Here is a 112,692-nt window from a genome sequence, read left to right as displayed (position 1 = left end):
CGATCCTTCGACCCGCACGGCCCGCCGTGCGGCGACCAGACCCAGACTTTGGTCACGCTGAGTGCCGGAGGCCGCGCTTGAAGACGCCAATTCGCCCGTACGGGTAACCGCTCTCTCGAGATCGCCCAGCGCGAGCCGCCCGTCCTGCGTGCCCACCGCGATCTCCGCGGCCACCGCCTCGACCAGCGCCGCGTCCACCCGGGAGCCCAGACACAGCAGGTCCGCGCCCGCCGCGAGAGCTCGCACCGCCGCCCGCGGAACCCCGCCGGCGGCCGCCGCGGCGCCGGTCATCTCCAGCGCGTCGGTGACGATGACCCGATCGAAGCCGAGCTCGTGCCGCAGCAGAGAGAGCGCTCCACGGCTGAACGTCGCCGGATCGTTCCCGGTCAGCGCGGGCACCCGGATGTGGGCCGTCATCACCGCCCGCGCGCCGGCCGCGATCGCCGCCGCGAACGGCGGCAGATCCCGTTCCCGCAGCACCGAGACGGGTACGTCGACCGTGGGCAGCTCGAGGTGCGAGTCGGTGACGGTGGCGCCGTGCCCGGGGAAGTGCTTGGCGCAGGCCGACACCCCGGCCTCCTGCAGGCCGGTCACGGCCGCGGCCGCGTGCCGGGTCACCAGCGCGGTCGACGCCCCGAACGACCGCGTCCCGATGACCGGGTTGGCGTCCGCGGTGTTGACGTCCACGACCGGCGCCAGGTCGAGGGTCACTCCGGTCGCGGCCAGGTCGGCCCCGACCGCCGTGTACACCGCCCGGGTGAGTTCCGGGTCGTCGACCACGCCGAGAGCCGCGTTCCCCGGGTAGGGACTGCCGGTCCGGTGCGCGAGCCGGGTGACGTCCCCGCCCTCTTCGTCGGTCGCGACGATGACGTCGGCCCGCCCGGCCCGGAGCGCGGCGGTCAGCCCGGCGAGTTGTTCCGGCGAGTCGACGTTCCGACCGAAGAGCGTGAATCCGGCCAGGCCATCGGCGAGTAACGACATCGCCCACGGCGGCGCGACCTGCCCCGGAAGCGCGCCGAGGAGGGTGCCGAGAGCGAGCCGGCGAAGCCCGTGATCGATGACCATGCTGTCCTTCCGGTGATTCAAGGCTGGCTGATCGGCCCCGCGAGCTGCCATGATCGCTCCGAGTCGATGACGTGTGCACTGCGGACGACTACGATCTCGACCGTTACGCTGCGGCTACGACGTCGGGGGCTCGGTAAGCCAATGGAAAACAATATTTAATTACTAGGGGACGTAGTTATGGCCGCCACCCGCCTTCCGGGCACACCCCGGCTGCTGCGCGCACTCAACGACCGCGCGGCGCTGGAGCTACTGCTCGACCGAGGCCCGTTGACCCGCGCCCAGCTCGGCGAGATGACCGGGCTCAGCAAGGTCACCGCTTCGCAGTTGGTGGAGCGGCTCGAGCAGCGTGGTCTCGTGCGCCGGGTCGGCGAGCAGGCCGGCGGCCGGGGCCCCAACGCCCAGCTCTACGCCGTCACCCCGGGCAGCGCCCACGTGATCGGCGTCGACGTCGGCCCGGAACGGGTCATGGCCGCCTGCGCCGACATCACCGGCACCATCGTCAGCCGGGTCGAGCAGTCCACCAAGGACACCGACGACCCGGTCGGGGTCGTGCACAACGCGGTGCTGCAGGCCGCCACCGAGGCCGGCACCGACATGAGCTCGGTCCGCCGGGTCGTGCTCGGCACCCCCGGCCTGGTCGACCCGGTCAGCGGCGAGATCTCGTTCGCCTGGGACCTGCCCCGCTGGCACCGCGGCCTCCTCGACGACCTGCGCCGCGACCTGAGCACCCCGGTGGTCTTCGGCAACGACGTCAACCTCGCCGCGATCGCCGAGCAGAGCACCGGCGCGGCCAAGGGCCATCGCGACTTCGTACTGATCTGGATCGGTCGTGGGGTGGGTCTGGCCAGCGTCATCGACGGCCGCCTGCACCAGGGCTCGACCGGCGCGGCCGGCGAGATCGGCTACCTCCCGGTGGCCGGCGCCGAGGTGCCGCGGCACCAGTCGAAGCGGGCGCAGAAGGGTGGCGTGCGCGGCGCGTTCCAGAGCATCGCCGGCGCCGACGCGGTCCGGGCGATCGGCAAGAAGTACGGCTTCCGCGGCAACGAGGCATCCGACGTGATCCGGTCCGCGGTCGAGGCGGGCGAGGCCGGCGACCAGGTCCTCGACGAGCTGGCCGAAAAACTCGCCCTTGGCGTGGCCGCCACCTGCGTGGTGCTGGACCCGCCGCTGGTCGTGCTGGCCGGCGAGGTGAGCCAGGCCGGCGGCCCCGGGCTGGCCGAGCGGGTCGAACGCGAAGTGGCGGCGATCACCCTGGTCACCCCCAAGGTCGTGATCACCGGGGTGGAGTCCGAGCCGGTCCTGCACGGAGCACTGCACACCGCTCTGGACGCCGTACGCGATGAGGTGTTCGGGTCGACGACCGCGTGAGCGACGCGGGAAGCGCGTGGAAGGATGAACGCGTGCTCGAACCTGCCGTGCGTATCCCGCCTCACGACGACACCGTTCTCGCGTTCGATCGGGTAAGCGTCATCCGGAGTGGCAATTTCCTGGTCCGGAGCCTGTCCTGGCAGGTCGAGCTGGACGAGCGGTGGGTGATCCTGGGCCCCAACGGCGCCGGTAAGACGACGCTGCTCAACCTGGCGACGGCCCGCCTGCACCCGTCCCGCGGCACGGCGTACGTGTTGGGCGAACGCCTCGGCCGGACGGATGTGAACGAGCTCCGCATGCGGATCGGCCTGTCCACCGGCCAGTTCGGCGAGCGCATCCCGGCCGACGAGCGGGTGCTCGACGTGGTCGTCACGGCGGCCTGGTCGGTGGTGGGTCGCTGGCGGGAGAGCTACGACCCGCAGGACGAGGGCCGCGCCCGTCAGCTGCTCGGCCAGTTCGGCATGGGTTCGCTGATCGACCGGGAGTTCGGCACGTTGTCCGAGGGCGAGCGCAAGCGCACCCTGATCGCCCGCGCGCTGATGACCGACCCCGAGCTGATGCTGCTCGACGAGCCGACCGCCGGCCTCGATCTGGGCGGCCGGGAAGACCTCATCGCCCGGCTCACCGAGCTGGCCCTCGACCCGGATTCGCCGGCCATGGTGCTGGTCACCCACCACGTCGAGGAGATCCCGCCCGGCTTCACCCACGGCCTGCTGCTGCGCGAGGGCACGATCGTGGCCGCCGGCGTGCTCGGCGAGGTGATGACCGCCGACAACCTGTCCAAGACCTTCGGTCTCCCGCTGGTGGTCGAGCGTTTCGGCGACCGGTACGCAGCGAGGGCGGCATGATCGCCTGCACCGAGCGGCACTTCCGTGAGATGCGCGCTCAGGCCGCAGGCGAGGGCCAGAAGAGCATGCCTGAGGCGGGGAGAGCATGACCACCCGGGCGGCGCCGCGGATCGTGGTGGCCGGCAGCGCCAACATGGACCTGGTCGGCCTGGCCGAGCGGCTGCCGCTGCCGGGCGAGACGGTGCTCGGCGACGACTTCGTGATGATGCCCGGCGGCAAGGGCGCCAACCAGGCGATCGCCGCGGCCCGGGCCGGCGGCCAGTCGGTCTTCTTGGGCGCGATCGGCTCGGATTCGTTCGGCGTGACGCTCAATGCCCGGCTGAACGCGGCCGGCGTCGACGTCCGGCACGTGCGCACCAGCTACGGCGCCTCCGGCGTCGCGGTGATCATGGTGGACCACGCCGGCGAAAACTCGATCCTGGTCTCACCCGGCGCCAACAGCACGTTCACCGACCTCACCGAAGACGAGGCTCGGGTCATCGCGAGCGGCGACGTGCTGCTCTGCCAGCAGGAGATCCCGGTGGAGACGGTCACCGCGGCCTGCCGGGCGGCCCGCTACGGCGACACTCGCACCATCCTGAACGCGGCCCCGGCCCGAGAGCTGCCGATCGAGCTGCTCGAGTTGGTCGACCTGCTGGTGGTCAACGAGCTCGAGGCGCAGACCATCACCGGCTCGGCGACACCCGACATGGCCGCCCTGCTGGCTCTGGTCCCGCGGGTGGTGCTGACGCTGGGCGGCGCCGGCGCCCGCTACGCCGAGCGCGACGGCCGAGACGAGACCGTGCCGGCTTTCCCGGTGGAGGCCACCGACACCACCGCGGCCGGCGACGCCTTCACCGGCGCGCTGGCCGTGGCCTGGGGCGAGGGCCGAGACCTGCTGGAGGCGGTGCGCTGGGCAAACGCCGCCGGCGCCGCCTGCGTCCGCAAACTGGGCGCCTCAAACGCCCTACCCACCCGAGCCGAGATCGACGAGATGATCACCGGCTAGCTGTCTTGGCGCCACGGTACCGCCATGCGGTAAAGTTTCTCCCGAAAGCTCTGGGCGCCGCTCAACGATGCCACCAGAGTTCTGTTTACCTTTCGAATGGCGTTCGCCGGGCCTCCGGTGGGCGCCATTCCCTTTTCCCGCGCCAGCAAGATCCTCAATCGGAGGGGCAGATCTTTGTCCGGCTTACCAACGGCGGTCCTGCTGGAGGAGCGGCTGTCACCGGAGCGATTCAGCGGTTACCGGGCGGCCGTAGGCGGCGATCTGGCGGCGGCAGTCGAGCTGTACGACTGGAACGCCAGGATGGGTGCGACTTTTTGGAGCACCCTCGGGCACGTCGAGGTGCTGGTGCGCAACGCCATGCACCAACGGCTGGCCGCCTGGTCCGGCCAGAGGTACGGCGAACCACGGTGGTACCTCGACCCCGGCAACGTGCTCACCCCGAAGACGCTGCAGGCGATCAGGGCAGCGCGTGACAACGCGACGAGGAACCGCCGGCCGGAGACGCCGGGCCGGGTGATCGCGGAGTTGTCGTTCGGTTTCTGGAGATTCCTGCTGATCTCCTCGTACGACCGATCGCTGTGGAAACCGTGCCTCAGCCAGATCTGGACCGGCCAGAGTCGTCGCCAGAGCGTGTACGACGTGTTCGACCGCCTGAACGATCTCCGGAACCGGATTGCCCACCACGAGCCGGTCTACAACCGGCCGATCGCGGCGCTGCATGCTGATGCGTTGAGGCTGGCCGAATGGACCTGTCCCGCGACCGCGAAATGGATCGAGTCCCGATGCGGAGTGCTCGGTGTATTGCGGACGCGACCTTGGACGGGCCGCCCTTAGGTCTGGCGGGCGGTGGCTACGAAGCGGCTTACTTCGGAGCGTAGGACTTCGGCCAGCTGGCTCAGGCCGTCCAGGTCGTGGCCGCCGTCTACGGCGGCGGCGATGCCGTTGGTCAGGCCGCTCATCTCGCGGACGCTCTCGGTGACCGCCTCCAGGACGTGCACCGCGTCCGCGGCCACCTCCTGGACCCGGTTGACCTGGCCCATGATCTCGCTGCTCGAACCGCTGGTCTCGTCGGCCAGTGTCTTGACCTCGCCGGCCACCACGCTGAAGCCGAGTCCGGCCTGGCCGGCCCGGGCGGCCTCGATGGTGGCGTTCAGCGCCAGTAACCGGGTCTGCTTGGCCACCTGGTTGATCAGGTCGACGGCGGTGAGGATCTGGTCGGCCGCGGTGCGCAGTGAATGCACGGTCTCCAGGCCGCGTTCGGCCTCGGTGACCGCGGCCCGGGCGAAGTCGGCCAGCCCGTTGGCCGAGGCGCCCATCTCGGTGGCGGCCGTGGCCACCTGCTCGGAGACCCGCAGCACCGCGTGTTCCAGCTCGTCGGCGAGGGCGACCCGGGCGGCGGTGGCGTCGGCCAGCCGTTCCGAGCTGCGGAACATCTCGGCGATCGAGGCGGAGATCTGCTCGGCCGCGCTGCGGAACGCACCGCGCATGCCGGGGGTGAGGAAACGCCGGTGAAAGCGGCCTTCCGCGGCGGCGGCTGAGGCGGCCCCGGCCTCCCGGACGAACGCGTCGGAGACGTCGAGCAGGTCGTTGAGGGCGTTGCGGCACTCGACCGCGGCATTGGTCTCGCCGATGGTGGTCAGCCGGGCCTCGAGGTCGCCGGCCGCCGCGCGGCGGCACACGCCGGCGATCGCCAGCATCACCTCGTCGCTCACCGGCCGATCCTGTTCGTGATGGTCCAGACGAACTCGTCGTACGTCTGGCCGTCCAGCTCTTCCTGCAGCTGCTTCCAGCCGGAGTCGACGGCCGCGCCCTTGGTCGGGCGACCGCGTTCGGTGTGCAGGATCCGGTCGTAGACCTGCTTGACCGCGAGCACCGACTCGGGGTCCGGGCGGCGCCGGTTGGAGTGGTAACCGACAAGCTTCCCGGCGCGGTCGAAGGACGGCGTGACATGCGCGAACACCCAGTAGTGGGCGCCGTCGAGGGCCAGGTTCAGCACGTACGCGAAGATCTCCTCGCGCCGGCCGAGGGTGTCCCAGAGCAGCTTGAACACCGCCCGCGGCATGTCCGGGTGCCGAATCAGATTGTGCGGCTGCCCGAGCGCTTCCTCCTCGGTGCAGGCCGAGAGGCGCAGGAAGACGTCGTTCGCGTAGGTGAGCACCCCACGCGGGTCGGTCTTGGTCACGATGATCTCGTCCGCGCCGAACGTGCGCTCTACCCCGGTGGGAAGGGTCCGGATTCCTCGCATAATCCTTTGATGGTCCTAAATCGGACCACACGGTGCAGGCCGAACGCCGGAATCAGCGAGCGACCCGCCGGGCCCAGGCGATCAGCGGCAGTTGCAGCGGCAACCGGCTGTAGGCGATGGCCCGCTTGGCCGGCGTCGCGTGCCGCCAGTCGACCGCCATCTTGACGTTGGCCGGGAACACCCCGACGAACAGGGCGGCGGCGGCGAGGCCGCCAAGCTTGCGGGTGCGGGGGACCACGATCGCGGCCGCGATGGCCAGTTCGGCGGCACCACTCGCGTACGTCCAGATGCGCCGGGAGCCGGGCAGCGAGCGGGGCACGATCGAGTCGAACGGCCGCGGCACGAGAAAGTGCAGGGTGCCCGAGGTGGCCAGCAGTCCAGCCAGCCCGATCGCCTGTTTGTCCATGGCCCGGAGCGTACCCGAAGTTACCGGCGAGTAGCAGGCTGCGGCTCGAGTGCCCGTTGCAGCGCCCGGTAGATCCGGCCGAACCGGGAGGCGTCCCCGGTGTGCAGCAGCCGCACGTCGCCGGCCGGCGTGCGGGCCCAGATCTCCAGTTCCCGGCTGCCCCGGTCGTAGGAGCGGTCCACGTGCTCGAGCAGCATGTCGGCGAGCGGGGCGGCGGCCAGCCCGACCAGGATGCCGCCGCCGATCAGGCCGACGGTCACCGAGGTGGACGCGTCGATCACCAGGGCCACCCCGACCCCGAGCGCACCCACCACGATCGGCAGCAGCATGGCCAGGCCGAGCGCACCCCGCCCGGCGATCGTCGTCCAGGACCGGCGCCCGCGGCGATGCCACACCTGGCGCAGCTCGCGCAGGGCGAACTCGCGCCCATCCATGCGCACGCCGGTCGACGTGATGACGACTTCCTGGTCCCGGTAGTAGGTGTCCATTCACTCTCCGTACCCGTCGTAGTCTCTTCCTTAACCAACACTCAGGAGGCGTGTTTCGTGGGCGAGTTCGTGAAGCTGGAGATCAGCGACGGCATCGGCACCATCCGTCTGGACCGGCCCCCGATGAATCCTCTCAACACCCAAGTGCAGGAAGAGCTGCGCGAGGCGGCGAATTCCGCCGCCGGCTCCGATGTGGTCAAGGCAATTGTGGTGTACGGCGGGGAGAAAGTCTTCGCCGCCGGAGCCGACATCACCGAGTTCACCACGCAGACCTACCAGGACATGACCGTCCGGGCCGGTGCACTGTCCGGGGCGTTCGATGCCGTGGCCCGGATCCCCAAGCCGGTCGTCGCCGCGATCACCGGTTACGCCCTCGGCGGCGGCTGTGAACTGGCCCTGGCCTGCGACTGGCGAGTGGTGGCCGACGACGCGAAGCTCGGCCAGCCGGAGATCCGGCTGGGCCTGATCCCGGGCGCCGGCGGCACTCAGCGACTGGCCCGCCTGGTCGGCCCGGCCAAGGCGAAGGACCTGATCTTCTCCGGCCGGATGGTGGACGCCGAGGAGGCGCTCCGGATCGGCCTGGCCGACCGGGTGGTCCCGGCCGGCGAGGTCTATCAAGCCGCGATCGAGCTGGTCAAACCGTTCGTCAAGGGCCCGTCCCTGGCGCTGCGCGCGGCCAAGCAGGCGATCGACGCCGGCCTGAACATGGATCTGGCCTCCGGCCTGGCCCTGGAGTCGCAACTTTTCGCGTCGCTTTTCGCCACCGATGACCGGGTCGAGGGCACCTCCGCGTTCGTCGCGAAGCGTAAGCCCACATTTACGGGGCGCTGATGCTCGCTTCCATCGATCAGGTGCCATAAAGTCCCTCGGGTGGAACCGGTTCCGACCACGCGCACGGTGCGCCGCACCGTGCGCGTGGCGGTTGCCCTGGTGATCGGCCAGGCACTGCTCTGCGCGCTGATCGGCTATCTCACCCTGGGCCGGTCCAGCGGCCCGGCCGAGCAGATGGCCGAACCGCCGCTCGCCCCGCCGCCGGCCACCACCGCCGCGCCGTCGGTTTCGGCCGACGCCGAGGCCAGGGCCACCACGTTGTCGGCGACCGCCACCACCCGATCCGCGCGTCCGGACCGCGACGTGGCTACCACCAGAGGTAAGGCCGTCCCCGGCAAGACGCCGGCGACCGCCGTCGCCCCGGAACCCCCGCCGGACCCGCTGGTGGTGTTCCCGACGCCGACCACCACGGCCAGCCCGTCCACCGCCGTCGCCACCACCGCCCCGCCGGGCCTGGTGCCGCCGGAGCCGCCGGCCACCACGGTGAGTCCGGCTGTGCAGGTGCCGGTCACCGTCGGTGACCCGTGCGCGCCGGAAGGGGCGTTCGGCCGAACCTCGGACGACACGCTGGTTCGCTGTGTGCGCACGTGGCATCACCGGTTGCGCTGGAAGATCGTCTAGAAGCGGCTACCCCCTAGACTCACCGCATGGCCAACGACCCTGGGGGCCCGAAGCGGCACGCCCTCGGCGTGGACTTCGGCACGTCGAACACCGTCGCGGTGGCACGCTGGCCCGACGGTCGCGCCCGCCCGATCCTGGTCGACGGCTCACCGCTGCTGCCCTCGGCCGTCTACGCCGAGCCCGGCGGCCAGCTCAACGTGGGCCGCGACGCCGTGCACAGCGCCCGCCTCGACCCGGCCCGCTTCGAGCCCAACCCGAAGCGGCGCATCGACGACGGCACGGTGCTGCTCGGCGACCAGGAGTTCCCGATCGTCGACCTGATCTCGGCGGTGCTGGCCCGGGTCGCCGAGGAGTGGCACCGCGCGGTCGGCCCGGTCCTGCCCGACGTCACCCTGACCTGCCCGGCCACCTGGGGCGCGGCCCGCCGCACGCTGCTCGCCGAGGCGGCCGCCCGAGCCGGTCTCGAGCGCCCCCGGCTGGTCGCCGAGCCGGTCGCCGCCGCCACCTACTTCGCCGAGGTGCTCGGCCGGGACGTGCCGATCGGCTCGGTCGTGGTGGTGCACGACTTCGGGGCCGGCACGTTCGACGCCAGCGTGGTGGCCCGCACCGCCTCCGGCTTCGAGGTGCTGGCGGTCGACGGCCGCGACGACATCGGCGGCCTGGACATCGACGCCGCCATCGTCGAGCACCTGCGCACCGACGAGTGGCAGCGGATCCTGGAGCCGACCACGATCGAGGAGCGCCGCGCCCGCCGGCAGCTGTGGGACGACGTGCGGATCGCCAAGGAGCGGCTGTCCCGCGCTCAGTCCGCCGACTTCGTGGTGCCGCTGCTCGACACCGAGGTCCACCTCACCCGCGACGAGCTGGAGAAACTCGCCCGCCCGGTGCTCGACCAGACGGTCCGCATCACCCAGGGGCTGCTCCGCTGGGCCGACCTGCCCGAGGGCCGGCTGGCCGGGGTGTTCCTGGTCGGCGGGGCCAGCCGGATTCCGCTGGTCGCGACGCTGCTGCACCGCGAGCTCGGCGAGGCGCCGGTGGTCATCGAACAGCCCGAGCTGGTGGTGGCCGAGGGCAGCATCCTGGCCGACGCGGCCCTGCTGACCACCGGGGCGGCCGCTCCCGGCCCGACCGCCGAGCTGCGCCTGGTCTCCACCGGCCGGGCGGAGAGCTCGCTCGGCACCATGGAGAAGGCGGACAGCGACCCGGTCCCGGACGAGAGCGAAACCGTGCCGGTGCCGCGCAGCATCGTGGCGCAGCACATCCCGGGCACGACCGGGCTGCAGCCGGCCGTCGATCCGTGGCCGGACGCCGACCACGGGCATTGGGTGCCCGACCCGCAAGCCACGGTCGCGACCCCGAGATTCGAGGCGCTCCCGCCCGTACACCCGCCGCCGCCGGATCGGACGCCGAGCGGAAGCCGGCCGATGTCGCCGGCCCGCCCACCTGCCCGTCCCGTTTCCGCGCCGCCGCAGGCGGTTCCGCGCACCCGGTCCCAGCCGGTGACCCCGATGCCGCCACCGGCGCGCGTGGCCAAGGCGAAGCCGCCGGCCCGGGTCAAGGCGCCGAAGCAACGACGGCCTCGGCGGCGTGGCGGGTTCGGGCGTTTCCTCAAGCTGATGTTCAGCTTCGCCGTGATGATCGCGGTGCCGGTGGCCGCGGCCGTGCTCGCCTATGGATACGGCAATGGCGACTCGATCGAGGAGAGCGCGCGCAACCTGGTGCGCGACATCCTCGACATCACGGGTATGCGAGAGTAATTCGCGTCGGTCTGGCTCGGCGACGGAGGCGGCTATGACAGAGGTGATCGAGGGGCACGGCGGCGATCTGGCGCTGGCTGCCCTGCGGGCGTTCGGGGTGACCGAGATGTTCACCCTCTCCGGCGGGCACGTGTTCCCGCTGTACGACGCGGCGCACAAGTCCGATTTCCCGATCTACGACGTCCGGCACGAGCAGTCCGCCGTGTTCGCGGCCGAGGCGATCGCCAAGCTGCAGCGCCGGCCCGGCCTCGCGGTGCTCACCGCCGGCCCCGGCGTGACGAACGGCATCTCCGGCCTGACCAGCGCGTTCTTCAACGCCTCCCCGGTGCTCGTGCTCGGCGGGCGGGCGCCGCAGTTCCGCTGGGGAGCCGGCAGCCTGCAGGAGTTCGACCACGTGCCGCTGGTCGCCCCGGTCACCAAGTACGCCGCCACGGTCACCGACACCGACAGCATCCCGGGCGAGATCACCGCCGCGCTGACCGCGGCGCTCACCGCACACCGGGGCCCCGCGTTCCTCGATCTGCCGCTCGAGGTGGTCTTCTCCAGCGGCGAGGCGGCCGCACCCGGCCAGCCGGCCGTGCCGGTCCTGGAGCCCGACCCGGACGAGGTGGCCCGGGCCGCCGCGCTGCTGGCCAACGCCCAGCGGCCGATCATCATCGCCGGCTCCGACGTGTGGGGCGGCAACGCGATCGACGAGCTGCGGGCCGCCGCCGAGGCGCTCGACGTGCCGGTCTTCACCAACGGGATGGGCCGCGGCGCGCTGCCGCCGACGCACCGGCTGGCCTTCGTCAAGGCCCGGCGTCCCGCGCTGAACGAGGCCGACGTGGTCTGCGTGATCGGCACGCCACTCGACTTCCGGCTCGGCTTCGGCGAGTTCGGCGAGGCCCAGGTCGTGCACATTGTGGACGCGCCGACCCAGCGCGCCTCGCACGTCACCCCGGCCGTCTCGCCCGCCGGTGACCTGCGCCTGATCCTCACCGCGCTGGCCGCGTCCACCGGGAAGCACCCCGAGTGGATCGAAGGGCTGCGCGCGGCCGAGGACGCCGGTAAGGCCCGCGACGCCGAGGCGATGGCGGCCGAGACCGACCCGATCAAGCCGGCCCGCATCTACGGCGAGCTTCGTAAGGTGCTGGCCGCCGACGCGGTGACCATCGGCGACGGTGGCGACTTCGTCTCGTACGCCGGGCGCTACCTCGAGCCGTCCCAGCCCGGCACCTGGCTCGACCCCGGTCCGTACGGCTGCCTCGGCACCGGCATGGGCTACGCGATGGGGGCCCGGGTCACCTACCCCGACCGGCAGATCTGTGTGCTGCTCGGGGACGGCGCGGCCGGCTTCTCACTGATGGACGCGGAGTCGCTGGTCCGGCAGAAGCTGCCGGTGGTGATGGTGGTCGGCAACAACGGCATCTGGGGCCTCGAGAAACACCCGATGAACGCCATGTACGGCTACGACGTGGCCGCCGACCTGCAGCCCGGCCTGCGTTACGACGACGTGGTGCGGGCTCTCGGCGGGGCCGGCGAGACGGTCGAGAAGTCGGCCGACCTGGGCCCGGCCCTGGCCCGGGCCTTCGACGCCGGGGTGCCGTACCTGGTCAACGTGCTGACCGACCCCACCGATGCGTACCCCCGCAGCTCGAACCTGGCCTAGGCCTAAGCCTAGTCCTCTTCCTTCTTCTTCTTGAATTCCCGCTCCCACTGGGAGAGGGTCTCGCGGTCGCGGCGGGACTGCTCGGTGTTCATCCGGCGCAGGAAGTCGGGATCGTCGTCCGGTGAGGACGGGCGCGCGCCGCTGCGGCGGGGCGGCGCGCCCTCGATCGGCACGACCGCCGGGCGGCCCCAGAGGAAGTAGCCGAGCGGGCCCAGCAGCGGGACGAAGATGATCAGGAGCACCCAGAGGGCGCGCGGCGCATTGCGGACGCGATCAGCGGACAACGCACTGATCAGCGCCAGCACAAAAAGGACCAGCTGCACTGCAGCCAGGAAGATGAACACCCGCACCATGAAGCAATGATGACTCGCTCGCGGCCTTCCGGCGACGCTAGAGCGTGACAAGGCGACGTTAGAGCAGGACGACCAGGCCGCCGAGCGCCGCCAGGGCCGCGGTGATCAGGGCGTATGCCGGTATCGCCCGGCGGGCCGGCACCGGTGGGAGGCGCCGCAGGGCGGCCGACCGGCGGTAGGCAAGTGCGATCATGATCACCCACGCGGCCATGGCCAGGGCCGCGACCAGGACGGCCAGCACCCCGGCCTCGGGGCGGAAGGCGGGCCGGGCGGCGAGCAGAGCGGCCGCGGTGGCGGAGAGCCCGGTGCGCCGCCAGGCGAGCCGGGTGCGCTCGGCCGAGGCACCCGGATCGGGGCTCACACCACTGCCTTGATCACCACGGCCACGATCAGGAGCAGCGCTCCGGCCGCCACCACGAGGGCCAGGATCGCCGGGAACTTCGAGCCCGGCAGCTCGGTGCCGAGTCGCATGGCCCGCTCGGTGCGGGCCCAGTGGTCGACCGCGCGCAGCGCCACCACCCCGCCGAGCAGCAGCATCGCGATGGCGATCACCTCGCGCAGGTGCTCGACCGGCAGCGGCGGCAGGAACTGGGCGCAGGCCAGCCCGCCGGCGATCAGCGCCAGGCCGGTGCGGACCCAGGCCAGGAAGGTGCGCTCGTTGGCGAGCGAGAACCGGTAATCCGGGGTCCGGCCGACGGTCGGTTGTTTCTCAGGATCGAACCACTGTCGCAGGTCACCGAACACCGTTCAATTATCGACCTCTTGGGTCAAGAAGGTGCATCCACAGACTGCGGACTTCGTCACTGACACACGACTCTCGTGACCGTCCGCAACGGCACCACGGCGAGTCCGGACCGGCTCGGCCATGGGACTCGGTCGCGGCGCCGACTGATCGTGGTACAGAGTGGGGGACAGGCGGGCGAAACCCGTCAAGCAATGGAGCGATTTGGCCGGACATATCGCGACACCTCCTCAGCCCATCATGGTGAGGTGTGTCACTCTGGGTGGCTATCACCCATAAGCTACTGGCGGGTAACCTTCCAGCAGGCGTCCGACCGCAACGGTGCGTTCATAACAGGAGGGTCGTAGGAGCGCGATGAACATCGTCGTTTTGGTGAAGCAGGTACCCGACTCCGGTGCCGAGCGCACCCTTAGCGCTAGCGACAACACCGTCGAGCGGGCCTCGGCGAGCAACGTCATCAACGAGATGGATGAGTACGCCATCGAGGAGGCGTTGAAGATCAAAGAGGCGCACGGCGGCGAGGTCACAGTGTTGACCATGGGTCCCGCCGGTGCCACCGAGTCCATCCGCAAGGCGCTCTCCATGGGCCCCGACAAAGCGGTCCACGTAACCGACGACGCCCTGCACGGTTCGTGCGCCGTCGCCACCTCGAAGGTTCTCGCGGCCGCCCTCGGCACGCTGAACGCCGATCTGATCATCGCGGGCGCGGAATCCACCGACGGCCGCGTGCAGGTGCTGCCGCACATGCTGGCCGAGCGGCTCGGCATCGCGGCGCTCACCGGCGCCCGCAAGCTCACCGTCGACGGCTCGCAGCTGACCGTCGAGCGCCAGACCGACGAGGGCTACGAGGTCGTGACCGCGGCCACGCCGGCCGTCGTCAGCGTCTGGGACACCATCAACGAGCCGCGCTACCCGTCCTTCAAGGGCATCATGGCGGCCAAGAAGAAGCCGGTGCAGACGCTGTCCCTGAGCGACCTGGGCGTCGACGCGGGCGAGGTGGGCACGGCCGGTGCGACAAGCGCCGTGGTCGAGTTCTCGCAGCGCCCGGTCCGCTCGGCGGGCACCAAGGTCACCGATGAGGGCGACGGCGGCACGCAGCTCGTCTCGTACCTCACCGCCGAGAAGTTCGTCTGAGAAGGAGGCTGTCGTGGCAGAAGTTCTGGTCGTTGTAGAGGCCTCCGCATCCGCCGGGGTCAAAAAGGTCACGCTCGAGATGCTGACCTTCGCCCGCACGCTGGGCACCCCCAGCGCCGTGGTGCTGGGCGGCGCGGGCGCCGCCGCTCAATTCAAGGACAAACTCGCCGAGTACGGCGCTGAGAAGATCTACGCCGGCGAGGGCGACGACGTGGACGGCTACCTGGTAGCCCCCAAGGCGACCGTCGTGGCTTCGCTGGTCCAGCAGGTGCAGCCGGCCGCGGTGCTGCTGGCCTCCACCCAGGAGGGCAAGGAGATCGCCGGCCGGCTCGCCGTCAAGCTCGAGAACGGCCTGCTCACCGACGCGGTCGCGATCGACGCCGACGGCACCGCCACCCAGGCGATCTTCGCCGGCGCGGCGCTGGTGAAGTCCAAGGTCACCAAGGGCCTGCCGATCGTCACCATCCGCCCCAACTCCACCACCCCGGTGGCGGCCCCGGCGGCCGGCACGGTCGAGCAGCTCACCGTGAGCGTGTCGGACACCGACAAGCTCACCAAGGTGGTCGAGCGGGTGGCCGAGAAGAAGGGCTCCCGCCCCGAGCTGACCGAGGCGTCGATCGTCGTCTCCGGCGGCCGCGGCGTGGCCAGCGCCGACAACTTCAAGGTGGTCGAGGAGCTGGCCGACCTGCTCGGCGGCGCGGTCGGCGCATCCCGGGCGGCGGTCGACTCCGGCTTCTACCCGCACCAGTTCCAGGTGGGCCAAACCGGTAAGACGGTGTCCCCGCAGCTCTACGTGGCTCTGGGCATCTCCGGCGCGATCCAGCACCGGGCCGGCATGCAGACCAGCAAGACGATCGTCGCGGTCAACAAGGACCCCGAGGCTCCGATCTTCGAGCTGGCCGACTACGGCGTCGTGGGCGACCTGTTCAAGGTCGTACCCCAGGCGGCCGACGAAATCCGCAAGCGTAAGTAGTCCGGCGGCCGGGGAGGGTGCGCTTGCGCACCCTCCCCGCTCTGCTCCGGGCTCTGCCGCTTCCAAGGCATAAGCTTGGCGACTGATGGCTTATCTGGATCACGCGGCAACCACCCCGATGCTCGAGGAAGCGCTAGAGGCGTACGCCTCCGCTGCCCGCTCGGTCGGTAACCCGTCTTCGCTGCACGCCGCCGGCCGCTGCGCCCGCCGGCTGGTCGAGGAGTCCCGCGAGCGGATCGCGGCGGCCCTCTCCGCCCGCCCCTCCGAGGTGGTCTTCACCAGCGGCGGCACCGAGAGCGACAACCTCGCCACCAAGGGCATCTTCTGGTCCCGGCGGGCCGCCTCGCTCAACCGCACCCGGGTGATCGCCTCAGCGGTCGAGCATCACGCCGTGCTGGACGCCGTCGACTGGCTGAACACCCACGAGGGCGCCGCGCTCAACCTGCTGCCGGTGGACGACCAGGGCCGGGTCAGCGTCGCCGACCTGGAAGACCTGATCACCCACTACCAGGACGAGATCGCCGTGATCAGCGTCCAGTGGGCGAACAACGAGATCGGCACCATCCAGCCGATCCGTGATCTGGCCCACCTGGCCGCCGAGCACGGCATCCCGTTCCACACCGACGCCGTACAAGCGGTCGGCCAGATCCCGGTCGACTTCGCCGCCAGCGGCGCGGCCGCGCTGACCGTCACCGGTCACAAGCTGGGCGGCCCGGTCGGTGTCGGCGCCCTCCTGCTCGGCCGCGACGTCGCCTGCACCCCGCTGCTGCACGGCGGCGGCCAGGAGCGGGACGTCCGCTCCGGCACCCTGGACACCGCCGGCGTGGCCGCCTTCGCGGTCGCGGTGGAATCCGCGGTCAAGTCCCAGCAGGAATACTCGGCCCGGGTCGCCGGCCTCCGCGACGAGCTCGTGACCAGGGTGCGCACGGCGATCCCGGACGCCATCCTGAACGGCGACCACGCCGACCGCCTCCCCGGAAACGCGCACTTCAGCTTCCCCGGCTGCGAGGGCGACGCCCTGCTGCTGCTGCTCGACGCCCAGGGCATCGCCTGCTCGACGGGCTCGGCCTGCTCGGCCGGCGTCGCCCAGCCCAGCCACGTGCTGATCGCGATGGGCGCCGACGACGACCGGGCTCGATCGTCGCTGCGCTTCACCCTCGGCCACACCAGCACCGCCGACGACGTCGACGCGCTCCTGGCCGCCCTGCCGGGCGCGGTCGAGCGCGCCCGCCGCGCCACCGCCTGGAAGACGCCTCGCTAGTACGCTTGCGGCATGCGAGTTCTTGCGGCTATGTCCGGCGGTGTCGATTCCGCCGTCGCCGCCGCGCGCGCCCACGATGCGGGCCACGACGTCACCGGGGTGCACCTTGCGCTGGCGCGCAACCCTCAGACCTACCGAACGGGCGCGCGGGGCTGCTGCACGCTGGAAGACTCCCGGGACGCCCGGCGGGCCGCCGACGTGATCGGCATCCCGTTCTACGTCTGGGACATGGCCGACCAGTTCCACGAGAACGTCGTCGACGACTTCGTCGCGGAGTATGCGGCGGGCCGCACCCCCAACCCCTGCCTGCGCTGCAACGAGAAGATCAAGTTCACCGCGGTGCTCGACCGGGCGGTGGCCCTCGGCTTCGACGCCGTCGTCACCGGCCACCACGCCCGGCTGGGCGCCGACGGCCTGCTGCGGCGCAGCGTCGACCTGCCGAAGGACCAGTCCTACGTGCTGGCCGTGCTGACCCGGGCCCAGCTCGACCGGTCGGTCTTCCCGCTGGGCGACTCGACCAAGGCCCAGGTCCGCATCGAGGCGGCCGAGCGCGGCCTGGCGGTGGCCGACAAGCCCGATTCGCACGACATCTGCTTCATCGCCGATGGCGATACGAAGGGCTTTTTGGAACGCCGCCTGGGCTCGGCGCCGGGTGACATCGTCGATTCGCGTACGGGTGAGAAGCTCGGCACCCACAACGGCGCGTACTCGTACACGATCGGCCAGCGCAAGGGCCTCGACCTGCGGGTGCCCGCGCCCGACGGCCGGCCGCGTTACGTGCTCTCGATCACCCCGAAGACCAACACGGTCACCGTCGGGTCCCGCGAGGAACTGGCCGTCGACACGGTCACAGCGAGCCGGGCCATCTGGCACGACCCGGCCGTCTCGGTCGAGTGCTCGGTGCAGCTGCGGGCGCACGGCGACGTGGTGCCCGCCTCGGTGGTCGTCGACGGTGACGGGCTGACCGCCCGCCTGCACGAGCCCGCCCGTGGGGTGGCCGCCGGTCAGGCGATCGTCGCCTACCGGCCCGACCCGGCCGGCGACATCGTCCTCGGCTCCGCCACCATCACGGCCGGCACCGCGTCGGCCGACCTGCAGACCGCGGGCGGTGTGGCGCGTGCCTGACTTCCCGTGGGCCCGCGGCGCGGCCACCGGGATCGGGTCGCTGCCCGGCACCGACATCGTCGAGGCGCAACGCGTCGTCTTCGGCGAGCTGCCCGACCTGGCGCACCTGCCCGAGCTGCCGGCTCGCGGGCCGGGCGCCGACATGATCGGCCGCACCGCCGGGTTCCTGGTCGACCTGCCGGTGCAGGTCTACGCCGGTCGCTGGCAGATGGCGCCGCGGCCGGGCAAAGACCTGCGGCACACCGCCGACCTGCTGGAACGCGACCTCGACCAGGCAACCGAGCAGGGCGACGGGTTCGCCGGCACGTTCAAGGTGCAGGCGGCCGGTCCGTGGACCCTGGCCGCGAGCCTCGAGCAGCAGATCGGCGGGCGGATGCTGCGCGATCTCGGCGCGGTGCGGGACCTGACCGACTCGCTGGCCGAGGGGTTGCGGCGGCACGTCGACGAGGTGCGCAAGCGGCTGCCCCGGGCGACCGTGCTGCTGCAGATCGACGAGCCCTCCCTGCCCACCGTCATGGCCGGGCACGTGCCGACCGAGAGTGGGCTGGGCTCCTACCGGGCGGTTGCCGCTCCGGAGGCGGCCACCGGGCTGCGGACGATCGTTGAGCAGGTGGGCGTACCCGTCGTGGTGCATTGCTGTGCTCCCGACGTACCCCTGCGGGTTTTGCGGGATTCGCAGGCCGCGGCCTTCGCGCTCGACCTTTCGTTGCTGAAGGATCTTGATCCGTTGGGCGAGGCCATCGAGGCCGGCCTCGGCCTCTTCGCCGGCGTCGTGCCGACCAGCGGGCCGGCGCCCGACAGCAAGCGGGCGGCCGACCGGGTGAGCAAGCTCTGGTCCCGGCTGGGTTTCCCGGCCGCGAAGCTGCCGGAGCAGGTGGTGATCACTCCGGCCTGCGGTCTGGCGGGCGCCTCTCCGGAGTACGCGCGGGCCGCGCTGACCGCCTGCCGGGAAGCCGGACGGCGGCTCGCCGAGGCCTGATCAGCCCCGCGTGGCTGGCTTAAAAAGTGTCGTACCTGGCGACTACCGTTCCTCCTAGCTCACGCGAGACGGAGGTTGCGGTGGCCGAGAAGCAGGACGACGTCGAGGTGGCTCCGCCTACCCCGGAGCAGGTGGCCGCGGCCGGCAAAGACCCGACGCCCGAGGCCAGCGGCCGGCACGCCGAGCTGGCCGAGGAGTTGCGCGGCCATCAGTACCGCTACTACGTCCTCGACTCGCCGACCATCTCCGACGCCGACTTCGACCGGCTGCTGCGGGAGCTCTCGGCGCTGGAGGAGGAGTTCCCGGCGCTGCGCACTCCCGACTCCCCGACGCAAAATGTCGGCGGCACATTCTCCACCCTGTTCACCCCGGTCGAGCACGCCGAGCGCATGCTCTCGCTCGACAACGTCTTCGACGACGCCGAGCTGGCCGCCTGGTCCGAGCGCACGCTGCGCGACGCGGGCGGCCCGACCGAGTTCATCTGCGAGCTCAAGGTCGACGGCCTGGCCATCAACCTGACCTACGAGAAGGGCAAGCTGGTGCGCGGCGCGACCCGCGGCGACGGGCGCACCGGTGAGGACGTCACCTCCAACGTGCGCACGATCCGCGAGATCCCCGAGCGCCTGGCCGGCGACAACCCGCCCGACCTGCTCGAGGTGCGCGGCGAGATCTATTTCCCGGTGTCCGCGTTCGCCGACCTCAACGCGTCGCTGGTCGAGCAAGGTAGGCCGCCGTTCGCCAACCCGCGCAACGCGGCCGCCGGCAGTCTCCGCCAGAAAGACCCGCGCATCACCGCGTCCCGCGGCCTGCGCATGGTGGTGCACGGCATCGGTGCCCGGGTCGGCTTCACCCCGACCTCGCAGTCGCACGCCTACGAAGCCCTTAAGGCGTGGGGCCTGCCCACCAGCGAGCGCTGGAAACTCGTCGACGATCTGTCCGGCGTGCGTGACTACATCGCCTACTACGGCGAGCACCGGCACGACGTCGAGCACGAGATCGACGGCGTGGTGGTCAAGGTCGACTCGGTGTCCATCCAGGGCCGGCTCGGCTCCACCTCGCGGGCGCCACGCTGGGCGATCGCCTACAAATACCCGCCCGAGGAGGTCACCACCAAGCTGCTCGACATCGCGGTGAATGTGGGGCGCACCGGCCGGGTCACCCCGTTCGCGATCCTCGAGCCGGTCAAGGTGGCCGGCTCCACGGTCGCCCAGGCCACCCTGCACAACGCCCGCGAGGTCGAACGCAAGGGCGTGCTGATCGGCGACACGATCGTGCTGCGCAAGGCCGGCGACGTGATTCCCGAGGTGCTCGGCCCGGTGATCGACCTGCGGCCGGCCGACGCCCGCGCCTTCGTGATGCCGACGCACTGCCCCTCCTGCGGCACGAAATTGGCGCCGGCCAAGGAAAGCGACATCGACATCCGGTGTCCCAACACCCGGTCCTGCCCGTCGCAGTTGCGCGAGCGGGTGTTCCACCTGTCCGGCCGGGGCGCGTTCGACATCGAGGTGCTGGGCTACAAGGCCGGTCAGGCGCTGCTCGACTCCGGCGTGATCAGCGACGAGGGCGACCTGTTCGCGCTCACCGAGGACCAGTTGCGCCAGTCCCCGTTCTTCGTCAACCAGGACGGCACGCTGGGCAGCAATGCGGTGCGCCTGCTGGAAAACCTGGAAAAGGCCAAGCAGCAGCCGCTCTGGCGGGTCCTGGTGGCGCTGTCCATCCGGCACGTGGGGCCGACGGCGGCGCAGGCGCTGGCCCGCGAGTTCTGCTCGATGGAGGCCATCGAGCAGATAGTGCAGACCGTCCCCCCAACCGAGGACGCCCCAACCGAGGACGCCACGGCCGAGGAGCCGCCCGCCGGCGAGCCGGGTGAGGAGGCTGCGGGCAAGCCGGCGGCCAAGCGCAAGCCGAAGGCGGAGCCGGACCCGCTCAGCTCGGTCGACGGCGTCGGCCCGACCATCGCCGAGAGCCTGCGCGAGTGGTTCACCGTCGACTGGCACCGCGACATCGTGCACAAGTGGCGCGAGGCCGGCGTGCGCATGGCCGACGAGCGCGTCGACACCGGCCCACGCCCGCTGGAGGGCATGACCCTGGTGGTCACCGGCACGCTGTCCACCCACTCCCGCGACCAGGCCACCGAGGCGGTGACCTCCCAAGGCGGCAAGGTGAGCGGCTCGGTCTCGAAGAAGACCGCGTTCGTGGTGGTCGGCGAAAACCCCGGAAGCAAATACGACAAGGCCCTGCAGCTGAAGGTTCCGGTGCTCGACGAGCAGGGCTTCGCCGTCCTGCTGGCCGACGGCCCGGAGGCCGCCCGAGCGGTGGCCGAGATGGCCGAGGAGCCGCCGGCCGAGAGCTGACCGAGCTGGGGTCACTCGAATGGCGTAATTTTTGTAGATTGAGCGTTTAAAGCGTTATGCCGATTTGATAACGCCCTAGCCGTTTCGCGGCCTGCGGACAATGCCGATCTATCGTGATAACGATCGGTTTTCCCGCCATTGTGGAGGTCGTATGGACGCCGCACGCCGACGCAGTCGTTCGGCGGGCGGTCGCGTGGGGAACGACCGCGCTGCGGAGACCCGGGCCGCGGGGCGGCGGGCGGTTGTGGTCACCGCGGGGACGGCGATTCTGGCTGATCTCGTGTTGTGGGCCTGTGCACCGGGAACGTTCGCGGCTCTGCCGGGGGCCTACTGGCTGATGGCCGCACTCGCGGTCGTGGTTGACGCCCGGCCCTATGTGCTTGCCGATCGGCGGGCCAGCTCGGTCATTCTGCCGTCGATCTGTTTTACCTTCGCTATTGCTCTGGCCTGGGGATTCGTGCCGGCTCTGGCCGTGCAACTCGCGGCCGTGACCGTTGCCGGGATGCGGATGCGGCTACCCGCCCGGCGCACCCTGCATCTCGCTCTGCAGCACGCCGCGGCCATCGGGGCGGCGGCCGGGGTCGCCGCGGTGGTGTCGTTGCGAATCGGGCCCCGGCCGGACTGGGACGACGCGGTACTCACCGTGGCCGCCGCCGCTGTCTGGATTCTCGCCCGGTACGGGCTGGCCGCTCTCGTGGCCTGGGCCGGGTCGGAGCGGCGGCGCCAGCGGGCTCGTAAGCAGAGCGTGGAAGTCCTCGCCACCGCGGCCCTACTGCTGCTGGGGCCGGTGGTGCTGGCCACCGCACAGGTCGGGCTGGCGTTCGTGCCACTGGTGCTGTTGGCGCTGCATGCGGTGCACCGGATGGTCCGGTCCAACGGGGAATCGGAGCGGGCCGCGCGGGTCGACGCGCTCACCGGGTTGCCCAATCGGCGGGCCCTGCAGTCGATGATCGGTGAGGGTGGGCGGGAGCGGGCCCTGCTGCTGCTGGACCTCGACCGGTTCCGGGCGGTCAACGACGCGCTCGGACATCGGGTCGGCGACCGGCTGCTGGTCGAGGTGGGGCGGCGGCTCGCCGAGGTGGTTCCGGCCCACGACCTGGTGGTGCGGCTGGGCGGCGACGAGTTCGCGGTGCTCGCCAACCGGGTCGACGGGGCGCCGGAAGCCCGGCGGATCGCCTATCACCTGGCCGAGGCGCTGAACCGGCCGTTCGCGATGGACGGGCTACCGGTTGATGTGACCGCCTCGATCGGCATCGCCCTGCAGGACACCCCGGACGCCGACTGCGCCACGCTGCTGCGCGAGGCCGAGGTGGCGATGTACGACGCCAAGCAGCGCGGTGACCAGGTGGCCGTCTACGGGCCGGACGCCGCCCACCACTCGCCGGACCGGCTTGCCCTGCTGGCCGACCTGCGCCGCGCGCTGCGGGAGGACGCGCCCGACGACGGGATCATGCTCTTCTACCAGCCGCAGATCGCCATCGCTACCGGCGAGGTGGTCGGGGTCGAGGCGTTGCTGCGGTGGCAGCACCCCGAGCGCGGCCTGGTCGGGCCGGAGGAGCTGATCCGGGTCGCCGAGCCGACCCCGGTGATGCGCCTGCTCACCGGGCGGGTGCTGCACAACGTGGTGGCTCAGCTGGCGGCCTGGCGCGAGGCCGGCACGCCGCTGCGCGCCGCGGTCAACGTCAGCGCCCGGGACCTGCACGCCGGCGGCATCGCCGACCGGGTGGAAGACCTGCTGCACGAGTACGGCGTGCCGGCCGACCTGCTGCAACTCGAAATCACCGAGAGTGCGCTGATGGCCGACCCGCACCGGGTCCTGAACACGATCACCCGCCTGGACCGGATGGGCATCGCGATCTCCCTCGACGACTTCGGTACCGGCTATTCCTCCCTGCAGCACCTGCGCCGCCTGCCGCTGGCCGAGGTGAAGATCGACCGTTCGTTCGTCCTGGGCATGGCCACCAACCGGGGCGACGCCGCGATCGTCCGCTCGGTGATCGACCTGGCCGAGGCGATGGGCCTGCGCGCGGTGGCCGAGGGCGTGGAGGACGAACGCACCTGGCGGCTGCTGGCGGCGGCCGGTTGCCACGCCGCCCAGGGCTGGTTCCACGCCCGCCCGATGCCCCCGGCCGACCTGGCCACCTGGCTCTCCCGCTACCGCCCGGTCCGCCCCGGCCCCACCCCACTGGCTCTGCCCAGCCCGACGCCGTGAGGGTTTTCACCACTCACGCAGAATGAAGGGCCCGGGCCGGCGAAGCTGGGCCCCGGCCCGGCCTCGGCGGGAGCGACGGTCTGTACCCACCACTCAGGCACGACAGCCAGGATTTGATCTTGATGTTGGCGGTCGGAAGGGTGATGTCGCTGTCCCGGCGGGAGGGCGTCGGGGCGGGCGAAATAGACTCGCCGGGTCAGCTTCGGACTGGAGAAAGTAGGGGCATGATGGCCGCCATCTCCCGCGAAGAGGTCGCGCATCTCGCGCGCCTGTCGCGGCTTGCCGTGACCGAGCAGGAACTGGATCAGTTTGCGGGGCAGCTCGACGTGATCCTGCAGTCGGTCGCGCGGGTCGGCGAGGTGGCCGCGGACGACATTCCGCCCACCTCGCACTCCGTGCCGCTGACCAACGTGTACCGCGATGACGTCCCGCAGCCGTCCCTCACGCAGGACGAGGCGCTCTCCGGCGCGCCCGACGCGTTCGACGGCCGGTTCCGGGTGCCGCGGATCCTGGACGAGGAGGCGTGACGATGTCCGATCTGACCAGGATGTCGGCGGTGGAGCTGGCCGGCGCGATCAAGAACAAGCAGGTCTCGGCGGTTGAGGTGGCGCAGGCTCACCTCGATCGGATTTCGGCCGTCGACGAGCGGGTGCACGCGTTCCTGCATGTCGACGCCGAGGGTGCCCTGGCCGCCGCTGCCCGCGTGGACAAGGGCGAGATCACCGGACCGCTCGCGGGTGTGCCGGTCGCGGTCAAGGACGTGATCGCCACCAAGGGCGTGCCCACCACCGCGGCCTCCAAGATCCTCGAGGGATGGCGCCCGCCCTACAGCGCGACGATCTACGAGCGCCTGCAGGCGGCCGGTACGGTGCCGCTCGGCAAGACCAACATGGATGAGTTCGCCATGGGGTCCTCGACCGAATATTCGGCTTACGGGCCGACCAACAACCCGTGGGACCTCGGCCGCATTCCGGGCGGTTCGGGTGGCGGTTCGGCGGCGGCTCTGGCCGCCTACGAGGCTCCGCTGGCAATCGGTACGGACACCGGCGGCTCGATCCGGCAGCCGGGTGCGGTCACCGGCACCGTGGGGGCGAAGCCGACCTACGGCGGCACCTCCCGCTACGGCCTGATCGCCTTCTCGTCGTCGCTGGACACCCCCGGCCCGTGCGCGCGCAACGTCGAGGACGCGGCGCTGCTGCACTCGGTGATCGGCGGCCACGACGTGCGCGACTCCACCTCCATCCCGCAGCCGATGCCGGACGTCGTGGCGGCTGCCCGCCTCGGTGCCACCGGCGACCTGACCGGGGTCAAGCTCGGCCTGGTCAAGGAGTTCGCCGGGGACGGCTCGGAGCCGGGCGTGATCGCGGCCTTCCGCGAGTCGCTCGAGGCACTGGTCAAGCTGGGCGCCGAGGTCGTCGAGGTGTCCTGCCCGAACTTCCAGTACGCTCTGCCGGCCTACTACCTGATCGCGCCGAGCGAGTGCTCCTCCAACCTGGCCCGGTTCGACGGCGTGCGCTACGGCCTGCGGGTCGGCGACGACGGCAACCGGTCGCTCGAGGAGGTCATGTCGCTCACCCGCGACGCCGGCTTCGGCGCGGAGGTCAAGCGCCGCATCATCCTCGGCACCTACGCGTTGTCCAGCGGCTACTACGACGCCTACTACGGGCAGGCGCAGAAGGTCCGCACGCTCATCACGCGGGACTTCGAGAAGGCGTTCGAGCAGGTCGACGTGCTGGTCTCGCCGACAACGCCGTTCGTGGCGTTCCCGTTCGGGTCACGCACCTCAGACCCGTACCAGATGTACCTGGCCGACCTCTTCACCATCCCGACCAACCTGTACGGCGGTCCGGCGATCTCGGTGCCGTGCGGTCTGTCCGAGGGGCTGCCGGTCGGCTTCCAGATCATGGCCCCGACCATGGCCGACGACCGGATGTACCGGGTGGGCGCCGCCCTCGAGTCGGCGGTCGGCACCTTCACTCCGCCCGCGCTGTAGTCGTTGATGCCGGAGCCCGGTCCGGGCTCCGGCATCCGCCCACTAGTCTTTAATCCGAAATCACCGGGTCCAGATCGGGAGTTCACCGCATGACGACCACCGCCCTGCCGACGTACGAGGACGCCATCGCCCGCTTCGAGCCGGTCATCGGCTTGGAGACGCACGTCGAGCTCGGCACGCAGACCAAGATGTTCTGCGGCTGCCGCACCGAGTTCGGCGCGGAGCCCAACACCCAGGTCTGCCCGGTCTGCCTGGCCCTGCCGGGCGCGCTCCCGGTGGCCAACCGGGCCGGCATCGAGGCCACGATCCGCATCGGCCTCGCGCTGAACTGCGACATCGCGACCTGGTGCCGGATGGCCCGGAAGAACTACTTCTACCCCGACATGCCGAAGAACTTCCAGACCTCGCAGTACGACGAGCCGCTGTGCGCCGAGGGCTACGTCGACGTCGAATACGAGGGCAAGCCGTACCGTATCGGCATCGAACGGGTCCACCTCGAGGAAGACACCGGCAAGTCGCTGCACGTCGGCGGGGCCACCGGCCGCATCCAGGGCGCCACCGAGTCGCTTGTCGACTACAACCGGGCCGGCATCCCGCTCGTCGAGATCGTCACCAAGCCGGTGCCCGGCCTCGGCGCGCTGGCCCCCGAGATCGCCAAGGCCTACGTCACCGAGCTGCGTGACATCATCCGCTCGCTTGGCGTCTCCGACGTGCGCATGGAGCAGGGTTCGCTGCGCTGCGACGTCAACACCTCGCTCAACAAGCCGGGCGAGGAGTGGGGCACGCGGACGGAGACCAAGAACGTCAACTCGCTGCGCTCGGTCGAGCGCGCGGTCCGTTCCGAGATCATCCGGCAGGCGAGCCTGCTCGACGAGGGCACCCGCATCATCCAGGAGACCCGGCACTTCCACGAGGACCGCGGCGACACCAGCCCCGGCCGCTCGAAGGAGACGGCGACCGACTACCGCTACTTCCCCGAGCCCGACCTGGTGCCGATCGCGCCCGACCCGGCCTGGGTGGCCGAGCTCAAGGCGGCCCTGCCGGAGCGGCCGAGCAGCAAGCGGGCCCGGCTGCGCGAGGACTGGGGGATCAGCGAGATCGACATGCAGTCCGTGGCCAATGCGGGCGCGGTCGAGCTGATCGAGGAGACCATCGCCGCCGGTGCCTCGCCGGCCGGCGCCCGCAAGTGGTGGATGGGCGAGCTGGCCCGCCGCGCCAACGAGACCGGCATCGATCTGGCCGACATCGGCGCGACCCCGCTGCAGGTCGCCGAGCTGCAGAAACTGGTCGACGCCGGCAAGCTCAACGACAAGCTGGCCCGCGCGGTGCTCGAGGGCGTGGTGGCCGGCGAGGGCGACCCGGCCGCGGTCATGGCCGCGCGCGGCCTCGAGGTGGTCAACGACGAGGGCGCGCTCACGGCCGCCGTCGACGAGGCCATCGCGGCCAACCCCGACATCGCCGCGAAGATCCGCGAGGGCAAGGTCGCGGCGGCCGGCGCGCTGGTCGGCGCGGTCATGAAGACCACGCGAGGCCAGGCCGATGCCAAGACCGTCCGCGACTTGATCTTGGCGCGTCTTTCCTAAGTACGGCCTACAAAGGTCCCGTGGCACCCAGCGCGCTGGGTGCCACGGGACCTTTGTGCCGCCACCATCCGGCCGGGCCTGCAACGAAAGCCGCTAGCGCGGCTGGCGAAAGCTACCGGCTGGGCTCCGCTCCAGCCGGGACCGACGCCGACGGCGACGCGGTCGGCTCCTCCTTGGCGCCGATCACGTTTCGCTGCATCTCCACGTTGGATTGGCCGGTGCCGCCCAGTTCGATGTCGTCGTACGCCTTGAGCTGGTGGTTTTCGTCGAAGTAGAGGACCGACAGGCTCAGCGGGGTCGGCTCCTCCTTCTCCAGGCCGCGCAGGCCGGCGCCGCCGGTCGAGCCCTCCACCATGAGCCGGGTCTGAGTCACCGTCTGGGTGCCGGTCGCCGACGGGGCCGGGGTGGGGGAGGCCGACGCGTCCGAGGCGGCCGGTTCCGGCACCGGCACGGGCAGTAGCGAGACCTCACGTTTGTGCAGGTGGCCGGCCAGCACGAGAGGCACCTCGCCGGAGAGCGGCGGCGCCATCGCCGGGTCGTGCACCAGCGCGATGTCGACCGGCTTGCCGTAGTTCCGGATCGTGGTGGCGAGTTCGTTGCCGGCGATCGTCAGCGGGTTGGCCGCATCCTGAGCGGCCGCGTCGGCGGTCTCGCTCTTGTCGGGGGTGAACTCGGGGTCGCCGATGCCGGCGATGGTCAGGCCGTCCACCGTGGTGATCTTGTTGTCCAGCACGACGGCGTTCTTCTGGCGGGCGACGGCGTCCTGGATGGCGGCCGAGTCGTGGTTGCCGCGCACGTAGATGTAAGGCACGCCGACCGACGGGATCGAGCTGGCGTACCCGGTCTCGGCGCTGGAACCCCAGTCGACCATGTCGCCGGTGTCGATCACCGCGTCGATGTCGAAGGTCTGCACCACCGTGCGGATCAGCCCGAACGACGACGGGTTCAGATGCAGGTCGCTGACGTGCAGGATGCGGGTGGTGTTGCCGGCCGGCTGGTAGACCGGCAGCGTCGACACCGTGGTGTAGAGGCGACTGACGTTGCTGACGATCTGTTGCAACTGGTCCGCGTACCGTCCGTAGTTGTCGGCGATCCGGCGGGCGTCACCGACCACGGCCGGTGCGTTCACCAGCAGGCCCTCGTAACGAGGCTCGGCGATCGAGTCGGGCCGCAGGGTGCCGGCCGCGAGACCGAAGCTGCCCAGCGTCACCACCAGCGCGGTCACCCCGGCGCCGGCGATCCGGCGCATGTTCCGGAAGATCAGGGCGGCCAGGATCATCGCACTCAGCACCGCGATGCCGAGCGTGCGCACGCCCAGCCGGATGACCCCGGACCGCACGTCGTCGACCGCATTTTCGCCGGCCGAGCTGATCGCGGCCGGGTCGTCGATCAGGGCCTCGGTGCGGCTCTGGTCGAGCGACCCGAGGTTGACCTTGAGGTGGATCGGGCCGTCGTGGCTGTCCAGGTGCAGCGAGCCGAGCGGCGGGATGTCCACCTCGGTGCCGCCCAGGATGGACGGGCTGATCGACATCTCGGCCCGGAACGGGCCCACGTTGAGGCCGGCGTGCCCGAACAGCATCGTGCCGACCACCACCCCGCCGATGCTGACCAGGCCGACCGCGGCCGCGATCCGCACCCGGGTGGTCCAGCGGTTGCTATACACCCGGGCGGTGACCGCGCCGGCCCGGCCGACTCGGTGGCGGACACGGTGCAGCCAGTGGTGATCGGTCATCGGTGGATCACCCTGCCCCATCCCGGCGGTCATCAAACGGCTCCCAGGTATCAGGTGCGCCCGGCGCCGCCGCCGGAGAAGACCAGGCGGATGATGCGGTCGTCCTCGGGGGCGGGGGTGCCGCCGTCCTCCTGGTTCGACGTGCTCGCCCACAGCGAGCCGTCGGGCGCCAGGACCAGGCCGCGCAACCGGCCGTACTCCTCGGTCAGCAAGGACTGCGGGGTGCCCAGCACGGTGCCGTTGCCGGTGACCTCGATCATCCAGATCCGCTTGCCGAGCAGGCAGGAGGTGGCCACCGACTGCTCGACGAGCGCCACGCCCGCGCAGTAGGACTCGTTGATCGGCCAGGTGCGCAGCGGGTTGGTGAACTTGGCATCGGTGCCGGTGCCGTCGACCGTGCCCCAGCCGTAGTTCTTGCCCTTCTCGATCACATTGAGCTCGCCGAACTTCGGCTGGGCGTTCTCCGTCGCATACATCCGCCGGTCGCCGCCCCAGGCCAGGCCCTGCACGTTGCGGTGGCCGGAGCTCCAGACCAGCGAGTCCTTGACCGGGTTGCCGGGGGCCGGCTTGCCCGCCGTGGTCATCCGGAGGATCTTGCCGCCCAGGTTCTTCGGGTTTTGCGCCTGCGTGCCGTTCGTCGCGTCGCCGGTGCCGGCGTAGAGGTAGCCGTCCGGGCCGAACGCCAGCGCACCGCCGTTGTCGTCGCGGGAGCGCGGGATGCCGGTCACGATCGGCTCCAGCGTGCCCTTGAGCACCAGCTTGGCGATCCGGTTGTCCTTGGTCGTCGAGTAATAGACGAAGACCGTCTTGTCGGTCTTGTAGGACGGGCTGACCGCGATGCCCATCAGGCCGCCGTCGCCGGAGGCCTGCACCTCGGTGAACCGCTGCACCTCGGTGACTTTCAGTCCGTTCGCGTCCGACTCCGGTCCGACCTGCAGGATGCGGCCGGTGTCACGCTCGGTGACCAGGGCTCCGCCATCGGGCAGGAACGCCATGCCCCACGGGATCTCCAGGTCCTTGGCCAGCACCGTGACCGCGACCTCCTGGTCGCCGCCGGACTCGCCCTGGGACAGCGCGGCCGAGGGTTTCGGCAGGTTGGGCGGGGCGCCCTGCTGGTCGGGATCGGGTGGACCGAAGCTGCACGCCGTGGTCACGGCCAGCACGGCACCGAGCGACAGCGCCACGCCCCGGGCCCGGCGGGAACGCACGATCACGCGACCTCCTCGACTTCGACGCCCCCCAGGGTAGCGGCGCCAGCTGGGAACACCGGGGGATCAGTCCGGGTTGCTGATCTCCTGTTTCCCGGCCGCCAGGACCCGGGGGAGATTGGCCTGGGTCACGCCGGTCAGCCGGATCATGTTGCCGTTGTCGAGCAGCGCGGCGATCTGGCCGGACCGGTCGGGGGCGAGCTCGGCGATCCGCGGCCAGGGCACCACAGTGCTGCCGACCAGGGCCTTGACCCGCAGCTCGTCGGCGTAGACGTCGGTGCCGGCCCGCCACGCCCAGACGAAGGCGGCGGCCGGCAGCAGCAGGACCGGGGTCCACTCCCACCCGGCTCCGGCGAGCGGAACCGTGCCGACGAACGCGATGACCGCGGCGACCAGGAGCGCTCCGGTCTTGCGGACCCGAAGGAGGGGCTTTCTTCTCACCCCGGCATTGTCCCACCCGCCCTCCGACCGGCTGGGACCGGTGACCGAATGTCCACTGCCGAACCGACGCCGGTCGTAACCTTTTCGGGGGACGGTCGTTGAACCGAGACATGGCTGTGCAACCCCCCGTGCACGCCCGGCTCGGCGTACCTCTGGTCGCCGTGACCGTGCTGATGGCCGGTGCTCTCGGCTGGACGCCGCCCGCGGTGGCCCTGGCCATCGGCGTCGGCGGCACCGGCCTGTGGGCCGGCCTCCACCTGATCCACTCCGCTCTCGAGACCCATCACCGGACCGCCACCGCCGCCGCCTGCCGCGGCGCCGGGTTCGTCGGCCTCGGCGCGCTGGCCACCGGCCTCACCGCGATGGTTCCGCTCTGGGGCCCGCCGTCGGCGGGAGTCTGGGCCACTTCGGCGTACGCCGTGGTGGTCGCCCTCTGTTCGACGGGTGTGCTGTTCCTGCCCGGCTGGGCCGACAACTGGCAGGTACGCAGCCGCCGAGCCTTCGACGGCGCGGGTCTGGGGGTGAGCCTGTCCTTCGCCGGCTACCTGGTTCCGGTGGTCCGGCACCCGCACCTGCCGATCCTGCCGGTGATCCTGCTCGGCGCGATCGGCATCTCGATCACCGTGGTGGCGGTGCTGCGCGGCCGCCCGCACCGGCTGCCGTCGGTGCGCTGCGGGGTCGGCGTGATCGTGGTCCTGCTGGCCCTCGGCACCGTCGTCGCCCTGACCACGCTGGGGCTGACCACGCTGGGGCTGGGCGCGGCCGCGCTGCCGCTGACCGGTCTGCCGATCGTGGCCGGGCTGGCCGTCGTGGCCGACGCGGGCACTCGTCGTGGCCTGGCCCCGCCCCCGCTGGAGCCCCGCCACCCCGACCAGTACCTGGCCAGCTATCCGCTGCTCGCGGTCCCGGCCGGGGTGGGCGTGGTGGCCGCGGTCTGGCACCTGATCACGGTGCGGGCCTTCGACACCACCGGGGTCATCCTCGGCATCGGCATGGTGGCCGTGCTGTCCATGCGCGAGTTGCTGGTGGTCCGGGACATCCGGCGGTACGCCGGTCAGTTGCGGGTCGCCGAGGCGCACTTCCGCTCGCTGGTGGCCGGCGCCACCGACCTGACCCTGGTGCTCGACGAGCAGCTGCGGGTCCGCTGGCAGTCGCCGGCCGCGTCCCGGCTGTTCGGCCTCACCGACGACGAGGTGGTGGGCCGTGCCTTTGGCGAGCTGATCCACCCGGACGACGTGGCCGGCGCCCAGGCGACGATCGACGCGGTGCTGGCCGGTGAGCACGACCCCGGGTCCCCGGCCCTGGTCAGCGCCCGGCTGCGGGACGGTGCCCGGCTGTGGCGGGACACCGAGTCGAGCATCTCCGACCAGCGCTCGGTGCCCGAGGTGGCGGCGCTGGTGGTGCACGTGCGCGACGTCGGCGAGCGCCGGCACCTCGAGCGCACGCTGCACAAGCTGTCCTACTCCGACCAGCTCACCGGCCTGGCCAACCGGCGGGCGCTGATGCGTGACCTGCTCACCGGCCGGCGTCGGGCCGGCCAGTCCGGCACCCTGCTGGTGATCTACCTGCACGGCCTGGCCGAGATCAACGAGGGCCGCGGGCGGGAGGTCGGCGACGCGGTGCTGATCGAGGTGAGCCGCCGGATCCGGGCACTGCTGCACGAGGGCGACGTGGCCGCCCGGCTGGGCGGGGCCGGCTTCGCGGTGCTCAGTGCCGACGGGGCGGTGCTGGCGTACGCGTTGGCCTGCCGGATCGCGACGGTGCTGGCCGAGCCGTACCAACTGCCCGGTTCGACCGTCGACGTGCACACCAGCATCGGCCTGGCCGAGCTGACCGGCGGCGGCGACTGCGACGAGGTGCTGCGCCAGGCCGACCTGGCCCGCAAACGGGCCCGGCAGATCGGCCAGGACCGGGTCGAGTGGTACGACCCGGACGTCGAACGGCAGCTCAACCGCTGGATGGACCTGGAGCGGCAGGTGATCGGGGCGGGCGCGCGGGGCGAACTCGACGTGGTCTTCCAGCCGATCATCGACCTGCGGGCGGGCCGGCCGGTCGGGGTCGAGGCCCTGCTGCGCTGGCGGCACCCGGAGCTGGGCACGATCCTGCCGGCCGAGTTGCTGCCGATCGCGCGGTCGGTGGGGATCGCCGCCCAGCTGGACGAGTGGGTGCTGGACGCCGCCTGCAAGCACGTGTCGACCTGGTCGACGAGCTTCTGGCTGTCGGTCAACGTGGCGCCCCGGGAGCTGCTCACGGCCCGTTTCCCGGAGCGGGTGGTGTCGACGCTGCGGCGCCGGGGACTGGCCCCCGAGCGGCTGGTGATCGAGGTGGCCGAGGACTGGATCGCCGAGGACCTGCCGTCGATCGTGGCCGCGCTGACCGGGCTGCGGACGCTCGGCGTCCGGGCCGCGCTCGACGACTTCGGCACCGGCCAGGCGTCGCTGTCGCACCTGCGCCGGCTGCCGGTCGACATGCTGAAACTGGTCGCCCCGCCGGGAGTCATCGACGTGGTGGTGAGCCTGGGTCGCCGTCTCGGCATGGAGACCGTCGCGAAGGGCCTGGAGTCGGTCGAGCAGGTCGACCGGGCCGCCGCGGCCGGTTGCCGGTACGGCCAGGGCTTCCAGCTGGGCCGGCCGGCCCCGGCCGAGCGGATGGAGGCGTACCTGGAAAGCCACCGAAGCTAGCGCGGTGGCGCGGTGCTCCCTCGCGGGGTCAACTGGGCCGGGCCGGCCTCCACGTTGGTCACCTGTTTGCCGTCGATGGTGGCGAGCAGTTCGCGGGCCGCGTGCGCGCCGTACTCGGCGATGTCCCGGGACAGCGCGGTCAGCGGCGGGTGCACGAGACTGCACAGTGGAGAGTCGTCCCAGGCCACGATGGACAGATCGCCCGGCACGGTCAGCCCCATCTCCTGCGCCACCGCCAGCCCGGCCACGGCCATCACGTCGTTGTCGTAGATGATCGCGGTCGGCCGCTCGGTGTCGATCAGCAGCCGGCGGGTGGCCCGGCTGCCCTCCTCGCCGGTGTAGTCGGACGGCACGGTCGTCGCCTCGAGCCCGAGCGAGGTGCAGATGTCGTTGAACGCCCGGGTGCGGGCCTGGGTGTGCAGCAGACCGGGCAGGCCGCTGACCCGGGCGATCCGGCGATGGCCGAGCGCGACCAGGTAGCGCACCGCCTCGGTGATCGCGCCGGCGTCGTCCGACCAGATCTGGGCGATCTCGCCGGTCTCGCCGGGGCCGCCGATCACCACGGCGGGCAGCTGCAGCTGTTGCAGGACCGGGATGCGGATGTCATTTTCCCGGAGGTCGGTGACGATCACGCCGTCGATCCGGCGCTCGCCCCACCACCGGCGATAGACCTCCACCTCCAGCTCGGGGGTGGCCACGACCTGCAGGGTCAAGGCGTACGACCGGGCGGAGAGCTCGGCCTCGAAACCGCTGATCAGGCCCATGAACCAGGGCTCGATGCCGAGGATGCGGGCCGGCCGGCACAGGGTCAGGCCGACGGCGCGCGCACTGGCGCCGGACAGTGCGCGGGCAGCACTGTTCGGGTTGAATCCGATTTCCTGGGCGATGGCAACGATGCGCTGCCGGGTCGCTTCGGAGACTCCGGGCTGTCCGTTCAGCGCGTACGACACGGCGCCCTTGGACACGCCCGCCCGCCGCGCGATGTCGGCGATCGTGGGCCGCTTCACTCGGTCTCCCTCTGACTTTCCGGCTGAAGCTTACCGGCAACTGAAATCGGTAGAGCGCTCTCACGCGGTCGCGCGGCCAGATGATCAAGCGGCGGGGTAGCGGCTTGATCGGTTAAGTGTTACGGGACACAAGCCCACTTGTAAACGCCGATCGCCATAAAAGTCCTATTTGCCCAACTTAACTCTCACTGACAACGATGGCAAATCAACGCTGTAACACGCTATTGACACTCATCGAGGTGGGGCTTAGCGTCTCCACAACTTACCCGGTTCAGTAAATTCTCTCCTCTGTGGAGGCGCAATGAAACACCTTGGCAAGAGTGGGCTGGCGGCAGTCGCCGCGGCAGCGCTGCTCCTTTCCGGATGCAGCGGGCAGAGCCTCGAGGGCAACAACGACAAGGCCGGCGAGGGGGCGGTGACCCTCAAGATCGCGTTCTGGGGCGACATGGGCCTGGACAAGCTCAAGACCCAGTACGAGGCGGCTCATCCCAACGTCAAGATCGTGCTGAACTCGGGCGAGTACAACGCCCAGCACGAGGACCTGCAGAAGAAGCTGGTGGCCGGCTCCGGTGCCCCGGACATCTCGGCGATCGACGAGGGCTTCATCGTCCAGTTCCGCAGCCAGGCCGACAAGTTCGTGAACTTCATGGACAAGGGCGGCGCGGACTACGAGTCGAAGTACCTGCCCTGGAAGTGGAAGCAGTCGCTGTCCGCCGACGGCAAGCAGATCGGCCTCGGCACCGACGTCGGCGGCCTGGCCATGTGCTACCGCTCCGACCTGTTCGCCAAGGCCGGCCTGCCCACCGACCGCGAGGCGGTCAGCAAGCTCTGGACCGACTGGGACTCGTTCATCAACGTCGGCAAGCAGTACACCGCGAAGACCGGCAAGAAGTTCATCGACTCCGGCACCAACATGTTCAACCCGGTGCTCTCCCAGCAGGCGGTCGGCTTCTACGACGAGAGCGAGAAGCTGCAGATGGACGGCGGCCCGAAGGTCGCGTTCGACGTCAGCATGAAGGCGATCGACGCCGGCATCTCGGCCAACCTCGCCAGCTTCCAGCCCAACTGGGACCAGGGCTTCAAGAAGGACCAGTTCGCCGTCCTCGCCTGCCCGGCGTGGATGCTCGGCCACATCCAGGACACCGCGCCCGAGCAGAAGGGCAAGTGGGACATCGCCGCGATCCCCGGCGGCGGCGGTAACTGGGGCGGCTCGTGGTGGACCATCCCGTCGCAGGGCAAGAACGTCGACGCCGCGGCCGACTTCGTGAAGTGGCTGGTTGCGCCGGAGCAGCAGATCGAGGTCTTCAAGACGGTCGGCAACCTGCCCTCGCAGCCGGCCCTCTACAAGGACCCGGCGGTGCTGGACTACAAGAAGGAATTCATGAGCAACGCGCCCACCGGCCAGATCTTCGCGGCCACCGCGGAGCAGTTGAAGCCGCAGTACCTGGGCAAGAAGAACGGCCCGACCCGGGTCGCCGTGGAGAACGTGATCACGCAGGTTCAGCAGGGCAAGCTGAAGTCGGCTGCGGCCTGGGCCGAGGCGGTCAAGCAGGCCGAGAAGGCATCCACCTCCTGATCAAGGAAGCAAGCGAGCGGCGGGGCGGCGTATGCCGCCCCGCCCTTACCCCTTAGGAGTGGCCGTGTCCCTCACCCAGCTCCGGCCGACGCCGCAGCATGCGGCGCCGCCGCCCAAACCGAGCCGGGCCAAGCTGTGGCTCTACCGGTTCGACACCAAGGCAACGCCGTACGTCTTCATCGCCCCGTTCTTCGTCATCTTCGCGATCTTCGGGCTGTTCCCGATCGTCTACAACGGCGTCGTCTCGCTGCGGAACTGGCGGCTGACCGAGCCGGAGAAGGACGGTTGGGCGGGCTTCGACAACTTCAGCCGGCTGCTCTCCGACTCCGACTTCTGGAACGCGCTCTACAACACGCTCGGCATCTTCATCCTGTCGACCGTGCCGCAGTTGCTCGCGGCGCTGATCATCGCGAACCTGCTGAACCGCAAGCTGCGCGGGCAGACGTTCTGGCGGATCGGCATCCTGCTGCCCTACCTGACCCCGGTGGTCGCGTCGACGCTGGTCTTCGCGGTGTTCTTCGCCCGGGACAACGGCATGGCCAACTGGCTGCTCTCGCTGGTCGGCTACGGACAGGAACAGCCACTCGACTGGCGGGCCTCGAAGTGGAGCAGCTGGATCGCCATCGCCACCATGGTCAACTGGAAGTGGATCGGCTACAACGCGCTGCTCTACCTGTCCGCCATGCAGGCCATCCCCAAGGACATCTACGAGGCGGCCGCGGTCGACGGCGCCGGGCCCTGGCGCCAGTTGTGGCGGATCACCGTCCCGATGATCCAGCCGGTCGTGGTGTTCACCGTGATCCTGTCGACCATCGGCGGGCTGCAGCTGTTCAACGAGCCGATGATGTTCGACGAGAACCCGCAGTCGGCCGGCGGCGGCTCCGCGCACCAGTTCCAGACCATCGCCCAGCTGATCTACAAGGTCGGCTGGAAGGACCTCAACCTCGGGTACGCGGCCGCGATCAGCTGGGCGCTCTTCCTCATCATCCTGATCGTCGCCGGCATCAACGCCACGCTCACCAAGCGCATCGGAGGGGACCGGTGACCACGTTCGTGACCCGGGCGCCGCAGGAAACTCGCGGCAGTTGGAAGACGTACCTCGGCCTGGCCCTGGTCTTGATCTTCTCGGCCTTCCCGGTCTATTGGATGTTCGTCATCGCGACGAGCACCGACGCGGCCGTCTCGCAGATCCCGCCCTCGGTGCTCCCCGGCGGCGAGCTGATGAACAACCTGCGCGAAGTCTTCACGATGAACGAGGTCTACTTCACCGCCTCGCTGATCAACAGCTTCATCGTGTCCTCGGTGATCACCCTGTCGACGCTGTTCTTCTGCTCGCTGGCCGGGTTCGCCTTCGCGAAGCTGCGTTTCCCGGCCCGCAACGCGCTGATGTTCGTGGTGATCCTGACCCTGACCGTGCCCAACCAGCTCGGCGTGGTCGCCCTCTACATCCTGATGGGCAAGCTCGGCTGGAACGGCACCCTGCTCGCGGTCATCGCCCCCGGGCTGGTCAGCGCGTTCGGCGTCTTCTACATGCGGCAGTTCATCGGGCACGCGGTGCCGGACGAGCTGGTCGAGTCGGCGCGGATCGACGGCGCGATGACCATGCGGGTCTACTGGAGCATCGTGCTGCCGGCGATCCGGCCGGCCCTCGCGGTGCTCGGCCTGCTGACCTTCGTGATGGCCTGGAACGACTTCCAGTGGCCGCTGATCACGCTGAACGGCACCGAGTTCCCCACCTCGATGGTCGCGCTCAGCGACCTGGCCAGCGGCAACTATGTGATTTACCGCCGGGTGCTGGCCGGCGCCTTTGTGGCTACCGTTCCCTTGATCGTTCTGCTGCTCATCGGCGGCAGGCAGATCGTTCGAGGGATCATGGAAGGCGCCGTTAAGTCCTGATTTTTCAGTTATAGGGAGCATAGTGAAACCCCTGCACGAAGGCTGGACGATCTCCGGCGGCGAGGTGACCGAACTGCCGGCGACCGTGCCCGGATGTGTGCACACCGCACTGCTCGCCGCCGGCCGGATCGAAGATCCCTACCTCGACGAGAACGAGACGAAGCTGGCCTGGATCGGACGCACCGACTGGTCGTACTCGACGACCTTCACCGCCGACCTCGGCGCGCCCCGCCTCGACCTGGTCTGCGCGGGCCTCGACACGGTCGCCGAGATCGAACTGAACGGCTCCCCGGTCGGGCAGACCGCCAACATGCACCGGGGATACCGCTTCGATGTCCGGCCCTTCGTGCAGGCGGGCACCAACTCCCTGAAGATCAAATTCAACAGCCCCTACGCGTACGCCGAAGAAGTGCGCGCGAAGTTGGGGGACCGGCCGAACGCCTACCCGGAGCCGTTCAACTTCATCCGCAAGCAGGCCTGCAACTTCGGCTGGGACTGGGGTCCCACCCTGGTCACCTCCGGCATCTGGCAGCCGATCGGCCTGCACGCCTGGTCGGTGGCCCGGCTCGCCGAGGTGCGCCCCCAGGTCACGGTGGCGCCGGACGGCACCGGCCGGGTCGAGGTGCGGGTGCGACTCGAGCGGGCGGCCGAGGAACCGGTGACCATCACCGCCTCGGTCGCCGGCCGCCGGGCCCAGGCCACCGTCGACGGCATCGAGGCCCTGCTGATCCTCACCGTCGACGAGCCGTCGCTGTGGTGGCCGCGCGGCTTCGGCGCGCAGTCGCTGTACGACCTTTCCTTGACCCTGACCGCTGCCGGCGGCGAGGCCCTCGACTCCTGGTCGCGCCGGATCGGTTTCCGGTCGGTGCGCGTCGACACCGCCGGCGACGCGTTCACCCTGCACGTCAACGATGTCCCGATCTTCGTGCGCGGGGTGAACTGGATCCCCGACGACGTCTTCGCCGACCGGATCACCCGCGCCCGGCTCTCGTCGCGCTTCCAGCAGGCGGCCGACGCCAACGTCAACTTCCTCCGGGTCTGGGGCGGCGGCCGGTACGAGTCCGAGGACTTCTACGAGCTGGCCGACGAGATGGGCTTCCTGGTCGGCCAGGACTTCCTGTTCGCCTGCGCCGCGTACCCCGAGGAGGAGCCGCTGCGCTCCGAGGTGGAGGCCGAGGCCCGGGAGAACGTGATCCGGCTCAGCGCGCACCCGAGCCTGGTGCTCTGGACCGGCAACAACGAGAACATCTGGGGCCACGAGGACTGGGACTGGAAAGCCCCGCTGGCCGGCCGCACCTGGGGGGCCGGCTACTACTTCGAGCTGCTGCCCCGCATCGTGGCCGAGCTCGACCCGTCCCGGTTCTATTGGCCCGGCAGCCCGTACTCCAAGGTTCGGAACCGCCACCCGAACGACCCGGCCTTCGGCACCACCCACATCTGGGACGTGTGGAACACCGACGACTACACGAAGTACGCCGCCTACCGCCCGCGTTTCGTCGCCGAGTTCGGCTTCCAGGCACCCCCTGCGTTCTCCACCCTGCGCCGCGCCCTCTCCGACGACCCGCTGGCCCCCGACTCACCCGGCATGGCCCACCACCAGAAGGCCACCGGCGGCGACCAGAAACTGGAGCGCGGCCTGGCCAACCACCTGCCCGCCCCGCGCGACTTCGACGACTGGCACTATCTGACCCAGCTGAACCAGGCCCGAGCGGTGGCCTTCGGCATCGAGCACTTCCGCTCCCTGCGTCCACTGTGCATGGGCAGCATCATGTGGCAGCTCAACGACTGCTGGCCGGTGACCTCGTGGGCCGCAATCGACGGCGACGCCCGCAAGAAGCCCCTGTGGTACGCCATGCGCGACGCCTACGCCGACCACCTGCTGACCCTGCAGCCCCGGACGGCCGAGGCTCCGATTCCCGGCGGCCCCGACCCGGTCACGCCGGGCGAGGTCTTCACCCCGGCGGGCGCCCCGGCACTGGTGGCGGTCAACGACGGCGGTCTACCGTGGTCGATCAGCACCACCGTGACCCGCCGCAACCTGTCCGGCGACGTCCTGGCCGCGGCGTTCCTGAACGCCACCGTCGCCCCCGGCAACGCGGTCACCATCCCGCTGCCCGCCGACCTGACCACCGCCGGCGACCCGGCGACGGAAGTGATCGTCGCCGAGTCGGACGACCACCGCACCTTCTGGTTCTTCGCCGAGGACAAGGACATCGCCTGGCCGGCCCCGGCCTTCACCACGTCGGTGGCGTCCGAGGGGCAATCGACCACGGTCACGGTGACCGCCGGGACGATCCTGCGGTCGCTCACCCTCTACCCCGACCGCCTCGACCCGTCGGCCGAGACGGACCGGGCGGGCGTCACCCTCCTGCCCGGCGATGCGGTGACATTTACCGTCAATTCGGAGAAGGAGCTGGACAGTGCGGCATTGGTCGCACGGCCGGTTCTTCGCTGTGTCAACGACATCTCTCGGGGATAAACCGCATAGGTAATCCAGGTCCCGGCTGTGGCACCATTCCATCGTGCGAACGGTGTCGCAGTCGGGTCTGCGTATTGACCTCTTCGGTGGATTTCGAGTCACGGTCGACGGGCAGTCGCTGGCCCCCGAGGTGTGGTCCCAGCGGAAGCCGGCCGCGCTGGTCAAGCTGCTGGCACTGGCGCCCGGGCAGCGTCTGCGCCGGGAACAGGTGACCGACCGGCTCTGGCCCGAACTCGAACCGGCCGCCGCCGCGGCCAATCTGCGCAAGGCCCTGCACGCGGTTCGCCGAAATGTCGGTGCCGACCATGTCGTCTCGGCCGGAGATCTGCTCTGCCTGCCGCCCGACGACATTTCCATCGACGTTTCTGACTATTGGTCGTTCGCCGCCGCGGCCCGCCGGAGCCGCGATATCGATGTTTATGCGGCGGCCGCGGAAATGTATCGGGACGGGCTGCTCCCCGAGGACCTCTACGAGGATTGGGCGAGCGCGTCCCGCGACGAGCTGCGGGCCGACTGGCTCGCGCTGGTCGAGGAGTGGGCCGGGCTGCTCGAGGCCGGCGGCGACCTGAACGGCGCGGCGCGGGCGGTGCAGCGGCTGGTCACCGCCGACCCGCTGGTCGAGGAGCGGCACGCCTGGCTGATGCGGTTGCACGCGCTGGCCGGCCGCCGCGACGAGGCCCAGCGGCAGTACTCCCGGCTCCGCGAGCTGCTCGCCGGCGAGCTCGGGGTCGAACCGTCGGCCGAGATCCAGCGGCTGTACGAGGAGATCCGCGCCGAGCGGTCCGCCGAGCCGGCGCTGACCACCGACCTGTGGGAGCGCGTCGGCGACCTCCGGGTGCAGTCGGGCGATCCGGCCGCCGGCGTGAAGGCCTACACCCAGGCGCTGGCCGTCGCCGCCGGCTCACCGGCGACCGGCCGCATCCACCGGCAGATCGCCGACGCGCTGTTGATGCTGCACCGTCCCGGCGAGGCCGAACCGCACCTCGACGCGGCCGGCGCGCTCGCACCCGACCCGGCCGAGCAGGGCCGGCTGACCTGCCTGCGATCGCGACTCGCGCTCGAACGCGGGGACCTCGCCGGCGCCCGGCAACTCGCCGAGGAGGCCCACCGGACCGCGGTCGACCACGGCGCGCCGGATGAGGTGGCCGCCGCCCTGGAGATGCTCGCGTTCGTCGCGCACATGCAGGGCGACTGGCGGCCCGGTCTGCATACCCAGATCGAAGGGCTGGCCGGGGTGTCCCTCGGGGTCCGGGTGGCCCGGTTCTGCGACTTCAACCACTGCCTCAGCCAATATCAGCTGTACGGCGACGACTTCTCCGGCGACGTCGCCGACTATGCCCGCGAGACCCTCGCCGTGGCCGAGCGGGCCGACGCCGTACCCGCGCAGGCCTTTGCCTGGTGTCTGCTCGGCGAATCGTTCCTGCTCGAGGCTCGTTGGGACGAGGCGGCCGCCTGCCTGGAACGCAGCTGCGAACTCTATGAACCGCTCGGCAGTCGCTCGGTCGCGCTGCCCTGGCTGCGCCGCGCCGAACTCGCCGCCTACGTCGGTGAGCACGACGAGGCCCGGGTCTTCCTCAAGCGGGCCACCGCGATCGCGACGGTCACCCCGATGGCCCGGCATGCCTGGGCCCGGCTGCACGCGACCGCCGCGCTCGCCGCGATGGAACGCGACGACCCGGAGGCCGCGATCCGGTCGGTTCGGGCGTCCCAGACCGCCGCGGCCCGCTACGGCGACTGCCCGACCTGCAGCCTGCTGCTCTATCCGGTCGGTGCGTGGGCGTTCGCGACAGCCGGCGACGCGACGGCCGCCGCCGCGCTGGTGGAGCCGGCCGCGCAGCTCGCCGGTTCGCTGACCAGCTCGGCGTGGCGCGCGATGGCCGGCACGGCGGCGGCCTGGGCGGCGGTCGCGGCCGGCGACCAGGCTCTCGCACGCACCCGGTTCGTCTCCGCCGCCGACGCGTTCGCCCAGGCCGGGCACGTGTTCTGGGAGCAGCGGACGCGAGGGAACGCTCAGGGAACGCTGCCTTCGTAAGTTCGTTCCCAACAGCAACGCGAACCTGGGAGACAGCAATGAGCTTGACCATCGGTGACACCGCCCCCGACTTCGTGGCCGCCACCACAGACGGTGCGATCTCGTTCCACGACTGGATCGGCGACTCGTGGGCAGTGCTGTTCTCGCACCCGAAGGACTTCACCCCGATCTGCACGACCGAGCTCGGCTTCATGGCCGCCATCAAGCCGGAGTTCGACCGCCGCGGGGTCAAGATCATGGCGCTGTCCGTCGACCCGGTCGACAAGCACGCCCAGTGGGCCGCCGACATCGAGGAGACCCAGGGCACCGCCCCGAACTACCCGATGATCGGCGACGCCGACTTCGTCGTCTCGAAGGCGTACGGCATGCTCGGCGCCGACGTGAGCGGCGACCCGAACGACCGCACGGCGGCCGACAACCAGGCGGTCCGCGGCGTGTACGTGATCGGCCCGGACAAGAAGATCAAGCTGATCCTGCTCTACCCGATGACCACCGGCCGCAACTTCGACGAGATCCTGCGGGTCATCGACTCGCTGCAGCTGACCGCCAAGCACAAGGTTGCCACCCCGGTGAACTGGAAGCAGGGCGACGACGTCGTGATCGCCGGCTCGGTCAACAACGATCAGGCCCGCGACATCTTCGGCAGCTGGAAAGAGCCGAAGCCGTACATCCGCATCGTCCCGCAGCCGGCGAGCTGACCTGGCGGGGTCAGCCGCAGCCGGCGCCGCCGCACCCAGCCGGTGCGGCGGCGTCGCTGCATCAGGATCGGGTACCGGAGTTCGCGTCCGCGAACGTGCGTGGGGTGCCGAGCAGGATGTCGTGGTCGGTGTGGTCGCCGGTCATCTCTACTCGGGTGGCCACCGGGGCGTGGCCGCTCGCGGCGACCGTGTAGACGCCCGGTGGGAGGTCGCGCAGCTCGTAGCGGCCCTCGCCGTCGGTCTTGGTGGAGCAGGCGACCTCGCCCAGTTCGTTTACCGCTACCACCGAGGCCTCGGGGATCGGGCGGCCGGAGGACGCCGCCCGGACGATGCCGGTCAGCGTGCCGCCGATCGTCAGGACCAGGTCGGCCTGGCGGGAACGGCCGGGGGAGATGATCCGGGTGGCCGGGCGGGCGTGTTCGGCCGTGGCGGTGAGCATGTAGTCGGTCTGGTCCAGGCCGGACATGCGGTAGCGGCCCTCGGCGTCGGTGGTCGCGGTGGCCACCACGGCGCCGGACAGGTCGGTCAGGGTGACCGTGGCGCCGGCCACCGGGCGGTCGCGGCGGTCGGTGATGCGGCCGTCTACGTGGCTTGCCACGGCCAGCGACAACACCCGGCGGATCTCGCCGGAGCCGGCGTTGATCAGGACGGCGGCCGGCTGATGGTCCTCGGCCGCGCAGATCAGCATGAACGTGCCGCCGCGCGGCAGCGACAGCCGGAACTCCCCGTCCGCGTCCGTCGTGGCATGGGCCACGTGCCCGCCCTCGAAGTCGGCGACCGTCGCGGTGGCCCCGGCCAGGACGTTGCCGTCGGCACTGTCGATCCGCCCGCCGACGACGACGGCTGAGGCAGAGCGGTGTTCGGCGTGAGTCGGCATAGCGGTCGGCTCCGATGAGGACGAGCCGGCAGCCGCAGACGCGGCGGCCACCGGCATAGCGGCGGACGAGGGCGCGGCGTCCGCCGCAGCCGAAGGCATGGTGGGAGACGCAGGCGGGGGAGGCATGGCGGGGGGTGATGGCGCCGGTTCGGGGTCAGCGGCCGGGGTGGGCTTGGCGGGTAGGGACGCCTGGGGCAGGAGCAGGAACAGGATGAACGCTACGACCAGGATGGCGGCGGCCAGCAGGAAGATGTGGTCCATCGCGGTGGAGAAGCCGGACTGGAACGGGCGGGCCAGCGCCGGTGACGCCCTGGCCAGGAACGACGTGTCGTCCAGCGACGCCGCGCCGCCGTTCTGCAGCATCGCCAGCAACGGCTTGTTGGCCGGCAGCGCGGCCAGGGCCGGATCGGCTACCGCACGCCTGGCCGTGTCGGTGGCGAAGGCTTCGGCGATCCGGTCGCCGACCGTGCCGAACAGGATGGAGAGGAAGATCGCGGTGCCCGCGGTTGCGCCCATCTGGCGGAAGAACGTCGCCGACGCGGTGGCCACGCCGATTTCCGACTTCGCCATCGCGTTCTGCACGGCCAGGGTGATCGGCTGCAGGACAAAACCCAGACCAAGACCGAAGACCCCCATGAAGATCCCGGTACGCCAGTACGGGGTGTCCACCCCGAGAGTCGCCAGTAGCAGCAGGCCGCCGACCATCAGCAGCGCACCGAGCACGGGGTACGGCTTGTAGCGGCCGGTGCGGCTGATCAGCTGGCCGGAGACGAGCGAGCCGAGCATGATGCCGGCGGTCAGCGGCAACAGTTGCAGGCCCGACTCGGTGGGGCTCGCGCCTCGGACGATCTGCAGGTACAGCGGTAGCAGCGCGAGGCCGCCGAACATGCCCATGCCGATCACGAAGCCGCCGGCCGAGGTGAGCGCGAAGGTGCGGTTGGTGAAGAAGCGCAGCGGGATCAGCGCCTCCTCCTTCATCTGCGACTCGACCAGCAGGAAAGCCAGCAGGCCGACGCCGCCGACGGCGAAGCAGGCGAGCGACCGCAGATCGGTCCAGCCCCAGGCGCGGCCCTGTTCGGCCACCGTGAGCAGCGGCACCAGGCAGACGCAGATGGTGACCGCGCCCCACCAGTCGATGCGGTGGTTGCGGCGCTGGTGCGGCAGCCGCAGCACCCGGGCCACCACCAGCAGGGCGACGATCCCGATCGGCACGTTGACCAGGAAGACCCAGCGCCAGCCGGCGATGCCGAGGATCTCGTCGGCGCCGGCGAAGAAGCCACCGACGACCGGGCCGAGCACGCTGGACATGCCGAAGACGGCCAGGAAGTAGCCCTGGTAGCGGGGTCGGTCCCGGGCCGGGACCACGTCCGCGATGATCGCCAGGGCCAGCGAGAAGAGGCCGCCGGCGCCGAGCCCCTGCAGGGCCCGGCAGCCGGCCAGCGTGTACATCGAGGTGGCGAACGAGCAGGCCGCCGAGCCGAGCACGAAGATCGTGATGGCGGCCAGGAAGAAGCGTTTCCGGCCGTAGATGTCGGAGAGCTTGCCGTACAGCGGGGTGGAGATGGTCGCGGTGATGAGGTACGCCGTGGTGACCCACGCCTGCATCGACAACCCGTGCAGGTCGTCGCCGATGGTGCGGATCGCCGACGCCACGATGGTCTGGTCGAGGGCCGCGAGGAACATGCCGAGCATCAGGCCGGCGAGCACCTCGAGGATCTGGCGATGACCGAGCTGCGGTGATTCATCAACGCTCACTACCCCGCAACGATGCATCGTGCCGGGAGGTTGCCCGGCCGGGAATCTCAGCCGGTGTAGGCACCGGCGTCGAGGTCGGCGACCAGGCCCGGGCCGGTGGGCTTCCAGCCGAGCGTGTGCTGGGTGTATTCGCTGGACACCGGGGCGTCCATGGCGAAGAACATGGCCAGCCACTCGAAGTGCTCGACCGGCACCGATTTCACCGGCAGGTCGAGCGCGCGGCCGATCGCTTCGGCGATCTCCCGGGAGGTCACGCCCTCCTCGGCGATCGCGTGCCAGGACGTGCCGGCCGGGGCCTGCTCGACGACCAGCCGAACCAGGGCGGCGGCGTCCGACACGTGCACGGCCGGCCAGCGGTTGCTCCCGTCGCCGGGGTACCCGCTGACGCCGTTGCGCCGGGCGATGTCGACCAGGAAGGCCATGAACCCGTAGTCGCCGCGGCCGTGCACGGTGGGCGCGAACCGGACTACCGCCGAGCGCACGCCGCGGTCGGCGTAGGCCAGGGTGGCCGCCGCGTTGGCGCTGCGCGGGTGGGCGGCCGGGTTGGGCTGGTCCTGCTCGGTCGCGGTCCGGCCGGGGGCCAGCCCGACCACGCCCGAGGCGATCACGAACGGCTTGCCGGTGCCCACCAGGGCATCACCGAGCGTGGTGATCGCGGCCGTGTCGGCGCGGGCGCCCTCGGCGATGCCGGCCGGCGAGAAGTCGTGCTTGTAGCCGAGGTGGATCACGCCGTCCGCCTCGGTGGCGGCGGAACGCAGGCCGTCGAGGTCGTCCAGGTCGCCGCGGCGGACCTCGGCGCCCGCGGCTTCGAGTTTGGCGGCGGACTCGTCCGAGCGGGCCAGACCGACCACCTGGTGGCCGGCTTTGAGCAGCTCGGCGGTGGTGGCGGAGCCGATCCAGCCGGATGCGCCGGTGACGAAGATGCGCATTGCAACCTCCAGTGATGTCACTTGATGACATCGAATACGCTAGCACGAGCGATGTCATCGTGTGACATGACTAGAATCATGTCGTGGCAAGGTGGCAGGAAGGCGCGGCGGGTCGCCTACAGGCGGCGGCGCTCCGGCTGTATGCGGAGCGCGGCTACGAGCAGACGACCGTGGCCGACATCGCGAGCGAGGCCGGGGTGACCGCCCGGACGTTCTTCCGGCACTACGCGGACAAGCGTGAGGTGCTCTTCGCCGGCTCGGAACGGCTGCGCGACGGCATGCTCGCGGCCCTCGAAGCGGCGCCGGCCACGGCCACTCCGATGGAGGCGGTCGCGGCCGCGCTGGACGCGTCGACCGTGTTCCTGGGCCGCGACCACGAACACTCCCGGCTGCGCATGTCGGTCATCTTCGCGAACGCCGAGCTGCTGGAGCGCGAGCTGATCAAGATGGCCTCGATCGCCGCCGCCATGGCCGAGGGCCTGCGCCGCCGTGGCGTCCCGGCCCGCGACGCGTCGCTGGCCGCCGAGACCGGCACGGTGGTGCTGCGGGTCGCCTTCGAGCAGTGGGTGGCCGGCCCGCCCGACGGCTCGCTGCCCGACCTCATGCGCGCGACCCTGGTCCGCCTCACCGAGGTGACCGCTGCCCGCTGACCTGGGGTTTTGGTTGGAGCGCAACCACCGGGAACGGGCCGGAAGCGGCCGACGGCCCGGGCCAGGCACCTAGCTGGTGCCTGGCCCGGGTTCGGTCGTTGTGCGGTCGTAGAAGGTGATGCCCGTATTTATCTGGTTCTCGTCGTTTTATTCCGGAACGCGGCGGTAGGCGCCGTCGCTGGCGCTGGTGGCCATCGAGGCGTAAGCGCGCAGCGCCGCCGAGACCGGGCGGGTCCGGTCGACCGGGGTGTACGGCTTGGGGCGACGTTCCTGCTCGTGCCGGCGCTGGGCCAGGGTCTCGTCGTCGACGTGCAGCGTGATGCCCCGGCCGGGGATGTCGATGCTGATCTCATCGCCGGTCTCGACCAGGGCGATCAGGCCGCCGGACGCCGCCTCGGGGGAGACGTGGCCGATGGACAGGCCGCTCGTGCCGCCGGAGAAGCGGCCGTCGGTGATCAGCGCGCACGCCTTGCCGAGGCCGCGCCCCTTCAGGAAGCTCGTCGGGTAGAGCATTTCCTGCATGCCGGGGCCGCCGCGCGGGCCCTCGTAGCGGATCACCACGACGTCGCCCTCGACCACCTGCTTGCTGAGGATGCCGGTGACCGCGTCGTCCTGCGACTCGAAGACGCGGGCCGGGCCGCTGAACTTCCACAGGCTCTCGTCGACGCCGGCCGTCTTGACGACGCAGCCGTCGGGGGCGAGGTTGCCGAAGAGGATCGCCAGGCCGCCGTCGACCGTGTAAGCGTGGTCGACGCTGCGGATGCAGCCGTTCTCACCGTCGGTGTCCAGCGTCGCCCAGCGGTTCTCGGTGCTGAACGGCTGGGTGGTGCGGACGCCGCCGGGGGCCGCGTGGAACAGCTCGAGCGCTTCCTGGCCCGGGTTTCCGCTGCGGATGTCCCAGTTCTCCAGCCAGCTCGCCAGATCGGGCGAGTGGACGCTCCGCACGTTGGTCTTCAGCGCGCCGCCCCGGTAGAGCTCACCCATCAGGGCGGGGATGCCGCCGGCCCGGTGCACGTCCTCCATGTGGTACTTCACGCTGTTCGGCGCGACCTTGGACAAACAGGGCACCCGGCGCGAGATCGCGTCGATGTCGGCCACGCTGAAGTCGAGCTCGGCCTCGCGGGCCGCGGCCAGCAGGTGCAGCACCGTGTTGGTCGACCCGCCCATCGCCACGTCGAGGGCGACCGCGTTCTCGAAGGCGCTCCGGCTCGCGATGCTGCGCGGGAGGACGCTCTCGTCGTCGTTCTCGTAGTACTGCTTGGCGATGTCGACGATCAGCGAGCCGGCCTTCTCGAAGAGCGCCCGCCGGGAAGCGTGCGTGGCCAGCGTCGAGCCGTTGCCGGGCAGCGCCAGGCCGATCGCCTCGGTGAGGCAGTTCATCGAGTTGGCGGTGAACATGCCGGAGCAGGAACCGCAGGTCGGGCAGGCCGAGCGCTCGATGGTGCCGAGCTGCTCGTCGGTCACATTTTCATTGGCCGACGCGCTCATCGCGTCGATCAGGTCGAGCTTCTCGTGCACGATGCCCTCGATCGCGACCGTCTTGCCGGCCTCCATCGGGCCGCCGGAGACGAAGACCGTCGGGATGTTGAGCCGCAGGGCGGCGATCAGCATGCCGGGGGTGATCTTGTCGCAGTTCGAGATGCAGACCAGGGCGTCGGCGCAGTGCGCGTTCACCATGTACTCCACCGCGTCGGCGATCAGCTCACGGCTGGGCAGGCTGTAGAGCATGCCGCCGTGGCCCATCGCGATGCCGTCGTCGACGGCGATGGTGTTGAACTCGCGCCCGACGCCGCCCGCCTCGGCGATGGCGTCGGCGACGATGCCGCCCATGTCTTTGAGGTGCACGTGCCCGGGTACGAACTGGGTGAAGCTGTTGGCAATCGCCACGATGGGCTTGCCGAAGTCGTCGTCGGTCATCCCGGTGGCGCGCCAGAGGGCACGCGCGCCGGCCATGGTCCGACCGTGGGTCGAGGTCCGGGAACGCAGGTCAGGCATCCCCTCAGTCTGCCACTGCGGTTTCCGTAAATAGCCACATGCGTCCACAGCTCGGGATTTCCATTCGGAGCGATCTCGGGCACAGTGTTCCCGTGCAATCACCGTCCGGCGTGGAGCTGGCCGGGCTGGCCGGTCTTCTGATCGCCGTCCCGGCCGTTGCCCTGCTGGGCAATTCCGGTCGCCGGCACACCGGGGCCGCCCGCCGGGCACACCTCATACTGGCCCTCGGCGGCGCCCTGGCCACCGCGGCCGCCCTCGCCGGCGTGCTCAGCGCCCTGATCACCGACGCTGCGGTGCCCCGGGTCAGCCTCGGCTCGGCGGTGGGGCTCGGCACCGCGATCGGCACTCTTCTCCTGCTCATCGGCACCGCCATGCTGCCCGGCGCGGCCGAGAGCCCGGGTGCGGCCCTGCGCCACCTGATCGACGGCGTGGTGATCGCGGCCGCGATCTGGTTCGTCGGATGGGTGCTGTTCAGCGCTCCCACCCGGCTTCTCGGCGACGCCACCCCGATGGCCTGCCCGTCGATCCTGGTCCCGGCCGGGCTCGCGGTGATCTCGCTGGGCCTGACCATCGTGCTGGCCCTGCACGCGCACCGGCCCCGGCTCACCACCGTGCGGGTGGCCGGCGGGGTGACCCTGGTGGCCGCCGCGGCGGTGGCCCTGGGCGGCGGCATCTGCCAGGACCGCGACTTCGACGTGCTGTGCGGCTCGTTGCTGCTGCCCGGCGGCCTGTTCATGATCGCCCGCGCGGTGAAGGTCGCCGACCGGCCGGTCGAGGTGGTCGGCGACGTCAGCGAGCGCGGTACGGCGTACGCGGTGGTCCCGATGGTGGCCATGGTCGGCGCCCTCGGCTGGCACCTCGCGCAGGGCGGGGAGTTCGACTTCTACGGCTACCTGGGCGCCAGCGTCGAGGGCTTCGCGCTTGTCGCCCGGCAATACCTGGCCCTGGGCGACGTGCGGCGTTACACCCTGAAACTGCGGCAGAGCGAGGCGCACTTCCGCGAGCTCGCGCACACCGACCCGCTCACCGGCCTGGCCAACCGCCGTGGCCTGCAGCGGGCGCTCAAGGAGAGCCAGGGCCCCGAGGAACCGCTGGTGCTGGTCGGCATCGACCTCGACGGCTTCAAGACGGTCAACGACATGCGCGGGCACGACGTGGGCGACGCGGTGCTGGTCGAGGTGGGCGAGCGGCTGCGCCGCAACCTGCTGGCCGGCGACGTGGCGGCCCGGCTCGGCGGCGACGAGTTCGCGGTCCTCATGCAGGGCACCGCCGAAGAGGCGACGCTGACCGCGCACCGACTGCTGGCGGTGCTGGGTGAGCCGTACGAGGTCGAGGGAATTTCGATCTTTTTGTCGGCGAGCCTGGGCGTAGCCGACACCGGTGAACTGATCCGTGACGCCGACCTTGCGCTGCGGTACGCCAAGCAGCGCGGGAAGAACCGGGTCGAGCGCTACCAGGCCCGCTACGACGAGTTGCTGCGCCGCCGGGGCACGCTGGAGAGCGAGTTGCGGCACGCGATCGACCGCGAGCAGCTGCGCCTGGTCTTCCAGCCGGTGGTGGCGCTGCCGTCGATGCGGCCGGTCGGGGCCGAGGCGCTGCTGCGCTGGCACCACCCGACCCTCGGGGCGGTCCGGCCGGACGAGTTCATTCCGGTGGCCGAGGACTCCGGCCTGATCAACCGGATCGGCTCGTGGGTGCTCGACAACGCCTGCAAGCAGCTCGCCGACTGGCTGGCCAAGGGCCACGACGTCTGGGTGTCGGTCAACCTGTCGCCCAAGGAACTGCACGCCGCCGATTACGCCGGGCAGGTCGCCGACGTGCTGGCCGAGCACGGCGTGCCGGCCCAGCGGCTGGTGCTCGAGGTCACCGAGCACGCCGTCGCGACCGACATGGAGGAGCTGATCGGCCGGCTGACCGAGCTGCGCGGGACCGGGGTGCGGATCGCGCTCGACGACTTCGGCGCCGGTTACTCGTCGCTCAGCCATTTGCGTACCCTGCCGGTCGACATTCTCAAGATCGACCGGTTGCTGGTGGCCGAGCCGGAGTCGCGCACCGGCGAGGCCGCGCCGCTTGTCGACGTGGTGGTCCGGCTCGGGCACCGGCTCGGTCTGGAGGTGCTCGCCGAGGGGATCGGCACCCCGGCGCAGCGGGTCGCGGTGGTCGAGGCCGGCTGCCGGCTCGGGCAGGGGTCGCTGTTCGGCTGGGGCGTGCCGGCCGAGCACCTCGAGGCTCAGTTGGACGGTCTGCGCACCGGCACCCGGCCGGCCCCGCAGCCGCGCAATGAGCCGCCGAAGGGCGTTACCGCGCGCAGCCAGGTGGTGTCGCTCGGACCGGGAATGAAGCAGCTCAGGGCCGTTTTGCCGACGGATCCCGCGTTCGGGGCAATGGCGAGTGATCAAAATGTGGGATCAGTTGACTCGCCGAGTGAGATGGGGCAAGGTTAGGTCCATGTGCTTCGCGTCCCGAGTACTTAGTTGAGCGCACCTCCTGCCGAGCTAGAAACGGCGAGGGTGCGCTAGGTCCCGTGCTTACAGCACGAGGGCCTTTTTTGTTGCTCAAAGTACGACTGGACGACCATCCCGAGAAGGTTCGATAGCCATGACGAGACCCACTCCCGAGACCCTCGCCCACCGAGCCAATCCGGCCACTGTCGCGGCCGCCAGCCCGGCCCCGGCCGTAGCCTCCCCGGTGCCCACCTCCGGAGCCGGCGCTCTTGTTCGGTCGCTCGAGGCGCTCGGGGTCGAGGTCCTCTTCGGCATCCCGGGTGGGGCGATCCTGCCGGCGTACGACCCGCTCTTCGACTCGAAGGTCCGGCACATCCTGGTCCGCCACGAGCAGGGCGCCGGGCACGCCGCCACCGGTTACGCGCAGGCCACCGGCAAGGTCGGCGTCTGCATCGCGACCAGCGGCCCGGGTGCGACCAACCTGGTCACCCCGATCGCCGACGCCTACATGGACTCGGTGCCGATGGTCGCGATCACCGGCCAGGTCGCCCGCCCGTCGATCGGCACGGACGCCTTCCAGGAGGCGGACATCCAGGGCATCACGCTGCCGATCACCAAGCACAACTTCCTGGTGCAGACGCCCGAGGAACTGCCGCGCATCCTGGCCGAGGCGTTCCACCTGGCCGCCACCGGCCGGCCCGGCCCGGTCCTGGTCGACATCCCCAAGGACGTGCTGCAGTCGCCGACCACGTTCACCTGGCCGCCGACCCTCGACCTGCCCGGCTACCGGCCCACCCTGCACCCGCACGGCAAGCAGATCCGCGAGGCGGCCCGGCTGATCGCCGCGGCCAAGCGCCCGGTGCTGTACGTGGGTGGCGGCGTCCTCAAGGCCGGTGCCACCGACGGGCTGCGCAAGCTGGCCGAGCTGACCGGCATCCCGGTCATCACCACGCTGATGGCGCTCGGCGCGTTCCCCGACTCGCACCCGCAGCACCTGGGCATGCCGGGCATGCACGGCACCGTCCCGGCGGTGTACGCACTGCAGAAGTCCGACCTGCTGATCACCCTGGGCGCCCGCTTCGACGACCGGGTCACCGGCAAGCTCGACTCGTTCGCGCCGGACGCCAAGGTGGTGCACGCCGACATCGACCCGGCCGAGATCGGCAAGAACCGGCACGCCGACGTCCCGATCGTGGGTGACGCCCGGCACGTCATCGACGAGCTGATCGCCGCGGTGTCCGCCTCGGCCGGCGGCACGGCGCAGTACGAGTCGTGGTGGGCGACCCTCAACGAGCTGCGCGACCGTTACCCGCTGGGCTACGAGGAGCCGACCGACGGCACCCTGGCCCCGCAGTACGTGATCCAGCGGATCGGCGAGCTGGTCGGCCCGGACGCGATCTACGTGGCCGGCGTCGGCCAGCACCAGATGTGGGCCTCCCAGTTCATCAAGTACGAGAAGCCGGGCACCTGGCTCAACTCCGGCGGCGCCGGCACCATGGGCTACGCGGTCCCGGCCGCGATGGGCGCCAAGGTGGGCCGGCCCGACGTGGCGGTCTGGGCGATCGACGGCGACGGCTGCTTCCAGATGACCAACCAGGAGCTGGCCACCTGCGCGCTGGAGGGCATCCCGGTCAAGATCGCCGTGATCAACAATGGCAACCTGGGCATGGTCCGGCAGTGGCAGACGCTCTTCTACGACGGCCGCTACTCCAACACCGAGCTGGGCACCCACAAGCACCGCATCCCCGACTTCGTGAAACTGGCGGAGGCGCTCGGCTGCATCGGGCTGCGGTGTGAGTCCAAGGACGATGTTGACAAGATCATCAAGCAGGCCATGGAGATCAACGACGCTCCGGTGGTCATCGACTTCACCGTCGGCAAGGACGCCATGGTGTGGCCCATGGTCGCGGCCGGCACGAGCAACGACGAAATCATGTTCGCCCGGGACGTGCGCCCGACCTTCGAAGAGGACGACCTGTAATGAACAAGCACACGCTCTCCGTGCTGGTCGAGAACAAGCCGGGTGTGCTCGCCCGGGTCAGCGGCCTCTTCTCCCGGCGCAGCTTCAACATCGACTCCCTGGCGGTGGGCGAGACGGAGAACCCGGACGTCTCCCGCATCACGATCGTGGTCAACGCCGACTCCTCACCCCTGGAGCAGGTGACCAAGCAGCTCAACAAGCTGGTGAACGTGCTGAAGATCGTCGAGCTGGACCCGCAGCAGTCGGTCCAGCGCGAGCTCCTGCTGGTCAAGGTGCGCGCCGACCGCGCGCAGCGCGGCCAGGTCCTCGAGACGGTCGAGCTGTTCCGGGCGAAGGTGATCGACGTCGCTCCGGACACCCTCACCATCGAGGCAACGGGTAACCCCGACAAACTGGACGCGTTGCTGCGCGACCTCGAGCCGTACGGCATCAAGGAGATGGTGCAGTCGGGCCTCGTGGCCATCGGCCGCGGCTCGCGCTCCATCACGACCGGCCCGGCGCTCCGCGCCGCCTGAATTCAAGGAAAGAAATGACTGCGGAAGTTTTCTACGACGACGACGCCGACCTGTCGATCATCCAGGGCAAGAAGGTCGCCGTGATCGGTTACGGCAGCCAGGGCCACGCCCACTCGCTGTCGCTGCGCGACTCGGGCGTCCAGGTGGTCGTCGGCCTGAAGGAGGGCTCGAAGAGCCGCGCCAAGGCCGAGGAGCAGGGCCTCGAGGTCAAGACGCCGGCCGAGGCGTCGGCCTGGGCTGACGTGATCATGGTGCTGGCGCCGGACACCGCGCAGCGCAAGATCTACGCCGAGTCGATCGAGCCGAACCTGACCGCCGGCAAGGCGCTGTTCTTCGGCCACGGCCTGAACATCCGGTTCGGCCTGATCACGCCGCCGGCCGACGTCACCGTGGCGATGGTGGCCCCGAAGGGCCCGGGTCACCTGGTCCGCCGCCAGTACGTGGACGGCAAGGGCGTGCCGTGTCTGGTCGCCGTCGAGCAGGACCCGACCGGCGAGGGCCTCGCGCTCGCGCTCTCCTACGCCAAGGCGATCGGTGGTGCCCGCGCGGGTGTCATCAAGACCACCTTCACCGAGGAGACCGAGACCGACCTCTTCGGCGAGCAGGCCGTGCTCTGCGGCGGCACCGCGGCGCTGGTGCAGACCGGCTTCGAGGTGCTCACCGAGGCTGGTTACGCCCCGGAGATCGCGTACTTCGAGTGCCTGCACGAGCTGAAGCTGATCGTCGACCTGATGTACGAGGGCGGCATTTCCCGGATGCGTTACAGCGTCTCGGACACCGCCGAGTTCGGTGACTACGTCAGCGGCCCGCGGGTGATCAACGCGGAGACCAAGGCGGAGATGAAGCGGATCCTCGCCGACATCCAGTCGGGTGAGTTCACCCGGCAGCTGATCGAGGACGACGACAACGGCGGCCCGCTGCTCGCCAAGTACCGCGAGCAGGGCGCCAACCACCCCATCGAGGTCACCGGCAAGAAGCTGCGGGACATGATGAGCTGGGTGGACCGGCCGATCACCGAGACCGCCTGATCTACGCTCCGGCGCCCGTTTTCCCCGGCTTGAAACAGGGGGAAAGCGGGCGCCGACGCATATTCGAAACGTCCACGTTACGTCCTGCTTACCTGCTTGGCGCCGAAATAGAATTGTGCGCTGTTCAGGCACTTAGGAGTGGTGCCCGGCGGGTACATTCCCCGCATGCGACTGGCTGATTCTTTCCGGAGTGAGCGTTTCGGCGCAGTTCGGATCCACGAGCTGCAGCGGGTCATTGAGCTGGACTCGGGTCTGTCGGCCGCTGCCGGCAGTCGTATCGTGCCGGCGGATGCGTTACGCGCCGTCGAATCGCAAATGGTAATCGTCGTGCCTTGCATGAATGAGACACGAAGCGTCATCGAGGGAGTGCTCTCCGGCATTCCGCACGACTGCCTGATAGTGCTCGTCTCGAACAGCGACCGGGCTCCGGTCGACCGCTACGAGAGCGAGGCGCAGACCGTCGAGCAGTTCTGCCGGCTGGCCGGCCGCTCGGCGATCACCGTGCATCAGCGCGACCCCGGGGTGGCCGGAGCGTTCAAGGCGGCCGGGATGCCTGAGCTGCTGGACGATGACGGCCTGGTTCGGGCGGGCAAAGGCGAGGCCATGCTGATCGGGATGGCGCTGGCCGCGACGACCGGGCGCCGATATATCGGATATGTGGATGCCGACAACTATGTGCCCGGTTCGGTCCATGAGTACTGCAAGGTCTACGCGGCCGGCCTCTACCTGGCCGAGTCGCCGTACTCGATGGTTCGTATCTCCTGGCACTCGAAGCCGAAGCTGCGGGACAACCGGTTGTTCTTCAGCCGGAAGGGCCGTAGTTCGCAGATCACCAACGAGTGGCTGAACCGGTTCCTCGCCGAATACTCCGGCTTCGGCACCGAGGTGATCGCCACCGGCAATGCGGGCGAGCACGCGATGACCCTGGACCTCGGCCTCAAACTGCGCCTGGCCGGCGGTTTCGCGGTCGAACCGTACGAGTACATGGACCTGTTCGAGCAGTTCGGCGGCGTGCTGGAGAGCACGAATGCCGACGTCATGGCCAATTCGGTCCCGGTCCTTCAGATCGAGACCCGGAACCCGCACTTTCACGACAACAAGGGCGAGGAGCACGTGCAGGGCATGCGGATGCAGGCCCTCAACGTTCTCTACCATTCGCCGGTCACCCTGCCCGCGGTCAAGCAGGCGATCCTCGAGTTCATGATCGAGCAGGGGGCGCTCGGCCCCGGCCAGGAGCCGCCGCGCGAGCGGGTCTATCCGCCGGTCGGCACGCTCGACCTGGACCTGCTGTACGACGCGCTGGACGCCGAGGCGCTCAGCTTCCGGCAGCCGGACGGCCTGGCCTCGACCGGTCTGAAGCCGGCGCCGCCGATCGATCGGGCGGCCATCCCGCGCCGGGCGGCTTGATTACCAAAATGTGACGCCGGTCACAAAGGTGTGACGGGACGGCGGGAGTCAGCGGCAACATACGTAGCGCGGCACGCGTCGCGCCAACGGATGGAGGCGCTTTGACTCCCGTCGTTCTGATCGCTGAGGAACTCGCCCCATCCGCCATCGACGTCCTGGCCTATGACTTCGACGTCCGGCACGTCGACGGCACCGACCGCGCCGCCCTGCTCGCCGCCGTCGCCGAGGCCGACGCGCTGATCGTGCGCAGCGCCACCGCGGTCGACGCCGAGGTGTTCGCGGCCGGCCACGCGCTGAAGGTGGTCGCCCGAGCCGGCGTCGGACTCGACAACGTCGACGTGCCGTCCGCCACCGCCCGCGGCGTGATGGTGGTGAACGCGCCGACCAGCAACATCGTCTCGGCCGCCGAGCAGGCCATCGCGCTGCTGCTGGCGGTGGCCCGGAATACCGCCAGCGCCAGCCAGTCGCTCAAGCGCGGCGAGTGGAAGCGGGCCCGGTACACCGGCGTCGAGGTGCAGGGCAAAACCGTCGGCGTGGTCGGGCTGGGCCGGATCGGGGTGCTGTTCGCGCAGCGGATGGCGTCCTTCGGCACCCGGCTGATCGCCTACGACCCGTACATCCAGCCGGCCCGCGCCGCCCAGCTCGGCGTGCGCCTGGTCGGGCTGGAGGAACTGCTGCGCGAGAGCGACTTCATCTCGGTCCACCTGCCCCGCACGCCGGAGACGTTCGGCCTGATCGGCGAGAAGGAACTCAACCTGGTCAAGCCGGGCGTCCGGATCGTCAACGCGGCCCGCGGCGGCCTGATCGACGAGCAGGCCCTCGCGGTCGCGCTGGCCGAGGGCCGGGTGGCCGGGGCCGGCCTGGACGTGTTCGTCGCCGAGCCGACCACCGAGTCGCCGCTGTTCGCCTTCGACAACGTGGTGGTCACCCCGCACCTGGGTGCCTCGACCGCCGAGGCGCAGGACAAAGCCGGCCTGTCGGTGGCCCGCAGCGTCAAACTCGCGCTCCAGGGCGAATTCGTGCCGGACGCGGTGAACGTGCAGGCCGGCGGGGTGGTGGACGAGGACGTCCGCCCGCTGCTGTCGCTGGCCGAGAAGCTCGGCCGGGTGTTCACCGCGGTGGCCGGCGGCGTCGCCGCCAGCGTCACCGTGGAGGTGAGCGGTGAGATCGTCACGCACGACGTGGGCGTGCTGAAACTGGCCGCCACCAAGGGGCTGTTCGCCTCGGTGGTGGACGAGCGGGTGACCTACGTGAACGCGCCGCAACTCGCCGCCGACCGCGGCGTCGACGTCGAGCTGGCGGTCAGCGAAGAGCCTTGCGAACATCAAAATCTGGTTACCGTACGCGGCGCGCTGCCCGATGGGCGCCGGGTGAGCGTGTCCGGCACGTTGACCGTGACCAGCACCCGGGAGATCTGCAAGCTGACCCAGGTCGACGACTTCGACCTGGACCTGACCGCCGACGGGGTGCTGCTGTTCTTCCGCTACAGCGACCGGCCCGGCGTGATCGGCGCGATCGGCACCGAACTGGGCGAGTCGGGGGTCAACATCGCGGCCATGCAGGTGGCCCGCCGGGAGGCCGGCGGCGAGGCGCTGATGACCCTCACGCTGGACTCCTCGATCGACGCCGAGCTGCTCTCCGCGGTGGCCGCGGCGATCGGCTCGACCCGGGGCAGCCTGGTCGACCTACGAAGCGAATGACCGGGCCGGCGGCGGATAAACCGTGCCGTCCTGCAGATCGAGCAGATCGAGGTTGAGTTCGCCGGCCAGCCGCTCGATCGTCTCCAGCACCACGTCCGGACAGTCCTCCCGCAACCGCATCTCGATGTGGTCGGCCGCGGCGTGCAGCGGGGCGTGCGCCCACGGCGAACCGGGTGCCGAGGCACGGGGGCCACGGTCGGGATAATTGCTGGTCAGGGCGTCATAGAAGGCGACGACGCGGGGGTCGGCCGGGCGCTGCGGGTGCTCCCCGCGCGCGCAACGCGCGTTGGCTTCGCGCACAGCGTCCGGCGGGTCGGACTTGTCCATCGCCCACACCACTAGGTCGAAACTCACCGGCGCATGGTGCCATCACGACGGGCGACACGCCGGAACTACGCCGCCGACACGCGGGGGATGCGTCTTGCGCGTCATTAGTCCGCATCGCTAGCGTTGTCCATGCCGTGCTGCCCGCTGGTGGGCCCGTCTTCGGGTGACGTGTCTGCTGTGGCGGGCTGCGCGACTGGAATCCGGCGGGACCGAGCCACGCGTCATCGTCGCAACAGCCCCCGTGATCGTTTGCCGCGATCCGGGGGCTGTTCGTGTCCAGGCCTTGGGACCGCGTTACCGAAGATCGGGACGGCGGACTAGCCTGGGTCCCGTCGAAAACGCAACTCGAGGGAGCAAAAAGTGAGCGTGGCGCGGATCGCGGTGGTGGCCGGCGACGGCATCGGAACCGAAGTTACCGCGCAGGCTCGCAAGGTGATCGAGGCCGTGCTCCCGGGCGCCGAATTCGACGATTACGACCTCGGTGCCCGGTTCTACAACCGCACCGGCGAGGTGCTGCCGCAGGCCATCGAAGACGAGCTGGCCCGGCACGACGCCATCCTGCTCGGCGCCATCGGCGACCCGAGCGTCCCGCCGGGCGTCCTCGAGCGCGGCCTGCTGCTGAAGCTGCGGTTCGACTTCGACCAGTACGTAAACTTGCGCCCCTCCAAGCTCTGGCCCGGCACCACCAGCCCGCTGGCCGGCCTCAAGCCCGGCGAGATCGACATGGTCGTGGTCCGCGAGGGCACCGAGGGCCTCTACGTCGGCGCCGGCGGCGTCCTGCACAAGGACACCCCCGCCGAGATCGCCACCGAGGAAAGCCTCAACACGCGGTACGGCGTGGAGCGGGTCGTCCGGGACGCGTTCGCCCGCGCCCAGCGCCGCGAGCGCCGCCACCTCACCCTGGTGCACAAGACCAACGTCCTGACCAAGGCCGGCAGCCTCTGGGCGCGCACGTTCGCCGCCGTCGCCGCCGAGTTCCCCGAGGTCACCACGGAATACCAGCACGTCGACGCGGCCAGCATGTTCATGGTCAGCAACCCGCAGCGGTTCGACGTGGTGGTAACCGACAACCTCTTCGGTGACATCATCACCGACATCGCCGCGGCCGTTACCGGCGGCATCGGCATGGCCGCCAGCGGCTCGGTCAACCCCGAGCGCAAATACCCGTCGACGTTCGAGCCGGTGCACGGCTCCGCGCCCGACATCGCCGGCCAGGGCATCGCCGACCCGGCCGCCGCCATCCTGTCCGCGTCGCTGCTGCTCGAGCACCTCGGCCACCACGACGAGGCCCGCCGGGTGTCCGAGGCGGTCGCCGCCGAGGTCGCGTCCCGCACCCCCGGCGCGTCGCTGCGCACCGACGAGGTCGGCGACCGCGTGGCTGCCGCACTCTGATCGTTGTCTTAACGGGCGTTCGGGGTATCTTTTGTGCACCTTGTTCGCACGCCTAGAAAGCAGGTCTCCGAACCATGAGCGGTGGTGACAACCTCGATTTCGAGATCCGTCCGAACCCGGCGCCGGTAACCGCCGCCGAACGGGACGCGCTGCTGGTCAACCCCGGTTTCGGCCGCGTGTTCACCGACCACATGGTCACGGTGCGCTACGCCGACGGCAAGGGCTGGTATGACGCACGGGTCGAGGCCCGAGCGCCGATCTCGATCGACCCCGCCTCCGCGGTGCTGCACTACGCCCAGGAGATCTTCGAGGGCCTCAAGGCCTACAAGATGGCCGACGGCGGCGTGGCGATGTTCCGCCCCGACGCCAACGCGGCCCGGTTCGCCCAGTCCGCCCAGCGGATGGCGATGCCGCAGCTGTCGCAGGCCGCCTTCCTCCAGTCGCTGCGCGAGATCATCCGCATCGACCAGGACTGGATCCCGCAGAACGACGAGGGCAGCCTCTACCTGCGCCCGTTCGCCTACGCGAGCGAAGTCTTCCTCGGCGTGCGCCCCGCGCTCGAATACCTCTACCTGGTCATCGCCTCTCCGGTCGGCGCCTATTTCTCCGGCGGCGTAAAGCCCGTCTCGGTCTGGGTAACCCCCGACTTCACTCGGGCGGCCCCCGGCGGCACCGGCGCGGCAAAGTGCGGCGGTAACTACGCGGCGGGCCTCTCAGCCCAGGCCGAAGCAATCGAAAACGGCTGCGACCAGGTCGTCTACTTGGACGCCGTCGAACGCAAATACGTAGACGAACTGGGCGGCATGAACGTCTTCTTCGTCCAGGCCGACGGCAACCTGCTAACCCCGCCGCTGACCGGCACGATCCTCCCCGGCATCACCCGAGACTCGGTAATCAAACTGGCCGAGCGAGCGGGCCGTCGAGTCGAAGAGCGCCCGGTGAGCATTGACGAGTGGCGCGAGGGCGCGGCGTCAGGCCAAATCCGCGAAGCCTTCGCCTGCGGTACGGCTGCTGTCATCACCCCGATCGGCACGGTGAAGTCCCCCGAGGGCTCCTTCACCGTCGCCGACGGCGGTTCTGGCTCGGTCACCATGGCTATCCGCAAGGAGCTTGTCGACATTCAGCGGGGGCGGGCTGCTGACCCCTTCGGCTGGGTGCATCGAGTTCTCTGAGGGCTCTCGCGCTTGGGCGTTTCCGGCTCTCTCACGCTGGGACGGTTTTGGGCCGGGGATAACCATGCTGGGCGGTAAAGCATCTATGCCCTGCATGGTCATCCCCGGCCCAAAACCTTGCAGGGGAACACCCGACGGCCAGGAGAGGGCTCACTCGCAGCCAGGTGCATAGAGGGCTGGGCGGTCCCCTCCAGCAAGGTGGTTCGGCTGCCGCGCGGTGGCAGAGCCAGGCGCGTAAGTCGAGCAGGCCAACCTGGGTGGTGGGTTCCGCGAGCGAGACCGTGCCGCCCACTCTCAAGTCAAAACCCAACCCCGTGGTGGTAACGGTGGGAGGGTTGGTGAAATCTAAACGATCTTGCACCGCCCGTGATTTCGAGCAGTTAACTGCGAAAACCGCTCCGTCGCTGCCCCCGGCCTGGCAACTGCTTCGCAGTCGTAGCTCGTAAGATTTTTAAAGCTTTTGCCAACCCTCCCACCGTTACCACCACGGGGTTTGGTTTTGACTGAGAGTGGGCGGCACGGTTTCGCTCGCGGAACCCACCACCCAGGCCGGCCTGCTCGAGTTGCGCGCCTGGCGTGCCCACAGCGCGGCAGCCAGACCACCGTGCCGGAGGGGATCGCCCAGCCCTTTACACACCTTGCTGCGGGTGACCAGTCTCCTGGCCGTCAGGGGTCACCGTGCAAGGTTTTGGGCCGGGAATGACCATGCAGGGCATAAATGCTTCACCGCCCAGCATGGTCATTCCCGGCCCAAAACCGTCCCAGCGTGAGCATCCGGGTCAGGACAACAGATGAGACCGCATTCTCCCGATCTCAGAGTCGAGCATGCCGATCTCGCGCACATACTCCTCAACCGACCCATGCAACGCCCGCAAATCGGACAAAAACATCAGCATGGCAGCCGGCGGCGAGTCGAACATGTGCTCGTTACCCAGAACCGCAGACGGATGGTTCTCCAACAGATAGTCCGTAAGCCGCTTCATCGACGACGTAGTCAAGGCGTAGTCGGACGCGATGTCCTCGTCGGACACCCCCAGCAACGACAGAGCCAGAGCACAAACAGTGCCAGTCCGGTCCTTACCCGCCATGCAGTGCACGATCACCGGAGCCTGCTGAGGGTCCGAGATGATCCGCAGCGAAGCCAGCAGGGCCTCCCGCCCATCCTCAGCAAAGTTCAGGTACCGATCAGCCAGCCACCGCTCATGCACCACGTCGTCCGGATGCCCGACTTCTTCCCAGTCGACATGCTGAAGGACGAGATTCCGGTACTCAAGCCCATACCGCTCAGCAACCCGCCCGTACCGCTCGATCTCATGCGCCCGCCGAAGGTCGATCACCGTGCGCACCCCGAGCTGCGTGAACGCCTCAGCGTCCGAGTCGTCCAGCCGATGCAGTGCGTCGGAGCGAAACAGCCGCCGCCACCGCACAGTGCGCCCGTCGAGGCCGGCGTACCCACCGACGTCGCGGAAGTTGTAGGCCTTGGAGAAACCGAGATTCCGGGGGTATGAGTCGGTCACCACCGCTCCAACCTAGTCTCGAAAGGTGGAACAACGCTTCCCACGAGAGCCGAGAGTGGCATGCTTCATGTCGTGACCCACTCCGTGCTGATTATTGGCACCTAGCGCGCCGGCTGACGATTCGCCGACGCGCAGACCTCCCGCATCCGCGGGGGGTCTTTTTGTTGGGCCCGCCAAAGACAATCCTCGGAAAGGGACTTCCCCCATGGACTACCAGGTCTTCGACACCACGCTGCGCGACGGTGGGCAGCGCGAGGGAATCAGCTACTCGGTCGCCGACAAGCTCGCGGTGGCGAAGCTGCTCGACGAGTTCGGCGTCGGCTTCATCGAGGGCGGCTGGCCCGGCGCCATGCCCAAGGACACCGAGTTCTTCGAACGGGCGAAGACCGAGCTGGACCTGAAGAACGCGTTGCTCGTCGCGTTCGGCGCGACCCGCAAGGCGGGCGTCGCGGTCGAGGAGGACAAGCAGGTCAAGGCGCTGCTCGATGCGGAGACCCCGGTGGTCTGCGTGGTCGCGAAGTCCGACATCCGGCACGTCGAGCGGGCGCTGCGCACCACCGGTGACGAGAACCTGGCGATGGTCCGCGACACTGTGCGGTTTTTAAAAGAAAACGGCCGTCGCGCCTTCGTCGACTGCGAGCACTTCTTCGACGGTTTCCGTTACGACCCGGCGTACACGGCAAGCGTGGTTAAGGCGGCCTTCGAGGCCGGCGCCGAGCGGGTCGTGATGTGTGACACCAACGGCGGCATGCTCCCGTCGATGATCACCAAGGCGATCGAGGAGGTCGTCGAGCGCACCGGTATCAGCGCCGACCGCCTCGGCATCCACTGCCAGAACGACACGTCCTGTGCGGTCGCCAACACGATCGCGGCCGTCGAGGCGGGCGTGAAGCATTTCCAGTGCACCGCGAACGGGTACGGCGAGCGGCCCGGCAACGCCGACCTGTTCGCCACGGTCAGCAACGTACAGCTCAAGCTCGGGGTTCAGGTCCTACCGGACGGCTGCCTCGAACAGGCGACGCGGGTTTCCACCGCGCTCGCCGAGATCGCCAACATCGCCCCCGACACCCACCAGGCTTATGTCGGGGCCGCGGCTTTCGCTCACAAGGCGGGGTTGCACGCGAGCGCGATCAAGGTGGATCCGCTGCTCTACAACCACGTCGACCCGTCGGTTGTCGGCAATGACATGCGGATCCTGGTGACGGAGATGGCCGGCCGGGCCAGCATCGAGCTCAAGAGTCGCGAGCTCGGCCTGGACCTGGCCGGCCACCCGGACGCCGTCTCGGCCGTCACCCGGAAGGTGAAGGACCTGGAGGCCGGCGGCTGGTCGTTCGAGGCCGCGGACGCCTCGTTCGAGCTGCTGGTGCGGGGCGAACTGCCGGGCGAGGGCTACGCCCGCCCGTTCAACCTCGAGTCCTACCGGGTGCAGGTCGAACACCGCGAGGACGGCGCGGTGGTTTCCGAGGCCACCGTCAAGGTCCGGGTACGCGGCGAGCGGGTGATCGCCACCGCCGAGGGCAACGGCCCGGTCAACGCCCTCGACGAGGCGCTGCGGGTAGCGCTGTCGCAGCACTACCCGCAGCTGAAGACCGTCGAGTTGACCGACTACAAGGTGCGCATCCTGGAGGGCAGCCACGGCACCAACGCGGTTACCCGGGTGCTGCTGGAGAGCGCCGACGGCAACCGCGACTGGACCACCGTGGGCGTCCACGAGAACATCGTCGAGGCCAGCTGGGTCGCCCTGGTGGACGCGCTCACGTACGGCCTGGCCCGCACGACCACGGCCGCCTAGAACTCGGGCCGGCCGGCAGAGGCGATCATCGCGATCGCCTCTGCCTGCGGCATCGGCGGCAACTGACGTCCGTCCCGCGAGCGGAGAGCGATCAGGCCGTCCGCGACCTCACGCTCGCCGACGATGCCGGCGTACGGGATCTTGCGCTCGACCGCCGCCCGGATGCGAGCACCGAGCGACCCTTCGTCATGCACCTCGGCCCGCAACCCGCCCGCGATAGCCGCCGCGGCAAAGGCACGGGCCGCATCGGCCTGGCCGGACCCGAGCGGCAGCACGTCGATCTGCACCGGCGCGTACCAGATCGGGAAGGCACCCTGGTGCACCTCGATCAGGTGCCCGAAGAGCCGTTCCATCGACCCGATCAGGCTCTGATGCACCATGACCGGCCGTTCCCGCCCGCCGTCCGCCGAGGCGTAGGAGAGGTCGAACTGGGCCGGCTGGTGGAAGTCGATCTGAATGGTGGCGAGACTCCATTCCCGCCCGGCCGAGTCGTTGATCTGCACGTCGATCTTCGGCCCGTAGAAGGCGGCCTCCCCGGGCACCGCCTCGAACGCGATGCCCGCATCGTCGAGGGCCCCGCGCAAGAGCCCTTCGGCCCGTGCCCACGAGGCGTCATCACCGGCATACTTACCGCTGTCGCCACGCAGCGAGAGCCGGAAGGACGCCGGTTCGAAGCCGAGCGCGGCATGGGAGACACGCATCAACCGCAGCACCGCGGCGACTTCGTCCCCAACCTGGTCGAGGGCGCAGAAGTTGTGCGCGTCGTCGAGCTGGATCGATCGCACCCGGGCCAGCCCGCCGAGCACGCCGGATCGTTCCGCCCGATACATCGGCCCGACCTCGGCGATCCGCAACGGCAGATCGCGGTACGACCGTGGCCGGGCCTTGAAGATGAGCGCGTGGTGCGGGCACTGGCTGGGCCGCAGAACAAGCTCGTCCCCACCGAACTGCATCGGCGGAAACATGTCCTCGGCGAAGTTCCGCCAGTGCCCCGACATCTCGTACATCTGGCGCTTCCCGAGCGCCGGCGAGTGCACGTGCTGGTAGCCGTTACGCCGTTCCAACTCGTACAGGTAGGACTCGACCGCGTGGCGCGCCGCGGCCCCCGCCGGAAGCCAGAAGGGCAGACCGGCCCCAATGAGCGGATCGGAGTCGAAGAGGTCGAGCTCACGCCCGAGCTTGCGATGGTCGACAGACATGTGGGATCTCCCTGGGAAATGAGGGCGAGACCCCACACCCGGGCATCTCGCCCGGTGTGGTCGCTGTCAGTTCAGCGAGAATCAACGCCGGGAAAAACCGGCGTCGTCGTCACGAACCTGCGCATCATGCGCTCGATGCTAGGCGCCCCCACTCGGCCGGGGCACCCGAATTACCGGGATCGGTACGGTGGGCGCCATGATCGGAAATCCGCTGAACGACCTCGGGTCCGACCGTGTTCTGAGCGAGGCACTGCCGTCCGGGCGACTGGCGTTCGAGACAGCCGAAGGGCCGGCCCCGGATCCGCTTCTGTGGATCAGCGATCTGACTCCCGAGCCCGGGGTATGGGGCGAGGTCCAAGCCCGGCACGGTGCGACCGGACTCTGGCCGCTGATCCTCGGCGCGAGCAGGTACGCGGTGGGAGGCCCATGGACGGCCGGTGAACTCGACCCCAGCCTGGTCGTGTCCCGGCCTGGTGATCATGACGTTGCCGCGCTGCTGGCCGGTTGGTGGTCGGTCTACACAGAGGTGGACAACGACGACGACTTGCTCGGGCCGGCGGAGCAACTGGCCATCACCGCGCCCTTCGAAGATCTCTGGCCGGGGCTCGCGGCGCCCGGCGTCCTTAAGGAAGATCCGGCCGTGCGTGCCGCCGAGTTCGCCGACTATCTGTTGACCGATGACGGGCGGTTGCGCGCGCCGCGTCTCGGCCTGAGCGCCAGCGCCCGCGGCGCGGACGCACCGGCCGACCTGGGGTGGACCGGTCCGTTGAACTACGAGAACGACACCGCTCAGTTCAGCGCCGTGCTGCGCAGTTGGGAGGAACGCTTCGGCGCCCGGGTCGTGGGCATCGGCTCAAGCGAGATCTACCTCAGCGTCGCAGCTCCACCGACCGACGCGGGTCACGCCTTGCGAGTGGCCGCGGAACACTTCGCCTTCTGCCCCGACAACGTATGGCAGTCCAGCACCGACTCCCTGGTCCGCTACGCCGACGCCATCAGAAGCCAGGCCTGGTGGTCCTTCTGGTGGGACTGATCGGGTTCGAAAGTCATTTGTGTTTTTAGCGTTTACGGCCTAGCGTTCAAGGCGTGACGACGGGTGAGTTCTTGACTACTGGCCAGGTGGCTGACCTGCTGGGTGTGTCCCGTCAGCAGGTCGTGAACCTGTGTGAGCGTGGAGACCTGCCGTTCGTCAAGGTCGGCAAGCATCGACGAGTTGACCGGCGCGAGGTGGAGGCGCTTCTGCGCCCTCATCCGAAGCTCACGCGTGACCAGCTCAAGTCTCGGTGGCTCCATCAGGCGGTGGCCGGCAACCTGGTCGCCGATCCGGACCTGGTGCTGGCCAAAGCCAGAGAAAACCTTGATCGGCTTCTGCGGATCCATCGAAACACGATGGCTGAAGTCTGGTTGAAGCGGTGGCAGGAACGGATCGATGAGGGCCCCGGTGCTGTTCTTCGGGCGCTTACCTCCGAGGAGCCCGAGTCCCTTGAGCTCCGGCAGAACTCGCCGTTCGCCGGGGTGCTTCCTCAGGAACAACGTCGAAAGGTGCTTGCTGCCTTTACGCACAGCGGAGCAGGGCGGGCGGCATGAGGCGCGATCAACTCGAACATGTGCTGCGGGCCGCATGCCAGATCGCCGCCGACCCGAACGTGCTCGTCATCGGCAGTCAGTCGGTGCTGGGATCGATCCCCGAGGAGCGCTTGCCGTTGGAGGCCACCGCTTCCATGGAGGTCGATGTGGCCTTCTTCGACGACCCCGACGACCGAAAGGCGGATCAGGTCGACGGGGCGATCGGCGAGCTTTCTCCGTTCCACGAAATGAACGGCTACTACGCCCAGGGAGTCAGCGTTTCTACGGCGACCCTGCCCAGCGGCTGGCGGGATCGGCTGGTCCTCGTCGAATCGCATAGCACGCAGCCAGGCCGTGGCTACACGCTCGATCCGCACGACTGCGTGGTCTCGAAGCTGGTGGCCGGGCGGGAGAAGGATTACGCCTTCGCGCACGCGCTCATCCGCGAAGGTCTCATCGACCCGGTGACGATCGCGGACCGGATTGAGATGGTCGAGGTCCACCCGCTGGTGCTGGAACGTCTTCGAAAGTGGATCGGCATGTACCGGCCGACCGCGTGACAAGCGAAGCGGCATACTCGGGGCTGTGACGGCGCCTCGGTTGGAGATTGAGTACTGCACGCAGTGTCGGTGGCTTTTGCGGGCGGCCTGGTATGCGCAAGAGGTGCTCACCACCTTTCCCCGCGACCTCGGTGAGGTTGCGCTCGTGCCGGGGATCGGTGGGGTCTTCGAGATTCGGCTCGAGGGCGAGACGCTCTGGTCCCGGAAGGAGCAGAAGGGCTTTCCGGAGCTGGCCGACCTCAAGCGCCAGGTGCGCGACCGGGTCGCGCCCGATCGCGACCTCGGGCACACCGACCGGGCCGGTCAGGCATCGTCGGAGAGCAGCTGATCAGGCCGCCGGCACGGTGAGGCTGGCGATCAGGGCGCGGTGGTCGGTGCGGGGGATCCGGTGTGCGCTTGTTTCGCGTACGCCGATGCGCTTGTCGACGAGCACGTGGTCGATGGTCACTCGCGGGAGGACGAACTGCCCGTAGTACGGCCAGGTGGCGGCCAGACCCTTGCCGGTCGCGTCGGCGGCGTCGCGATAGCCGGTGGCGATCAGGGCGCGCAGCGAGGCGTGGTCGAGGGTGGCGTTGAAGTCGCCGAGCAGGATGCGGGGCGGGCCGTTCGGGTCGGCCTCGGGCTCGTTGGCCAGGTCGGTCTGCCAGCCCTTCCTGGCGGTCAGGCTCGAGGGCGCGAGCGGGTGCGCCGATTCGATCAGGAGCGGTGCGGCGCCGGGCGGCTGGATCGTCGCGTATGCCTGCCGGAAGCCACCGAGGTTCTGCTTCCAGCCCGCCCCGGTGACCGGGAAGCGCGAGTAGACGCCGGAACCGGCATAGTCCGGCGTGTCGGCGAGCGAGGCATAGGGCAGGAGCTGGTCGAGCCCGGCGTCGGTCAGCGCCTTCCGCGCGGCCGGAGTGAACTCCTGCACGGCCAGCACCGCCACGTCGTTCTCCCGCACCAGCTTGACGACGGTGGCCGGATCGGCACCGCCGGCGTACATGTTGCTGGTCATCACGTGCAGCGCGACGCCAGCGGACGGGCCTTGATCACCGGTGCGGGCCCGGGGCAGCACGATGGCGGCGAAAACCACCACCACGATCGCCGCGACCACCGCGGTGGTCCAGCGCCGTCCGGCGACGGCGAGCACCACGGGCAGCAGGCTCCAACCGGCAACGTACGGCGTGAAGGCCATGAACTGCACCAGCGGCCCGCGTTCCGACCCGCTGAGCCGGGCGACCGCCCACACCGCCGCCGGTACCACCAGGATCCAGAGCACCACGTCCACCACTTTCCGGCGCGGCTTCGGGACGATGACAGGTCGGGTGACCGCCGCCTGGCCGATGATCTTCATGTTGGCGAGGCTAGCCTCGATCAGCCAACTTCCGACCCGTCATCACGACTTCTGCACAACCCCGTCACGCCGCCGGCACGGTGAGCGTGGCGATCACCGCTCGGTGATCACTACCGGTCACGCCGTGGACGGACACGTCCCGCACCCCGACCCGCTCGTCGACCAGCACGTGGTCGAGCGTCACCGGCGGCAGGTGGTGGTACCACGGTCCCCAGGTCGGCACCAGGCCCTCGCCGACGGTGTCGGCGGCATCCCGGTAACCCCGGTCGATCAGGTGCCGGATCGGGGCGTGGTCGAGCGTCGAGTTGAAGTCGCCGAGCAGGATGCGGGGCGGACCGTCCGGGTCCGGGACCGGCTCGGCCGCCAGGCCCGCACGCCAGTCGGCCAGCGCCGACACCGCGTACGGGGCGAGCGGATGCGCCGACTGGACGGCGAGAGCCGTCGCGCCGGGTGGCTGGACCGTCGCGTACGCCTGCTGGTTGTTGCCTTTGGCCCGGGCCGACCCGGCCGCGCTGATCGGGAACCGGGAGTAGAGCCCGGAGCCGGTCGGATCCCATTCCTCGGCGAGCGAGTGGTAAGGGAGCAGCGTGTCCAGCCCGGCCGCGGTCAGGCCCTCCCGGGCGCGGGGCGTGAATTCCTGCACGGCCAGCACGGCCACGTCGTGGTCCCGGACCAGCTTGACCACCGAGGCCGGATCGGCGGCCCCGACGAACATGTTGATGGTCATCACGGTCACTCGAACCCCGGTGGCCGGCCCGCGGTGGGCGTCCGGCAGCGCGCGCGGCAGCACACACACCGCCAGCACCAGCGCGGCCAGCACGGCGGCCGCGGTGGCCAGCCATCTCCGGGCGCGCAGCGCGATCACCACCGGCACCCAGGCCCACAACGCCGCGTACGGCGTATAGGCGAAAAGCTGCACCAGCGGGCCGCGTTCCTGGCCGGACAACCGCACCAGCGCCCACAACAAACCCGGCAGAACCAGAAAGAACATCAGGACGGTACGGGTGGCCCGCCGCGCCGGCCGCACCTCCGCCGACGTGCTGGTGAGCGTCATGCGGCCGACCGTATCGGCCGTGAGGTACCGGGCACGGCTAGTGTGACTTGGGTGACCGAAATCAGACCCGGACGGCTTAATGGCATCACCGATGTGACCGGGGTGCGGGTCGGCCATTACGAGAAAATCGCCGACGGTTGGCTGACCGGGACCACCGTGGTGCTCGCTCCGCCCGGCGGCGCGACCGGTGGGGTGGACGTGCGCGGCGCCGGACCCGGCACTCGGGAGACCGACCTGCTCGACCCGCGCAACCTGGTGGAGCGGGTGCACGCGGTGGTGCTGGGTGGGGGCAGCGCGTTCGGGCTGGATGCCGCGGGCGGGGTGATGCGGCGGCTCGCCGACGACGGGATCGGGTTCCCGATGGGCACCACGCCCGACCGGGTGGTGCCGATCGTGCCGGCCGCCGTGCTGTTCGATCTCGGTCGGGGCGGCGACTGGCGGGCCGTACCGGACGCCTCCTTCGGGGCGGCCGCCTACGACGCGGCCTCGGCCGGTCCGGTCGCCATGGGCACGGTCGGGGCCGGCACCGGAGCCAAGGCGGGCGGCCTGAAGGGCGGGGTCGGCTCGGCCAGTGCGGTCGTCGACGGGTTGACCCTCGGCGCGCTGGCCGTGGTCAACGCGGTCGGCTCCTGCGTCGACCCGGCCACCGGCGAGCTCTACGGCCTGCCGCACGGGCTGGCCGGGGAGTTCGGGGAAGTTCCGGCGCGGCCCGGAGTTCCGCCCGGCGCTTCCGACTCGGATTTCCACACCACCATCGGGGTGGTCGCCACCGACGCGGCCCTCACCAAGGCGCAGTGCCAGAAACTCGCCGGCGTCGCGCACGACGGGCTGGCCCGGGCGATCCGGCCGGCGCACTCCATGTTCGACGGCGACACGATCTTCGCGCTGGCCACCGGGAACGGCCTGCCGCTCGGGGTGGAGGACTTCAACACTCTGCTCACCGTCGCGGCCGACACGTTCAGCCGGGCCATCGTGCACGGGGTGCTGTCCGCCACCGGGGCCGGCGGACTCCAGGCCTACCGCGATTCGCCGCGATAGGCCCGGACCCACACTCAGATCTTGGCGTCGAGCACGTCGCCGATGTTCGCCGCCACCAGCTCGTCCCGGATCACCGCGGCGTCGCCCTCCACCACCAGGGTCAGGCCCTTCGGGTGCAGGTGTGCCGCCGCGGCCGCCGACACCTGCTCGACGGTCGCCTCCAGGTACTGCTTACGCAGCGACGGGTAGTAGTCGTCGGGCAGGCCGTGCAGCACCAGGGTGCTCAGCGCGCCCACGATCGCACCCGGGGTCTGCATCTCCACCGACAGCTGGCCGGCCCGCCACGACCGGGCCACCGCCAGCTCGTCCTCGGTGACCCCGTCCAGCTGGGTGCGGTCGATCTCGCCGAGCGTGTCGACGATCGCCGGCACGGTCACTGCGGTCTGCACACCGGCGGCCACCTCGAACCGGCCGAACCGCCGGGACATCGCGTAACTGCCGCGGATGCCGTACGTGTAGCCCTTCACCTCGCGGATCAGGTGATTGAGCCGGGACGTGAACGCGCCGCCCAGCACCGTCGCCGCGAGAGTGATCGGCACATAGTCGGGGGTGGCCCGCTCCGGCGACCGGTGGCCCAGACGCAGCGTCGACTGCACCGAACCGGGCCGGTCCACCAGGATCACCCGGCGGTGGTCGCGCACCGACCAGAGCAGCGGACCGTCGGCCGGGTGCGCCTCGCCGGTGGTGCCGCCGAAGGCGGCCTCGCCCAGCGCGGCCAGGTCGATGCTGTCCAGGTCACCGGCGACCAGCAGCACCCCCGGGCGCAGCAGCCACGCCTGGTGGAACGCGAGCACGTCGTCCACCGTCACCGCGGCCACCGAGGTCGGGTCGCCGTGCAGCGGACGGCCGTACCGGCCGGAGCCGAACAGGTCGGAACGCAGCGTGGCGTCGGCCCGCGGGCCCGGCTGCGCCCAGTCCATCCGCAGCGCGGTCACCTCGTCGTCGCGCACCCGCAGCACGTCGGCGGCGTCGAGCCGGGGCGTGCGGATCGCCTCGGCGGCCAGCCGCACCGCGTCCAGCAGCAGCGGAACCGGCGCCGAGAGGCCGACCCGGAACGAGTCCCAGTCGACCGACGGGGACAGCTCGGCGCCGAGCCCTTCGAGCGCGAGCGCGTAGGCCGCCGAGTCCCGTGCCTTGGTGCCCTCCTCGAGGGACTTGGCCAGCACGGTGGCGGTGCCCTCCCGGCCGTCGGCCTCGTGTGCGGCCCCGGCGTCGAGCATCAGGATCGCGCTGGCCAGGCGCTGGCCGGGGAGGTGGGCGGCGATCACGGTGCCGCCGCCGACGGTTACCCGGCGGAGCTCCGGGAAGGTGTACGGGCGGGCCTCGCCCGTCCCCGGTCGAGTAGCGACGAGCGTCATTCTTCCCCCTCCGGCAGGTAGGTCAGGGTGACCCGGGACTCGGGCTTCAGGGCGTACGCGGCGGCGGTGGTCACGTCGTCGGCGGTGACCGCGAGCCACTGCGGCAGCCGGTAGGCCACCGTGGCCGGGTCGCCGAACTGGGTGGCGTACCGGCCCAGGGTGTCGGCCCGGCCGCCCACCGTGGACAGCGAGCGCCACCAGGCGGTGGTCAGCAGCGCCTTCGCCCGGGACAGCTCTTCCTCGGTGACCGGCTCGGTGACCAGGCTGGCGACGACCTCGGCGAGGCCCTCCTCCAGCTCGGCCACGTCCACCCCGTCCTTGGCGGTGGCCGTGATGATCAGCGGCGCCGGGGCGTGCGCCAGATCCACCCCGTACGACCCGATGTAGTCGGGCTGCGCGATCCGCTTTCCGTCGGCGAGCCGCTGGTAGAGCCGGCTGCCCCGGCCGTTGCCGAGGATCGTGGCGAGCACGGTGATCGCGTCGTACCCCGCCGTACCGAAGGGATGCGTACGGTGCGAAAGGTAAATGCGCGGAGCCGGAACCGCCGCGGTGACCGTTTCCCGGGCCGGCGTCTTCGCCGGCCCCGCCAGGTGGCTGGAGGGCGCGGGCGGAATCCCCGCCACCGGGGCGAGCGCCCCGAAATACTTCGCGGCGAGCGCGAACACCTCGTCCTTGCCGGCGTCGCCGGCCACCGTCAGCACGCAGTTGTTGGGCGCGTAGTACTGCTGGTGGAAGGCCTTGAAGGTGTCCAGGCTCGCGGCGTTCAGGTCTTCCATCGACCCGATCGTGGCGTGGTGATAGGGGTGTCCCGGCGGGTAGAGCAGCTCGAGAAGCCGCAGCCAGGCGTCCCCGTACGGCACGTTCTCGTACCGCTGGCGGCGCTCGTTCTTCACCACCTCGCGCTGGTTGTCCAGGGTCTCCTGGGTCAGCGCCGGCACCAGCCCGCCCATCCGGTCGGCCTCCAGCCACAGGGCCAGCTCGAGGTGCTCGGACGGCATGGTCTCGAAGTAGTTGGTGCGGTCCGGGTTGGTGGTCGCGTTCAGCGACCCGCCGTTCCCCTGCACCAGGCGCATGTGCTCGGTCTTGGTGACATGCACCGACCCTTCGAACATCAGATGCTCGAAGAGATGCGCGAAGCCGGTCTGCCCGGCCGGCTCATGCCGCGAGCCGACGTCGTACCAGAGGTTGACGCAGACGACCGGCGAGCTCCGGTCCTCACTGACCACAACCCGAAGGCCGTTGTCCAGTCGCGTGGTTTCAATAGGCCACGGATAGCCGGTGGTGACAACCGGCGCACTTGGGGACGTCACCCACCCATACTGCCTTGTCCCGCGCGACTTGGACGCCGTGAGATCAATCCACCGGCTCGACCGAGGCGATCAGCCGATGCATCCCGCTCGACGGGTTGTCATCGGGTGGCGCGGTCCCATTCTTGGCATGACGCCGGTCGAGCTCGGCGGCCCGCGCGGCCGCGGCGCCACGCCGCGGCATGTAAAGGGTGGCGTCGAGGCTCTTGCCGGGCTGCCCGTCGTATCGACGGCGCAGCCGCCGCGCGCCATCGTTGTCGAGCCAGGCCGTGCAATCGTCGAAGTGCAGCGCGAGCCACAGCTCGAAGCAGGGGTTGGTCAGGGCGATGTGAATGTCGTGATCGGCCGCGAGCTTCAGGGCTTCCCGAAGCCCAGGGTGTGGCGTCGGCCATTCGACGTCGAACACGCACCAGAACTCGTCGATCTCGCCGCCATCCCGCTGGCGCGCCACGATCGCCTTGCGGACCAAGCCGAGCGGCGTGTGGCCGGCACAGTGCTGGTCGATCCGGATGTCTACGGCGGCCACCTCGCGCACCGACGGTTGTCGGCGGAGAGCGTGCAAGTACTCCGGTTCGGTGCGTAGGCCCTCGCAGAAGACGAGCAGTGTCTTGCGGGGCCGGAGCACCGCGACCCGACGGGTCAGTTGCTTCGGCCCCGCCCGACGGCTGGCCATCACTCACCGCCTGCGGCCAGGCCCAGGGACTGGCGCAGGGTGCTCATGTCGACCTGTGGCACGGCGCCGAACCGGCCGTGCAGGTAGGCCCGCTCCAGGTTGGTGGAGCGGCGGACTCGGTCGCCGCCGTACTCGGCGAGGGCGGTCAGCCGGGTCGCGCCATCGTCGCCCTTCTCGGTGAGCCACACCTCGTCGCGGTTCAGTTGGCCGAGAAGGCTCGTGTCGTGCGTCGTGAAGATCAGCTGTGCGCCTCGCGGATTGGTGTGCGGATCCTGGAACAGCGTGAGTAGGTGCGCGGACAGCTTTGGGTGCAGGCTGGCGTCAATCTCATCGACCAGCAGGATCTGACCGGAGCGGAGGGCGTGCAGCACCGGACCGATCACGCCGAACCACGTGCGGGTGCCGGCCGATTCGTCGTCGATGTCGAAGGCGAGCCGTTGCGTCCCGGCGCGATGCACCAGCCGCAACCGGTAACCGCCGCCGTACCGCTCCACCTCGACGTCGTCGATGCCCAGGTCGGCGAGGCGCAGCATGCCGAGAGCCAGACCGCGGGCGTCGAAGTCGTCGCGGACCTCGTCCTCGGCGTCCTGAAAGACGAACCGGGTGGCGGCGAGGCTGTTCGCGTCGGGGCGGCGCGGCCCTCCGAGGTTCAGCGATCCGACTCCGGCCAGGGCGCGGCCGAAAGCGCCCACCTCCGGATCGTCGAAACGTAGCGCTGCGGAGAGGGCGAGCGTGGTCGGCGTGAGCAACTCACGAGTGCCGGACAGCGCGCTCAGGCCGCGGCGGAACGACAGGTTCATCTCGTCCCGCTCGAACAGGACGCGACGGCGACGTTCCGGGTAGCTGTAGAGCGTCTCCGCGACGATCGACGAGTCGTCGACCTCCAACTCGTATGTGTATCGCACACCGCCGACCATCATCTCGGCCTCGAACGTCGACGCGGACGACGGGCCCGCACCGAACCGGAACGGCTGACGCGGCACGTAGTCGGTCCATTGCCGTAGCGAGTGGTCGACCGCGGACGAGAGCCAGGCCAGAGCCTCCAGCACGTTGGACTTCCCAGACGCGTTGGCGCCATAGATCGCCGCGACCGTCAGCACCCGCTCGGCAAGCCGATCGAACCCCCGAGTTGCCTCCCGATCATCATCGACGGCGATCATCGACAACTCGATCGGTTCCATGATCGAGCGGTGATTTGCGGCCTCGAAGCGAAGTAGCACTACCGCCCCTCCTGCACTCTCGATGCGATTCTCGTAAAGAATACGCGAAACCGCGTCCCAGCGTGCACCACGCTGCATGAGCGATAACCCCGTGGCGATCGCCGGGAAGGGATGCCATGCTGGGCGGCGTGCTTGAGGATGTCCGGGTCAATGACCGGCTGACGATTCCGGCGGCCGAGCTGTCCTGGCGCTTCTCGCGGTCCAGTGGGCCCGGCGGCCAGGGCGTCAACACCACCGACTCGCGGGTCGAGCTTTCCTGGGACCTGGCCGGGTCGCCGCTGCTGCCCGCCACGCTGCGCGAGCGGGCGCTCGGCCGGCTCGAATCGCGCCTGGTGCAGGGCGTGCTGACGGTGGTCGCCTCCGAGCATCGGTCCCAGCTGCGCAACCGGGAAGCCGCCGCCGCCCGTCTCGCCGCCCTGGTGGCGAGCGCGGTCGCCGCGCCGCCGCGGGCTCGGCGGGCCACCCGGCCGAGCAAGGGGTCGGTCGAGCGGCGCATCGCCGAGAAGAAGCGCCGCGGCGAGACCAAGAAGAACCGACGTTCCTACCCCAGCGACTGACCGTGGCCGACAAGGTCGACTTCAAGCGGGAGATCGCCGCCTACCGCGCGCGGTCCGGCCGGTTCGACCTCGTCGACGTGCCCGACCTGCAGTACCTCATGATCGACGGGCACGGTGACCCGAACACCGGCTCGGCCTTCGGCGAGGCGACCGAGGCGCTCTACCCGCTGGCCTACCGGCTGAAGTTCGCCAGCAAGGCACTCGGCCGCGACTACGTCGTGATGCCGTTGGAGGGCCTGTGGTGGGCCGCCGACATGGAGTCGTTCACCGGGGCCCGCGACAAGTCGCGGTGGGACTGGACGCTCATGATCATGGTCCCGGACTGGATCGACAAGCGGATGTTCGCCGAGGCCGGGGACAGCGGCCGGGTCCGGCTGGAGACGCTGTCCGAGGGGCGCTGCGTGCAGACCCTGCACGTCGGCTCCTACGACGACGAGGCCGAGACGCTGGCCCGGATGCACCACGAGTTCATCCCGGCCAACGGCCTCCGGATGACCGGCAAACACCACGAGATCTACCTCAGCGACGCCCGCAAGACCGCCCCGGAGAAACTGCGCACCGTCCTGCGGCAGCCGGTCAGCGCTGGTTGAAGGGGGCGACTGTCTCGCGGTTGCGGGCGGCGTTCTCCGGGCCCATCAGTTCCTCGCACACGCGGATCAGGCGGGCGCGCAGGGCGGCTGCCCGGCGGGCGAACTCGCGCTGGCGCGCGACGTACTCCGCCTTGCCCTCCGGGGTTTCGATCTTCACCGGTTCGTGGCCGTATGAGGTCAGGTCGTAGGGGCTGGCCTGCATGTCGAGCAGCCGGATGTCGGTGGCCAGGGCGAAACAGTCGAGCGCCAGCGCGCCGGGAACGGCCGGGCCCAGCTTCTGGGCCCACTTGTGCACGTCCATCGCGGCGTGCAGGCAACCGGGCTGGTCCAGGTCGACCTGGGTGGCCCGGGTGGGCTGCAGGCGGTTGAGGCCGACCGCCTCGGGGGTGAAGAAGCGGAACGCGTCGAAATGGGTGCACCGGATCGGGTGCTGTTCGACCACCCGGTCGGTCTCGGCCAGGCCGAGCCGCAGCGGCAGCGGATGGCGGTGGTCGGGGTCGCGGTAGACCATCGCCCACTCGTGCAGGCCGAAGCAGCCGGAGAAGACCGGCCGGGACGCGGTGGCGGTGAGCAGGCCGTGGATGTAGCGGACGCTTTCGCCGCGGGCGTGCAGGAACGCGTCCTGATCCAGCGTCACCACGCCGTCGGGATAGGTCATGTAGAACTTCCACGTCGCCTGCTCGGCCAGGCCGGCCGGGGCCGGGGCCAGGCCGGCACCGACGCCGGGGTGCCAGCGTCGCAGCTGGGCCGGCCGGGTGCCGTAGTAGTCGTAGAGGAAGTCTTCGATCGCGTGTTTCTCGCCGGTGGAGCGACGAGAGCGGTGGCCCGCGGTCATCTCGTCGGCCCGCTCGGCGTGGGCGCGGGCGAGGGGAATCCAGGTGACCGAGGGCAGCGTCGTGGTGAGTGCCCTCACCTGCTTGATCCCCATCGCATCAGCGTATCCAGCCGACGCGATCAACACGATCACCGTTAGGCGCGAATGAGGTCCGCCACGGCGGCCGGCGCGCCGAGATCCGGGGCATTATGGTCGAACTCGGGCGTCCGGACCAGCTTCGCGTGCGGAATCGTTTCCACAAGCAAGGGCAACACCTCTTGGATGTACGCCGGGGAGCGGCCGCCGCCGAGCAACAGAGCAGGCGCGGTGATCCCGGCATAGCGCCCGCCGTCCGAGTCCATCTCGCGGGCGACCCGCATCTCGGGAACCACCGTGGGCAGCACCTCGCGGGTGGCCCGGCCCTCGGCGGTCAGCCGCTGCATCGCCCAGACGGCCGCGACGACGAGTGGCCCGCCCGGCATGAAGTCGAGCGAGTGCAGGAAGTGGACCATCGCCCGGGCCGGCCGGCCGGCGGCGAGAAGTTCCTCGTAACGCGGCAGCCAGTCGAACGGCATCCCACTGTCGACGCTGACCGCGGGCTCGTAGGCGATCACCCGATCGAGGTCGGTGCGCAGCGCGACGTGCAGCGCGACCAGCCCGCCGTAGCTGTGCCCGAAGACCTGCCGCGATCCGGTTTCGGACAGCACCTCGATCGTGTCGGCGACTTCCCGGTCGAGGCCGTAGTCCGAACCCTGCGCGGGGCTGCGGCCGCGACCGCGCCGCTCGACGACATGGACGGTGTAGGACGAGGACAGGGCGGCGGCCAGCGCGGCGTAATGGCGGGCGCGGCGGGTCGCGCCGGGGAGGACGACGAGGCCGGGGCCCTGACCGACAGTCAGCACATCGACAGAAGACATGTTCAGGAATGTAGTACATCTACTACGACTTTGATACTGTGCTGGACATGGGAGGAATGACTTTGACGGGGGAGCTCGACGCCGGCCTCGACGTGCCGGCCGACGAGCGGGTCATCGACGTCCGTGATCTGTGCATGCGTTACGGCGCGAAGGACGTGCTGGCCGGGGTCAGCTTCACAGCCCGGCGTGGCGAGGTGCTGGCCCTGCTCGGGCCCAATGGCGCGGGCAAGACCACGACCATCGAGATCCTCGAGGGCTTCCGCATGCGGTCGGCCGGCGAGGTGCGGGTGCTCGGCGTCGACCCGGCGAGCGCCGGCGAGCACTGGCGCGCCCGGGTCGGCGTGGTCCTGCAGTCCTGGCGCGACCACGGCAAGTGGCGGGTCCGGGAGTTGCTCAAACATTTGGGGACGTATTACGCGCCCTACTCGACCGGCGAGATCCGCCGGCCGTGGCCGGTCGACGACCTGCTCGACGTGGTCGGCCTGACCGCGCACGCCGGCCAGCGGGTGATGCGGCTCTCCGGCGGCCAGCGCCGCCGGCTCGACGTGGCGATCGGCATCGTCGGCCGCCCCGAGCTGCTGTTCCTCGACGAGCCGACGACCGGGTTCGACCCGGCCGCCCGCCGCGAGTTCCACGACCTGGTGCACCGGCTGACCGATGTGGACGACACCACCATCCTGCTGACCACCCACGACCTCGACGAGGCCGAGAAGCTGTCCGATCGCATCGTGATCCTCAACGACGGCCGGATCATCGCGGACGGCTCGGCCGATCAGCTGTCTCGCCAGGTGACCGGCCTGACCGAGGTTCGCTGGACCCGGGACGGCCAGCGGTTCATCCACGCGGCGGAAGACGCGACCGCGTTCGTCCGGCAGCTCTTCCTGCAGTACGGCGAGGACATCGCCGACCTGGAGGTGCGCCGCAACAGTCTGGAAGACACGTACATGAAGCTGGTGCTCGACGCCGAGGGAGGCGCGCGATGATCTCGACTCTCCGGGCCGGACTGGCCCGCGGTGGCATCGAGTTGAAGCAGACCCTGACCACGCCGAGCGACCTTTCTTCATACCTGATTCCGGCGCTCATCCTGTTCGCCACGATCTTCTTCCAGCGCGACGCGCACGTGCCCGGCACCTCCTTCTCGCTCGGGGCGAGCACGCTGCCCGGGGTGTTCGGGATGGGCATCGCGTTCGGCAGCCTGCTGACGGTCGCCCAGTTGCTGACCGTGGAGCGGGAGGACGGCACGCTGCTGCGGGCCAAGGCCACCCCGAACGGCATGGGTGGCTACCTGGCCGGCAAGGCCGTGCTGGTCGGCGGGATGACCGTGGTGAGCCTGCTTCTCCAGCTGGTGCCGGGGCTGTTCCTGGTGGACGGCCTGCGGGTGAGCGCGACCGGCTGGTTCATCCTGCTGTGGCTGGTGCCGCTCGGGTTCCTGGCGACCATGCCGCTCGGCGCGGTGCTCGGTTCGATCTTCGACAACCCGCGCAACATGGCCCTGGTGACCTTGCCGATCTTCGGACTGGTCGCGCTCTCCGGCATCTTCTATCCGATCACCGGCTTCCCGGGCTGGTTGCAGGCCATCGGGCAGGTCTTCCCGATCTACTGGCTAGGGTTGGGCATGCGTTCGGTGTTCCTGCCCGATTCGATGGCGCTTGTCGAGTTGACCCACTCCTGGCGGCATCTCGAGACGTTCGGCGTGCTCGCGATCTGGACCGTGGTGGGTCTCGGCCTGGCGCCGGCCGTGTTGCGACGGATGGCGCGCCGGGAGTCCGGTTCGGCGGTCGCTGCGCGCCGGCAGCGGGCGATGGTGACCGTAAACAGATGAGCCTTCAGTCGGGTCAAGGGCGGCGGTGGGGCTGAGGATGGCGAGCACTGAGGTCACCTACAACCGGATCGCGATGCTGCGCGCTGAGCGCGGCATCTCGCGGCGGCAGCTCGCCGACGCTCTCGGGGTGCACTACCAGACGGTGGGCTACCTGGAGCGCGGCGAGTTCAGCCCGAGCCTGCACCTGGCGCTGCGGATCTGCGCCTACTTCGAGGTGCCGGTCGAGGTGGTGTTCTCGCTCGAGCCGTTCCCGCGGCTGGGCGCGGAGTCCAACGGAGCGGCCCGGTCGGCGTAGATTTCGGGGGAGAGCCTCGAGAGATAGGGAATTCTTCGTGCGTTTCGCCCGCTTTGTCCATGCTGGTGGAGTTTCGTTCGGTGTCGTCGAGGGCGCTGAGGGCGAAGGCCTGACCATCGCCGAGATCGACTCGATTCCGTTCGCGAAGGTGCAGTTCACCGGCCAACGCTGGGCACTCGCCGACGTCCGGCTGCTCGCTCCGATCTTCGCGAGCAAGGTGATCGGCGTCGGCCGCAACTACGCCGACCACGCGGCCGAGCTCGGCAACGAGGTGCCCAAGGAGCCGTTGATCTTCCTGAAGCCGTCCACCTCGGTGATCGGGCCGAACGACGCGATCCGGCTGCCCCCGCAGTCGCAGCGGGTCGAGGAGGAAGCCGAGCTGGCCGTCGTGATCGGCGCGAGCGGCGCCCGCCGGGTCGACCGGGCCGGTGCCGAGGCGGCGATCTTCGGCTACACCGTCGCCAACGACGTCACCGCCCGTGACCTGCAGCGCAGCGACCCGCAGTGGACCCGGGCCAAGGGCTTCGATTCGTTCTGCCCGATCGGCCCGTGGATCGTCACCGGCCTCGACGTGAGCGACCTCGAGATCCGCTGCGAGGTCGGCCGCAACCCCGACACCATGGAGGTGCGCCAGATCGGCCGCACCAAGGACATGGTCTTCGACGTCCCGACCCTGGTGTCGTACGTGTCGCACGTCATGACGCTGCTGCCCGGCGACATCATTCTGACCGGCACCCCGGCCGGGGTCAGCGAGCTGACCACCGGCGACACCGTGTCGATCACCGTGCAGGGCATCGGCGAGCTGCGCAACCCGGTGGTCTCACTGGAATAGCGCGACCGCCGCGGCCCACGACAGGCCGCCGGCCGCCCGGTACGCCCGGGCCACCTCCTCGGTGGTCAGGGCGTCCCGGGCATTTTTCTCGGCCGCGTCCCGATCGCGTACCTCGTCGGGGGTGAAGATCGCCGAGCCCAGGGCGGACCGCTCCCGTTCGGCCACCGCCAGCAGGGTCAGCGCACGCTCGGGCGGCTCGAGCTGGGCCAGCCCTTCGATCGCGTCCAGTTGGCCCTCGGTGATGCCTAGTTCGGTGTAGATGGCGAGCGACTGCCGCAAATGCCTGCCGGATTTATCCGTATTTCCCAGCCGTCGAGCGACAATGCCGAGATTCGTCAGCGCGGCGGCTTCGCCTCGTTGCTCGCCGATCGCTCGGAATGCCAGCAGGGCTCGCTCGAACAGCGGCCCGGCCTCGTCGAGACGATCCAGGCAGCGCAGCGTCCCGGCCGTGTTGTTCAGCCCGGCCGCGATCATCCGGGCGTCGCCCGCCTCTTCGGCCAGGGTCAGCGCTTCGTAGCCATAGGCCAGCGAGGCCTCGTAGTCGCCCTGCCCCTGCGCGGTGATCAGCAGGTTGTTCAGCGCGGCCAGCACCCCGGGCCGGTCGTCGAGCAGACGGAACGTCGCCAGGCCCTGCTCGCCGAGCCGCCGTGCCTCACCCAGGTCGCCACTGTTACGCGCGAGTGCGGCCGCCGCCCGCAGCGCCTTGGCCCGGGCCACTGACGGACTTTGCGGCGCGATGTCCAGTGCGTGCCTCAATCGGCCGCGGCCCTCGGCCATCCGGCCGGTGATCCACCAGTACCACCACATCGCGGCGGCCAGGGTCAGCCCGTCGGCCGGGTCGCCGTCGGTCAGCGACCACTCCAGCGCGGCCAGCACGCTCGGGTGCGCGGCGTCCATCGACGCCAGCCAGGCGGTGTGCGCCGGGCCGTCCGGTGGCGGCGGGGTGGCCAGCCGGTCAAGCCACAGTGCCACGAACCGTCGGCGGGCCGGATCGTCGGCGGGCAGGCGCTCGGCCGCGTACTCCCGGATCGTCTCGATCAACCGGTACCGCGAACCGTCCCAGTCGACCATCGAACGGTCGGTGAGCTGGCTGAGCGGGTCGAGCGCGCCGGCCCCGTGCACCCGGTCGGCGGCGTCCGAGTCGAACGGTCCGGCGAACAGACTGAGCCGGGCCAGCAGACCCTGCTGGACCTCGTCGAGCAGGTCGTGCCCCCAGTCGATGGCCGCCCGCATGGTGCGGTGCCGTTCCACCGGGGAGTTGCCGATCAGCAGGTCGAGACGGCCGGTCACGGCGGCCAGCGGCAGCGAGCGCAGCCGGGCGGCGGCCAGTTCCAGGGCGAGCGGCAGGCCGTCGAGGCGCCGGCACAGGTCGGCGGCGAGGTCCTGTTCGGCGGGCCGCAGGCCGGTGCCGCCGCGGGCCGCGGACACCCGGTCGGCGAACAGCCGCACGGCGTCGGCCGGGGTCAGCCCGGGCAGCGGGCACAGCGTCTCGCCAGGTATGCCCAGCGGTTCCCGGCTGGTCGCCAGCACCCGCAGGCCCGGCATCGCCCGGATCAACTCGTCCACGGTGGCCGCCGCGTCGGCCCGCACGTGCTCGCAGTTGTCCACCACGAGCAGCGCCCGGCGATCGCCGACGTGGTGGGACAGGGCCTCGATCGCGGACCCGCCGGGCTCGTCGCGCACCCCGGCCGCGGCCGCGAACCGGGTGGCGTCGGCCGACGCGTACCCGGCCAGCTCGACCACCAGGACCAGGTCGTACTCGGCGGCGACCTCGCGGGCCAGCTCGTAGGCGAAGCGGGTCTTGCCGCAGCCGCCCGGACCGGTCACGGTCAGCAGCCGCGTCTCGCCGGCCAGGGCGTGCGCCCGGTCCAGTTCGGCGCGCCGGCCGATGAACCGGCTGCGCGAGCCGGGCAGACCCGGCGCCGGTCGGTCCAGCGTCGGATCGCGCCGCCGGATGCCCGCGGCGAGAGCCGCGAGATTCGGTCCGGCTTCCATGTCGTACGACCGGAGCACGGTGACCGCCGAGGCGAAGACGTCCAGCGCCTCGGCCGATCGCCCGGCCCGGTGCAGCACCAGCATCAGGCGCTCGACAAGCGGTTCGGCGACCGGGTCGGCGGCCACCCAGGCGCTCAGCTCGGCCAGCACCGGGCGGCCGGCGGCCAGTTCCCGGTCGACCCAGTCGCGCCGCGCCGCGAGCAGCAACTCGGTCAGCCGGGCCGCGGCCGCCTCGACGACCGGCCCGGAGCCACCGCCCTCGTAGGCCGGCCCGCGCCACAGCCCGACGTCGCCGGTGGTCTCGAACTCGGCCGCGTCGAGTTCGCCGGCCCGCAGCGCGTAGCCGCCGGCTGTCGAGATGAGACGGTCACCGACCACTTTGCGCAACGCGGATGCGTGCACCTGCAGGGCCGGCCCGGCCGTCGCCGGCGCACCCTCGGGCCACATCTCGGCGATCAGCCGCTCGGCCGAGACGAGTTGCCCGCCCGACGCGATCAGCGCCGCGAGCAGGGCTCGTGGCCGGGGAGCAAGCGGCGCGACGGCACCGTCGGCGGTCACCACCCGCACCAGGCCCAGCACCTCGAAGCGCATCGGTCTCCGTCTTAAGCGTTTGTTTGGCGACCGGAACCACGCTAGCGGGCGCAAACGCCGTCGCCACCACCCCAGCGTTCCGGCATTCTGTCCTGTGGGGGGATATCGAGATGAAGATCCTGGTTACCGGAGCCACCACCAACATCGGGCGGATGGTGGTCGACGAGTTGCTCGCGCTCGGCGCCGACGACGTGCGCGCGCTGACCGTCGACCCGGTGCGGGCCGCACTGCCGGCCGGCGTCGAGATCGCGCGCGGCTTTCTCGGCCGGCCGTCGACGCTGCCCGCCGCGTACGCCGGGGTGGATGTTCTCTACCTCGCGCCGTACCTGCCCACCGTGACCGAGGCGTGCCGGCTGGCGGCCGAGGCCGGGGTCGGCCGGATCGTCGACCTGGCCGGGCCCAAGGGCGAGCACTGGCAGGCCGTCGAGGACGCGGTCGAGGCGTCCGGCCTGCCGTTCACCCACCTCGAGCCGGGCGAGTTCATGGCCAACGCGGCGATCTGGAGCCGGCAGATCCGGGCCGGCGACGAGGTCCGCGATGCCTTCGGAGCCGCGGCCAACGCCCCGATCGCTCAGGAGGACATCGCCGTGGTGGCCGCCCGTGCACTGCTCGACGAGGGTCTGGTCGGCCGCTCGCTGGAGTTGACCGGTCCGGAGACGCTGTCCCGCCGTCGCAAGGTGGAGCTGATCGGGCAGGCGCTCGGCCGTGAGCTTCGTTACGTCGAGTTACCACGCGACGAGGCGGTCGCCGAACTGACGACGGATATGGGGGAGCACGCCGCCTGGTACGTCGACGGCCTCGAGATGCTCGCCGCGTACCCCCAGCCGGTCGTGCCGACGGTCGCCGAAATAGCGGGCCGACCTGCGACGACGTTCCTCGAGTGGGCCCGCCGCAACGTGGATCTGTTCGAGGACCGGTAACCCGATTTGGTGGGCCCGGGGTGGTCGGGTAGCATTCTTTCTCGGCGCGGGAAACCGGGCCAATGGGGTATGGGGTAATTGGCAGCCCGACTGGTTCTGGTCCAGTTAGTCTAGGTTCGAGTCCTGGTACCCCAGCGCTACCACTCCTGCAAAGGATGGTGGAGCTGGACTTCTGATAGAGTTCGGCCTCGCCGCTGAAGCTAGCGGAAGCAAAAAGCAAGTCCTGGCCCCGTCGTCTAGCGGCCTAGGACGCCGCCCTCTCAAGGCGGTAGCGAGGGTTCGAATCCCTTCGGGGCTACACAGCGTAGCGGCCTTACATCGAAAGATGTGAGGCCGCTTCTGTCTTTCAACCGGAATAATGTTCGGATGGCAGACACCGTGGTCCGTCGAGTCGATCTCGGCTACTTCATTCGTCCCGCTGCGGAAACCGGCACGGGACACCCCCGCGTCGAACCCACCCTCGGCTATCTGATCGAGCATGAGCTCGGCACCGTTCTCGTCGACACCGGCATGGGCAGCCATCCGGAGGTGGACGCCTGGTACCACCCGCGCCGGATCCCGCTCGCCACCGCGCTGAAGGCGTCCGGCGCCAAGATCGACGACGTCGGTTACTTGGTGAACTGCCATCTCCACTTCGACCACTGCGGCGGCAACCCACTGCTGGCCGGCCGCCCGGTCTTCACCCAGCGCACCGAGCTGGCCTCGGCCCGGACGACCCAGGACTACACGCTGCCGCCGCTGATCGATCACCCCGGCGCCCGCTACGAGGAGCTGGACGGCGAGACCGAGATCCTGCCCGGCGTGGTCATCCTGCCGACGCCCGGACACACCGCGGGCCACCAGTCGGTACTGGTGGCCCGCAGCGACGGCACCGTGATCGTGGCCGGCCAGAGCCACGACAACGCCAGCCTGTTCACCGGCGACGTCCTGTCCCAGCGGGCCGGCGTCGGCCACTATCCGGCCTGGCTGCACCGGATCCTGGCGCTCGACCCGAGACAGGTCGTCTTCGCTCACGACAACGCGGTCTGGACCCCCGGTTCGAGCCAGGTCAGCGCCCCTTGAGGGAAGGCTGCCGAGATCTCGGTGCGCCCCTCGTGGAAGTGTGACCAGCCCTCGTAGTGCACCGGCACGATCTGCCGCGGCTTCACCACGGAGGCGAGCCGCACCGCGTCCCGCCCGGTCATCGTGTACCGGGCGGGCCCGGTGAGCCCGAACTGCACCTTCCCCAGGTGCAGGACGGCGGTGTCCACGTCGAAGCGGGACGCCACCTCCAGCACGCCGGGGAACACCACGGTGTCCCCGGAGATCCACACCACGGTGGCCGAGCCGGCCGGCTGCAGGGCGAAACCGATGCTCGGGCCGAAGACCGGCAGCAGCACGGCCGGACCGTGCCGGGACGGCGTCGCGGTGATCTCCAGACCCTTGACGGTGGTGGTCTCCCACGGGCGCAGGCCGGTCGCGTTGCCGCCCAGGCGCCGGGCTCCCACCTTCGTGGTGATCACCGTGGGCACGGTCGGCAGCAGCTTCCGGCCGGCGCTGTCCAGGTTGTCGGCGTGCTGATCGTGGGTGACCAGCACCGCGTCCAGGTCACCGAGATCCTCGACGGCGACGGCGGGGCCGGCCGTCTTGACCGACGACGTGCCCCAGCCGAACGAATAGCGCCGGCCGGGGGCGTCGAACGTCGGATCGATCAGCAGCCGCACCCCGTCGATCTCGAGCAGGGTGGTCGGCCCGCCGATGTGGGTGATGTTCATTTGGCGTGCGCCAAAGCCCACTCCAGGACCTCGTCGGCGATCTGCTCCCAGCCCTTCTGAGCCGGCAGCAGGTGGGCGTAGCCCTCGTACTCCCGCCGCTCGGTGATCGTCTTTGATTTGTAGTGCTTGGCGTTCGACTCCTGGATCGCCGGCGGCATGATGTGGTCTTCCGAACCGGAGACGAACAGCAGTGGCGCCCGGTTGTCGTTGTGGTAATCGACCCAGGTGTCCTGGTGGCCGGGCTGGAAGTTGGCCAGCACCCCGCCCCACAGGATGCCCCCGCTGGCCGGGATGGCGTACCTCTCCCAGAGCGCCCGCGCCTCGTCGTCGGTGAACGTGTTGGTGAAGGCGTACTTCCATTCGTCGAAGGTCAGACCGATGGCCTTGTGCCGGTTGGCCGGGGTCTTCAACACCGGGAAGGTGGACTTCAGCTGGGACAGCGGCACCACCCGGACGCCCTCGGTGGGCGCCGAGTTGAGCGCGACGCCGGCTGCGCCGAACCCGTGGTCGAGCAGGATCTGGGTGAACGCCCCACCGGCCGAGTGCCCGATGATGATCGGCGACTCGGGCAGCGCCCGGATCGCCTCCTCGTAGTGCGCGATGATCTGCGGCACGGTGACGTCGATGATCGGGGTCGGGTCGGCATTCAACGCCTCGACCTCGACCTCGAAACCGGGGTAGGCCGGCGCGATCACCTGGTGGCCCTTGGCTTCGTAGTGTGCCTTCCAGTGCTCCCAGCTGCGCGGAGTCACCCAAAATCCGTGTACCAGAACGATCGGCTTCATACCTCCGATCGTGGTGGGAGCGCGTCCACACGCGAATCACGTGCGACGCGTAGTCAGTCGTGCAAACTCGTCCGTAGCTGCCGCCGCGACCGCACGCCGAGCTTCCGGTACACCTTGCGCAGGTGGTAATCGACCGTACTGGCGCTGAGGTAGAGGTGCGCCGCGATCTCGGCGTTGGTTCCGCCGTCGCGCGCCAGGCGCGCAACGGCGGCCTCCTGCGGCGTCAGGGCCGTTTCGTCCGTTTGCCGTACGGGCATGGGCGCGTCCCCGCCGAGCGCGCGCAGCTCCCGCCGGGTGCGTTCGGCGAACGCCTCGGCCCGCACCTCCTCGAACATCTCGAGTGCGAGGCCGAGTTGCTCCCGGGCGTCCCGGCGGCGGCGCTGCCGGCGCAGCCACTCGCCGTAGAGCAGCCGGGCCCGGGCCAGATCGCCGTGCCCGAGGCCACCGGTCAGGTGCTCGATGGCCCGCCGATAGTGCGGTTCCGCCTCGGCCGAGCCGGCCAGCAGCGCCCGGGACCGGTCGAGCAGGCCGGTGGCCCGGGGCGAGTCGCAGGCGCCGGCCGCGAGGGTCAGGTCGGCGAGGGCGAGCTTGGCGGTGCGCCGATCGCCGCAGCGCAGTGCGGCCTCCACCAGATCGGGCAGCGCGCAGGCGTACCGGCGCGGCCGGCCCAACTCGATCAGCCCGCACAGGGTGTCCCGGGCGGCCGAGTACCGGCTTTCGGCGTTGTCCAGGATCGCCAGGCTGAACCTGGTCCAGCCGTGCAGGGAGCCGAGGGTGAGCATCTCGAAGACGTCCAGGGCGGCGGTCACCGATTCCCGGACGCCCGGCCCGGCCCGCCAGGCGACCAGTTCCGGGTGCCGCCAGACCAGCTCCTGCTCGGCGGTCATCCCGATCGCCTGGCGCAACCGCTGCCCGGCGGTGTCGTGCCGGTCGGCGTCGTTCAGCCGGCCGAGCGCCACCCCGGTGATCGTGCCGAGGTAGTGCACGAGATCGAGGGCGTGCAGCGCGCCGGTGCGGTGCGCGGCCGCCTCGGCCCGGTCCAGCAACACCTTCTTGGTGTCGTCGGCCCAGATCAAATTGCAGAAGTTGACGCCGATCACCAGCCGCCGCAGCAGGGTCTCGGCGGGCAGGGCCGGGTCGGCGACCGCGGCGATCGCCCGGCGCAGGGCGGGGACGCCCCGCTCGTACCCGTCGACCGTGAAAGCGTGGTACCCGGCCAGGATCAGCCCGTCCAGGTCGTCACCGGCCAGTGCGATCGCGGCCGCGGCCACCTCGGCCTCGGTCACGGTGGACAGGTGCTCGGCGCCGATCGTGTGGTCGATGGCCTGTACCACCGCGCGGCGGGCCAGGCTGCGGTCGTCGCCGAACGACGCGGCCGCGGTCAGGCATCGGGCCGGGGCATGCCGCTGACCGCCCGGCGCCCCCGCGTTGACCTCGGCCATCGACCGGATCAGCAGGGCGCTGCCGTGCACCGGGCCGGGCAGTGCGACCTCTCCCGACGCGTCGAGCAGCACCAACGCCCGGGCGAAGGCGCCGGCCGTGAGGGCGGCCTCGGCCGCCCGGACCTGGCGTTCGGCCCGCCGGACCGGGTCCGGGGTCAGCTCCGCCGCCCGGGTCAGGAACGTCGCCCGGGCGGTGTGCCCGCCGCGGGCGCCCGCCCGGTCGGCGCGGCGTTCCAGCTCGGCCGCGGTCGTCTCGTCCGGGCCGTCGGCGGCGGCCGCCAGGTGCCAGGCGCGGCGGTCGGCGTCGGTGTCGCCGGTGATCGCGGTGGCCAGGGCGCGGTGCGCGGCCCGGCGCTGCGCGGGGGCCGCGCCGCCGTAGACCGCCGACCGGACCAGCGGATGCCGGAACGTCAGCGGCGGCGAGCCGGTGACCAGCCGGTCGGCCTCGGCGGCGGCCGCGTCGGCGGGAGTGGTGCCGAGCAACTGGCCGGCCTCGGTGACCTGACCGGCGCTACCACCGGCGTTGGCGGCGGCCAGCAACAGCCAGGTCTGGGTGGCCGGCGGATAGCCGCGGATCCGGGCTGTGTAGTGGGCTTCCAGGCGGCTGCCGATCGGGGCCGGCTCGGGCAGCGGGGTGCTGCCGCGCAACTGTTCGGCGGTGAGTTCGCGGCCCAGGTCGGTGAGCGCGAGCGGATTGCCGCCGGTGGCCCGGGCGATGTGCTCGGCCAGCGCCGGGTCGACCGGGGTGTCCACCACGTCGGTGAGCAGGGCGACCGCGGCTTCCGGGCCCAGGCCGCCGACATCCCGGGCCTCGAGGCCGGCCAGCAGGCCCGGGTCGTCGTCCTCGGCGCGCAGGCCGAACAGCAGCACCACGCCCTCGGCGTGCAGGCGGCGAGCCACGAAAGCGAGTGCCCGCAGGGATTCCCGGTCCAGCCACTGCGCGTCGTCGATCAGGCAGAGCCGGGGTGCCTCGGCGAGCAGGGTCAGCGCGGCCAGGCTCACCAGGTAGAGGTCCGGTGGCGGGCCGTCGGCGAGGCCGCAGGCCACCTCCACCGCCGCCCGCTGGCCGGTCGGCAACCGGTCCCGGCCGGGCAGCAGCGGGATCAGCAGACGGTGCAGTGCCGCGTACGGGAAGTCGGCCTCGGACTCGACACCACTGATCCACAATGCGTTTGCCGCACTGCTTTCGGCGTACCGAAGCAGTGCGGTCTTGCCGACACCGGCCTCGCCGCGCAACACCAAGCTTGCGCTGCGCCCACCTCGCGCCTGTTTCAGAAGCGCGTCGATGGACGCGCATTCCAACTCTCGCCCGAAGAGCCGCACGCGCGCACTTTATCGGGCTGTCGTTACGCGACTACAGGCCGGAAAGTCGTTGGCCGGCGCGGACTACCGCCATCGCGTGGCGTTCGCCGGGGCGGCGGCCGAGACGCTCGATCGGACCGCTTATTGAAATTGAGGCGATGACCCGGCCCGTCCGGTCGCGGATCGGGGCCGAGACACTGGCCACACCGGGCTCGCGCTCGGCGACGCTCTGCGCCCAGCCGCGCCGGCGCACCTCGGCGAGCGTGCGGCCGGTGAACTTGCAGCGCGGCAGCAGCGGCATGACCGCCTCGGGCGGCTCCCAGGCCAGCAGGATCTGAGCGGCCGAACCGGCCGTCATCGGCAGCACCGAACCGACCGGTACGGTGTCTCGGAGGCCACTCGCGCGTTCCGCGGCGGCAACACAGATCCGTTCATCTGCACGACGCAAGTAAAGTTGCGCGCTCTCCCCCGTCGCGTCCCGCAATGCGGAAAGCAGGGGTTCGGCGGCGGTCAGCAGAACGTCCGGAGCGGCGTTCGCCAGCTCGCCCAGACGGGGGCCCGGACGCCATCTTCCCTGGGTGTCCCGGACCAGCATCCGGTGGATCTCCAGGGCCTGGGCCAGGCGATGTGCCGTCGCCCGGGGCAGCTTCGTACGGTCTACTAGCTCGGCCAGGCTGGCGCCGTCCACACATGCGGCAAGGATGACAACCGCCTTGTCGAGAACGCCGACACCGCTCATACTGTGTCCCACAAGCCGAAACATACCTCCCAGAATTTAGGATGTCCAGATGGTGGGAGTCACTCCGCGGACCCTGGCCGAAAAGGTCTGGGACGACCATGTCGTGCGTGCTGCCGAGGGTGAGCCTGATCTGCTCTACATCGATCTGCACCTGCTGCACGAGGTGACCAGCCCGCAGGCCTTCGATGGTCTGCGTTTGGCCGGCCGCCCGGTGCGCCGCACCGACCTGACCCTCGCGACCGAGGATCACAACACCCCGACCGGGTATGACGATCCCTCGTTCAACACCAAGCGCGGCGAGCTCTTCACCATCGCCGACACCGTGTCCCGCACGCAGATCGAGACGCTGCGCAAGAACTGCGCCGAGTTCGGTGTGCAGATCCGCCCGCTCGGCGACGTGAACCAGGGCATCGTGCACGTGATCGGGCCGCAGCTCGGCCTGACCCAGCCCGGCCTGACCATCGTCTGCGGCGACTCGCACACCGCCACCCACGGCGCGTTCGGCGCGCTGGCCTTCGGCATTGGCACCAGCGAGGTCGAGCACGTGCTCGCGACCCAGACGCTGCCGCAGGCCAAGCCCAAGACGATGGCCGTGACCGTGGTCGGCGAGCTGCAGCCCGGCGTCTCCGCGAAGGACCTGATCCTCGCGCTCATCACGCAGACCGGCACCGGCGGCGGCAACGGCCACATCGTGGAGTACCGCGGCGAGGCCATCCGCAAGCTCTCCATGGAGGGCCGGATGACCATCTGCAACATGAGCATCGAGTGGGGTGCCAAGGCCGGCATGATCGCGCCGGACGAGACGACCTTCGCTTACCTTCAGGGCCGCGAGCACGCGCCCAAGGGCGAGGCGTGGGACGCCGCGGTGGCCTACTGGAAGACCCTCGCCACCGACGAGGACGCCGAGTTCGACACCGAGATCATCCTGGACGCCGCGGCGGTCAGCCCGTTCATCACCTGGGGCACCAACCCGGGCCAGGGCGCGGCTCTCGACAGCGTGGTGCCCGACCCTGACGAGTTCATCGAGGAGACCGACCGCAGCGCGGCCCGGCGGGCCTTGGAGTACATGGCCCTCACGCCCGGCACCCCGTTCCGCGAGGTTCCGGTCGACGTGGTCTTCGTCGGCTCCTGCACCAACGGCCGGCTCGAGGACCTGCGCGCCGCGGCCGACGTGCTGCGCGGCCACAAGGTGCACGACGACGTCCGGATGATGATCGTCCCCGGGTCTTATCAGGTGCGCGAGGCCGCCGAGGCCGAGGGCCTCGACAAGGTCTTCACCGAGGCGGGGGCCGAGTGGCGCTTCGCCGGCTGCTCGATGTGCCTGGGCATGAACCCCGACACGCTCAGCCCCGGCCAGCGCGCCGCCTCCACCTCCAACCGCAACTTCGAAGGCCGGCAGGGCAAGGGCGGGCGTACGCACCTGGTCTCGCCGCAGGTCGCCGCCGCTACCGCCGTCGTGGGCCGCCTCGCCGCGCCCGCCGACCTGTGACTGGAGTTTCACGATGGACAAGTTCGTGACCCACAGCGGCAAGGTCATGCCGCTCCGCCGATCTGATGTGGACACCGACCAGATCATCCCGGCTGTCTACCTGAAGCGGGTCACCCGCACCGGCTTCGAGGACGGGCTGTTCAGCGCCTGGCGCGAGGACCCGGGTTTCGTGCTGCACAACCCGGCCCACGCCGGGGCCACGATCCTGGTGGCCGGCCCCAACTTCGGCACCGGCTCGTCCCGGCAGCACGCCGTCTGGGCGTTGCGCGACTGGGGTTTCAAGGTGGTCATCGCCTCCCGATTCGGCGACATCTTCCGAGGTAACGCCCTTAAAGAGGGACTACTGCCGGTTCAGCTCGACCAGAAGGCCATCGAGGCCATCTGGGACCTGGCCGACAGCGAGCCGGATAAAGAGATCACGGTGGACCTGGGAGCCCGTCAGGTGCGCGTGGACGACGCTTCCTGGTCGTTCCCGATCGACGATTTCAGCCGGTGGCGCCTGATGGAAGGCCTCGATGACATCGGACTGACATTGCGCCACTCCGAATCGATCACCGAGTACGAGAAGCGCCGGCTCGCTTTCAAACCGGCAGTCGCCTGAGCCACAAAACACAGTCAGCACACCGAAATTCGCCCCCATCGGATCACCGTTGGGGGCGAATTCGTTGCAACACAAGGGTTTTTTTGCCACGAATGTTTGTGTCTGCTGGTCAGAGGGCATACCGTGCGCGCAGAATGGCTCGCAATGGGCCACTTCTCACGTTCGGGAGGAAACCGTGAACAAGGCCGAGCTCATCGAGGCGCTCGCCGCCCGACTCGGAGACCGTAAGACGGCGACGGCGGCATTGGATGCGGTCATCGCCGAGGTCGAGAACGCCGTCACCAAGGGCGACAAGGTCGCGATCACCGGCTTCGGGTCCTTCGAGAAGCGGGTTCGCAATGCGCGCACCGCGCGCAATCCGAGGACTGGCGAAGCGGTGAAAGTGAAGAAGACATCGGTGCCGGCGTTCCGGCCCGGTACCGCTTTCCGGGAGATGGTCGCGAACGGAAAGGCCGCCAAGGCGGCTCCGGCTAAGAAGACCGCGACCGCCGCGGCCACCAAGGCCGCTCCGGCGCGGAAGACGGCTACGACCGCCACCAAGGCGGCTCCGGCTACCAAGGCGGCTCCGGCCAAGAAGGTGGCGACCGCTACCAAGGCCACCGCTACCAAGGCGACCGCGGCCAAGAAGACCGCGCCCGCCAAGACGGCCGCCACCAAGGCGACCGCCACCAAGGCGACCGCTACGAAGGCGACTGCCACCAAGGCCACCGCCACCAAGACGGCCGCGGCCAAGAAGACCGCGCCCGCCAAGACGGCGGCCGTCAAGCCGACCGCGGCCAAGAAGACCACGGCCAGCAAGGCGGCTCCGGCCAAGAAGGCCACCACCAAGGCGGCTCCGGCTACCAAGGCGGCTCCGGCCAAGAAGGTGGCGACCGCTGCCGCTACCAAGACGGCGGCGGCCAAGAAGACCACCGCCCGCAAGACCACGTCGGCGGCTGCCAGCACGCCGGCCCGCGCCCGGGCCACCGCGTCGACGACGCGTAAGTCTCGCTGACGGTTTTCCTGACGAAAGGCGTCCACCCGTACGGTGGACGCCTTTCGTGTGTCCCGGCGCGGGAACCTGTGTGGCGCCTACCGTCCGGGCATGGAGCGCAGAGCTAGGCCACGGGGGCTGGTCGGCCGGTCGCTGATCGCCGCGGTGCTGTTCGCGGTCGCCGTCGTGCCCGGCTGGACGCTCGGTGACCTCAGCGAGGACTGGACCGGCAACGGGCTGCTGGACTGGCTGGTCACCTGCGCCTGGTGCGGGCTGGCGGTCCGCATGCTGGCGCCGCCGGCGTCCTATCGGGCGCGGGACGGCTGGCTCGGTGCGATCCCGCTGTACGGCTGGTATCTCACCTGTGTGCTCTGCTGGCGGATCGCCTATCTGCCGTTCCGGGACTGGGATCCGCGGCCCGACGAGCTGTCCCGGGCCCGCTGGCTCACCGGCGACCATCTCGGCCTGTGGCGGGCCGACTCGCTGCCCGCCCGCCGCGCCCCGGTCACAACCGGGACGCGTCCAGCAGCCGGTCCCCGGACCAGGTGAGCAACCACGCGTCGCCCTTCGGCGTCTTGTAGGGCGCCGGGTCGGACTCGTCGTGCAGGGTGGCCAGCATCGTCGGCATCACCTTGCCCTGGCCGCAGATCACCGGCACGCCGCCCGCGCGCAGCTCCAGAAGTCGCTGGGCGCCCAGTTTCGCCTTGGCCGGAGCGTCGTCCGGGTCGGCCGGCTCGGTGAACGCGCCGTCCTGCACGATCGGCCGGCCACCCAGCAGCGCGGCCAGCGGCTCGAGAGTCTGCTTGCACCGCAGTGGGGTGGCCGAGATGAGCCGTTCCGGCCGCAGCAGCGCCAGCACCGCGCCGATTCGGGCGGCCTCGTCCCGGCCGCGCTCGTCGATCGGGCGCAGCGCGTCGTTGCCCTTCCACTCCTTGCGTTCGCCGGCGTGCGCGTGCCGCACCAGGCCCACCACGGCGGTCACCGGCGGCAGCGCGATCACGTGCTCGACCAGCCGCCGCTCGTCGTCGTAGCTGAGCCGGGCCAGCGCCTCGGCCGGTGCCAGCCAGACCAGTTCGTCGACCTCGTCGGTGTCCTGCACCGGACCGTCGCCGACCGCCCGCATCAGCCAGTAGTCGACCGTTTTCGGGGTGCCGTCGGGCAGGTCGTAGGCGACCGTGGGCAGGCGCAGCTCGGGCACACCGGTCCAGCCGGTCTCCTCGGTCACCTCACGGACCGCACCGGCCAGCGGGTGTTCGTCGGCGTCCAGCTTGCCCTTGGGCAGCGACCAGTCGTCGTAGCGGGGCCGGTGCACGAGGCAGATCTCGCCGCCGGTCCGGTAGAGGACACCGCCCGCGGCGCGTACCTGATCCGCCATCAGACTGCTTTGCCCTTTCCGATGATCCGCCGCAGGAGTGCGGCCTGCAGGTGCGTGTGCGGCTCGGCCGGGCCGACCGGGCGGCGGTGCCAGGTGCCGTCGCCGGCCAGGTCCCAGCCCTCGCTCTCGTCGCTCATCGACAGCTCCAGCACCCGGCGGAGGTCGTTCTTGGCCGACGGCAGCGTCACCCGGACCAGCGCCTCGACCCGGCGGTCCAGGTTGCGGTGCATCAGGTCGGCCGAGCCGATCCAATATTCCGCGTCGTCACCGGGGCCGAACCGGAACACCCGGGAGTGCTCCAGGAAGCGGCCGACGATCGAGCGGACCCGGATGTTGTCCGACAGACCGGGCACGCCCGGGCGCAGCGCGCACATGCCCCGGATGATCAGGTCGACCTGCACGCCGTCCTGCGAGGCGCGGTAGAGCGCGTCGATGGTCTCCTCGTCGACAAGCGAGTTCACCTTGAACTGCACCAGCGACTCGCCGCCCGCGCGGGCGATCTCGGCCTGCTGCTCGATGCGTTCGACCAGGCCGGAGCGGACGCCGTGCGGCGCCACCAGCAGCCGCCGGAACGAACGCTGCCGGCTGTATCCGGTCAGCACGTTGAACAGGTCGGTGACGTCCGCGCCCACCTCGGGGTCGGCGGTGAGCATGCCGAAGTCCTCGTACAGCCGGGCGGTCTTCGGGTGGTAGTTGCCCGTACCGATGTGGCAGTAGCGCCGGATCTGGTTGCCCTCCTGGCGTACGACCAGAGCGGTTTTGCAGTGGGTTTTCAGACCGACCAGGCCGTAGACGACGTGGCAGCCGGCTCGCTCCAGGGTGCGCGCCCAGGCGATGTTGGCCACCTCGTCGAACCGGGCCTTCACCTCCACCAGCACGACCACCTGCTTGCCGGCCGCGGCCGCGTCGACCAGCGCGTCGACGATCGGCGAGTCGCCGGAGGTGCGGTAGAGCGTTTGCTTGATGGCCAGCACGTTGGGGTCGGCGGCGGCCTGCTCGATGAAGCGCTGCACGCTCGTCGAGAACGAGTGGTAGGGGTGGTGGACCAGGATGTCGCTCTCCCGCAGCCGGTTGAAGACGCTGCGCGGGACCTCACCGTCGGCCAGCTGCGGGTGGGTGGCCGGCACGAACGGCCGGTCCTTCAGGTCGTCCCGGTCGCACTCGCCGAACACCTGCCACAGCGACGACAGGTCGAGCAGGCCGGGCACCCGCAACACGTCCTGGCTGTCCATGTCGAGCTCGCGGACCAGGGTGTCGAGCACGTGGTCGCTGATCGAGGCGGCCACCTCGAGGCGGACCGGCGGCCCGAACCGCCGCTGCGCCAACTCGCGTTCGAGGGCCTGCAGGAGGTCTTCGTCGCGGTCCTCGTCGACCTCCAGCTCGGCGTTGCGGGTCACCCGGAACAGGTGCCACTCCTGGATCTGCATGCCGGAGAACAGCTGGTCGAGGTGGACCGCGATCAGTTCCTCGACCGGCAGGAAGCGGATGCCGCGGCTGTCGTTCTGCACCGTCACGAAGCGCGGCACGTTGTTCGGCACCTTGATCCGGGCGAACAACTCGGACGCGCCGCCGTCCGGCTCGCGCAGCACCACGGCCAGGTTGAGCGACCGGCTCGAGATGTAGGGGAACGGGTGGGCCGGGTCGACCGCGAGCGGGGTCAGCACGGGGAAGACCTGTTCCCGGAAGTAGGTGCGCAGGCGCTCCTTCTCGGCCGGGCCCAGCTCGCCCCAGCTGACCAGCTCGATCCCCTCGGCCGACAGCTTGGGCCGGACCTCCTCGCCGAAGCAGGCCGCGTGCCGGGTGACCAGGTCGGCGGTGCGCTCGCTGATCATCTCGAGCTGGTTGCGCAGCGAACTGCGGTCCCCGCCGCGCATCGGGAGCCCGGCGTTCAGCCGGCGCTTCAGGCCGGCGACCCGGACCATGAAGAACTCGTCGAGGTTGCTGGCGAAGATGGCCAGGAACTTGGCCCGCTCGAGCAGCGGGGTGCCCGGGTCCTCGGCCAGCGCCAGCACCCGGGCGTTGAAGTCGAGCCAGGACAGCTCGCGGTTGAGGAAACGGTCCTCGGGCAGCTCGGGGGCGCTGTCCGTCTCGAATGCCTCGTCCACCACCGGATCGTCGGCGGTCACTTCCGTCACGATGTGCTCCAAGGCGGTAGGTTCTGCTTCCTCCACGGTCCGGGGGAGGTAGCGGCCGTTCGGGCCACGCCGACGGGACTCGGGGATCCGGGGCGGGGTTTGCATCGCTCCATCATTGCGGGTCCGGGGGAAACGTGAAACGAACTAGTGCTTGATCAACTCAACCGATTCCGGGAATGGTGACCCGGCGCACGGTCCCCGCCGGTTCGGTCTCGATGTCCACACGCTGCCCCAGACGCAGCAGCCGCAAACCCGACCGGCCGAAAGCGACCGAGTCGAAGGCCAGCTCAGAGCCGTTGTCCAGGAGAAGGGTCCCGCTGCGGGAGTCGGGGTCGAAGGTCGCGATGGTGCCCTGCATGCCCTGAACGCTACCGGGTTCAGGCGGCCGGGGCGCAGCTCACCGTGAGTCCGAGATCACGCAGCAGCGAGCAGGTGTGCCGGCCGGCGCCCAGCTCCAGCACTCGCCGCAGGTCGGCCGGGGTGTCGACGTCCTGGCGGAGGCCCGGCCAGTCGCCGGTGAGGGCCTTCGCGCCGGAGGCCGCGTGCGCCACCGCCGAGCCCAGCCCGAAATGCGGGTCGAGCGGCTCGCCCGGCCCGGCCGCCAGCAGCACGGTGCCGGTGCCGGCGGCGTCGGCGACGAAGCTCCGGCCCTCGAAGAGACCGAGTGCCTCGTCCAGGTGCTCCGGCTGCAGCGCCGGGAGGTCGCCGGCGAGAACCGTACGGAACCGGTTCAGTCCCGCGATCTCGTCGGCCCCGTACCGCATCGCCGCGTTCAGGTCGCCGCCCGGTGTGTCCGGCACCACCCGCGCGCCCAGCTCGGTCACCGCGGCCGCCGCGACCGGGTCGTCGGTCACCACCACCAGCTCGGCCACCGCCGCGCCGGCCAGCACCGCGGACACGGTGTCGCGCACCATGGCCAGGGCCAGGTCGGCGTGCCGGGCCGCGGGCACCGCGCCACGCAGCCGGCTCTTCGCCGCGCTCAGCCGCTTGACGGGGATCACCGCCGTCCAGTCCCGCACCATGGGGGCAAGTCTGCCAGCGGCCACGTGACCGACCCCTGCCTGGTCCTCCGGCCCGCGAGCAGGCATGATTCGTCCGAGGTATGGGGACCGCGGTGGGGACACGCCGTGGTGTAGGCAGGAGGGGCCGTGGCTCGGCGCAGGCTGGGATTCTGGCGACGGTGCGCGGCGTGGTTGGCCATACCGGTGTTGAAGGTCTGGACCAAGCGGACCTGGACCGGGATGGAGAACATCCCGGCGACCGGCGGCATCATCGTCGTGCCCAACCACGTTTCGCACTTCGATCCGCTGGTGGTGGGCCACTACATCTACGGCGCCGGCCGCTGGCCGCGCTTCCTCGGCAAGGCCAGCATCTGGCGGGTGCCGGTGCTCGGACCGTTCCTGCGCAAGGTCGAGCAGATCCCGGTGGAACGCGGCAGTGTGGAAGCGGTGAAATCGCTCGACGTCCTGATCGATGCCCTGCATCAGGGCGGCGTCGTGGTGATCTACCCGGAGGGCACCACCACCAAGGACCCGGAGTTGTGGCCGATGCGTGGCAAGACCGGAGCGGCCCGGCTGGCCCTGGTCACCGGCGCCCCCGTGGTGCCGGTGGCGAACTGGGGAGCCGAGCGGATCTTCGACCCGCGAACGAGCCGGCTGAGCATGCGGCCGCGCACGCCGGTGACGGTCGTCGCCGGCAAGCCGGTCGACCTGTCCCGCTGGGAGGGTGCCACCCCGACCCGCGCGGTGCTCGACCAGATGACCGACCACATCATGATCGACGTCAGGGACCTGCTGGGTGAGTTGCGCGGCGAACAGCCGCCGGCCGCCCTCTACGAACGGCCGGCCCGTCGGGCCGGCGCCGCCGGGGAGGCGTGATGAGCCGCGCCACTGTTCTGGGATCCGGAGCCTGGGGCACCGCGTTCGCCAAGATGCTGGCCGAGGCCGGCAGCGACGTCACCATCTGGGCCCGGCGCGAGGCGGTCGCCGCCGAGATCCGCGACCGGCACGTCAACGAGGGCGCGCTGCCCTCGGTGAACCTGCCCAAGGAGATCACCGCCACCAGCGACCTCGCCGCCGCGCTCGACGGCTCGTCGCTGATCGCCATCGCCGTGCCGTCCCAGACGCTGCGCGGCAACCTCGCCGAGTGGGCCGGCCACTTCGCGCCCGGCTCGACCCTGATCTCGCTGATGAAGGGCATCGAGCTCGGCACCACGAAGCGGATGAGCCAGGTCATCGTCGAGACCGCCCGGGTCGACGCCGACCGGGTGGTGGTCGTCTCCGGGCCCAACCTGGCCCCGGAGATCGCCGCCGAGCAGCCGGCCGCGACCGTGGTGGCCGGCACCGACCCGGACCGGTGCCGGGCCGTCCAGCAGGCCATCGCGCTGCCCTACATCCGGCCGTACACGAGCGAGGACGTGATCGGCTGCGAGATGGGCGGCGCCGTGAAGAACGTCATCGCCCTGGCCTACGGAATGACCATCGCGATGGGCATGGGCGACAACACCCGGGCCTCGCTGATCACCCGCGGCCTGGCCGAGACCGCCCGGCTGGGCGTCGCGCTCGGCGCCGACCCGCTCACCTTCGCCGGCCTGGCCGGCCTCGGCGACCTGGTCGCCACCTGCTCATCGCCGTTGTCCCGCAACCGCACCTTCGGCGAGCAGCTGGGCCGCGGCAAGACCCTGGAAGAGGCCCAGGTGGCCGCGCGGCAGACGGCCGAGGGCGTGAAGAGCTGCCTGGCGATCCGCGACCTGGCCCGGACGGTCGGCGTCGAGATGCCGATCACCGAGCAGGTCGAACGGGTCTGCCACGAGGGCGCCGACCCGCGGGTCGCGGTGAAGATGCTGATGGGACGGGAGATCAAGCCGGAGTGAGTGAGCGAAGCGAGCGAACCATCAGGCTCAGTGCTCTGGTGCCTCATGTCGATTCGGAGCGAAGCGGAGAATCGGCATGAGCTACTCGGATGGGACTCGGGCGGTGCACGCCGGGCTGCCGGAGAAACCCGAGGTCGGCGATCCGTTCCTGCCCGGTCCGGTCTTCGCGGGGCCGTTCCACCTCGACCCGGTCAGCGGACCGGGCGAGAACGACTACGCCCGCACGCAGCACCCCACCCGGCGTGCCCTGGAGGCGGCGATCGGGCAGCTCGAGGGCGGTCCCACGCTGGTCTTCGCGAGCGGGCAGGCGGCGATCACCGCGCTGCTGCTGGCCGTGCTCCGGCCCGGCGACACCGTGGGGCTGCCCGCCGACGGGTACTTCACGGTCCGGGCATTCGCCGAGGGAACCCTTCGCGAGCTGGGCGTTTCCACCATCCTGGTGCCGACGTCCGGGCCATACCCCGACTTCGCGGGCGTACGGCTGGTGCTGCTCGAAACACCGGCGAATCCCGGGCTCGACGTGTGCGACATCCGAGCCGTGTCGGCGGCCGCGCACGCCGCCGGGGCCCTGGTCGCGGTGGACAACACGGCGGCCACGCCGCTCGGGCAGAACCCGCTCGCGCTCGGCGCCGACGTGGTGGTCGCGTCCGGCACCAAGGCGCTGACCGGCCACTCCGATCTGCTGCTCGGGTACGTGTCGAGCGGCGACGACGCGCTGCTCGGCAAGGTGGAGACCTGGCGCAAGCAGACCGGCGCCGTGCCCGGGGCGTTCGACTGCTGGCTGGCCCACCGGTCGATCGCGACGCTCGACCTGCGGCTGGCCCGGCAGACTTCCAACGCTGCCGCGGTCGCCGCGCTGCTCGCGGCCCGCCCCGACGTGACCGGCGTGCGCTGGCCGGGCCTTCCGTCCGACCCGTCGTACGCCGTGGCCGTCGCGCAGATGCGGCGGATCCCCGGGATCGTGTCGTTCGACCTCGGCTCGGCCGAGCGGGTGGCCCGATTCCTGACCGCGGCTTCGCTGGTCTTCGCGGCCACCTCGTTCGGCGGGGTGCACACCACGGCCGACCGGCGGGCCCAGTTCGGCGACGACACCGCGCCGGGCTTCGTCCGTCTGTCCTGCGGCATCGAGGACACCGCCGACCTGGTCGCGGACCTGACGGCGGCCCTCGACGTCTAGGGTTCTCGGCATGGACAGCTTCTCCGGCGACGAGGTCGCGGCGCTGACACAGGGCGAGAGCTTCTTTGTCGCACCCGGGGAGCGGGTCTGTCCCGCGTGTGGCGAGCGCCGGCTCCGGGCCTATGTCAACACCCCGGCGCACGCTCGCCGCCCGACCCTGGTCAGCTATGTCTGGTGTGCCGCCTGCCGCAAGTTCGTCGGCACCCGGGCGGCCCACCCGGACGGACTGGTGTTCTCCGACCCGCTGGCCCTGCTGTCCGAGGCCGAGCGCCGCGAGCTGGAGCGCAGCCTGGTCGGCTTCCTCACGCACCTCGACGAGCTGTGGGATTCCGGCGTGCTGCCGCAGTCCTTCGCCGCCTGACCGTTTTCTCCCCTTGCCCGCGCTTGCCTCGTGGTTCTAGGGTTCATTACATGAGTAATGAACCGCAGAACTAGGGAGGCTCGGTGTTCGACGACCGCAGCCCGATCTACCTGCAGATCGCCGACGGCATCAAGAACGACGTGCTGAGCGGGGCCCTCAAGGAGGACGAACAGGTCATGTCCACCAATCAATATGCGGCGTTCTATCGGATCAACCCGGCCACCGCGGCCAAGGGTTTCGCCCAGTTGGTCGACGAGGGCGTGCTCTACAAGAAGCGCGGCATCGGCATGTTCGTCAGCCCCGACGCCCGGGAGAAACTGCGGGCGGCCCGGCGCGAGCGGTTCTTCACCGAGGTGGTCGACCCGATGCTGGCCGAGGCGAAACGGGTCGGCATCGGCGTCGACGAGATCGTCCGGCACGTCGGGGGTGCCCGATGATCGAGTTGCGCGACCTGACGGTGCGCTACGGGTCGACCGTGGCGGTCGACGGGGTGAGTCTCGACCTGCCCACCGGCAAGATCTACGGCCTGCTGGGCCGCAACGGCTCCGGCAAGACCAGCCTGCTCAGTGCCCTCGCGTCCTATCGGCGGCCGGCTCGCGGCTCGGTCCGGTTCGACGGCGCCGACGCGTTCGAAAATCCGGCCGTCATGCGGCAGACCTGCTTCGTCCGCGACACCCTCGATGTCAACGACTCCGAGCGGGTGCGCGGGGTGCTCGCCGTCGCCGGCTGGCTGCGCCCGGCCTGGGACCACGACTACGCGGCCCGGCTGGTCGACCTGTTCGAGCTCGACCCGCGCAAACGCATCTCGGCGCTGTCCCGGGGCCAGCGGTCCGCGCTCGGCGCGGTGCTCGGTCTGGCCTCCCGGGCGCCGCTGACCATCCTCGACGAGACCTACCTCGGGATGGACGCGGTCGCCCGCAGCAACTTCTACCGCGAGCTGCTCGCCGACTACCTCGTCCACCCGCGCACGATCATTCTCTCCACGCACCTGATCGAGGAGGTCGCCGATCTCTTCGAGCGGGTGATCATCCTGGACCACGGACGGCTGCTGCTGCACGAGGAGACCGACGAGCTGCGCGGCCGGGGCATCACCGTGACCGGACCGGCGGCCGCGGTCGAGGCCTTCGCCGGCGGGCATCCGGTGCTGGGCGAGCAGAGCCTCGGCGGGGTGCGCGCGATGACGCTCGACTGGCGGCCCGAGCCGGCCGACATCGCCCGGGGCGAGGCGGCCGGGCTCACCTTCGGCCCGGTCGGCATTCAGGACCTCTTCATCCACCTCACGTCACCGTCGAAGCGGCTGGAGGCCATCCGATGAGCATGCACGGCGTCCTGTTCCGGATCTACCGGCCGATCATCATCCCGTTCGCGGTGATCCTGGTGACCGTCGATCTGTCGATCACCGCCCTGATCGTCGGCGGCAACGGCGAGATCGGCTTCAGCATGTGGCTGGTGCTGGCCGGCTCGGCCGCGAAATATTGGCTGCTCGTGGTCGGCATCATGCTCGTCGTCATGCAACTGCGGGTGTTCGTCGCCAACGGCCGCACCCGCCGCGAGTTCCTGGCCGGGGCCGGCGTGTTCGGCCTGATCGCGTCGGTGACCTTCGCGGCGATAGTGGTGCTCGGCCACGGGTTGGAGGGTGTCGTCCTCGAGGCGGTCGGTGGGCGCGGCGACGGCTATCCGGTGCTCTCCGTCGGCGGCATGCTGGGTGAGTTCGGCCAGGTGTTTCCCGAGACGATCGCCTACATGATCTCGGGCGCGCTCGTCGCGGCCGGCTTCTACCGCTGGCGGCCCTGGATCGGCGTGGTCGTCATGGTCGGTGGTGCGATCCCGGCCCTGGTGGCCGACGGCCTGCTCGGCATCGACGAGTTCGGTGTCATGGTGGCCCGCCTGCCCTACCCGGCGGCCCTGGCGCTGTCGCTGGCGGCCACGGCTCTGGCCGGCTTGGCGTTCCACCGGGTCATCAGCGGCGTCGCGATCAGGCGGACGGCCGGCTAGAGGTGCGTGACCCGGTTCAGAGGTGCGTGACCCGGTTCAGAGGTGCGTGACCCGGTTCAGAGGTGCGTGACCCGGTGCGCCGAGAGTTCGTAGAGCCAGTCGCGGGTGATCGGCATGTCGGAGCCGCCGGTCACCCGGCGCAGCGCGTCGCCCGGTGCGATGCCGAGCAGCACCAGCGTCGTGCAGGCCAGCAGCGTCGAGCGGCCGACGCCGCCGAAGCACTGGGTCGCCACGAACCGGCCGGCGCGCACCTGGGCGGCCAGCCGACCGGCCAGGCCGACGACCTTGGCCGCCTCCTCCCGGGGGATGCCACCCTCGGCGGCCGGGAACGAGACGAAGTCCACACCGAGGGCGGCCGCGGTGGCCGCGGTTCCGCCGAGACCGAGTCGCTGCTGCTCGACATTGGTCAGCGCGGACACCAGGACGCTGACGCCGGTGTCGGCGAGAGCGGTCAGTTCCTCCGCCTCCCAGCCGTCTCCGCGCGGGTGCACGATCGTGGCGAGCTGGCCTGAGCCCAGCCCGGCGATCACGTGGAGTGATGCTCTCATGAACCCGTAGTTCCCTTGTCCCGTGGCGGCGGCCGGGTGATCCCGTGAGTGGCTTACGCAGAGTAGGGTCACCCCCGGCATGCCCGCTAGCTGGAAGGCGCGAGAAAAGTGACGACTCCTCGGAAGACCCGCGTCGCGCTCGTGTTCGGTGGTCGCAGCACCGAGCACGCGATCTCGTGCGTGAGCGCCGGGAGCCTCCTTGGCGCTCTCGACCCCGACCAGTACGAGGTTGTCCCGGTCGGCATCACCCGCGACGGCGCCTGGGTGCTGGCCGGCGGTGACCCGGCCAACCTGGCCATCACCGACCGGCGGCTGCCCGAGATCACCGCGGCCAGCGGCAACGCGGTGGTGCTCGCGGCCGACCCGACCGCGACCGAGCTGATCGTGCGCGACCCGGTGGCCGGCATCTCCTCGCTGGCCGGCGTCGACGTGGTCTTCCCGGTGCTGCACGGCGCCTACGGCGAGGACGGCACCATCCAGGGCCTGCTCGAGATGGCCGGCATTCCCTACGTCGGGGCCAACGTCTTCGCCTCGGCCGCCGCCATGGACAAGGAATTCACCAAGAAGCTGGCGATCATCGAGGGCATCCCGGTCGGCCCCTACGCGGTGCTCCGGGCCGGCGTCGAGTTGTCCGAGGCCGACAAGGAACGACTGGGCCTCCCGGTCTTCGTGAAGCCGTCCCGGGCCGGTTCGTCGCACGGCATCACCAAGGTCACCGACTGGGCCGACCTCGACGAGGCCATCGCCAAGGCCCGGCAGATCGACCCGAAGGTGCTGGTCGAGTCCGCGATCGTGGGCCGCGAGATCGAGTGCGGGGTGCTCGAGGGCGAGGCCGGTGGCGCGCCCGAGTCGTCGCTGCTCGCCGAGATCCACGTCGACGGCAACGACTGGTACGACTTCGAGACGAAATACCTCGAGGGCAGCCGCTACGACATCCCGGCCGATCTGCCCGCCGAGGTGACCGCGCAGGTCCAGGAGTACGCCCGGCGCACCTTCACCGCGCTCGACTGCGCCGGCCTGGCCCGGGTCGACTTCTTCGTCACCGCCGACCACCAGATCTACCTCAACGAGATCAACACGATGCCCGGCATGACGCCGACCTCGATGTTCCCGCTGATGTGGGCGGCCACCGGCCTCGAATACCCGAAGGTTGTCGACCGGCTGATCCGCACCGCGCTACGCCGCGGAACCGGGCTGCACTAAGGCGGCTCAGCTACTGAGTGCAGCCCGAGGGCACGCCGTTGGTCTTCGACTTGATCGTCTTCACCACGGCGTCGGAGAACTCGTTCGCCCACTGCGCCGTCTGTTGATAGCTGCCCGGCACCGTCACCTGCACGGCCACCTCACGGTCCATCGTGGTGAACACGTCGGCGGCCGGGCCGTCGTCGCCCCACCAGCAGACCCCGTTCATCGCGAACATGGTGGCGTCCAATGGGACGCAGCCGTCGTGCCCGCCGTCCACCCGCTCGCACATCGTGGGCTGGGTGATTCCGCAGGCCACCGTGATCGGGGGTTCGCCGTAGGCAGCGTTCTGCTCGGGGCCGGCACTCACCTTGCGAGCCGGCAGGTCGCGCAGCTCGGTCGGCAACTGCGACGTCACGGCCAAGCAGACCTGCGTGGTGCGAGCGTCCAGTTTGGGCGCGGCCAGTTGGACCGCTGTGGACGGAACCGCCGCCGGTCCGGTCGCCGACGGGTTGGGCTGGGCATCCGCGTCGTCGCGCGGCGCCATCTTCCCGAACGCGAGGATGCCCACCAGCAGCGCCACCGGCACGGCGATCGCGGCAGCCCAGAGGGCCGCACCCCGCGTCGTCGAGTCCGGTTTCTTCCGCTGTTCCGGGGGAGCCTCCACGTCGACCATGCTCAGAGGTTTACCACGGAGCAGGTGAGGGTCCGCATGATGCCCGTGACGTTCTGGACGTGGCTCACAATCAGCCCACCGAGATCGTCGACGGTGTGTGCTTCGGCCAACACCACCACGTCGTACGGGCCGGTCACCGCGTCCACCCGGATGACCCCGGGTATTTTGCCTATCGCGGCGGCCACGTCATGGGCCCTTCCGACCTCTGTTTGGATCAGGATGTATGCCTGGACCACGATCCGCTCCCATCCGCCGCCAGCCGTAACTCGAACGTGAAACTACCGTAAGAATCGACACGGCTGCGGGATGCCACCGGTACGGAAAGGCTGCACACAGTGAGCATTGCCGAGATCGGCGAGTTCGGGCTGATTGCCCGGGTCGTCTCGCGGCTCGAAACCGGCCCGACGGTTCTGCTCGGACCGGGCGACGACGGTGCGGTGGTGGCCGCGCCCGACGGACGGGTGGTGGCCTCCACCGACGTGCTGGTCGAGGGCCGGCACTTCCGCCGCGATTGGGGCAGTGCCACCGACATCGGCCACCGGGCCGCCGCGGCCAACCTGGCCGACATCGCGGCCATGGGTGCCACCCCGACGGCGTTGCTGGTGGCGCTCTGCGCGCCCGGCGACCTGGAGGTCGGCTGGGCCGAGGAGCTGGCGGTCGGCCTGTCGGCCGAGGCCGCGCTGGTCGGCGCGAGCGTGGTGGGCGGCGACATGTCGTCGAGCCCGACGCTCACCGTCGCGGTCACCGCGCTGGGCGACCTGGGCGGCCGGCCGCCGGTGCTGCGCAGCGGGGCACAGCCGGGCGACGTTCTCGCCCTGGCCGGGCGCACCGGGCACGCGGCGGCCGGTTACACGATTCTCTCCCGCGGATTCCGTACGCCGAAGGCGCTGGTCGAGGCGTACCGGCGGCCCGACGTGCCGTACCAGGCCGGTCCGCTGGCCGCCCGGCACGGTGCCACCTCGATGATCGACATCTCGGACGGCCTGCTGCAGGACCTCGGGCAGATCGCCTCGGCCGGCCTGGTCGCCATCGACGTGCACAGCGACGCCTTCACGGCTCCGCCGCACATGCGGGACGCGGCGCTGGCCCTCGGCGTCGACCCGCTCCAGTGGCTTCTCGGCGGCGGCGACGACCACGCGCTCGCCGCGACCTTCCCGCCCGGCACGCCACTGCCCGAGGGCTGGCACGAGATCGGCCGGGTGTACGACGGCGAGGGTGTCACGGTCGACCGCAAGCCCTGGTCCGGGCCCCGAGGCTGGGACCACTTCAAGTAGTTACAGTCGGGTCGTGTCCGAGATCAAGATCAAGATGGTGGACTTCGGCGAGCCGGCCGTTCGCGCCCTGCTCGTCGACGTCCTCGACGAACTCTCCGAACGGTACGGCGGCAGCGGCGACGACACGCCCATCGGCGACGGCGACTTCACCCCACCGGCCGGCGCGTTCTTCGTGGCTGACGACGGCGAGAAACTCGTCGGCTGCGCCGGCTGGCGTCGGCACGGCGACGACGCCGAGCTGAAGCGCATGTTCACCGCGAAGTCGGCCCGCGGCCGGGGCCTGGGCCGCCGCCTGCTCGCCACGATCGAGGAATCGGCCCGCGAGGCCGGCTGCACCCGGCTGATCCTGGAGACCGGGGACCGGCAGCCCGAGGCGATCAATCTGTACGAGTCGGCCGGTTACGTCCGGATCGCGGACTTCGGTTTCTACGCCGGGGAGGACGGCGTGCTGTCCTTCGCGAAGGCGCTTTAGGCACACAACGCTTCAGGCACACAAATAGCCGCCGGGCCACTGGCCCGGCGGCTGATGTGTCTGATGCGCCAGAGTTAGGCGCGCACGACCTTGCCGGCCTTGATGCACGAGGTGCAGGCCTTGACCTTCTTGGTCGTGCCACCACCGGCCGGGGTGCGCACCGACTGGATGTTCGGGTTCCAGCGGCGGTTGGTCCGCCGGTGCGAGTGGGACACGTTGTGGCCGAAGCCCGGTCCCTTGCCACAGACGTCGCACACGCTAGCCACGGGGTACTCCTGAGTTCTCAGCGAAACTTGAAGGCGCCCAGCCAACACCGCTTGGGCAACCCGGCAAGGTTACCCGATGCCCCACCAAGACAGCCAATCGCCCCGGTCAGGGTGCGGTCACGGGCGAATGTCAGGGGTGGTTAGTACGATTTTCGCGTGCTGAAGACCCTCGACGACGCCGCGGTCCACCGCTGGTGCGGTGGTGGGCTGGAAGCGCTGCGTGCCCATCAACACGAAATCGACGAGCTGAACGTCTACCCGGTGCCCGACGGCGACACCGGCACCAACCTCGTGCTCACCCTCACCTCCGCTCAGCAGGCCCTCGACGAGGCCCAGGCCGCGGCGCTCTCCGGCGATGTGCTGGCGGCGCCGGCAGCGGCCAGGGCGCCGGGCCGGGCCCTGGGGCGGATGGCCCGGGGTGCCCTGCTCGGGGCCCGGGGCAACTCCGGCGTGATCGTCTCGCAGATTCTCCGGGGGATGGCCGACAGCATGGCCACCTCGGTTGCCGTGCGCGGCGGCGAGCTGGCCCGGGCGCTGCGGTCGGCCACCGAGGCCGCCTACGCGGCGGTGGCCCGCCCGGTTGAGGGCACCGTGCTGTCGGTGGTGGCGGCCGCGGCCGAGGGCGCGGGCCGCATCAAGTCCGACGACCTGCTCGCGGTGGCCCGAGCGGCAGCGGTCGCCGCCTCCGAGGCCCTGGCCCGCACTCCCCAGCAGCTCCCGATCCTGGCCCGCGCCGGCGTGGTCGACGCCGGCGGCCGAGGCCTGTGCCTCCTGCTGGACGCCTTGGTCGAAGCCCTGACCCCGGCCGACCCACCCCACCCGGCGGCCGACTCCGGCGAGGAGCCGGCCGATCCCGCCGAGGTGGGCACGGCCGGGAGTGTTCCCGCGAGGGCGGAAGCCGGCGGAGATGGTTTCGGCTACGAGGTGCAATACCTGTTGGAGGCGCCGGACGCGGCCGTCGGGGAGCTGCGGCGGGTGCTGGACGGGCTGGGGGATTCGCTGGTCGTGGTCGGGTCGGGGGACGGCACCTGGAACGTGCATGTGCACGTGGCGGCCGCGGAGATCGGGGCGGCCGTCGAGGCCGGGGTGGTGGCCGGGCGGCCGCATCGGATCAGCGTCACCCCGCTGGAACCGGGGCGCGGCCATGCGGCGGTGGCCGCCGAGGAACGGCCGGTGCTGCGGCGCGGGGCCGTCGTGGTCGCGGCGGGGGACGGGCTGGCCGCCCTGTTCGAGCACGAGGGCGCGATCGTGGTCGACCGGAACCCGTCGACCCGGGAGATGGTCAAGGCGATCGCGGCGACCCGGGCCGGCTGCGTGGTGCTGTTGCCCAACGACGCCAACACCCACGCGGTGGCCATCGCCGCCGCCCGGGAGGCGGAGGGTTCGGGGGTCCGGGTGAGCGTGGTGCCGACCCGCTCGCCGGTGCAGGCACTCGCGGCGCTGGCCGTGCGGGACGCCGGGCGGCCGTTCAGCGACGACGTCATCGCGATGGCCGAGGCGGCCGGCGCCTGCCGGTACGGCGAGGTGTGCACGGCCCAGCGCGACTCGCTCACGGTGGCCGGTCCGTGCCGGGCCGGCGACCTGCTCGGCCTGGTGGACGGCGAGGTGCACGTGATCGGCGCCGACCTGGAAGACGTGAGCCGCCGCCTGCTCGACCGGATGCTCGGCGGCGGTGGCGAGCTGACCACGCTGGTGCTCGGGGCCGACGCCCCGATCTCCCTGGAGGAGACGTTGCGCGGCCACGTCGGGCAGACCTGGCCGTTCGTCGAGCTCCAGTGCTATGCGGGCGGCCAGCCCCGCTACCACCTGTTGGTGGGCGTGGAATGAGAGGAGCGGAATGAGCGAGCCGACCGACGGCGCGGAAGTCACCGCCACGACGACCACGACGCCGTTGCGCGCGGTGCTCGGGGAGAAGACCGCGAAGGCGCTCGCCACCCATCTAGAGCTGCACACCGCCGGCGACCTGATCTACCACTTCCCCCGGCGATACGACGAGCGCGGCGAGCACACCGACATGCGCGACCTGCAGATCGGCGAGCAGGTGACGCTGCTGGCCCAGGTGCAGTCGATGAGCGTGAAACCGATGCGGGCCCGCAAGGGCAACATGCTCGAGATCACCATCGGCGACGGTTCCGGCGCGACGCTGACCTGCACGTTCTTCAACCAGGCGTGGCGCGAGCGGGAGTTGCGGCGGGGTCGGTGGGGGCTGTTCGCCGGCAAGATCACCGATTTCCGGGGCAAGCGCCAGCTGAACGGCCCGGCCTATCAACTGCTGAGTGTCGACGCGACGCAGGACGAGGCGGCCGAGGAGATCGAGGAGTTCGCGGGCGCGCTGATCCCGGTCTACCCGGCCGCGCAGGCCGTGCCGACCTGGGTGATCGCCAAGTGCGTGCGCACGGTCCTGGACACTTTCCAGCCGCCCGCCGATCCCCTTCCGGGTGCGGTTCGGGCCAACCGCAACCTGGTCGGCATCGGCACCGCGCTGCGCGAGATCCACCGCCCCACCTCGAAAGAGGCGCTGTACTCCGCGAAGTACCGGCTGAAGTGGGACGAGGCGTTCGCCGTTCAGCTCACCCTGGTGCAGCGCCGGGCCCGCGCGGCCGGCAGCCCGGGTCACGCCCGGCCGCGGGTCGACGGCGGCATCCTGGCGAAATACGACGCCGGCCTGCCGTACGAATTGACCGAGGGCCAGCAGTCGGTCGGCGAGGAGATCGCGGCCGACCTGGCCAAACCGCACCCGATGCACCGCCTGTTGCAGGGCGAGGTCGGCTCGGGCAAGACGCTGGTCTCGGTGCGGGCGATGCTGCAGGTGGTCGACTCGGGCGGCCAGGCGGCCCTGCTCGCGCCCACCGAGGTGCTCGCCACCCAGCACTTCCGCGGCATCAGCGAGCAGCTCGGCGCACTCGGCCGGGCCGGCGAGATCGACGGTGATCCGGCCGGCACCCAGCTGGCCCTGGTCACCGGTTCGCTCGGCGCGGCGGCCCGGCGGGCCGCGCTGGCCAAGGTCGCGGACGGGACGGCCGGCATCGTGATCGGCACGCACGCTCTCCTTTACGAGGGGGTCGACTTCCACGATCTCGGCCTGGTGGTGGTCGACGAACAGCACCGGTTCGGGGTGGAGCAGCGGGACGCGTTGCGCGCCAAGGCGGCCGTCCCGCCGCACGTCCTGGTGATGACGGCGACGCCGATCCCGCGCACGGTCGCGATGACCGTCTACGGCGACCTCGAGACGTCCACCCTGTCGCAGTTGCCGCGCGGCCGATCGCCGATCGCGTCGCACGTGGTGCCGCCGGAACGCCCGGCCTTCCTCGACCGGGCCTGGCAGCGGCTGCGCGAAGAGGTGAAGGCCGGCCACCAGGCCTACGTGGTCTGCCCGCGGATCGGTGCCGCCGAGGGCGAGGAGGAAGAACCGCCGGGCGACAACGAGCCGGCCCGTCGCCCGCCGCTGGCCGTGACCGAGGTGGCCCCGCTGCTGGCCGAGGGGCCGTTGCGGGGCCTGCGGATCGCGGTGCTGCACGGCAAGCTGCCGGCCGACGAGAAGGACGCGGTGATGCGCTCCTTCGCCAAGGGCGAGGTGGACGTGCTGGTCGCCACGACCGTGATCGAGGTCGGGGTCGACGTGCCCAACTCCACCGTCATGATCATCATGGATGCCGACCGGTTCGGCGTCTCCCAGCTGCACCAGTTGCGCGGCCGGGTGGGCCGGGGCTCGGCGCCCGGCATCTGCCTGCTGGTCACCGAGTCGGTGGAGGGCACGGCGGCCCGCGAGCGGCTGGACGCGGTGGCCGCGACGACGGACGGTTTCCGGCTCTCCGAGATCGATCTGGAGCAGCGCCGGGAGGGCGACGTGCTGGGGGCGTCCCAGTCCGGCAAGCACTCGCATCTGAGGTTGCTGTCGCTTCTTCAGGACAGCAAGCTGATCACCGAGGCCCGGGCCGAGGCCACCGAGCTGATCGGCGACGACCCCGACCTGACGAAATACCCGGCGTTGGCCGCCTCGGTGGCCGCGCTGGTCGACGAGGAACGCGCTGAGTATTTGGAGAAGGGTTGATCCTGCACATCTGTCCGCGCGACACGTGGGAGCAAGCGGTCGCGGCGGGCGTCTACGAGGGCGACACGCTCGCCACCCAGGGCTACATCCACTGCTCCACCGAAGAACAGGTGCATCAGCCGGCGACGTTCCTGTTCCGCGGGCGCACCGACCTGCTCCTGCTGCAGATCGACGAGTCCCGGCTACCAATAGAGGTGACCTGGGAGGAGGGCGACCCGGCGCACCCGGACGGCCTCCTCTTCCCGCACCTCTACGCGGCGCTGCCGATCGAGGCGGTCGTGGCGGTCACCGACTACCTCCCGGACGCCGACGGCTCGTTCTCGCCGCCGACGGGCCTCTAGCCAAACAGAAAGGCGCGCTGACCCCCAGGGGTCAGC

104 protein-coding genes and 2 tRNA genes (1 of these 106 only partly in view) are annotated in these 112,692 nt (G+C 70.5%); 67 read left to right on the top strand and 39 right to left on the bottom strand.

Features of this window, described 5'->3' with window-relative positions; all coding sequences use genetic code 11:
* Positions 1-1,065, bottom strand: partial view of a glycoside hydrolase family 3 N-terminal domain-containing protein gene (locus Ate02nite_RS07230; RefSeq protein WP_203800882.1) — the 5' portion only. Its footprint begins 366 nt before the window's first position; 1,065 of the gene's 1,431 nt are visible here — the first part of the coding sequence; its start codon is at positions 1,063-1,065; its stop codon lies off the left edge, out of view.
* 177 nt (positions 1,066-1,242) lie between these two features.
* Here Ate02nite_RS07230 and Ate02nite_RS07225 point away from each other — a divergent pair, with 177 nt between their 5' ends.
* From Ate02nite_RS07225 to Ate02nite_RS07210, 4 genes are all read left to right on the top strand, one after another.
* Entirely contained in the window at positions 1,243-2,433 is a 1,191-nt protein-coding gene (locus tag Ate02nite_RS07225) for an ROK family transcriptional regulator (RefSeq protein WP_203800881.1), read from the top strand.
* A gap of 32 nt (positions 2,434-2,465) precedes the next feature.
* Positions 2,466-3,281: an ABC transporter ATP-binding protein gene (locus Ate02nite_RS07220; protein WP_239147188.1), complete on the top strand. Its 816-nt coding sequence runs from the start codon at positions 2,466-2,468 to the stop codon at positions 3,279-3,281.
* An 85-nt stretch (positions 3,282-3,366) separates the two neighbouring features.
* On the top strand, positions 3,367-4,269 hold the full coding sequence (locus Ate02nite_RS07215; RefSeq protein WP_203800880.1) for a ribokinase: 903 nt from the start codon (positions 3,367-3,369) through the stop codon (positions 4,267-4,269).
* A 174-nt stretch (positions 4,270-4,443) separates the two neighbouring features.
* Positions 4,444-5,103, top strand: a complete 660-nt coding sequence (locus Ate02nite_RS07210; protein WP_239147187.1) for an Abi family protein — start codon at positions 4,444-4,446, stop codon at positions 5,101-5,103.
* Here the strand turns inward: Ate02nite_RS07210 and Ate02nite_RS07205 are convergent.
* Genes Ate02nite_RS07205 through Ate02nite_RS07190 form a run of 4 tightly spaced genes read right to left on the bottom strand, consistent with a single transcriptional unit; the run spans position 5,100 to position 7,408 of the window.
* Positions 5,100-5,981, bottom strand: a complete 882-nt coding sequence (locus tag Ate02nite_RS07205; RefSeq protein ID WP_239147186.1) for a methyl-accepting chemotaxis protein — start codon at positions 5,979-5,981, stop codon at positions 5,100-5,102. The genes Ate02nite_RS07210 and Ate02nite_RS07205 overlap by 4 nt on opposite strands.
* Positions 5,978-6,514, bottom strand: a complete 537-nt coding sequence (locus tag Ate02nite_RS07200; RefSeq protein ID WP_203800873.1) for a PAS domain-containing protein — start codon at positions 6,512-6,514, stop codon at positions 5,978-5,980. The genes Ate02nite_RS07205 and Ate02nite_RS07200 overlap by 4 nt, the downstream gene beginning before the upstream one ends.
* A 52-nt stretch (positions 6,515-6,566) precedes the next feature.
* Positions 6,567-6,920: a DoxX family protein gene (locus tag Ate02nite_RS07195; protein WP_203800863.1), complete on the bottom strand. Its 354-nt coding sequence runs from the start codon at positions 6,918-6,920 to the stop codon at positions 6,567-6,569.
* Positions 6,921-6,940: 20 nt separating this feature from the next.
* A complete protein-coding gene (locus Ate02nite_RS07190; RefSeq protein WP_203800861.1) occupies positions 6,941-7,408 on the bottom strand; it encodes a DUF6232 family protein in 468 nt (155 codons plus the stop codon).
* A gap of 57 nt (positions 7,409-7,465) precedes the next feature.
* Here Ate02nite_RS07190 and Ate02nite_RS07185 point away from each other — a divergent pair, with 57 nt between their 5' ends.
* The 4 genes from Ate02nite_RS07185 to Ate02nite_RS07170 are packed head-to-tail and all read left to right on the top strand — an operon-like array spanning position 7,466 to position 12,265.
* Positions 7,466-8,239, top strand: a complete 774-nt coding sequence (locus Ate02nite_RS07185) for an enoyl-CoA hydratase/isomerase family protein (protein WP_203800859.1) — start codon at positions 7,466-7,468, stop codon at positions 8,237-8,239.
* A 39-nt stretch (positions 8,240-8,278) separates the two neighbouring features.
* Positions 8,279-8,860 (top strand): hypothetical protein, encoded by a 582-nt coding sequence (locus Ate02nite_RS07180; RefSeq protein ID WP_203800857.1) that lies wholly within the window; start codon positions 8,279-8,281, stop codon positions 8,858-8,860.
* 26 nt (positions 8,861-8,886) lie between these two features.
* Positions 8,887-10,617, top strand: coding sequence for an Hsp70 family protein (locus tag Ate02nite_RS07175; RefSeq protein WP_203800855.1), 1,731 nt, complete (start codon positions 8,887-8,889; stop codon positions 10,615-10,617).
* Positions 10,618-10,651: 34 nt separating this feature from the next.
* Positions 10,652-12,265, top strand: a complete 1,614-nt coding sequence (locus tag Ate02nite_RS07170) for an acetolactate synthase (RefSeq protein ID WP_203800847.1) — start codon at positions 10,652-10,654, stop codon at positions 12,263-12,265.
* 8 nt (positions 12,266-12,273) lie between these two features.
* On the opposite strand, the gene Ate02nite_RS07165 is transcribed toward Ate02nite_RS07170, so the two are convergent.
* From Ate02nite_RS07165 to Ate02nite_RS07155, 3 genes are read right to left on the bottom strand one after another with little or no spacing between them, the layout of a single operon-like run.
* On the bottom strand, positions 12,274-12,618 hold the full coding sequence (locus Ate02nite_RS07165; RefSeq protein WP_203800845.1) for a PLD nuclease N-terminal domain-containing protein: 345 nt from the start codon (positions 12,616-12,618) through the stop codon (positions 12,274-12,276).
* Between the two features lie 58 nt (positions 12,619-12,676).
* Positions 12,677-12,979: a DUF202 domain-containing protein gene (locus Ate02nite_RS07160; protein WP_203800842.1), complete on the bottom strand. Its 303-nt coding sequence runs from the start codon at positions 12,977-12,979 to the stop codon at positions 12,677-12,679.
* Positions 12,976-13,362, bottom strand: a complete 387-nt coding sequence (locus Ate02nite_RS07155; protein WP_203800838.1) for a YidH family protein — start codon at positions 13,360-13,362, stop codon at positions 12,976-12,978. Before Ate02nite_RS07155 ends, Ate02nite_RS07160 begins: the two co-directional genes overlap by 4 nt.
* Before the next feature lie 352 nt (positions 13,363-13,714).
* Between Ate02nite_RS07155 and Ate02nite_RS07150 the strand changes: the two genes are divergently transcribed.
* The 10 genes from Ate02nite_RS07150 to gatB all read left to right on the top strand — a co-directional run bounded on the left by Ate02nite_RS07150 (position 13,715) and on the right by gatB (position 26,974).
* Positions 13,715-14,494 carry an electron transfer flavoprotein subunit beta/FixA family protein gene (locus Ate02nite_RS07150; protein WP_203800836.1) on the top strand — a complete coding sequence of 260 codons (780 nt, stop codon included), beginning with the start codon at positions 13,715-13,717 and terminating at the stop codon, positions 14,492-14,494.
* 13 nt (positions 14,495-14,507) lie between these two features.
* Positions 14,508-15,467, top strand: a complete 960-nt coding sequence (locus Ate02nite_RS07145) for an electron transfer flavoprotein subunit alpha/FixB family protein (RefSeq protein ID WP_203800833.1) — start codon at positions 14,508-14,510, stop codon at positions 15,465-15,467.
* Positions 15,468-15,552: 85 nt separating this feature from the next.
* On the top strand, positions 15,553-16,728 hold the full coding sequence (locus Ate02nite_RS07140) for a cysteine desulfurase family protein (protein WP_203800830.1): 1,176 nt from the start codon (positions 15,553-15,555) through the stop codon (positions 16,726-16,728).
* A 12-nt stretch (positions 16,729-16,740) separates the two neighbouring features.
* Positions 16,741-17,853: a tRNA 2-thiouridine(34) synthase MnmA gene (mnmA, locus tag Ate02nite_RS07135; protein ID WP_203800828.1), complete on the top strand. Its 1,113-nt coding sequence runs from the start codon at positions 16,741-16,743 to the stop codon at positions 17,851-17,853.
* Positions 17,846-18,832 (top strand): methionine synthase, encoded by a 987-nt coding sequence (locus tag Ate02nite_RS07130; protein WP_203800826.1) that lies wholly within the window; start codon positions 17,846-17,848, stop codon positions 18,830-18,832. The genes mnmA and Ate02nite_RS07130 overlap by 8 nt, the downstream gene beginning before the upstream one ends.
* A gap of 80 nt (positions 18,833-18,912) precedes the next feature.
* Entirely contained in the window at positions 18,913-21,186 is a 2,274-nt protein-coding gene (gene ligA, locus Ate02nite_RS07125; protein ID WP_239147185.1) for an NAD-dependent DNA ligase LigA, read from the top strand.
* Between the two features lie 337 nt (positions 21,187-21,523).
* A complete protein-coding gene (locus tag Ate02nite_RS07120; protein WP_203801180.1) occupies positions 21,524-23,398 on the top strand; it encodes a putative bifunctional diguanylate cyclase/phosphodiesterase in 1,875 nt (624 codons plus the stop codon).
* A gap of 227 nt (positions 23,399-23,625) precedes the next feature.
* Entirely contained in the window at positions 23,626-23,925 is a 300-nt protein-coding gene (gene gatC, locus Ate02nite_RS07115) for an Asp-tRNA(Asn)/Glu-tRNA(Gln) amidotransferase subunit GatC (RefSeq protein ID WP_203801177.1), read from the top strand.
* Between the two features lie 2 nt (positions 23,926-23,927).
* Entirely contained in the window at positions 23,928-25,391 is a 1,464-nt protein-coding gene (gatA, locus tag Ate02nite_RS07110; RefSeq protein WP_203801174.1) for an Asp-tRNA(Asn)/Glu-tRNA(Gln) amidotransferase subunit GatA, read from the top strand.
* Between the two features lie 89 nt (positions 25,392-25,480).
* A complete protein-coding gene (gatB, locus tag Ate02nite_RS07105; RefSeq protein ID WP_203800824.1) occupies positions 25,481-26,974 on the top strand; it encodes an Asp-tRNA(Asn)/Glu-tRNA(Gln) amidotransferase subunit GatB in 1,494 nt (497 codons plus the stop codon).
* Positions 26,975-27,086: 112 nt separating this feature from the next.
* Here gatB and Ate02nite_RS07100 read toward each other — a convergent pair whose 3' ends face one another.
* The 3 genes from Ate02nite_RS07100 to Ate02nite_RS07090 are packed head-to-tail and all read right to left on the bottom strand — an operon-like array spanning position 27,087 to position 30,355.
* Positions 27,087-28,706, bottom strand: a complete 1,620-nt coding sequence (locus tag Ate02nite_RS07100; RefSeq protein ID WP_203800822.1) for a metallophosphoesterase family protein — start codon at positions 28,704-28,706, stop codon at positions 27,087-27,089.
* 50 nt (positions 28,707-28,756) lie between these two features.
* A complete protein-coding gene (locus tag Ate02nite_RS07095) occupies positions 28,757-29,920 on the bottom strand; it encodes a PQQ-dependent sugar dehydrogenase (RefSeq protein ID WP_239147184.1) in 1,164 nt (387 codons plus the stop codon).
* Positions 29,921-29,980: 60 nt separating this feature from the next.
* On the bottom strand, positions 29,981-30,355 hold the full coding sequence (locus tag Ate02nite_RS07090; RefSeq protein ID WP_203800820.1) for a PH domain-containing protein: 375 nt from the start codon (positions 30,353-30,355) through the stop codon (positions 29,981-29,983).
* A gap of 110 nt (positions 30,356-30,465) precedes the next feature.
* Here Ate02nite_RS07090 and Ate02nite_RS07085 point away from each other — a divergent pair, with 110 nt between their 5' ends.
* A complete protein-coding gene (locus Ate02nite_RS07085) occupies positions 30,466-33,036 on the top strand; it encodes a putative bifunctional diguanylate cyclase/phosphodiesterase (protein WP_203800818.1) in 2,571 nt (856 codons plus the stop codon).
* Here Ate02nite_RS07085 and Ate02nite_RS07080 read toward each other — a convergent pair.
* Positions 33,033-34,043, bottom strand: coding sequence for a LacI family DNA-binding transcriptional regulator (locus Ate02nite_RS07080; RefSeq protein ID WP_203800815.1), 1,011 nt, complete (start codon positions 34,041-34,043; stop codon positions 33,033-33,035). The genes Ate02nite_RS07085 and Ate02nite_RS07080 overlap by 4 nt on opposite strands.
* Before the next feature lie 301 nt (positions 34,044-34,344).
* Here Ate02nite_RS07080 and Ate02nite_RS07075 point away from each other — a divergent pair, with 301 nt between their 5' ends.
* From Ate02nite_RS07075 to Ate02nite_RS07050, 6 genes are all read left to right on the top strand, one after another.
* Positions 34,345-35,619: an ABC transporter substrate-binding protein gene (locus Ate02nite_RS07075; RefSeq protein WP_203800812.1), complete on the top strand. Its 1,275-nt coding sequence runs from the start codon at positions 34,345-34,347 to the stop codon at positions 35,617-35,619.
* A gap of 64 nt (positions 35,620-35,683) precedes the next feature.
* Positions 35,684-36,664 (top strand): carbohydrate ABC transporter permease, encoded by a 981-nt coding sequence (locus Ate02nite_RS07070; RefSeq protein ID WP_239147183.1) that lies wholly within the window; start codon positions 35,684-35,686, stop codon positions 36,662-36,664.
* Positions 36,661-37,515 carry a carbohydrate ABC transporter permease gene (locus Ate02nite_RS07065; RefSeq protein ID WP_203800808.1) on the top strand — a complete coding sequence of 285 codons (855 nt, stop codon included), beginning with the start codon at positions 36,661-36,663 and terminating at the stop codon, positions 37,513-37,515. Before Ate02nite_RS07070 ends, Ate02nite_RS07065 begins: the two co-directional genes overlap by 4 nt.
* A gap of 22 nt (positions 37,516-37,537) precedes the next feature.
* On the top strand, positions 37,538-39,994 hold the full coding sequence (locus Ate02nite_RS07060; RefSeq protein ID WP_239147182.1) for a glycoside hydrolase family 2 protein: 2,457 nt from the start codon (positions 37,538-37,540) through the stop codon (positions 39,992-39,994).
* Positions 39,995-40,037: 43 nt separating this feature from the next.
* The gene (locus tag Ate02nite_RS07055) at positions 40,038-42,026 is read left to right on the top strand and encodes an AfsR/SARP family transcriptional regulator (RefSeq protein WP_203800807.1); all 1,989 of its coding nucleotides are present in this window, start codon (positions 40,038-40,040) and stop codon (positions 42,024-42,026) included.
* 38 nt (positions 42,027-42,064) lie between these two features.
* Positions 42,065-42,724 carry a peroxiredoxin gene (locus tag Ate02nite_RS07050; protein ID WP_203800805.1) on the top strand — a complete coding sequence of 220 codons (660 nt, stop codon included), beginning with the start codon at positions 42,065-42,067 and terminating at the stop codon, positions 42,722-42,724.
* A gap of 61 nt (positions 42,725-42,785) precedes the next feature.
* On the opposite strand, the gene Ate02nite_RS07045 is transcribed toward Ate02nite_RS07050, so the two are convergent.
* Together Ate02nite_RS07045 and Ate02nite_RS07040 are read right to left on the bottom strand one after the other, a co-directional pair.
* Positions 42,786-45,356 (bottom strand): MFS transporter, encoded by a 2,571-nt coding sequence (locus Ate02nite_RS07045; protein WP_239147181.1) that lies wholly within the window; start codon positions 45,354-45,356, stop codon positions 42,786-42,788.
* Between the two features lie 47 nt (positions 45,357-45,403).
* Complete coding sequence (locus Ate02nite_RS07040; RefSeq protein WP_203800796.1) at positions 45,404-46,285, bottom strand: SDR family oxidoreductase; 882 nt, start codon at positions 46,283-46,285, stop codon at positions 45,404-45,406.
* A gap of 83 nt (positions 46,286-46,368) precedes the next feature.
* On the opposite strand from Ate02nite_RS07040, the gene Ate02nite_RS07035 reads away from it, so the two are divergent.
* Positions 46,369-46,935 (top strand): TetR/AcrR family transcriptional regulator, encoded by a 567-nt coding sequence (locus tag Ate02nite_RS07035; protein ID WP_203800795.1) that lies wholly within the window; start codon positions 46,369-46,371, stop codon positions 46,933-46,935.
* Between the two features lie 147 nt (positions 46,936-47,082).
* Here Ate02nite_RS07035 and ilvD read toward each other — a convergent pair whose 3' ends face one another.
* Positions 47,083-48,930 (bottom strand): dihydroxy-acid dehydratase, encoded by a 1,848-nt coding sequence (ilvD, locus tag Ate02nite_RS07030; RefSeq protein ID WP_203800793.1) that lies wholly within the window; start codon positions 48,928-48,930, stop codon positions 47,083-47,085.
* Between the two features lie 38 nt (positions 48,931-48,968).
* Between ilvD and Ate02nite_RS07025 the strand changes: the two genes are divergently transcribed.
* The 6 genes from Ate02nite_RS07025 (at position 48,969) to serA (ending at position 58,005) form a co-directional block, all read left to right on the top strand.
* On the top strand, positions 48,969-51,374 hold the full coding sequence (locus Ate02nite_RS07025; RefSeq protein ID WP_203800790.1) for a putative bifunctional diguanylate cyclase/phosphodiesterase: 2,406 nt from the start codon (positions 48,969-48,971) through the stop codon (positions 51,372-51,374).
* Between the two features lie 154 nt (positions 51,375-51,528).
* Entirely contained in the window at positions 51,529-53,355 is a 1,827-nt protein-coding gene (locus tag Ate02nite_RS07020) for an acetolactate synthase large subunit (protein WP_203800787.1), read from the top strand.
* A complete protein-coding gene (gene ilvN / locus Ate02nite_RS07015; protein ID WP_020518072.1) occupies positions 53,355-53,870 on the top strand; it encodes an acetolactate synthase small subunit in 516 nt (171 codons plus the stop codon). The genes Ate02nite_RS07020 and ilvN overlap by 1 nt, the downstream gene beginning before the upstream one ends.
* Before the next feature lie 14 nt (positions 53,871-53,884).
* Positions 53,885-54,898: a ketol-acid reductoisomerase gene (gene ilvC / locus Ate02nite_RS07010; RefSeq protein WP_203800784.1), complete on the top strand. Its 1,014-nt coding sequence runs from the start codon at positions 53,885-53,887 to the stop codon at positions 54,896-54,898.
* A gap of 165 nt (positions 54,899-55,063) precedes the next feature.
* The gene (mpgS, locus tag Ate02nite_RS07005; RefSeq protein ID WP_203800782.1) at positions 55,064-56,305 is read left to right on the top strand and encodes a mannosyl-3-phosphoglycerate synthase; all 1,242 of its coding nucleotides are present in this window, start codon (positions 55,064-55,066) and stop codon (positions 56,303-56,305) included.
* Positions 56,306-56,406: 101 nt separating this feature from the next.
* Positions 56,407-58,005, top strand: a complete 1,599-nt coding sequence (gene serA, locus Ate02nite_RS07000) for a phosphoglycerate dehydrogenase (protein ID WP_203800780.1) — start codon at positions 56,407-56,409, stop codon at positions 58,003-58,005.
* Here serA and Ate02nite_RS06995 read toward each other — a convergent pair.
* Positions 57,991-58,332: a hypothetical protein gene (locus tag Ate02nite_RS06995; RefSeq protein WP_438871160.1), complete on the bottom strand. Its 342-nt coding sequence runs from the start codon at positions 58,330-58,332 to the stop codon at positions 57,991-57,993. The genes serA and Ate02nite_RS06995 overlap by 15 nt on opposite strands.
* A gap of 366 nt (positions 58,333-58,698) precedes the next feature.
* Here Ate02nite_RS06995 and Ate02nite_RS06990 point away from each other — a divergent pair, with 366 nt between their 5' ends.
* The gene (locus tag Ate02nite_RS06990; protein WP_203801155.1) at positions 58,699-59,724 is read left to right on the top strand and encodes a 3-isopropylmalate dehydrogenase; all 1,026 of its coding nucleotides are present in this window, start codon (positions 58,699-58,701) and stop codon (positions 59,722-59,724) included.
* A 74-nt stretch (positions 59,725-59,798) separates the two neighbouring features.
* On the top strand, positions 59,799-60,896 hold the full coding sequence (locus tag Ate02nite_RS06985; RefSeq protein WP_203800776.1) for a branched-chain amino acid aminotransferase: 1,098 nt from the start codon (positions 59,799-59,801) through the stop codon (positions 60,894-60,896).
* 779 nt (positions 60,897-61,675) lie between these two features.
* Here Ate02nite_RS06985 and Ate02nite_RS06980 read toward each other — a convergent pair.
* Positions 61,676-62,416 carry a tyrosine-protein phosphatase gene (locus Ate02nite_RS06980; RefSeq protein ID WP_203800774.1) on the bottom strand — a complete coding sequence of 247 codons (741 nt, stop codon included), beginning with the start codon at positions 62,414-62,416 and terminating at the stop codon, positions 61,676-61,678.
* Between the two features lie 202 nt (positions 62,417-62,618).
* On the opposite strand from Ate02nite_RS06980, the gene cimA reads away from it, so the two are divergent.
* A complete protein-coding gene (gene cimA / locus Ate02nite_RS06975) occupies positions 62,619-64,205 on the top strand; it encodes a citramalate synthase (protein ID WP_203800772.1) in 1,587 nt (528 codons plus the stop codon).
* Here cimA and thrS read toward each other — a convergent pair.
* Positions 64,202-65,404 (bottom strand): threonine--tRNA ligase, encoded by a 1,203-nt coding sequence (gene thrS / locus Ate02nite_RS06970; RefSeq protein ID WP_203800769.1) that lies wholly within the window; start codon positions 65,402-65,404, stop codon positions 64,202-64,204. The two genes, cimA and thrS, sit on opposite strands and share 4 nt — an antisense overlap.
* 196 nt (positions 65,405-65,600) lie before the next feature.
* Here thrS and Ate02nite_RS06965 point away from each other — a divergent pair, with 196 nt between their 5' ends.
* Genes Ate02nite_RS06965 through Ate02nite_RS06950 form a run of 4 tightly spaced genes read left to right on the top strand, consistent with a single transcriptional unit; the run spans position 65,601 to position 67,858 of the window.
* Positions 65,601-66,437: a DUF4253 domain-containing protein gene (locus Ate02nite_RS06965; RefSeq protein WP_203800767.1), complete on the top strand. Its 837-nt coding sequence runs from the start codon at positions 65,601-65,603 to the stop codon at positions 66,435-66,437.
* A gap of 53 nt (positions 66,438-66,490) precedes the next feature.
* Complete coding sequence (locus tag Ate02nite_RS06960) at positions 66,491-66,991, top strand: helix-turn-helix domain-containing protein (RefSeq protein ID WP_203800765.1); 501 nt, start codon at positions 66,491-66,493, stop codon at positions 66,989-66,991.
* Entirely contained in the window at positions 66,988-67,530 is a 543-nt protein-coding gene (locus tag Ate02nite_RS06955) for a DUF6036 family nucleotidyltransferase (RefSeq protein WP_203800763.1), read from the top strand. Before Ate02nite_RS06960 ends, Ate02nite_RS06955 begins: the two co-directional genes overlap by 4 nt.
* 25 nt (positions 67,531-67,555) lie before the next feature.
* Positions 67,556-67,858: an Rdx family protein gene (locus tag Ate02nite_RS06950; RefSeq protein WP_203800761.1), complete on the top strand. Its 303-nt coding sequence runs from the start codon at positions 67,556-67,558 to the stop codon at positions 67,856-67,858.
* Here Ate02nite_RS06950 and Ate02nite_RS06945 read toward each other — a convergent pair whose 3' ends face one another.
* Both Ate02nite_RS06945 and Ate02nite_RS06940 read right to left on the bottom strand, forming a co-directional pair.
* On the bottom strand, positions 67,859-68,863 hold the full coding sequence (locus Ate02nite_RS06945; protein WP_203800759.1) for an endonuclease/exonuclease/phosphatase family protein: 1,005 nt from the start codon (positions 68,861-68,863) through the stop codon (positions 67,859-67,861). It abuts the gene before it with no gap.
* Between the two features lie 64 nt (positions 68,864-68,927).
* Positions 68,928-69,917 (bottom strand): endonuclease/exonuclease/phosphatase family protein, encoded by a 990-nt coding sequence (locus Ate02nite_RS06940; RefSeq protein ID WP_203800757.1) that lies wholly within the window; start codon positions 69,915-69,917, stop codon positions 68,928-68,930.
* Between the two features lie 51 nt (positions 69,918-69,968).
* Here Ate02nite_RS06940 and Ate02nite_RS06935 point away from each other — a divergent pair, with 51 nt between their 5' ends.
* On the top strand, positions 69,969-70,955 hold the full coding sequence (locus Ate02nite_RS06935) for a P1 family peptidase (RefSeq protein ID WP_203800754.1): 987 nt from the start codon (positions 69,969-69,971) through the stop codon (positions 70,953-70,955).
* Positions 70,956-70,969: 14 nt separating this feature from the next.
* Here the strand turns inward: Ate02nite_RS06935 and Ate02nite_RS06930 are convergent, their stop codons facing one another.
* From Ate02nite_RS06930 to Ate02nite_RS06915, 4 genes are read right to left on the bottom strand one after another with little or no spacing between them, the layout of a single operon-like run.
* Entirely contained in the window at positions 70,970-72,313 is a 1,344-nt protein-coding gene (locus Ate02nite_RS06930; protein ID WP_203800751.1) for a M16 family metallopeptidase, read from the bottom strand.
* On the bottom strand, positions 72,310-73,623 hold the full coding sequence (locus Ate02nite_RS06925; RefSeq protein ID WP_203800748.1) for a M16 family metallopeptidase: 1,314 nt from the start codon (positions 73,621-73,623) through the stop codon (positions 72,310-72,312). The genes Ate02nite_RS06930 and Ate02nite_RS06925 overlap by 4 nt, the downstream gene beginning before the upstream one ends.
* Positions 73,624-73,666: 43 nt before the next feature.
* Positions 73,667-74,293 carry an RloB family protein gene (locus Ate02nite_RS06920; protein ID WP_203800745.1) on the bottom strand — a complete coding sequence of 209 codons (627 nt, stop codon included), beginning with the start codon at positions 74,291-74,293 and terminating at the stop codon, positions 73,667-73,669.
* On the bottom strand, positions 74,293-75,474 hold the full coding sequence (locus Ate02nite_RS06915; RefSeq protein ID WP_203800743.1) for an AAA family ATPase: 1,182 nt from the start codon (positions 75,472-75,474) through the stop codon (positions 74,293-74,295). The genes Ate02nite_RS06920 and Ate02nite_RS06915 overlap by 1 nt, the downstream gene beginning before the upstream one ends.
* 155 nt (positions 75,475-75,629) lie before the next feature.
* Between Ate02nite_RS06915 and arfB the strand changes: the two genes are divergently transcribed.
* Complete coding sequence (gene arfB / locus Ate02nite_RS06910) at positions 75,630-76,070, top strand: alternative ribosome rescue aminoacyl-tRNA hydrolase ArfB (protein ID WP_203800740.1); 441 nt, start codon at positions 75,630-75,632, stop codon at positions 76,068-76,070.
* 2 nt (positions 76,071-76,072) lie between these two features.
* Positions 76,073-76,660 (top strand): GyrI-like domain-containing protein, encoded by a 588-nt coding sequence (locus tag Ate02nite_RS06905; RefSeq protein ID WP_239147180.1) that lies wholly within the window; start codon positions 76,073-76,075, stop codon positions 76,658-76,660.
* Here the strand turns inward: Ate02nite_RS06905 and Ate02nite_RS06900 are convergent.
* Together Ate02nite_RS06900 and Ate02nite_RS06895 are read right to left on the bottom strand one after the other, a co-directional pair.
* Positions 76,647-77,588 (bottom strand): 3-methyladenine DNA glycosylase, encoded by a 942-nt coding sequence (locus Ate02nite_RS06900; protein ID WP_203800737.1) that lies wholly within the window; start codon positions 77,586-77,588, stop codon positions 76,647-76,649. The two genes, Ate02nite_RS06905 and Ate02nite_RS06900, sit on opposite strands and share 14 nt — an antisense overlap.
* 41 nt (positions 77,589-77,629) lie before the next feature.
* The gene (locus Ate02nite_RS06895) at positions 77,630-78,391 is read right to left on the bottom strand and encodes an alpha/beta fold hydrolase (RefSeq protein ID WP_203800734.1); all 762 of its coding nucleotides are present in this window, start codon (positions 78,389-78,391) and stop codon (positions 77,630-77,632) included.
* A gap of 56 nt (positions 78,392-78,447) precedes the next feature.
* On the opposite strand from Ate02nite_RS06895, the gene Ate02nite_RS06890 reads away from it, so the two are divergent.
* From Ate02nite_RS06890 to Ate02nite_RS06875, 4 genes are read left to right on the top strand one after another with little or no spacing between them, the layout of a single operon-like run.
* Complete coding sequence (locus Ate02nite_RS06890) at positions 78,448-79,374, top strand: ABC transporter ATP-binding protein (RefSeq protein ID WP_203801127.1); 927 nt, start codon at positions 78,448-78,450, stop codon at positions 79,372-79,374.
* Positions 79,371-80,213 carry an ABC transporter permease gene (locus Ate02nite_RS06885; RefSeq protein ID WP_203800731.1) on the top strand — a complete coding sequence of 281 codons (843 nt, stop codon included), beginning with the start codon at positions 79,371-79,373 and terminating at the stop codon, positions 80,211-80,213. The genes Ate02nite_RS06890 and Ate02nite_RS06885 overlap by 4 nt, the downstream gene beginning before the upstream one ends.
* 37 nt (positions 80,214-80,250) lie before the next feature.
* Complete coding sequence (locus Ate02nite_RS06880) at positions 80,251-80,508, top strand: helix-turn-helix transcriptional regulator (RefSeq protein ID WP_203800717.1); 258 nt, start codon at positions 80,251-80,253, stop codon at positions 80,506-80,508.
* Positions 80,509-80,545: 37 nt separating this feature from the next.
* Complete coding sequence (locus tag Ate02nite_RS06875) at positions 80,546-81,340, top strand: fumarylacetoacetate hydrolase family protein (RefSeq protein WP_203800715.1); 795 nt, start codon at positions 80,546-80,548, stop codon at positions 81,338-81,340.
* On the opposite strand, the gene Ate02nite_RS06870 is transcribed toward Ate02nite_RS06875, so the two are convergent.
* Positions 81,329-83,926: an ATP-binding protein gene (locus tag Ate02nite_RS06870; RefSeq protein WP_203800712.1), complete on the bottom strand. Its 2,598-nt coding sequence runs from the start codon at positions 83,924-83,926 to the stop codon at positions 81,329-81,331. The two genes, Ate02nite_RS06875 and Ate02nite_RS06870, sit on opposite strands and share 12 nt — an antisense overlap.
* A 110-nt stretch (positions 83,927-84,036) precedes the next feature.
* Between Ate02nite_RS06870 and Ate02nite_RS06865 the strand changes: the two genes are divergently transcribed.
* The 4 genes from Ate02nite_RS06865 to Ate02nite_RS06850 all read left to right on the top strand — a co-directional run bounded on the left by Ate02nite_RS06865 (position 84,037) and on the right by Ate02nite_RS06850 (position 85,908).
* A complete protein-coding gene (locus Ate02nite_RS06865) occupies positions 84,037-84,846 on the top strand; it encodes an NAD(P)H-binding protein (protein WP_203800710.1) in 810 nt (269 codons plus the stop codon).
* A 63-nt stretch (positions 84,847-84,909) separates the two neighbouring features.
* Positions 84,910-84,981, top strand: a tRNA-Gln gene (locus Ate02nite_RS06860).
* Between the two features lie 90 nt (positions 84,982-85,071).
* Positions 85,072-85,144: transfer RNA gene (locus Ate02nite_RS06855), tRNA-Glu, on the top strand.
* 68 nt (positions 85,145-85,212) lie between these two features.
* A complete protein-coding gene (locus Ate02nite_RS06850; RefSeq protein ID WP_203800701.1) occupies positions 85,213-85,908 on the top strand; it encodes an N-acyl homoserine lactonase family protein in 696 nt (231 codons plus the stop codon).
* Here Ate02nite_RS06850 and Ate02nite_RS06845 read toward each other — a convergent pair.
* The 4 genes from Ate02nite_RS06845 to Ate02nite_RS06830 are packed head-to-tail and all read right to left on the bottom strand — an operon-like array spanning position 85,857 to position 90,868.
* On the bottom strand, positions 85,857-86,600 hold the full coding sequence (locus Ate02nite_RS06845; RefSeq protein WP_203800699.1) for an MBL fold metallo-hydrolase: 744 nt from the start codon (positions 86,598-86,600) through the stop codon (positions 85,857-85,859). The two genes, Ate02nite_RS06850 and Ate02nite_RS06845, sit on opposite strands and share 52 nt — an antisense overlap.
* On the bottom strand, positions 86,597-87,385 hold the full coding sequence (locus tag Ate02nite_RS06840; RefSeq protein WP_203800698.1) for an alpha/beta hydrolase: 789 nt from the start codon (positions 87,383-87,385) through the stop codon (positions 86,597-86,599). Before Ate02nite_RS06840 ends, Ate02nite_RS06845 begins: the two co-directional genes overlap by 4 nt.
* Before the next feature lie 53 nt (positions 87,386-87,438).
* Entirely contained in the window at positions 87,439-90,150 is a 2,712-nt protein-coding gene (locus tag Ate02nite_RS06835) for a helix-turn-helix transcriptional regulator (protein ID WP_203800696.1), read from the bottom strand.
* A gap of 31 nt (positions 90,151-90,181) precedes the next feature.
* Positions 90,182-90,868 (bottom strand): IclR family transcriptional regulator, encoded by a 687-nt coding sequence (locus Ate02nite_RS06830; protein WP_203724414.1) that lies wholly within the window; start codon positions 90,866-90,868, stop codon positions 90,182-90,184.
* A 49-nt stretch (positions 90,869-90,917) separates the two neighbouring features.
* Here Ate02nite_RS06830 and leuC point away from each other — a divergent pair, with 49 nt between their 5' ends.
* From leuC to Ate02nite_RS06810, 4 genes are all read left to right on the top strand, one after another.
* On the top strand, positions 90,918-92,357 hold the full coding sequence (gene leuC, locus Ate02nite_RS06825; RefSeq protein WP_203800693.1) for a 3-isopropylmalate dehydratase large subunit: 1,440 nt from the start codon (positions 90,918-90,920) through the stop codon (positions 92,355-92,357).
* Positions 92,358-92,370: 13 nt separating this feature from the next.
* Positions 92,371-92,958 (top strand): 3-isopropylmalate dehydratase small subunit, encoded by a 588-nt coding sequence (gene leuD, locus Ate02nite_RS06820; protein ID WP_203800691.1) that lies wholly within the window; start codon positions 92,371-92,373, stop codon positions 92,956-92,958.
* 175 nt (positions 92,959-93,133) lie between these two features.
* Entirely contained in the window at positions 93,134-93,952 is an 819-nt protein-coding gene (locus Ate02nite_RS06815) for an HU family DNA-binding protein (protein ID WP_203800688.1), read from the top strand.
* 90 nt (positions 93,953-94,042) lie between these two features.
* Positions 94,043-94,480 carry a hypothetical protein gene (locus Ate02nite_RS06810; protein ID WP_203800685.1) on the top strand — a complete coding sequence of 146 codons (438 nt, stop codon included), beginning with the start codon at positions 94,043-94,045 and terminating at the stop codon, positions 94,478-94,480.
* Here Ate02nite_RS06810 and Ate02nite_RS06805 read toward each other — a convergent pair.
* From Ate02nite_RS06805 to cofC, 4 genes are read right to left on the bottom strand one after another with little or no spacing between them, the layout of a single operon-like run.
* Positions 94,437-95,306: an NUDIX hydrolase gene (locus Ate02nite_RS06805; RefSeq protein WP_203800684.1), complete on the bottom strand. Its 870-nt coding sequence runs from the start codon at positions 95,304-95,306 to the stop codon at positions 94,437-94,439. The two genes, Ate02nite_RS06810 and Ate02nite_RS06805, sit on opposite strands and share 44 nt — an antisense overlap.
* Positions 95,306-97,546: an RNA degradosome polyphosphate kinase gene (locus tag Ate02nite_RS06800; RefSeq protein ID WP_203800682.1), complete on the bottom strand. Its 2,241-nt coding sequence runs from the start codon at positions 97,544-97,546 to the stop codon at positions 95,306-95,308. Before Ate02nite_RS06800 ends, Ate02nite_RS06805 begins: the two co-directional genes overlap by 1 nt.
* Positions 97,547-97,601: 55 nt before the next feature.
* Positions 97,602-97,799 carry a cold-shock protein gene (locus Ate02nite_RS48630; RefSeq protein ID WP_239147178.1) on the bottom strand — a complete coding sequence of 66 codons (198 nt, stop codon included), beginning with the start codon at positions 97,797-97,799 and terminating at the stop codon, positions 97,602-97,604.
* A 19-nt stretch (positions 97,800-97,818) separates the two neighbouring features.
* Complete coding sequence (gene cofC, locus Ate02nite_RS06795) at positions 97,819-98,463, bottom strand: 2-phospho-L-lactate guanylyltransferase (RefSeq protein ID WP_239147177.1); 645 nt, start codon at positions 98,461-98,463, stop codon at positions 97,819-97,821.
* A gap of 126 nt (positions 98,464-98,589) precedes the next feature.
* On the opposite strand from cofC, the gene Ate02nite_RS06790 reads away from it, so the two are divergent.
* From Ate02nite_RS06790 to Ate02nite_RS06760, 7 genes are all read left to right on the top strand, one after another.
* Positions 98,590-99,318, top strand: coding sequence for a lysophospholipid acyltransferase family protein (locus tag Ate02nite_RS06790; protein ID WP_203800681.1), 729 nt, complete (start codon positions 98,590-98,592; stop codon positions 99,316-99,318).
* Positions 99,315-100,313: an NAD(P)H-dependent glycerol-3-phosphate dehydrogenase gene (locus Ate02nite_RS06785; RefSeq protein ID WP_438871159.1), complete on the top strand. Its 999-nt coding sequence runs from the start codon at positions 99,315-99,317 to the stop codon at positions 100,311-100,313. Before Ate02nite_RS06790 ends, Ate02nite_RS06785 begins: the two co-directional genes overlap by 4 nt.
* Positions 100,314-100,389: 76 nt before the next feature.
* Positions 100,390-101,490, top strand: a complete 1,101-nt coding sequence (locus Ate02nite_RS06780; protein ID WP_203800676.1) for a cystathionine gamma-lyase — start codon at positions 100,390-100,392, stop codon at positions 101,488-101,490.
* A gap of 10 nt (positions 101,491-101,500) precedes the next feature.
* The gene (locus Ate02nite_RS06775; protein ID WP_203800674.1) at positions 101,501-101,851 is read left to right on the top strand and encodes a hypothetical protein; all 351 of its coding nucleotides are present in this window, start codon (positions 101,501-101,503) and stop codon (positions 101,849-101,851) included.
* 83 nt (positions 101,852-101,934) lie between these two features.
* Positions 101,935-102,288, top strand: coding sequence for a GntR family transcriptional regulator (locus Ate02nite_RS06770; protein ID WP_203800671.1), 354 nt, complete (start codon positions 101,935-101,937; stop codon positions 102,286-102,288).
* Positions 102,285-103,166, top strand: coding sequence for an ABC transporter ATP-binding protein (locus Ate02nite_RS06765; RefSeq protein WP_203800669.1), 882 nt, complete (start codon positions 102,285-102,287; stop codon positions 103,164-103,166). The genes Ate02nite_RS06770 and Ate02nite_RS06765 overlap by 4 nt, the downstream gene beginning before the upstream one ends.
* The gene (locus Ate02nite_RS06760) at positions 103,163-103,846 is read left to right on the top strand and encodes a hypothetical protein (RefSeq protein WP_203800666.1); all 684 of its coding nucleotides are present in this window, start codon (positions 103,163-103,165) and stop codon (positions 103,844-103,846) included. Before Ate02nite_RS06765 ends, Ate02nite_RS06760 begins: the two co-directional genes overlap by 4 nt.
* A gap of 56 nt (positions 103,847-103,902) precedes the next feature.
* Here the strand turns inward: Ate02nite_RS06760 and Ate02nite_RS06755 are convergent, their stop codons facing one another.
* Positions 103,903-104,394 (bottom strand): protein-tyrosine phosphatase family protein, encoded by a 492-nt coding sequence (locus tag Ate02nite_RS06755; RefSeq protein WP_203800663.1) that lies wholly within the window; start codon positions 104,392-104,394, stop codon positions 103,903-103,905.
* A 108-nt stretch (positions 104,395-104,502) separates the two neighbouring features.
* Between Ate02nite_RS06755 and Ate02nite_RS06750 the strand changes: the two genes are divergently transcribed.
* Entirely contained in the window at positions 104,503-105,597 is a 1,095-nt protein-coding gene (locus Ate02nite_RS06750; protein ID WP_203800661.1) for a D-alanine--D-alanine ligase family protein, read from the top strand.
* 10 nt (positions 105,598-105,607) lie between these two features.
* On the opposite strand, the gene Ate02nite_RS06745 is transcribed toward Ate02nite_RS06750, so the two are convergent.
* On the bottom strand, positions 105,608-106,252 hold the full coding sequence (locus tag Ate02nite_RS06745; protein WP_203800659.1) for a DUF3515 domain-containing protein: 645 nt from the start codon (positions 106,250-106,252) through the stop codon (positions 105,608-105,610).
* Between the two features lie 2 nt (positions 106,253-106,254).
* A complete protein-coding gene (locus Ate02nite_RS06740) occupies positions 106,255-106,488 on the bottom strand; it encodes an Lrp/AsnC ligand binding domain-containing protein (RefSeq protein ID WP_203800657.1) in 234 nt (77 codons plus the stop codon).
* Between the two features lie 99 nt (positions 106,489-106,587).
* Between Ate02nite_RS06740 and Ate02nite_RS06735 the strand changes: the two genes are divergently transcribed.
* Positions 106,588-107,526 carry a thiamine-phosphate kinase gene (locus Ate02nite_RS06735; protein ID WP_203800655.1) on the top strand — a complete coding sequence of 313 codons (939 nt, stop codon included), beginning with the start codon at positions 106,588-106,590 and terminating at the stop codon, positions 107,524-107,526.
* A gap of 13 nt (positions 107,527-107,539) precedes the next feature.
* Positions 107,540-107,998, top strand: coding sequence for a GNAT family N-acetyltransferase (locus tag Ate02nite_RS06730; protein WP_203800653.1), 459 nt, complete (start codon positions 107,540-107,542; stop codon positions 107,996-107,998).
* 74 nt (positions 107,999-108,072) lie between these two features.
* Here the strand turns inward: Ate02nite_RS06730 and rpmB are convergent, their stop codons facing one another.
* Positions 108,073-108,264 carry a 50S ribosomal protein L28 gene (gene rpmB / locus Ate02nite_RS06725; RefSeq protein WP_111654257.1) on the bottom strand — a complete coding sequence of 64 codons (192 nt, stop codon included), beginning with the start codon at positions 108,262-108,264 and terminating at the stop codon, positions 108,073-108,075.
* Between the two features lie 156 nt (positions 108,265-108,420).
* Between rpmB and Ate02nite_RS06720 the strand changes: the two genes are divergently transcribed.
* Genes Ate02nite_RS06720 through Ate02nite_RS06710 form a run of 3 tightly spaced genes read left to right on the top strand, consistent with a single transcriptional unit; the run spans position 108,421 to position 112,656 of the window.
* Positions 108,421-110,091 (top strand): DAK2 domain-containing protein, encoded by a 1,671-nt coding sequence (locus Ate02nite_RS06720; RefSeq protein ID WP_203800651.1) that lies wholly within the window; start codon positions 108,421-108,423, stop codon positions 110,089-110,091.
* A gap of 10 nt (positions 110,092-110,101) precedes the next feature.
* Entirely contained in the window at positions 110,102-112,315 is a 2,214-nt protein-coding gene (recG, locus tag Ate02nite_RS06715; protein ID WP_203800648.1) for an ATP-dependent DNA helicase RecG, read from the top strand.
* Complete coding sequence (locus Ate02nite_RS06710; RefSeq protein ID WP_203800645.1) at positions 112,312-112,656, top strand: DUF952 domain-containing protein; 345 nt, start codon at positions 112,312-112,314, stop codon at positions 112,654-112,656. Before recG ends, Ate02nite_RS06710 begins: the two co-directional genes overlap by 4 nt.
* The last annotated feature ends 36 nt before the right edge of the window (positions 112,657-112,692 follow it).

It is taken from the genome of Paractinoplanes tereljensis (assembly GCF_016862435.1).
Classification (GTDB): Bacteria; Actinomycetota; Actinomycetes; order Mycobacteriales; family Micromonosporaceae; genus Actinoplanes; species Actinoplanes tereljensis.
This window is presented reverse-complemented; position numbering and strand designations above follow the sequence as displayed.

What these genes read in the sequence shown, in the direction of transcription:
- recG (WP_203800648.1), top strand. Translation starts at nt 110,102, where the DNA reads ATGAGCGAGCCGACCGACGGCGCGGAAGTCACCGCCACGACGACCACG.
- Ate02nite_RS06850 (WP_203800701.1), top strand. Translation starts at nt 85,213, where the DNA reads ATGGCAGACACCGTGGTCCGTCGAGTCGATCTCGGCTACTTCATTCGT.
- Ate02nite_RS06995 (WP_438871160.1), bottom strand. Translation starts at nt 58,332, where the DNA reads ATGGACAAGTCCGACCCGCCGGACGCTGTGCGCGAAGCCAACGCGCGT.
- Ate02nite_RS06765 (WP_203800669.1), top strand. Translation starts at nt 102,285, where the DNA reads ATGATCGAGTTGCGCGACCTGACGGTGCGCTACGGGTCGACCGTGGCG.
- Ate02nite_RS06780 (WP_203800676.1), top strand. Translation starts at nt 100,390, where the DNA reads ATGAGCTACTCGGATGGGACTCGGGCGGTGCACGCCGGGCTGCCGGAG.
- Ate02nite_RS06985 (WP_203800776.1), top strand. Translation starts at nt 59,799, where the DNA reads ATGAGCGGTGGTGACAACCTCGATTTCGAGATCCGTCCGAACCCGGCG.
- Ate02nite_RS07075 (WP_203800812.1), top strand. Translation starts at nt 34,345, where the DNA reads ATGAAACACCTTGGCAAGAGTGGGCTGGCGGCAGTCGCCGCGGCAGCG.
- Ate02nite_RS06800 (WP_203800682.1), bottom strand. Translation starts at nt 97,546, where the DNA reads ATGCAAACCCCGCCCCGGATCCCCGAGTCCCGTCGGCGTGGCCCGAAC.
- Ate02nite_RS06940 (WP_203800757.1), bottom strand. Translation starts at nt 69,917, where the DNA reads ATGACGCTCACCAGCACGTCGGCGGAGGTGCGGCCGGCGCGGCGGGCC.
- Ate02nite_RS06965 (WP_203800767.1), top strand. Translation starts at nt 65,601, where the DNA reads ATGATCGGAAATCCGCTGAACGACCTCGGGTCCGACCGTGTTCTGAGC.
- Ate02nite_RS06930 (WP_203800751.1), bottom strand. Translation starts at nt 72,313, where the DNA reads ATGACGCTCGTCGCTACTCGACCGGGGACGGGCGAGGCCCGCCCGTAC.
- Ate02nite_RS06755 (WP_203800663.1), bottom strand. Translation starts at nt 104,394, where the DNA reads ATGAGAGCATCACTCCACGTGATCGCCGGGCTGGGCTCAGGCCAGCTC.
- Ate02nite_RS48630 (WP_239147178.1), bottom strand. Translation starts at nt 97,799, where the DNA reads ATGCAGGGCACCATCGCGACCTTCGACCCCGACTCCCGCAGCGGGACC.
- Ate02nite_RS06845 (WP_203800699.1), bottom strand. Translation starts at nt 86,600, where the DNA reads ATGAACATCACCCACATCGGCGGGCCGACCACCCTGCTCGAGATCGAC.
- Ate02nite_RS06745 (WP_203800659.1), bottom strand. Translation starts at nt 106,252, where the DNA reads ATGGTCGACGTGGAGGCTCCCCCGGAACAGCGGAAGAAACCGGACTCG.
- ilvD (WP_203800793.1), bottom strand. Translation starts at nt 48,930, where the DNA reads ATGCCTGACCTGCGTTCCCGGACCTCGACCCACGGTCGGACCATGGCC.
- Ate02nite_RS06760 (WP_203800666.1), top strand. Translation starts at nt 103,163, where the DNA reads ATGAGCATGCACGGCGTCCTGTTCCGGATCTACCGGCCGATCATCATC.
- mpgS (WP_203800782.1), top strand. Translation starts at nt 55,064, where the DNA reads ATGCGACTGGCTGATTCTTTCCGGAGTGAGCGTTTCGGCGCAGTTCGG.
- ilvC (WP_203800784.1), top strand. Translation starts at nt 53,885, where the DNA reads ATGACTGCGGAAGTTTTCTACGACGACGACGCCGACCTGTCGATCATC.
- Ate02nite_RS07085 (WP_203800818.1), top strand. Translation starts at nt 30,466, where the DNA reads ATGGCTGTGCAACCCCCCGTGCACGCCCGGCTCGGCGTACCTCTGGTC.
- Ate02nite_RS06890 (WP_203801127.1), top strand. Translation starts at nt 78,448, where the DNA reads ATGACTTTGACGGGGGAGCTCGACGCCGGCCTCGACGTGCCGGCCGAC.
- Ate02nite_RS07040 (WP_203800796.1), bottom strand. Translation starts at nt 46,285, where the DNA reads ATGCGCATCTTCGTCACCGGCGCATCCGGCTGGATCGGCTCCGCCACC.
- cofC (WP_239147177.1), bottom strand. Translation starts at nt 98,463, where the DNA reads ATGGTGCGGGACTGGACGGCGGTGATCCCCGTCAAGCGGCTGAGCGCG.
- Ate02nite_RS07050 (WP_203800805.1), top strand. Translation starts at nt 42,065, where the DNA reads ATGAGCTTGACCATCGGTGACACCGCCCCCGACTTCGTGGCCGCCACC.
- Ate02nite_RS06840 (WP_203800698.1), bottom strand. Translation starts at nt 87,385, where the DNA reads ATGAAGCCGATCGTTCTGGTACACGGATTTTGGGTGACTCCGCGCAGC.
- Ate02nite_RS06880 (WP_203800717.1), top strand. Translation starts at nt 80,251, where the DNA reads ATGGCGAGCACTGAGGTCACCTACAACCGGATCGCGATGCTGCGCGCT.
- Ate02nite_RS06805 (WP_203800684.1), bottom strand. Translation starts at nt 95,306, where the DNA reads ATGGCGGATCAGGTACGCGCCGCGGGCGGTGTCCTCTACCGGACCGGC.
- Ate02nite_RS07200 (WP_203800873.1), bottom strand. Translation starts at nt 6,514, where the DNA reads ATGCGAGGAATCCGGACCCTTCCCACCGGGGTAGAGCGCACGTTCGGC.
- gatB (WP_203800824.1), top strand. Translation starts at nt 25,481, where the DNA reads ATGACGACCACCGCCCTGCCGACGTACGAGGACGCCATCGCCCGCTTC.
- Ate02nite_RS07190 (WP_203800861.1), bottom strand. Translation starts at nt 7,408, where the DNA reads ATGGACACCTACTACCGGGACCAGGAAGTCGTCATCACGTCGACCGGC.
- Ate02nite_RS06955 (WP_203800763.1), top strand. Translation starts at nt 66,988, where the DNA reads ATGAGGCGCGATCAACTCGAACATGTGCTGCGGGCCGCATGCCAGATC.
- Ate02nite_RS07020 (WP_203800787.1), top strand. Translation starts at nt 51,529, where the DNA reads ATGACGAGACCCACTCCCGAGACCCTCGCCCACCGAGCCAATCCGGCC.
- Ate02nite_RS07215 (WP_203800880.1), top strand. Translation starts at nt 3,367, where the DNA reads ATGACCACCCGGGCGGCGCCGCGGATCGTGGTGGCCGGCAGCGCCAAC.
- Ate02nite_RS06920 (WP_203800745.1), bottom strand. Translation starts at nt 74,293, where the DNA reads ATGGCCAGCCGTCGGGCGGGGCCGAAGCAACTGACCCGTCGGGTCGCG.
- thrS (WP_203800769.1), bottom strand. Translation starts at nt 65,404, where the DNA reads ATGTCTGTCGACCATCGCAAGCTCGGGCGTGAGCTCGACCTCTTCGAC.
- Ate02nite_RS07100 (WP_203800822.1), bottom strand. Translation starts at nt 28,706, where the DNA reads ATGACCGATCACCACTGGCTGCACCGTGTCCGCCACCGAGTCGGCCGG.
- Ate02nite_RS06915 (WP_203800743.1), bottom strand. Translation starts at nt 75,474, where the DNA reads ATGGAACCGATCGAGTTGTCGATGATCGCCGTCGATGATGATCGGGAG.
- Ate02nite_RS06870 (WP_203800712.1), bottom strand. Translation starts at nt 83,926, where the DNA reads ATGCGCTTCGAGGTGCTGGGCCTGGTGCGGGTGGTGACCGCCGACGGT.
- ilvN (WP_020518072.1), top strand. Translation starts at nt 53,355, where the DNA reads ATGAACAAGCACACGCTCTCCGTGCTGGTCGAGAACAAGCCGGGTGTG.
- Ate02nite_RS07175 (WP_203800855.1), top strand. Translation starts at nt 8,887, where the DNA reads ATGGCCAACGACCCTGGGGGCCCGAAGCGGCACGCCCTCGGCGTGGAC.
- leuD (WP_203800691.1), top strand. Translation starts at nt 92,371, where the DNA reads ATGGACAAGTTCGTGACCCACAGCGGCAAGGTCATGCCGCTCCGCCGA.
- mnmA (WP_203800828.1), top strand. Translation starts at nt 16,741, where the DNA reads ATGCGAGTTCTTGCGGCTATGTCCGGCGGTGTCGATTCCGCCGTCGCC.
- Ate02nite_RS07150 (WP_203800836.1), top strand. Translation starts at nt 13,715, where the DNA reads ATGAACATCGTCGTTTTGGTGAAGCAGGTACCCGACTCCGGTGCCGAG.
- cimA (WP_203800772.1), top strand. Translation starts at nt 62,619, where the DNA reads ATGGACTACCAGGTCTTCGACACCACGCTGCGCGACGGTGGGCAGCGC.
- leuC (WP_203800693.1), top strand. Translation starts at nt 90,918, where the DNA reads ATGGTGGGAGTCACTCCGCGGACCCTGGCCGAAAAGGTCTGGGACGAC.
- Ate02nite_RS06900 (WP_203800737.1), bottom strand. Translation starts at nt 77,588, where the DNA reads ATGGGGATCAAGCAGGTGAGGGCACTCACCACGACGCTGCCCTCGGTC.
- Ate02nite_RS06810 (WP_203800685.1), top strand. Translation starts at nt 94,043, where the DNA reads ATGGAGCGCAGAGCTAGGCCACGGGGGCTGGTCGGCCGGTCGCTGATC.
- Ate02nite_RS06945 (WP_203800759.1), bottom strand. Translation starts at nt 68,863, where the DNA reads ATGAAGATCATCGGCCAGGCGGCGGTCACCCGACCTGTCATCGTCCCG.
- Ate02nite_RS07170 (WP_203800847.1), top strand. Translation starts at nt 10,652, where the DNA reads ATGACAGAGGTGATCGAGGGGCACGGCGGCGATCTGGCGCTGGCTGCC.
- Ate02nite_RS07025 (WP_203800790.1), top strand. Translation starts at nt 48,969, where the DNA reads ATGCGTCCACAGCTCGGGATTTCCATTCGGAGCGATCTCGGGCACAGT.
- Ate02nite_RS07165 (WP_203800845.1), bottom strand. Translation starts at nt 12,618, where the DNA reads ATGGTGCGGGTGTTCATCTTCCTGGCTGCAGTGCAGCTGGTCCTTTTT.
- Ate02nite_RS07195 (WP_203800863.1), bottom strand. Translation starts at nt 6,920, where the DNA reads ATGGACAAACAGGCGATCGGGCTGGCTGGACTGCTGGCCACCTCGGGC.
- Ate02nite_RS06775 (WP_203800674.1), top strand. Translation starts at nt 101,501, where the DNA reads ATGGACAGCTTCTCCGGCGACGAGGTCGCGGCGCTGACACAGGGCGAG.
- Ate02nite_RS07225 (WP_203800881.1), top strand. Translation starts at nt 1,243, where the DNA reads ATGGCCGCCACCCGCCTTCCGGGCACACCCCGGCTGCTGCGCGCACTC.
- Ate02nite_RS07120 (WP_203801180.1), top strand. Translation starts at nt 21,524, where the DNA reads ATGGCCGCACTCGCGGTCGTGGTTGACGCCCGGCCCTATGTGCTTGCC.
- arfB (WP_203800740.1), top strand. Translation starts at nt 75,630, where the DNA reads ATGCTGGGCGGCGTGCTTGAGGATGTCCGGGTCAATGACCGGCTGACG.
- Ate02nite_RS06865 (WP_203800710.1), top strand. Translation starts at nt 84,037, where the DNA reads ATGAAGATCCTGGTTACCGGAGCCACCACCAACATCGGGCGGATGGTG.
- Ate02nite_RS06885 (WP_203800731.1), top strand. Translation starts at nt 79,371, where the DNA reads ATGATCTCGACTCTCCGGGCCGGACTGGCCCGCGGTGGCATCGAGTTG.
- gatC (WP_203801177.1), top strand. Translation starts at nt 23,626, where the DNA reads ATGGCCGCCATCTCCCGCGAAGAGGTCGCGCATCTCGCGCGCCTGTCG.
- Ate02nite_RS06895 (WP_203800734.1), bottom strand. Translation starts at nt 78,391, where the DNA reads ATGTCTTCTGTCGATGTGCTGACTGTCGGTCAGGGCCCCGGCCTCGTC.
- Ate02nite_RS06830 (WP_203724414.1), bottom strand. Translation starts at nt 90,868, where the DNA reads ATGAGCGGTGTCGGCGTTCTCGACAAGGCGGTTGTCATCCTTGCCGCA.
- Ate02nite_RS07140 (WP_203800830.1), top strand. Translation starts at nt 15,553, where the DNA reads ATGGCTTATCTGGATCACGCGGCAACCACCCCGATGCTCGAGGAAGCG.
- gatA (WP_203801174.1), top strand. Translation starts at nt 23,928, where the DNA reads ATGTCCGATCTGACCAGGATGTCGGCGGTGGAGCTGGCCGGCGCGATC.